This is a genomic window from Motilibacter peucedani, from assembly GCF_003634695.1.
Classification (GTDB): Bacteria; Actinomycetota; Actinomycetes; order Motilibacterales; family Motilibacteraceae; genus Motilibacter; species Motilibacter peucedani.
Map to the genome: position 1 here is coordinate 112,586 of NZ_RBWV01000015.1, position 112,841 is coordinate 225,426.

The window sequence follows — 112,841 nt, forward strand, 5'->3', positions numbered from 1 at the left end:
GAGACGCTCAAGCAGGTCGAGAGCCAGCTCCAGCAGCGCAACTACGAGGGGTTCCTCCGCTAGTGCGCCTCGTCCTCGTGGGCCCGCCGGGTGCGGGCAAAGGTACCCAGGCGCAGTTCATCGCCGCGCACTACGACGTGCCGAAGGTCTCGACCGGCGACATCTTCCGCGCCAACGTCAGCGGCGGCACGCCCCTCGGGCTCGAGGCCAAGCGCTACATGGACGCCGGCGAGCTGGTGCCCGACTCGGTGACCATCGCGATGGTCGACGACCGGCTCACCTCCGGCGACGCGGCCAAGGGCTTCCTGCTCGACGGCTTCCCGCGCAACGTCGCCCAGGCCGAGGTGCTCGCCCAGATCCTGGAGAAGGGCGGGGTCGCCCTCGACGTCGTGCTCGAGCTCGAGGTCGACGACGAGGAGGTCGTGCGCCGGCTCTCGGGGCGGCGCACCTGCCGCACCTGCGGGCACGTCTGGCACGTCGACTTCGACCCGCCCCAGGTCGCCGAGGTGTGCGACCACTGCGGCGGTGAGCTGTTCCAGCGCGACGACGACAAGGCCGACACCATCCGGCGCCGGCTCGAGGTCTACGCCGAGCAGACCGCGCCGGTGCTCGGGTGGTACGCGGAGCGCGGGCTGCTGCGCCGCATCGACGCGACGGGGCCGGTCGACGGCGTCACGGCGCGCGCGATCGCGACGCTGCGCGAGTTCGACGTCTGAGCTGAGGACGACGCGTGCCACTGCGCCGGCGCAAGGACGCCTTCGAGATCAAGGGCCCCGAGCAGCTCGCCCTCATGCGCCGGGCGGGCCTGGTCGTGGCCGACGCGCTCGAGGCGATGGTCGAGGCGGCCCGGCCGGGGCTCACCACGCGCGAGCTCGACGCGGTGGCCGAGCGGGTCATCCGCGCGGCCGGTGCGGTGCCCTCGTTCCTGGGCTACCACGGGTTCCCCGCCACGACGTGCCTGTCTGTCGGCGACGAGGTCGTCCACGGGATCCCGGGCGACCGGGTCCTGCAGGAGGGCGACGTGCTCTCGCTCGACTGCGGCGCGATCTTCCAGGGCTGGCACGGCGACTCCGCGGTCACGGTCGTGCTGGGGGAGCCCGGCACCGAGGTGGCCGCCCTGCTGCGTGCGACCGAGGACGCGATGTGGGCCGGCATCGCCGCCGCGCGCGTCGGCGGGCGGCTCGGCGACGTCAGCGCGGCGGTCGAGACGGCCGCCCGCGGCGCCGGCCCCTTCGGGGTGGTCGAGGGCTACGGCGGGCACGGCATCGGCTCGGCCATGCACATGGACCCGCACGTCCCCAACGTCGGCCGGCCCGGCCGGGGCCCGGCCCTGGTCGAGGGCATGGCGCTGGCGATCGAGCCGATGCTCGTGCTCGGTGACGCCGAGGTCCACGAGCTCGACGACGGCTGGACCGTGGTGACCGACGACGGCTCGCCCGCGGCCCACTTCGAGCACTCGGTCGCGCTCACCGCCGACGGGCCGTGGGTGCTGACCGCCCGCGACGGCGGCGCGGCCCGGCTGGGCGCCCTGGGCGTCGCGGTCGGCTCCCTCGGCGCCTGAGGGTCGGCCGGGGCGTCCCGGGGTCTCCGAGGGTCGCTCGGCCGGCGGTCCTCCGGCTCGCGTTTGGTCCAAGGGTCCCGCGTCGCGTAGACTCGCATGTCGGCCCATGTGGCCGACCCTTGTCGTGCGTTCTCGAGCCCTCCGCCCGAGAGCCGCCAACCCCAGATTGTGGAGGACATGCCGAAGAAGGAAGGGGCCATCGAGATCGAGGGCACCGTCATCGAGTCCCTGCCCAACGCGTTCTTCCGGGTAGAGCTCGCCAACGGGCACAAGGTCCTCGCTCACATCTCCGGCAAGATGCGCCAGCACTACATCCGGATCCTCCCTGAGGACCGGGTGGTCGTCGAGCTCAGCCCGTACGACCTCAACCGCGGGCGCATCGTCTACCGCTACAAGTAGCACCCACAAGCACATTCGACCGAGTAGGAGCCCGGGCGTTCTCCGCGCACCGGCGAGACGTCAGAGGTCCACGTGAAGGTCAAGCCCAGCGTCAAGCGCATCTGCGACAAGTGCAAGGTGATCCGCCGCCACGGCCGGGTCATGGTGATCTGCTCGGCCACGCCGCGGCACAAGCAGCGCCAGGGCTAGCCAGCGGCTGGTCCCGGAGCTCCTCCAGACGTTCCACCGGCCGGCGAGTCCTCGCGGACCCGCCGGGGGTGCGGCCCAGACCACCGCACCAGGCACGGCCCGGCACCTCCGGGCCGCGCGCAAGGTCCAGCGACCCGACCCCCGGGCGGCGCAGGCGTACGAGCCCGGCTCGTGCACCCCGCGGCTCGGGACGACACCCCCGGCACGGAGGCCGGGGACCTGCCCTCCCGGGCGACCGGGGGGAGCGGGAACGGCGCTGGACGAGATCCTCCGACACCTCAACAGGAGCGCATCCCCTCATGGCACGCCTCGTCGGCGTCGACCTCCCGCGCGAGAAGCGCGTGGAGATCGCCCTGACCTACATCTTCGGCATCGGCCGCACCCGGGCTCTCGAGACCCTGGCCAGCACCGGCGTCAACTCCGACACCCGGGTCCGCGACCTCTCCGAGGACGACCTGGTCAAGCTGCGCGACTGGATCGAGGCGAACTACCGCACCGAGGGCGACCTCCGGCGCGAGGTGGCCGCCGACATCCGTCGCAAGGTCGAGATCGGCTCCTACCAGGGACTGCGGCACCGCCGCGGCCTGCCGGTCCACGGTCAGCGCACGCACACGAACGCCCGCACCCGCAAGGGACCGCGTCGCGCGATCGCCGGCAAGAAGAAGCCCGGCAAGAAGTAGTCCCCGTCCCCCGTCACGAGCCGTAGTACGGCCCCGTCCCGGACGGACGAGACCGACGACCTCCGCAGAACCCCAGGAGCGAAGCAGTGCCCCCCAAGTCACGGCAGCAAGGCGCCGCAGCCAAGAAGGTGCGTCGCAAGGAGAAGAAGAACATCGCGCACGGCCATGCGCACATCAAGAGTACGTTCAACAACACCATCGTCTCGATCACGGACCCCACGGGCAACGTGATCGCGTGGGCGAGCGCCGGCCACGTCGGCTTCAAGGGCTCGCGCAAGTCCACGCCGTTCGCCGCGCAGATGGCTGCGGAGTCGGCCGCCCGCCGTGCCCAGGAGCACGGCATGAAGAAGGTCGACGTCTTCGTCAAGGGTCCCGGCTCCGGCCGCGAGACCGCGATCCGCTCGCTCCAGGCCACCGGCCTGGAGGTGGGCTCGATCCAGGACGTCACCCCCACGCCGCACAACGGCTGCCGTCCGCCCAAGCGCCGCCGCGTCTGACGCTGCCGACCCGCGAACCAGGAGACACACCACCATGGCCCGTTACACCGGGGCGGACTGCAAGCGCTGCCGCCGCGAGAAGATGAAGCTGTTCCTCAAGGGCTCGAAGTGCGATGGGCCCAAGTGCCCCATCGAGATCCGCCCCTACCCGCCGGGCCAGCACGGCCGCGGCCGGACCAAGGACAGCGAGTACCTGCTGCAGAAGCGCGAGAAGCAGAAGTGCGCGCGCATCTACGGCGTCCTCGAGAAGCAGTTCCGCGGCTACTACGAGGAGGCGAACCGCCGCAAGGGCAAGACCGGCGAGGAGCTGCTCCGCATCCTCGAGAGCCGTCTCGACAACGTCGTCTACCGCGCCGGCTTCGCGCCGAGCCGTGACGCCGCGCGCCAGCTGGTCCGCCACGGGCACATGCTGGTCAACGGCCACAAGGTCGACATCCCGTCCTACCGCGTGACCGAGAACGACATCGTCGAGGTCCGCGCGAGCTCGGTCGAGATGACCCCCTTCGTCGTCGCCCGCGCCACCTCCGGCGAGCGCACGGTGCCGGCGTGGCTCGAGGTCGTCCCCAACCGGATGCGCATCCTCGTGCACGCCCTCCCGGCCCGGCAGGTCATCGACACGCCGGTCCAGGAGCAGCTGATCGTCGAGCTCTACTCCAAGTAGCCCCAGCTCGTCCGCGGTGCGGCTCCCCGGAGCCGCACCCGCGGGCGGCCCGCCCTTTGTGCTGCGACGTCATATTGCGGGCGTCGCCGGAAGGAAACCAGAACAGTGCTGATCGCCCAGCGGCCCACCCTGTCCGAGGAGCCCGTCTCCGAGTACCGCTCGCGGTTCGTCATCGAGCCGCTCGAGCCGGGCTTCGGCTACACCCTCGGCAACTCGCTCCGCCGCACCCTGCTCTCCTCGATCCCGGGTGCCTCGGTCACGAGCCTGCGCATCGAGGGGGTCCTCCACGAGTTCACGACCGTCCCCGGCGTGAAGGAGGACGTCACCGAGATCATCCTCAACGTCAAGAACCTGGTCGTCAGCAGCGAGCACGACGAGCCCGTCGTCATGTACCTGCGCAAGCAGGGCCCGGGCGCGGTCACCGCGGCCGACATCGCCCCGCCGGCCGGTGTCGAGGTGCACAACCCCGACCTGCACATCGCGACGCTCAACGAGAAGGGCAAGCTCGAGGTCGAGCTGACCGTCGAGCGCGGTCGCGGCTACGTCTCCGCCGTGCAGAACAAGCAGCCCGGCCAGGAGATCGGCCGGATCCCCGTCGACTCGATCTACTCGCCGGTGCTCAAGGTGACCTACAAGGTCGAGGCGACCCGCGTCGAGCAGCGCACCGACTTCGACCGCCTCGTCGTCGACGTCGAGACCAAGAACTCGATCTTGCCGCGCGACGCCATGGCCAGCGCCGGCAAGACCCTGGTCGAGCTGTTCGGGCTGGCCCGCGAGCTCAACGTCGAGGCCGAGGGCATCGACATGGGCCCCTCGCCGCAGGACCAGGCCTTCGCCGAGAACCTCTCGATGCCGATCGAGGAGCTCGACCTGACGGTCCGCTCCTACAACTGCCTCAAGCGCGAGGGCATCCACACCGTGGGTGAGCTCATGAGCCGCAGCGAGGCCGACCTGCTCGACATCCGCAACTTCGGCGCGAAGTCGATCGACGAGGTCAAGGCCAAGCTCGCCACCATGAGCCTGGCGCTCAAGGACTCCCCGCCCGGGTTCGACCCGAGCAGCGTCGTGGAGGCGTTCGGCGCCGACGACGACGCATCGTTCGCCGAGGACGAGCAGTACTAGCCCGCTAGTCGCTCGCACCTCCAGCCACCCGCCACCCGCCCCACCCGGATAGGAACCGCCCACCATGCCCACGCCCACGAAGGGTGCCCGCCTCGGCGGCAGTCCCGCACACCAGAAGCTCCTGCTGGCCAACCTGGCCACGGCGCTCTTCGAGCACGGGCGGATCCAGACGACGGAGGCCAAGGCCAAGCGTCTGCGCCCCTACGCGGAGAAGCTCATCACCTTCGCCAAGAAGGGCGACATGGCCTCGCGCCGCCAGGTGCTCACGGTCATCCGTGACAAGGGCGTCGTGCACAGCCTGTTCACCGAGATCGGCCCGCGCTTCGCGAACCGGCCGGGTGGCTACACCCGCATCGTGAAGATCGGCCCCCGCTCCGGCGACAACGCCCCCATGGCGGTCATCGAGCTGGTCGAGGCGCTCACCGTCGCCCAGGCGGCGGTCGGCGAGGCCGAGGCCGCGACCCGCCGCTCGGTCAAGGAGCAGGCGGCGGCCGCCGCTCCGGCCGGCGACGCGGCGGCCGAGCAGGCCGACGAGGCCCCTGCCGAGCAGGTCGCCGAGGGCACCGACGGGGCGCAGGGCACCGAGGCCGCCACGGAGGAGTCCGGCGAGTCCGGCAGCGACGTCTCGGCGCCCGAGGGCGGCGACCAGGCGGCCGAGGAGGGCGCCTCGGCGCAGACCGAGCAGGCCACCGAGGTCGAGCAGGCCGAGGGCGACGACAAGTAGCCTGCGCCCCGGCGCACGCATGAGCAGCACGACCGACGGGCCCGGCCCCTCCTCGGAGGGGACCGGGCCCGTCGGCGTGCCGGGGCAGGGGCTCCCGGAGGACCAGGCGGAGCGGGAGCGCCGGGTGCGCCTGCGTCTCGACCTGGGCTACGACGGCACGGGGTTCTCCGGCTGGGCCCGGCAGCCCGGCCTGCGCACCGTCCAGGGTACGCTGGAGGAGGCGCTGGGCCTGCTCTGGCGCACGTCCGTCGAGCTGACGGTCGCCGGGCGCACCGACGCCGGTGTGCACGCGCGCGGGCAGGTCTGCCACGTCGACGCGCCCGTGGAGGCGTGGGCGGCGACGGAGGCCTCGCTCGTACGCCGCCTGGCAGGGGTCCTGCCTGCGGACGTGCGCGTGCGGCGGGTCGCGGCGGCACCCCCCGGCTTCGACGCCCGGTTCGCGGCGACCAGCCGGCGCTACGCCTACCGGCTGCGCGACGACCCCGCGGGCGCCGACCCGCTCGAGCGCGCCTGGACCGTGACGCACCCGCGCCCGCTCGACCTCGCCGCGCTGCAGGCGGCCGCGGCGCTGCTGCTCGGCGAGCACGACTTCGCGGCGTTCTGCCGGCGGCGCGAGGGCGCGACCACCATCCGGCGGCTGCTCCGGCTGGAGTGGGCGCGCGACGAGGCGGGGCGCGCGGTCGCGACCGTGGAGGCCGACGCGTTCTGCCACTCGATGGTGCGCGCGCTGGTCGGCGGCCTGCTCGCGGTGGGCGACGGGCGCCGCGAGCCCGGGTGGCTGCGGGAGGTGCTCGACGGGCGCGTGCGCGACCCCGGTGTCACGGTCGCGCCGGCGCACGGGCTGGTGCTCGAGGCGGTGGGCTACCCGCCCGACGACCAGCTGGCGGCGCGCGTGGTGCAGTCGCGCCGGGTGCGCACGCTGCCCGGGCAGGCTCCCGGTGAGGGCCCTCCCGAGCGCGGGTTTTGACCGGCCTGCTGCGGGCCGGTACTCTGACGAGTCGTTGTGTGTGCCGCGCTGTGCCCGTGGGAGACCGTTCTCCCCGAGCGGGCCCCCGCGCGGCAGACCCCCGAAGAGCCCCGCAGCGAAGACGCCCTGTAGTACGAGACCGCCCTGTAGTACGAGACGAAGGCAGCACTGTGCGCACGTTCACCCCGAAGCCCGGCGACGTCGAGCGTCGCTGGCACGTCATCGACGCCACCGACGTGGTGCTCGGGCGGCTCGCCAGCCACACCGCGACGCTCCTCCGGGGCAAGCACAAGCCGATCTTCGCCCCGCACATCGACACCGGTGACTTCGTCATCATCGTCAACGCGGGCAAGGTGGCGCTGACGGGCAACAAGCGGGAGCAGAAGATGGCCTACCGCCACTCCGGCTTCCCGGGTGGTCTCACGGCCACTCCCTACACCGAGCTGCTCGCCAAGGACCCGCGCCAGGCGGTCGAGCGCGCCGTGCGCGGCATGCTGCCGCACACCTCGCTCGGCCGCCAGCAGCTGAAGAAGCTCAAGGTCTACGCCGGCCCCGAGCACCCCCACACCGGGCAGCAGCCGGTGCCGTTCGAGATCACCCAGGTCGCGCAGTAGCCCTCGGGCACGCGCCGACCGACACACGCAGAGACACAGGAAGAGGCACCGTGGCGGAGACCACCGTCGAGTCCGTACTCGACAGCGACGACGAGGAGTTCGTCGGCGACTACAGCACCGAGAGCGAGGGCGGCGTCGCCGCTGCCCCCCGCCCCGCGGCCACCGGCCCCGGCGCGGCGACCGGTCGTCGCAAGGAGGCGGTCGCCCGCGTCCGCATCATCCCCGGCACCGGCCAGTGGCGCATCAACGGCCGCGCGCTCGAGGACTACTTCCCGAACAAGGTCCACCAGCAGCTGGTGAACGACCCGTTCAAGATCCTCGGCCTCGACGGCTCCTACGACGTGATCGCCCGCCTGCACGGCGGCGGCGTCTCGGGCCAGGCCGGCGCCCTGCGCCTCGGCATCTCCCGCGCCCTCAACGAGGTCGACGAGGAGGCCAACCGGCCCACGCTGAAGAAGGCCGGCTTCCTGACCCGCGACGCGCGCGCCACCGAGCGCAAGAAGTACGGGCTCAAGAAGGCCCGCAAGGCTCCCCAGTACAGCAAGCGCTAGTGGTGGGGGCTCCGCACGGCGGCCGCCTGTTCGGGACCGACGGCGTCCGGGGCCTCGCCAACGGCGAGCTGACGGCCGAGCTCGCGCTCGGCCTGTCGGTCGCCGCCGCCGCCGTCCTGCCTGCGCAGGACGGCGCGGCACCGCATGGAGCAGAGCAGCACAGCTCCCCCGAGCGCACTGCGGGTGCGCGCCCGACCGCCGTGGTCGGGCGCGACCCGCGCGCGTCGGGGGAGTTCCTGTCTGCGGCGGTCGTCGCCGGGCTGGCGAGCGCCGGCGTCGACGTGGTCGACGTGGGCGTGGTGCCGACCCCGGCGGTCGCGCACCTCACGGCCGAGCTGGGCGCGACGTTCGGCGTGATGCTCTCGGCGAGCCACAACCCGATGCCCGACAACGGCATCAAGTTCTTCGCTCGCGGCGGGCAGAAGCTCGCCGACGAGCTCGAGGACGCCATCGCCGCGCGCTACGCCGCGGGCGAGCCGGTCGAGGGCCGCCCGACGGGCGCTGCGGTGGGCCGCGTACGCCTCGCGCCCGAGGGCCTCGAGCGCTACGTCGCGCACGTGGTGTCCGCCGCCCCCCACCGCCTCGACGGCCTTCGGGTCGTCGTCGACGCCGCGCACGGCGCGGCCTCCGTGGCCGCCCCCGAGGTGCTGCGCCGGCTCGGTGCCGACGTCGTCGCGATCGGCGCGCAGCCCGACGGGCTCAACATCAACGACGGCTGCGGCTCCACGCACCTCGAGCCCCTGCGCGCGGCGGTGCTGGCCCACGGGGCCGACGTCGGCATCGCCCACGACGGCGACGCCGACCGCTGCCTCGCGGTCGACGCCGAGGGCCGCGACGTCGACGGCGACCAGATCCTGGCCGTGCTGGCGCTCGCGCTGCGCGACGAGGGGCGCCTGGCGCACGACACGGTCGTCGCGACGGTCATGGCCAACCTGGGCTTCCGGCTCGCGCTGCAGGAGCAGGGCCTCGAGGTCGTGGAGACCAAGGTCGGCGACCGCTACGTCCTCGAGGCGATGCGCGCCGGCGGATTCTCCCTCGGCGGCGAGCAGTCCGGCCACGTCGTGCTCGCCGACTCGGCGACCACCGGCGACGGCGTCCTGACCGCGGTGCACCTGCTCGGGCGGATGGCGGCCACCGGCCGCCCCCTCGCCGAGCTGGCTGCTGTCATGCAGCGGCTGCCGCAGGTGCTCCTCAACGTCTCGGGCGTCGACAAGTCGCGCGTCGAGCTCGACGACCAGGTCAGCGCCGCGGTGAGCGCCGCCGAGCGCGAGCTCGGGTCGACCGGCCGGGTGCTGCTGCGGCCCAGCGGCACCGAGCCCGTGGTTCGCGTGATGGTGGAGGCGCCCAGCGCCGACCAGGCGCAGGGCGTGGCCGACCGGCTCGCCGGCGTCGTACGCAGCGCGCTCGCACTCGTCTAGGGCGCAGCGCGCTCGCGGTGCCCCGGCACGGCCGCAGCACCGGAGCCTCAGGAGCGACGGGTCCTGGCCGATGGGGTGCCCGTGAGACTCGTGCGCCGGCGACCGCCCTCCTGGGCGCTGGTGCTGGGAGCCGGCCTGCTGGCCGCGGCGTTCCTGCGCCTCACGCCGGACGGCGCCGCGCAGGCCGTGCACTACCTCGGCACCGCCGTGCTGCCCCTCGTCGTCGCGGCACGCAGCCTGCACCGCCGGGGCGTACGGTCCGCGGGCTGGTGGCTCGTGCTGGCCGGTGCTGCGCTGGAGTCCGGCGGCGAGGTCGTCTGGGACGTCTACGACCTGGTGCTCGACCGCAGCCCCTTCCCCTCGCCGGGTGACGGGCTCTTCCTGCTCGGCCAGCTCACGATGCTGGCGGGGACCCTGGCCCTCGCGCCGCCGCGCGCCGCGCGCCGCAGCGGGCGGGGGAGCGGCCGGGCCGCGTACGCGTCGCCGCTCGCCGAGGTCCTCGTCGTCGGGCTCACCGCGGGCCTGCTGAGCTGGCGCTACGTCGTCAGCCCGACCCTCGACGGCTCGCAGAGCGCTCTGGCGCAGGTCATCAGCCTGGCCTACCCGACGCTCGACGTGGTGCTGCTCGCCGCTCTGGCGAGGCTGGCCTTCGAGGGCGCCACACGCCACCGCGCGGTGCTGCTGCTCGCCGCGTCGATGGCCGCCTCGCTGGTTGCGGACGTGGCCTTCGCCCTGCAGGACGCGAGCGGCTCCTACGCCGACGGCGGCTGGGTCGACTCCTGCTGGCTGGCGGGCTACGTGCTCGCCGGCGTCGCGGCGCTCCACCCGAGCGCCGGGACGCCGCTGCCGCAGGCGCCCGCCCGCGTCGTGACGCAGCGCCGCCTGGCGCTCGTCATGGGCTGCGGCGCCCTGGGGCCGGTGCTGCTGCTCGTCGAGGGCGCGTCGCGCGGCTCCGTGCGCGCGACCGGCGGCGTGACGGTCGTCGTGCTGCTGCTCGTGCTCTACCGCTCGCTCACCCTGCTCTCGGCCTTCGAGCGCAGCGCCGCGCTGGCTGCCCACCGCTCCTCGCACGACGCGCTCACCGGCCTGGCCAACCGGCGCAGCTTCGTCGAGCTGCTCGGCGCGGAGCTCGCTGCGGGGCGCGACGCCGCGGTCCTGCGGCTCGACCTCGACGGGTTCAAGGCCGTCAACGACGCCGCCGGCCAGCTGGCCGGTGACGAGGTGCTGCGCGAGACGGCTCATCGGGTCGCCGAGCTGCTCGCGCCCGGCGCGGTGCTGGCCAGGCTGGCGGCCGACGAGTTCGGCGTCCTGCTCGCCGAGCCGGAGCCGGGGGCGGTCGAGGCCCTGGCCGACCAGCTGGTCGAGCGCCTGCGCGCCCCCTTCGTCGTCGAGGGCCAGCAGTTCTGGCTGCGCGCCAGCGTCGGCTCCGCGACGCTCGCCTCGGCCGGAGCGGGCACCGACGCGCTCATGGGGGCCGCCGCCCTCGCCCTCCTGACCGCACGGGTACGCGGTGGTGGCCGCGCCGTCGCCCACGCTCCTGCGCTCGACGTCGAGGTGGGGCGCCGCCCGCTCGTCGCCGGCCGCCTGCAGTACGCCATCGAGCACGACGAGCTCGAGGTGCACTACCAGCCGCTGGTCGACCGCGCGGGCGCGGTGGTCGGTGCCGAGGCGCTGGTGCGCTGGCGCCGCGCCGGCCGGCTGGTGCCGCCCGGCGACTTCCTGCCCGCGGCCCGCTCCGCGGGGCTCATGGGCGCGCTCGACACCTGGGTGCTCGACCGGGCGCTCGCCCAGCTCGCCCGCTGGCGGGCGCAGGGCCGCCTCGACGTGCACCTGGCGGTCAACCTGTCGGTCGCCTCGCTCGAGCGGCCGGGCTTGGTCGCGGAGGTCGTGTCGGCGCTGAGGGCGCACGGCGTACCCAGCTCGTCGCTCGTGCTCGAGCTCACCGAGGAGGCGGCCGCCTCCGGGCCGGGCATCCGGCGCCGGCTCGCCGACCTGCGGGCGGCGGGCATCCGCATCGCGCTCGACGACTTCGGCACGGGCTACTCCTCGCTGGCCTACCTCGAGGGCATGCCGGCCGACGTGCTGAAGGTGGCCAAGGAGCTGGTCGACCCCCTCGCTGAGGGCGCCGGCGGCCGGGTGGTGCAGGCGCTGGTCGGCCTGGCGCACTCCTACGGGCTCACGGTGATCGCCGAGGGCGTCGAGCAGGAGGTGCAGCGCGAGCGGCTCACCGAGCTCGAGGTCGACTGGTTCCAGGGGTGGCTGTTCGGCCGCCCGGTGCCCGCCGACGCGCTGACCGCGCTGCTCGGAGCCGCCTCCCGGCGCGGTCCGGACCTGGCGGCCGCCGCGGCCAACTAGCCTGGGGTCCATGTGCGGAATCGTGGGCTACGTCGGCGGCAGGTCAGCTCTGGAGGTCGTGGTGGCCGGTCTGCGCCGGCTGGAGTACCGCGGCTACGACTCCGCGGGCGTGGCGCTGGTCGCCGACGGCAAGCTCGCCACCCGCAAGCGGGCAGGCAAGCTGGCCAACCTCGAGGCGGCGCTGGAGGAGGCGCCCATGCCGCCGAGCACCACCGGGATCGGGCACACGCGCTGGGCCACCCACGGTGCCCCCAACGACCGCAACGCCCACCCGCACCTCGACGACACGGGCAGCGTGGCGGTCATCCACAACGGCATCATCGAGAACTTCGCCGCCCTGCGCGCCGAGCTCGAGGCCCGTGGCCACGAGCTGGTCTCCGAGACCGACACCGAGGTCGTCGCCCACCTGCTCGCCGACGAGTTCGAGCCCGCCGGCTCCGACCTCGCCGAGGCCCTGCGCCGGGTGTGCGGGCGGCTCCAGGGCGCCTTCACCCTCGTGGTCTCGCACGCCAGCGTCCCAGACGTCGTCGTGGCGGCCCGGCGCAACAGCCCGCTGGTCGTGGGCCGCGGGGAGGGCGAGAACTTCCTCGCCTCCGACGTCGCCGCCTTCATCGCCCACACCCGCAACGCCGTCGAGGTCAGCGACGGCCAGGTCGTCGAGCTGCGCCCCGACTCGATCACGATCACCGACTTCGACGGCGTCGAGGCCACGCCGCACGAGTACCACGTCGACTGGGACGCCGCCGCGGCCGAGAAGGGCGGCTACCCCTACTTCATGCTCAAGGAGATCGCCGAGCAGCCCAAGGCCGTGGCCGACACGCTGCTGGGCCGGCTGCAGGGCGGCTCGCTCTCGCTCGACGAGGTGCGCATCTCCGACGACGACCTGCGCCAGGTCGACAAGGTCATCGTCATCGCCTGCGGCACGAGCTACCACGCCGGGCTGATCGCGAAGTACGCCATCGAGCACTGGACCCGCGTGCCGGTCGAGGTCGAGGTGGCGAGCGAGTTCCGCTACCGCGACCCGATCGTCGACCGCGACACGCTCGTGGTCGCGATCTCGCAGTCGGGCGAGAGCATGGACACGCTGATGGCGGTCCGCCACGCCCGCAAGCAGAAGGCCCGGGTCGTCGCGATCACCAACAGCAACGGCTCGACGATCGCGCGCGAGTCCGACGCGGTGCTCTACACCCATGCCGGCCCCGAGGTCGGGGTCGCCGCGACCAAGACGTTCATCACCCAGGTCGTGGCGTGCTACCTGCTGGGGCTGTTCCTGGCGCGCACCCGGGGGACGATGTACGACGACGAGGTCCGCTCGGTCGTGCGCGAGCTCTCCGACATGCCCGAGCACATCGACACGGTGCTCGACACCGTCGAGCCCGTGCGCGAGCTCGCCCGCTCGCTGGCCGGGGCGCGGGCCGTGCTCTTCCTCGGCCGTCACGTCGGCTACCCGGTGGCGCTGGAGGGCGCGCTCAAGCTCAAGGAGCTCGCCTACATGCACGCCGAGGCCTTCGCCGCCGGCGAGCTCAAGCACGGCCCGATCGCGCTGATCGAGGACGGCCTGCCGGTGGTCGTGGTGGTGCCCAGCCCGCGCGGCCGCTCGGTGCTCCACGACAAGATCGTGTCCAACATCCAGGAGGTCCGGGCCCGCGGCGCGCGCACCATCGTCATCGCCGAGGAGGGCGACGAGGCCGTCGTGCCCTACGCCGACACGGTGATCCGCGTGCCCCAGACCTCGACCCTGCTGGCCCCGCTGGTGTCGACGATCCCGCTGCAGGTCTTCGCGTGCGAGCTGGCGCTGGCCAAGGGCCTCGACGTCGACCAGCCGCGCAACCTGGCCAAGTCGGTCACGGTCGAGTGATCCTCGGGCTCGGCATCGACGTCGTCGACGTCGCGCGGTTCATGGCCGTCCTCACGCGCACCCCTCGGCTGCGCGAGCGCGTCTTCACCCCGGCCGAGGGCCGGCTGCCGGCCTCCAGCCTGGCCGCGCGCTTCGCGGCGAAGGAGGCCCTGGCCAAGTCGCTGGGCGCGCCGGCCGGCCTGCGCTGGCTCGACGCCGAGGTCGTCAGCGACGCGGCCGGCCGCCCCTCGCTCGTGGTGACCGGCACCGTGGCCGCCTACGCCGCCCGGGTCGGCGTCACCAGCTGGCACGTGTCGCTGAGCCACGACGCGGGCATCGCCTCCGCCGTGGTGGTCGCCGAAGGAGAGCGCTCGTGAGGTACGCCTACGCGGTCGACGACGTACGCAGCGCCGAGGCCGCGCTCGCCGCGACCCTGCCGCCCGGGACCCTGATGGAGCGCGCCAGCGCCGGCATGGCCGCGGCCTGCCTGCGCCTGCTGCGCGACGCGCGCGGCGGTGCCTACGGCGCCCGCGCGGTCCTGCTCGTCGGCTCCGGCGACAACGGCGGCGACGCCCTGTTCGTCGGTGCGCGGCTGGCGCGCCGCGGCGTACGCGTCGCTGCCCTGCTGCTCTCCGAGCGGGTCCACGAGGCCGGCCTCGCCGCCCTGCTCGGCGCCGGGGGCCGCGTCACCGGGTCGCTGGACGAGCTCGACGCCGCCGACCTGGTGCTCGACGGCATCGTGGGCATCGGCGGGCGGGGCGGGCTGCGGCCCGAGGCGGCCCGGGTGGTGCGCCGGGCCGAGGCCGGCGGGGCGCTGCTGGTCGCGGTCGACGTGCCGAGCGGGGTGGACGCCGACACCGGCGAGGTCGCGGGCGACGCGGTGCACGCCGACCTCACCCTCTGCGCCGGCGTGCTGAAGCCCGGGCTGCTGGTCGACCCGGCGGCCGGCTGCGCCGGCCTCGTCGAGGTCGTCGGCATCGGGCTCGAGCCGCTGCTGGGTGCGCCGGCCCTCGAGGTCCTCGACGCCGCCGACGTGGGGGAGCTGCTGCCCGAGCCGGGTCGCGAGTCCGACAAGTACCGTCGCGGCGTCGTGGGCGTCTCCGCGGGCAGCGACGCCTACCCGGGCGCGGCGGTGCTGTGCGCCGGCGGCGCCGTGCGCGGCGGCGCGGGCATGGTGCGCTACCTCGGCCCCGAGCACGCCGGGCAGGCGGTGCTCGCGCGCTGGCCGGAGGTGGTCGTGGGGGACGGGCGCGTCCAGGCCCGGGTCGTCGGCCCGGGCATCGGCGAGCCCGACGACGGCGTGCGCGAGCTCGTGTCCCGGCCGGAGCCGCTGGTGCTCGACGCGGCCTCGACCCGACTGCACGCGCTGGTCGGTGGCTCGGCGCTGCTGACTCCGCACGCTGGCGAGCTGACCGCGCTGCTGCAGGCCGACGGCGTCGAGGTTCGCCGCGAGGACGTCGAGGCCCGCCGGCTGCACTGGGCGCGGCAGGCGGCGGCCCGCACCGGCTCGACCGTGCTGCTCAAGGGATCGACGACCCTGGTGGTCTCTCCCGACGGGCGGGCCCGCGCCAACCCGACCGGCACCTCGTGGCTGGCGACCGCCGGCTCTGGCGACGTGCTGGCGGGCCTGGCGGGAGCGTTCCTGGCGCGCGGGCTCGACCCCTTCGACGCCGGCGCCTGCGCCGCCTGGGTCCACGGGCTGGCCGGGAGGCTCTCCAGCGGGGGCGCGCCCACCGACGCGGGCCGCCTGCTCGACGCGGTGCCCGAGGCGCTGCGGCGGGTCGCCGCCGGTCAGCGGAGCTAGCCCTGGAGGAGCCCGGGCTCCACCTGGTCGAGGCACATGATGTTGCCCTCGCTGTCCTTGAACCAGGCGGCGCGTCCCATGCCCGGCATGGTGGCGATGCCGCCCGACCAGGAGACGCCCGGCATGTCGTACTGCTCGAAGGCGACGCCGCGCGAGCTGAGAGCGGCCACCTCGGCCTCGATGTCGTCGACGTGCCACTGCGCGATCGTGTGGCCGGCCAGGCCGGCGAACTCGGTCTCGTAGAGCAGGAAGGACGTGCCGCCGGAGGTCGTGTAGACGAGGCTCGGCCCGACCTCCTGCGCCGGCTCCAGACCGAGGACCTCGGAGTAGAACCTGCGGGCCCTGGCGAGGTCCGCAGCGGGGACGTTGGCGTGGACTCGGCTCTCGCTCAGCATCGGGGACCTCCTGGGGGAGGGGCACGGGGCGGTGCCCCGTCCCTGACGCTAGCCCGAGTGGCGGCGCCGTCAAGAGCTCCGCTGCGCCACCCGGCTGACGACCGCGCAGGTCGGGACACCCGGCGCCGATAGGAGCCCACCGACAGTGAGGGGCACCTGCGATGAGCGAGACCGGCGAGGGCGCCGCCTTCGTGGCCGTCGTCGTGAACGAGGTGACCGACTACCAGCGCCAGCTCGTCTCCGGCCTGCAGCAGGGCCTCGCCGGCGCCGGCGTGCCCGTCCTCGTCGCTGTCAGCCACCCCCGCAACGGCCACGACGGCGAGCTGCTCGAGCGGCTCATCGGCTCCGGGCGCGTGTGCGGAGTCGTGCTCACCGCCCTCGAGGACGAGGGCACCGAGGAGTCGCTGTGCCGGTCGGCTGCCCAGCACGGCGTGGCCGTCGTCACCGTGTCGCGGCGGATCGCCGGCGTGCCCAACGTCGAGTGCGACAACTCCGCGGGGATGGGCGAGCTGATGGCCCACCTGCTCGACGAGCAGGGCGTGCGCAGGCCGGTGTTCCTGCAGGGCAACGTCGACAACCCCGACGCCCAGCAGCGCGAGGCCGTCTTCCGCCGCGAGATGGCCGCCCGCGGCCTGCCGGTGCGCGAGGAGCTGGTGCTGCTCGGCGACTTCCACCGCGAGCCGGCCCACCGCGCGACGGCCCGCCTGCTCGACTCGCCGGCCTGGGCCGCGGCAGCCCCGGACGCGGTCGTGGCCTCCAACGACGACATGGCCTACGGCGCGCTCGACGCGCTGCGGCTGCACGGCCTGCGCGTGCCCGACGACGTGCTCGTCAGCGGGTTCGACGACGTCCCCGCCTCGTCGCCCTCGGGGCACGACCTCACCAGCGTCGACCAGGACCTCGCCGCCCAGGGCCGGGCGGTGGCCACCTCGCTGCTCGAGCAGCTGGGCGGCGGTGCGGCGCCGGCGCAGCGCCGCGTACCCAGTCGGCTCGTCGTCCGCGGCTCGACCGGCGGAGCGCGCTCGCACGCGGCCGCCGCAGGAGGTGGCGTCGCCGCCGCCGTGGCGGCGCTCGACCACATCCTCGAGATGAGCCGGTCCTTCTCCGCCGCGGCCGACATCGAGGACGTCGTCGCAGAGCTCGCCGCCCACCTGCCGCGGCTGCGCCTGCGCAGCTGCTTCCTCGTGCTGGCGCAGGACGAGGTGGCCGGGGGGCCGGCTCACCACGACGTACGCGTCGCGCTCGCCTGGCTCGACGGCGCGCTGGAGCCGATCGACGGGGTGCCGGCCTTCGACCAGGCCCAGCTGCTGCCGCCCGGGCTGCTGGGACGGCTCGGCGACCGGGTGCTCGTGCAGGCGCTGTTCTCGGGCAGCCGTCAGCACGGCTACCTGGTCTACGAGCACGACGACGCGGCGGAGCGCTCGCGCATCTCCGACGTGCTGCAGATCGACCTCAGCCGCGCGCTCGACGGCCTCCACCGCGAGCGGGTGCTGCAGGAGCAGGCAAGCGAGCTCGAGCGGCTGGTGGCGCTGCGCACCGCGCAGCTCGAGCTCGAGGTTGCCACGCGCCGGGCGGCGGAGGAGGGGCTGCGCCGGGCCAACGCCGAGCTCGAGCGCGCGACGCTGCGCGACGAGCTCACCGGCATCGCCAACCGCCGAGCCTTCAACGAGGCGCTGCGCCGGCAGTGGGAGCACGCCACCCGGGCGGGCGAGCCGGTCGCGCTGGTGCTGTGCGACGTCGACTCGTTCAAGCAGTACAACGACCGCTACGGCCACCAGGCCGGCGACGAGTGCCTGCGCCGGATCGCCGCCGCCCTCGAGGGCGCCGCGTCGCGCGCCGACGACCTGGCCAGCCGCTACGGCGGCGAGGAGTTCGCGGTGCTCCTGCCCTCGAGCGGGCCGACGGGCGTCGCCGAGGTCGCCGAGCGGCTGCTGGCCCGCGTACGCGCGCTGGCCGTCCCGCACGCCGACTCCCCGAGCGGGGTGGTGACCGTGAGCGCCGGCTGGGCGCTCGCCCACCCGCGCCCCGGCGACCCGGCCGACGCCCTGGTGCGCGCGGCCGACACCGCGCTCTACGCCGCCAAGCTCGCCGGCCGCGACCGGGCCGAGCGTGCTGCTGTCGAGGACCCTGCGTACAGTTAGTTAGCATCAAGCAACGAACTGACCGGGAGCGCGCATGACGGCCCTGACCCACCGCACCGCGGCCGAGCCGACCAGCCCAGGACCGTCGGACGGACGCCTCGCCTACAAGTGGGTGGCGCTCAGCAACACGACGCTGGGCATCCTGATGGCCACGGTCAACTCCTCGATCGTGCTCATCTCCCTGCCGGCGGTCTTCCGCGGCATCGGCCTCGACCCGCTCGCTGCCGGCAACGTGAGCTACCTGCTGTGGCTGCTCATGGGCTACATGCTCGTGACGGCCGTGCTGGTCGTGACGCTGGGCCGGCTGGGCGACATCTACGGCCGGGTGCGCATCTACAACGCCGGCTTCGCCGTCTTCGCGCTGTCGTCGGCCGCGCTGGCCCTCGTGCCGTTCTCCGGCGGCGGGGGAGCGCTCTGGCTCATCGGATTCCGCGTCGTGCAGGGCATCGGCGGCTCGATGCTCATGGCCAACTCGACCGCCATCCTCACCGACGCCTTCCCCGCCCACGAGCGCGGCATGGCGCTCGGCATCAACCAGGTCGCCGGCATCGCGGGCTCGTTCATCGGCCTGGTCGTCGGCGGCGTGCTCTCCGAGTGGGACTGGCGGGCCATCTTCTGGGTCAGCGTGCCGCTCGGCGTGCTGGGCACCGTCTGGGCCTACCGCAGCCTGCGCGAGACCTCGACCCGCGGCTCCGGGCGCATCGACTGGTGGGGCAACCTGACCTTCGGCGTCGGGCTGACCGCGCTGCTGGCCGGGATCACCTACGGCATCCAGCCCTACGGCGGGCACACCGAGGGCTGGACCAACCCCTGGGTGCTGCTCGGCATCGTGGGCGGCCTGGCGCTGCTCGTGGTGTTCGTGGCCGTCGAGCGGCGGGTCGACGACCCGATGTTCCACCTCGAGCTCTTCCGCACCAAGCCCTTCTGGACCGGCGCCACCGGCGTGCTCACCGGCGCGATCGCCCGCGGCGGCCTGCAGTTCATGCTCATCATCTGGCTGCAGGGCATCTGGCTCCCGCTGCACGGCTACGACTACGAGAGCACCCCGCTGTGGGCGGGCATCTACCTGCTGCCGCTGACGCTGGGCTTCCTCGTGGCGGGGCCCGTCTCCGGCTACCTGTCGGACCGGCACGGCGCCCTGCCCTTCACCGTCGGCGGGATGTCGCTGATGGCGCTGAGCTTCCTCGGGCTGCTCGCGCTGCCGACGGACTTCAGCTACTGGGCCTTCGCCACGCTGATCCTGCTCAACGGCGTCGGCGCCGGGCTCTACACCGCGCCCAACATGAGCGCGATCATGGGCTCCGTGCCGGCCCGCCAGCGCGGTGCGTCCGCCGGCATGGTGTCGACCTTCCAGAACTCCGGCATGGTGCTCTCGATGGGCGTGTTCTTCTCGCTGCTGATCGCCGGGCTCGCCGGCTCGCTGCCTCACGCACTGCGTACGGGCCTGGTCGGCCAGGGCGTGTCCAGCAGCGCCGCCGACTCGGTCGCCGGGCTGCCGCCCGTCGGCACCGTCTTCGCCTCCTTCCTCGGCTACAACCCGATCGGCGCGCTGCTCACGCCCACCGGCGAGCTCGACCGGCTCCCGGCCGCCAACCGCGACACGCTGACCGGCACGAGCTTCTTCCCGCACCTGATCTCGGGCCCCTTCCACGACGGGCTGGTCGTGGTGTTCGTGCTGGCCGCCGTGATGGCGGCGGTCGCCGCGGTGCTGGCGTGGGTACGCGGTGACACCCGCGCGCACGTGCACGAGGAGAACCGGCCGGCGTGACCGAGGTGCCGATGGCGGCCCGGCTGCGGCTGGTGGTCGGCCGCCTCAACCGCCGCATGCGCGCCGAGGGCGGTGCGGGGCTCTCGCACCTCCCGCTCTCGGCCCTGGTGAGCATCGAGCGGTCCGGCCCGATCCGCCTGGGTGAGCTCGCGGCCAAGGAGGGCGTCTCGGCCCCGACCATGAGCCGTGCGCTGCTCGCGCTCGACGAGCGCGGGGCCGTGGAGCGGACGACCGACCCGACCGACGCGCGCTCGGTGCTGCTCACGATCAGCCCGGCCGGGCGCGAGCTGCTCGCCACGGTCCGCGAGCACTACACCTCCTCGCTCGCCCGGCTGCTCTCGCGGCTCGACGGCGACCAGCTGGCCGCCGTCGAGGCGGCCCTGCCCGCGCTGGAGGCGCTCATCGGCGAGGACCCGCCCGCCGGCTGAGCCGCTCTGGCACGCTGCCGGGGTGACTCGCTGGCTCCCTGAGGACTTCGTGCACCCCCTGCGCGTCGAGCTGCCCACCGGGCACCACCTGCGCCCGATCCGCGCTGCCGACGTCGACATCGACCTCCCGGCGGTCCTGGGCTCGCGCGAGCGGCTGTGGAGCATCTACGGCGCCGCGTGGGGCTGGCCGCCGGTCGGCATGACGCGCCAGCAGGACCTCGACGACCTCGCTCACCACGAGGCCGAGATCGCCGCGCACGAGTCGTTCAACTACGCGCTGCTCGACGAGGGCGAGACCGAGCTGCTGGGCTGCGTCTACGTCGACCCGTCGCGCGCCCCGGACGTCGACGCCGAGGTCTCGTGGTGGGTCGTCGACCGGCTGGTCGGCACCGAGGTCGAGCGCGCGCTCGACGAGCTGGTGCCCCGGTGGATCGCCGGGGGCTGGCCGTTCGCCGCGCCGCGGCTGCTCCGCGACGACCTCGGCCCGCTGACGTGAGCGCGGGGACGCACCGCGTACCCGGCTCCCGCTCCGCCAGGCCCTAGGCTTCGCAGCGTCGCCTGTCCGCCCGCCAGCTGTCCGCCGCGCAGCTCGCGCGACCGTCTGTGAGCCCGTGCCGAACCGACTCGCCGCCTCGCCCGCCGTGCGCCACCGCGTGCGCACGGTCCTCGAGCTCCCCCTGCTCGTGGTCGCCGCGCTGCTGATCTCGCTGGTGGTGCGCACCTTCGTCGTCGAGGCCTTCGTCATCCCGAGCGGCTCGATGGAGGACACGCTGCGGGTGGGTGACCGCATCGCGGTCGAGAAGATCAGCTACCGCGCCCACGACGTGCACCGCGGCGACGTCGTGGTGTTCAAGGGGCCGGCCGGCTGGCCCTCGGAGTCCGAGCTCGACGGCGGGGGCAACGGCCTGCGCCGCGCCCTGCGCACCGTCGGCACCTGGATCGGGCTGCCCAAGGCGGGCGACGACGACTTCGTCAAGCGCGTCATCGGCGTGCCCGGCGACCACGTGGCCTCCAAGGGCGCCGGCGAGCCGGTGACCGTCAACGGCGTCGCGCTGCACGAGAGCGGCTACCTCTACGCGGGCAACGACCCCTCCGGCACCGCCTTCGACGTCACCGTGCCGAAGGGCAAGCTCTGGGTGATGGGCGACCACCGCGACGACTCCGCCGACTCCCGGGCCCACCAGGACGCCCCCGACAAGGGCTTCGTGCCCGAGGACGACGTCGTGGGCAAGGCCGTCGCCGTGATCTGGCCGCTCTCCCACCACCGCACGCTCGGCACCCCGCCGACCTTCCGCCAGGTGCACCCGTGACGGGCCCGCTGCGGCAGGCCCGCATCGAGCTCGGGGCGGTCCGCTCCAACGTCGCCGCCCTGTCCGAGCGCGCGGGCGACGCGCAGGTGATGGCCGTCGTCAAGGCGGACGCCTACGGACACGGTCTGGTCCCGTGCGCGCGGGCCGCGCGCGCGGGCGGGGCCGACTGGCTCGGCGTCGCGCTGCTCGAGGAGGCGATGGCGCTGCGCGCCGGGGGCGACACCGGCCGGGTGCTGGCCTGGCTCTTCGGCCCGGGCGAGCCCCGGCTCGAGCAGGCCGTCGCCACCGACGTCGACCTCAACGCCTCCGCGCCCTGGGCCGTCGCCGAGATCGCCGCAGCCGCCCGCGCCGCCGGACGTCCCGCCCGGGTCCACCTCAAGGCCGACACCGGCCTCTCGCGCGCCGGCGCGACCGCCGACGACTGGCCCGGCCTGCTCGACGCGGCGATGCGCGCCCAGGCCGAGGGCGTCGTGCAGGTCGTCGGCGTCTGGACGCACCTCGCGTGGGCCGACGTCCCCGACCACCCGACCGTCGGCCTGCAGCTCGAGCGCTTCGCCGCCGCGGTCGCGGCCGCCGAGCGGGCCGGGGCCCGGCTCGAGGTGCGCCACGCGGCGAACAGCGCTGCCACCCTCACCCGGCCCGACGCCCGCTTCGACCTCGTGCGCCCGGGCATCGCGGTCTACGGCATCTCGCCGGTGCCCGACCTCGGCGGGCCGGCCGACTACGGCCTGCGCCCCGCCATGACGCTGAGCGCGCGGCTCGCGCTGGTCAAGCGCATCCCCGCGGGCAGCGGCGTCTCCTACGGGCACGAGTACGTCACGGAGCGCGAGACGACGGTCGGGCTGGTGCCGCTCGGCTACGCCGACGGCATCCCGCGCTCCGCGAGCGGCCGCGGGCCGCTGCTGGCTGCGGGCGCGCTGCGCACGGTCGCGGGCCGGGTGTGCATGGACCAGGTCGTCGTCGACCTCGGCGACGACCCGGCGCAGGCCGGCGACGAGGTCGTGCTCTTCGGCCCCGGCGACTCCGGCGAGCCGAGCGCCGAGGACTGGGCACGGGCGGCCGGGACCATCGCCTACGAGATCGTCACCCGGCTCGGCCCGCGGGTCGAGCGCACGTGGGTCGAGGAGGGCGACCGGTGAGCCTGCCGCTGCTCGAGGCCCCCCGCCAGCGCACCTGGGACGAGCTGTCGGAGGCGGCGCGCGGCTGCACCGCCTGCGCCGAGCTGGCGGAGACCCGCACCCAGGTCGTGCCGGGCGAGGCGCCGCCCGGTGCCGAGCTGCTGCTGGTCGGCGAGGCGCCGGGGGCGCAGGAGGACGAGTCGGGCCGCCCGTTCGTCGGCAAGGCCGGCCAGCTGCTCACGGCGCTGCTCGGCGAGGCCGGCATCGCCCGCGAGTCCGTCGCGGTCGCGAACGTGCTCAAGTGCCGGCCGCCGAAGAACCGCAAGCCCCGCCGCGCCGAGGTCGGCAACTGCCGGCCGTGGCTGGCGCGCCAGATTGAGCTGGTCGACCCCCTGCTCGTCGTCACCCTCGGCGGCACCGCGGCCGAGTGGGTCGTCGGCCCGGGCGCCCGCATCGCGTCGCTGCGCCAGGCCGACGTCGAGTACGCCGGTCGCCGGGTCCTCTGCACCTACCACCCGTCGGCCGCCGTCCGCTTCGGACCGGCCGGGGAGCCGATGGCCGCGCTGCGCGCGGACCTGGCACGCGCGGCCGCGTGCCTCGACGAGCTGAGGAGGCCGGCATGACCCGGGTCGTCGAGTCGGGCGAGGCGATGCAGGCGGCGGGCCGCGAGCTGGCCGGGCTGCTGCGCGCCGGCGACCTCGTCGTGCTGCGCGGCGGCCTCGGCGCCGGCAAGACCACGCTGACGCAGGGCATCGGCGCCGGGCTGGGCGTGCGCGGCGCGATCACCTCCCCGACCTTCGTCATCGCGCGGGTGCACCCCTCCCTCACCGGCGGACCGGCGCTCGTGCACGTCGACGCCTACCGGCTGCGCTCGCTCGACGAGGTCGACGACCTCGACCTCGACGCCTCGCTCGCCGACTCGGTCACGGTGGTCGAGTGGGGGACCGGGCTGGTCGAGGGGCTCGCCGAGGACCGGCTCGAGGTGGAGGTCGAGCGCTCGGTCGGCCTCGAGGGCGCCGGCGAGGCACGTACGCTGCGGCTGGCCGGCGTCGGCCCGCGCTGGGCGGGCGTCGCGCTGCCCTGAGGGGAGTTCCAGGTCTCCCGGCCCGCCGGATAGCCTTCCCCGGTGCTGCTCCTGGCCCTCGACACCGCCACCTCCAGCGTGAGCGTGGCCGTCGCGCGCGACGGCGAGGTCCTCGCGTCGCACGCGGCGCCCGAGTCGCGCCGCCACGCCGAGCTCGTCGCCCCGATGGTCGAGCGCTCGCTCGCCGACGCCGGCGTCGACCGCCGCGACCTCGAGGCCGTCGCGGTGGGCGTGGGTCCTGGGCCCTTCACCGGCCTGCGGGTCGGCATCGTCACCGCGCGCACGCTCGGCGCGGTCCTCGGCATCCCGGTGCTGGGCGTCTGCTCGCTCGACGCGGTGGCGCTGGGCTCCGGGCTGAGCGGGGCCTTCCGGGTGGCGACCGACGCGCGGCGCAAGGAGGTCTACTGGGCGGCCTACGAGTCGGTCGACGGGCTGCCGCGCCGGGTCGAGGGCCCCTCGGTCGACCGCCCGTTCCACGTGGAGGGCCCGGTCGCCGGCGAGGGCGCCCGGCTCTACCCCCTCGGCGAGCCGCACGGACCGCTCACCCCGTCGGCCGCCGACATCTGCGGGTGGGTCGCTGCTGGGCTGCCCACCCTCGAGCCGGTGCCGCTCTACCTGCGCCGCCCCGACGCCGTCGAGCCGGGCAAGCCCAAGGCCGTGCTGTCGTGAGGAGCGTGCTGTCGTGACCGCGACGCTGCGCCGCATGCGCTGGTGGGACCTCGACGACGTGCTCGAGCTGGAGCAGCGGCTGTTCCCCGACGACCCCTGGACCGCGGGGCTGTTCTGGTCCGAGCTCGCCGGGTGGCCGGCGACGCGCCACTACGTCGTGGCCGAGCGCGACGGGCGCCTCGTGGGCTACGCCGGCCTGCTGGCCACCGCCGACGCCGACGTGCAGACCCTCGCCGTCGACCCCGCGGCCCAGCGCTCCGGCGTCGCCCGGCTGCTCCTCGACGACCTGCTCGCCGAGGCGCGGCGCCGGCGGGCGGGAGCCGTGCTGCTCGAGGTGCGCGCCGACAACGAGCGGGCGAGGCAGGTCTACGCCGCGGCCGGCTTCGAGCAGGTCTCGACGCGGCGCGGCTACTACGACGGCGGGCGCGTCGACGCCGCCGTGATGCGGAAGGTGCTGCGATGACTGACGAGCCCCTGGTCCTCGGCATCGAGACCAGCTGCGACGAGACCGGCGTCGGGCTGGTGCGGGGGCGCACCCTGCTGGCCGACGCGATCGCCTCGAGCGTCGACGAGCACGCCCGCTTCGGCGGCGTCGTGCCCGAGGTCGCCAGCCGGGCCCACCTCGAGGCGATGGTGCCGACGATCGAGCGCTCCTGCGAGAAGGCCGGCGTGCGCCTGGCCGACGTCGACGCGGTCGCCGTCACCACCGGGCCGGGCCTCGCCGGCGCGCTGATGGTCGGCGTCGCCGCCGCCAAGGCGCTGGCCCTCGCCCTCGGGAAGCCGGTCTACGGCGTCAACCACCTCGCCGCCCACGTCGCGGTCGACGTGCTCGAGCACGGGCCGCTGCCCTCGCCGACGGCGGCGCTGCTGGTCAGCGGCGGGCACTCCTCGCTGCTGCTCGTGCCCGACGTGACCGCCGAGGTGGTGCCGCTCGGCTCGACCGTCGACGACGCCGCCGGCGAGGCCTTCGACAAGGTCGCGCGGCTGCTGGGGCTCGGGTTCCCGGGCGGTCCCTACGTCGACCGGGCGGCCCGGAACGGCGACCCGGCCTACGTCAGCTTCCCGCGCGGGCTCACCGCCCCCCACGACATGCGCGAGCACCGCTTCGACTTCTCGTTCTCGGGGCTGAAGACCGCCGTGGCCCGCTGGGTCGAGCAGCGCCAGGCCGAAGGCACGCCGGTGCCGGTCGACGACGTCGCCGCCGCGTTCCAGGAGGCGGTGGTCGACGTCCTGACCCGCAAGGCCGTGCTGGCCTGCAGCGAGAACGGCGTCGACTCCCTGCTGGTCGGGGGAGGGGTCGCGGCCAACTCCCGGCTGCGGGCGCTGGCGCAGGAGCGCTGCGACGCCGCCGGCATCACGCTGCGCGTGCCGCGTCCAGGGCTCTGCACCGACAACGGGGCCATGGTCGCCGCCCTCGGGGCCGAGCTGGTGATGGCCGGGCGCGCGCCGTCGCCGCTCGAGTTCGCCGCCGACTCCTCGCTGCCGATCACCACCGTCACCGTCTGAGGCGGCGCTCGCCGGGCTGTCGCGTTCGCCGGGCTGTCACCTGCCCGACGCGCGAGCGACGTGTCCCGTCCGTCGGCCCGGGGAAGGCTGGGCGCTGTGAGCGACGAGAACCCGGTCCAGCCCCCCACCGAGATCCTGCCCGGCCTGTGGCAGGCCGGCCTGCCCCTCGACTGGTCGTGGGTGCACCGCACCGGCGTCGAGACCGTGGTCGACGTGGCCGACCCCGACCAGCTCGACGACCCCGCCGAGCTCGAGGGCATCCACTACGTCAAGCAGGCGCTGGTCGACGGCGAGCTGCCCGACCTCGACCTGCTGGGCGACCTCGTCGACGGTGTCGTCCTCTCGGTCCAGGCAGGCCGCACCACCCTGGTCCACTGCGGCTTCGGCAAGAACCGCTCAGGTCTGGTCGTCGCCCTCGCGGCGCGCGAGCTGCTCGGCGTGAGCGGCGCCGAGGCGCTGGCCCACGTGCGCTCCGTGCGCGACCGCGCCGTCAACAACGAGGAGTTCGCGGCCTACGTCGAGAGCCTGCCCGCTCAGCACCAGCGCGCGAGCGCGGACGCGACCCAGCTGGTGTCCTCGAGCCGCTGAGCGGCGCACCACATGCCGAAGGTGACCGCACCGAGGCTGCAGATCTCCTCGACCAGCCCGAGGCCGTCCCACTGGCGCACGTCGTAGCCGTAGGCCGAGCAGAACTCGAGGTAGTCGGCCTCGTCGATCTCGCCGCGCTCGCGACGCAGCGCGGCGGACACCAGGTCGTACTCCCGCGGCCCGGCAGCGACGAAGTCCCCGTCGATCAGGACCGGCCGCCCGTCGCGGCGCATGACGTTCGAGGGCGACAGGTCGCCGTGCACCGCCCCGACGCCCAGCCCCGAGCGGAGCTCGGCGACGCGCGCGAGAAGGATGCGACGCGTACGCAGCGCCAGCTCCGCCAGCTCGGCGTCGGCGCCCGGCGCGGCGCGGTAGGCGGCGACCTGGTCGGGCACCCGGACCAGCGGCGTCCAGCGGGGCAGCTGCGCCAGGTCGACCGGGACGTCGTGCCAGCGGCGCAGCAGCGCGCCGATCTCGCCCCAGCCGACCGGCGGCGACTGCTCGAGCCACGGGTAGGCGGTCACCGTCCCGCTGGCGGTGACCACCGGCCCCGCCACCTGCGCCGCCCAGACCTCGCCGGCCGCCGGCAGCACCCGGGCGACGGCCTGCAGCCGGGCGGCGTCGACGTCGCCGGGGTAGACCTTGACCGCGAGCCGGCCGGCGCCGCCCGCCACCTCGAAGACCACGGTGGAGAGCACCTGCACGACCCGGGCCGCCGCGGCGTCGCCGGGCGCCAGGCCCAGCGCCGGTGCGGCCTGGGCCAGCGCCGCGCGGGCGGTGGCGAGGGTCTGCTCCGCGCCGGTGGCCGCGGCAGCAGCAGGGGCGGCGGCGAGGGCGGGACGGGTCGGGAGGGTCGCGCGCGAGGACATGGCCGGACTCCGGGACGGGGCAGCAGCGGTGCTGTGCAGCAGGTGGGAAGCGGGTGGGCAGCAGGACGTTCCGGGGAGCCGGTGACGGGAGTGTAGGTCGTCACGAGACGCCCTGTGCTGAAGTCCTAGACCTTCTCCACCAGGAGCGCGCTCTGCTGGCCCATCACCCGGGTCAGCACGACGGTGGCGGTGGGTCCGGAGCCGCGTGCCGGCAGGCCTGGCAGCACCTGCGCGCGGAAGCTCTCGGGCACCACGGCGGTGCCCCGCTTCTTGACGACGAGGTCGCCGAAACCGCCTGCCCGCAACAGGTCCCGCACCCGGCGCAGCGAGAACGGCACGCCGTCGAGCACCGCGTACGCCGTCATCAGCGGGGTGCTGAGCAGCCGGTCGGCGGTGACGTAGGCGATGGTCGGGTCGAGCAGCGTGCCGTCGACCAGCTCGGCCGCCTCGGCGACCAGACCGGCCCGGATGACCGCGCCGTCCGGCTCGTAGAGCCAGGTACGCGGCGCCCCCGCGCGCGGCGGCGGAACGTCGCGCGCGTCGAGCGTCTCGCCCGAGGGCAGCAGGACCGCCGACCGGGCCGCAGGCCGCGCCAGCCGGCCGAACCACACCGCCGCCTCGACGACGTCGCCGTCGACCGACACCCACTCGGTGCTCGCCCCGGCGGGCGGCAGCGAGTGCGGGATCCCCGGCGCGAGCTTCGCCACGACCGCGCCGACCCGCTCGGCGGTCCGCAGCACGTGCGACCACGGGGGTGACCAGTCCTCGGGGTCGCGGGTGCGGCGCCCCTCGCCGCGGCGCGCGGGGTCGAGGTAGGCCGCGGCGACCCCGGAGAGGTCGACCGCGGTCGCGTCGGCGGTGCGCACCTCGACGGCGTCCGCGAGGCCGAGGGCGCGCACGTTCGCCTCGGCCAGCGCCGCGGTCACCGGGTCGCGCTCGACCGCCAGCACCCGCAGGCCCGCCCGCGCGAGGGCGACGGCGTCGGCGCCGATGCCGCACCCGAGGTCGGCCACGTGCGCGCCCGGGGGCAGGGCCGCCGCGAGCAGCGCCGCGCGCCGGTCGGCCACCGCCGCGCGGGTCGCCTGCTCGAGCCCGTCGACGGTGAAGAGCATGCGCCGGGCGTCCGGCCCGAGCTTGGCGGTCGCCCGCTCGCGCAGCCGGGCCTGGGTCATCGCGGCGGCCGCGAAGTCGGCGTCGAGCCCCTCGCGGCGCAGCCGCTCGCCCAGCGCGAGGGCCGAGGACTCGTCGTAGGCCGGCAGCGACGCCAGCAGCGCCCGCCCGGCCAGGGAGGCCAGGGCCTGCACGTCCTCGATCCGCATGACCCAAGGGAACCGCAGGCCTCGCGGCCGCGTCACAGCACCACCCTGTTGCCGCACCTGCCCCGGAGGTCGTCGTGACCGCTGCTCCCGCCCAGCGCCGCGCGTGGCTGGCCGTGCTCGTCCTGGCCGCCCTGGCGCTCGCCCTGCTGACCCTCGCCCCCGGTGGTCGCTCCGAGGCGGCGACCCCGTCCGACCCCGAGGGCGTCACCGTGAGCGCGACCGGGCGCTCGAGCGCGCCGCCCGACGTCGTCCGCCTGTCGCTGGCCGCGGAGGCGGGGGCCGCGAAGTCCGGCGACGCCCTGGCAGCAGCGTCCACGGCGTCGCGACGGATCCTCGCCGCGCTGCGCGCGTCGGGGGTCGCGGCGGCCGACGTGCAGACCACCGGCCTGCAGGTCCAGCCGCGCTACACCGGCAGCCGGGTCACCGGCTACACCGCGCGCCAGAGCGTGGGCGCCCTGGTCCGCGACGTCGCGCGCGCCGGCGGCGTCGTCGACGCCGCCGCAGCCGCCGGCGGCGCCGCCTTCCGGGTCGACGGGCTGTCCTACGGGCTCGAGGACGACGAGGCCGCGCTGACCTCCGCGCGCAAGGCGGCCTTCGCGCTCGCGACCGAGCGCGCCCGCACGTACGCCGCTGCCGCCGGCCGCAGCCTGGGCGCCGTCCTCGAGGTGGTCGAGGGCTCTCCGGCCCAGCCGTACGCCAGCGCCGCGGCCGCGTCGTCGGGCGGGGGAGGGGCGTTCGACGCCCCGAGCCTGGCGCCCGGCTCGCTCGACGCCGCGGTCACCGTCACGGTCCGCTTCGCGCTGGGGTGACCCGCCCGGCACTTACCCGGGCACCTGGTCTGGCACTCGCCTTGACCGAGTGCCAGGGATGCTCCTAGTGTGGGCGTTGGCACTCTCCCCCGGAGTGTGCCAATGCTGGAGGAGCGTCCGACCCCCGCGACGGCGGCCGCACCCGAAGCTCCCCACCTGTGCTCGAGTCCGCACCGCAACGGAGGTCGCGAATGACGACGACTGCTTCCAAGGTCACCATCAAGCCGCTCGAGGACCGCATCCTCGTGCAGGCGCTCGAGGCGGAGCAGACCACTGCCTCCGGCCTCGTGATCCCGGACACCGCCAAGGAGAAGCCGCAGGAGGGCACCGTCCTCGCGGTCGGCCCCGGCCGCTTCGACGAGGCCGGCACCAACCGGCTCCCGCTCGACGTCAAGGTCGGCGACGTGGTGCTCTACAGCAAGTACGGCGGCACCGAGGTCAAGTACAACGGCGAGGAGTACCTCGTGCTCAACGCCCGCGACGTGCTCGCGGTCATCGAGAAGTAGGACTCCTCCTCCCCGGCGGCGGTCGAGCGGTGCGCGAGCACGGCCGGCCGCCGTCGGCGGTTGTCCCGCCCCACCTGCCAGACGCACCACCACGCCACACCCTGACCCAGGAAGGTCGCAGCCCCCATGGCCGCAAAGACCCTGCAGTTCAACGACGACGCCCGTCGCGCCCTCGAGCGCGGCGTCGACGCGCTCGCCAACGCCGTCAAGGTGACCCTCGGCCCCAAGGGCCGCAACGTGGTCATCGACAAGTCCTACGGCGCCCCCACCATCACCAACGACGGCGTCACCATCGCCCGCGAGGTCGAGCTCGACGACCCCTACGAGAACCTCGGCGCCCAGCTGGCGAAGGAGGTCGCGACCAAGACCAACGACATCGCCGGTGACGGCACGACCACCGCGACGGTGCTCGCCCAGGCCCTGGTCAAGGAGGGCCTGCGCAACGTGGCCGCCGGTGCGGCCCCCTCCGCGCTCAAGCGCGGCATCGACAAGGCCGTCACCGCGGTCAACGAGCGCCTGCTCGAGGTCGCCCGCGAGGTCAACGGCAAGGAGGAGGTCGCCAACGTCGCGGCCGTCTCCGCGCAGAGCCCCGAGATCGGCGAGCTCATCGCCGAGGCGATCGACAAGGTCGGCAAGGACGGCGTCATCACCGTCGAGGAGAGCCAGACCTTCGGCACCGAGCTCGAGCTCACCGAGGGCATGCAGTTCGACAAGGGCTACATCTCGCCCTACTTCGTCACCGACGCCGACCGCCAGGAGGCCGTCCTCGAGGACGCCTACATCCTGATCAACTCCGGCAAGATCGGCTCCGTCTCCGACGTCCTGCCGCTGCTCGAGAAGGTCGTGCAGGCCGGCAAGCCGCTGGTCGTCATCGCCGAGGACGTCGAGGGCGAGGCGCTCTCGACCCTGGTCGTCAACAAGATCCGCGGCACGTTCACCTCGGCCGCGGTCAAGGCGCCGGGCTTCGGCGACCGCCGCAAGGCCATGCTCGAGGACATCGCGGTGCTCACCGGCGCCCAGGTCGTCGCCCCCGAGGTCGGGCTCAAGCTCGACCAGGTCGGCCTCGAGGTGCTCGGCAAGGCCCGCCGCGTCGTCGTCACCAAGGACGACACCACGATCATCGACGGTGCCGGCAGCAGCGAGGCCGTCGCCGACCGCGCCCGCCAGATCAAGGGCGAGATCGAGGCCAGCGACTCCGACTGGGACCGCGAGAAGCTGCAGGAGCGCCTGGCCAAGCTGGCCGGCGGCGTCTGCGTCATCAAGGTCGGCGCGGCCACCGAGGTCGAGCTCAAGGAGCGCAAGCACCGCATCGAGGACGCCGTCTCCGCGACGCGCGCCGCGGTCGAGGAGGGCATCGTCGCCGGTGGCGGCTCCGCCCTCGTCCACGCCGCTGCCGCGATCGACGGGCTCGACCTGACCGGTGACGAGCTCGTCGGCGCCGGCATCGTGCGCAAGGCCGTCGTCGAGCCGCTGCGCTGGATCGCCGAGAACGCCGGTCTCGAGGGCTACGTCGCCGTCGAGCGCGTGCGCGGCATGGAGGTCGGCTCGGGGCTCAACGCGGCCACCGGTGACTACGTCGACCTCATCGCCGGCGGCATCATCGACCCGGTCAAGGTGACCCGCTCCGCGCTCACCAACGCCGCGTCGATCGCCAGCATGGTGCTCACGACCGAGACCCTGGTCGTCGAGAAGAAGGCCGAGGAGGCTCCGGCCGCCGGCCACAGCCACGGCGGCCACGGGCACAGCCACTAGTCGCCCGACGCACCCCGCGCTCCGGCCGGGTCGCGCCCCCGAGAGGGGGAGCGGCCCGGCCGGAGCCGTTCGGGGACGAGGCCGGGGTGTCCGCCGTGCCACAGGACTGACAGGTTCCTCCCAGGGAACGCGCGTAGCGTCTGGTCTGTTGGACACAGGGTTGCCTGAGGCCGAGAGGCCGGTGTCGATCTCGAGGAGGGTGCGCAGCGTGGGTGCAGCGAGGCTCTGGGTACGCGTGGGTGCGCTCGCCGCGAGCGGCGCGCTCAGCCTGGCCCTGACCGCCCCCGCCCGTGCCGCGAGCCCGGCCCTGACGCCCTCAGCACCGGGGGCCGTGGCCTCCGACACCCCGAGCTCGGCCCCCGCGCCGACCGCGGGCGGCGGCGCGGGCGACGTGGCCGGGGACCCCGCCACCCCGGCCGGGACGGCGACGCCGAGCCCGACCGCCAGCCCCACCGCCAGCCCGGGTCCGGGCGGCACCGCGTCGAGCTCTCCCTCGCCCGGCACCCCCTCGCCGGGCTCCACGGGCGCGCCCACGCCCTCGGGGACCTCGTCGCCCGGCTCCTCACCGACACCGAGCGCCTCCCCGACGCTGAGCCCGGAGCAGGCGGCGGCCCTCGCGGCGGCGGTGCGCGCCGGGACCGCCTCGCTCCAGCAGGCGACCGCCGAGCTGGCCGTGCTGCGGGCCGCCGCGTCGAAGGCGCTCGAGGCCCACTCGGTCGCGAAGCGCAAGGCCGACGCAGCCACTCTCGCGGCCAAGGCCGCGAAGGAGCTGGCTGCGGCCGACGAGGAGGCGGCCGCCCAGGCCCAGGGCTCGCTCAACCGGCTCGCCGCCAACGCCTACCGCGGCGGCCCGCTCGGCTCGAGCAGCGCGAGCATCACCGCCCTGCTGGGGGCGAGCGACCCCGCCGACTTCCTGCGCCGGGCCCACGACGTGCGGGCCATGGCCGCCGAGCGCGCCGCCACGCTGCACGTCGCGCGAGCGGCGGTGGAGAAGCACCAGGACGCCGCCGCCGCGGCCCAGGTCGCGGCCGACAGGGCGGCGGCGGCCGAGCGCGGCGTCCGCGCCACCCAGGCCCGGAGCACCACGCTGGTCACGTCGGCGAGCCGGCTGGTGGCCGCGCTGGCGACGAACCTGTCGGCGAAGGACTCCTCGGCCAAGCTGGCACAGGCGACCTCGGTGGCCGAGCAGCGGGCGGTCGAGAACGCTCTGGTCAAGGCGCGGGCCCAGGCCCGCGGCGAGCCGGTGCTGGGCGTCGGCGGCTGCGCCGGCACCGACGTGTCGGCCTACCCCAACGGCCAGCTGCCGACCGCGGCGCTCTGCCCGCTGTGGGGGGCTCCGGGGCACCTGCTCCGTGCGGACGCCGCTGCGAGCTTCAACGCGATGAGCAAGGCCTACGCCGAGACGTTCGGGACGCCGATCTGCGCCACCGACTCCTACCGCGACCTCGCGATGCAGCAGGACCTCTTCGTGCGCAAGCCCACGCTGGCCGCGGTACCCGGCACCTCGAACCACGGCTGGGGCCTGGCGGTCGACCTGTGCGACGGGGTCGAGAGCTTCGGCACGCCGCAGCACGAGTGGCTCGACGCGAACTCGTTCAGGTGGGGCTGGTTCCACCCGGGCTGGGCCGAGCCGACCGGCAGCCGGCCCGAGCCCTGGCACTGGGAGTTCAGCGGCTGACGCCGCTGGAGCGCGGGTGGGGTCAGGCCACGAGCGAGGTGCCGGAGGCGGCCGCGTACGCCGCCTCGCGGTCGTCCTCGGACATCCCGCCCCACACGCCGTAGGGCTCGCGCACCGCGAGCGCGTGTCGGGCGCACTCGGCCAGCACCGGGCAGGTCGCGCAGACCGCCTTGGCGGCCTCCTCGCGAGCACGCCGGCGCGGGCCGCGCTCGCCGTCGGGGTGGAAGAACGTGTCGGGGTCGGCGCCTCGGCAGGCGCCGAGCAGCTGCCAGTCCCACAGGTCCGCGTTGGGTCCGGGAAGCCGGGAGAGCTCGGCCATGCGGATCGCCTCCTTGCGTCGTTGTGAGGACGGTATAACCGCGCCATAAGTTGTTCAACCCTCCATCGCTGAGACGTGGCGCACACGCCCCCGCTGGCGGGAGCCCTCCGGCCGCGGGACGATGCAGTGTGGACTCCGAGGCCGTGCTGTCCGTCGCGGCCGTCGCCCGTCGGCTGGGCGTCGCACCCGCCACGCTCCGGACGTGGGACCGCCGCTACGACCTCGGCCCCTCCGGGCACACCGCGGGCTCGCACCGCCGCTACACCGCCCACGACCTCGAGCGGCTCACGCTGATGCGCAGGCTGACGCTCGAGGGCGTGCCGCCGGCCGAGGCCGCGCGCGTCGCTCTGGCCGCCGAGGACGTCACGCCCCAGCCGGCCACCCCGGTCGGCGGTGGGCGGGTGCTGGCCATGCCGGGCGGCAGCGCGGCGACCCGTGGGCTGGCGCGGGCCGCCATGGCGCTGGACGACCACGCCTGCAGGCAGATCATCCGCACCACCCTCGACGCCATCGGCGTGGTGGCGACCTGGGACCAGCTGCTCCGGCCGGTGCTCGCCGGCGTGGGGGAGCGCTGGGCGCAGACGGGGGAGGGGGTCGAGGTCGAGCACCTCCTCAGCGAGGTCTCGGCGAGCGTCTTCCGCACGGGCGCCGAGGTCGCCAACCCGCTCAACGGGCGCCCGGTGCTGCTCGCCGGTGCTCCGCAGGAGCTCCACATCCTGCCGCTGCACGTGCTGGCCGCGGCCCTCGCCGAGCGCCAGGTCGCCAGCCGGGTGCTCGGCGCCCAGCTGCCGGCGCGCGCGCTGGTCGACGCAGTGACCCGCAGCGGTCCCGCCGCCGTCGTGCTCTGGGCGCAGCGCACGGCCAGTGCCGACGTCTCCGGGCTCGCCTCGCTGCCGGGCCAGCGCCCGGCGCCGGCGGTGTTCGCCGGCGGGCCCGGCTGGGACGCCGTGGAGCTGCCGGAGGGCGCGCGGCGCCTCGAGTCGCTGGGCGACGCGGTCGAGACGATGGTGGGGCTGGTCACGGCGCGTCGCGCCTGACCCTCCGCTCCGCGCCGGCCGCTGACGGCGACCGGTCACCGTGCGTACGCGTTGTCGCGATTGCCCCGGGCTCAGGACTCCAGCCCCGCGGGTCGCCTGCCGAAAGCACTGGTGTCAGCGGGCAGAGAGCCCGCGCGGCGCGCACAGCGCGCCGGGACGAGCGGAAGAGGTGGCGGATGCCCACGGTCCTGGTCTGCGATGACTCGCCGATGGCGCGCGAGGCGCTCCGGCGCGGCGTGGCGGCTGTGCCGGGTATCGAGCGGGTGGTCGTCGCCGGCTCCGGCGAGGAGGCCGTCGCCCGCTGGGGCCACGACCGCCCCGACCTGGTGCTCATCGACGTGCGCATGCCCGGCCTCGGCGGGATCGAGGCGGCTCGCCGCATCCTCGCCCAGGACCCGACAGCCAGCGTCATCATGCTCACGATGGCCGAGGACGTCGACGGCGTCGCCCGTGCGGTGGCCTCCGGCGTGCGCGGCTACCTCGTCAAGGACGCGACCCGCGAGGAGATCGCAGCGACCGTGACCTCGGCGCTGGGCGACTCGAGCCTGCGCCGCGCCGCGGTGCCCGTGGCCCGGGCCGGCGACGCGCCGACGCTCACCGAGCGCGAGATGCAGGTGCTCGACGGCATGAGCCGCGGGCGCAGCAACGCCGAGATCGGGCGTGAGCTCTACCTGTCCGAGGACACGGTGAAGACCCACGCCCGACGGCTGTTCCGCAAGCTCGGCGCTGCTGACCGGGCGCACGCGGTGGCGCTCGGCTTCCGCCTCGGGCTCGTCCGCTAGGACAGCCACACCCCAGCGTCCGGGGGCAGGTGCCCGTCGACGAGCTCAGCGCTCGCGACGCGCGCCTGCCCCCACTGCTGGGGCAACTGGTACGCAGTGGTGCCAGTGTTGACCACGCAGACCATCGCGCCGCGGCGGAAGGCCAGCACCGCCTGGTCACCGGTGTCGAGCCACTCGAGCTCGCCGGACGCGTACGTCCTCCGGGCGCGCAGCGCGGCGCGGTAGAGCGCGAGGGTCGAGCTGGCGTCCTGCTCCTGCGCGCTCACCGCGTACTTGCCGAAGAGGTCCGGCTGCGGCATCCAGGGGTCGACGTCCGCGTCGCCGGAGAAGCCGAACGTCGGCCGGTCCTCGGTCCACGGCATCGGGATGCGGCACCCGTCGCGGCCCACCTCCTCGCCGCCGGAGCGGAAGAAGATGGGGTCCTGCCGCGCCTCGTCGGGCAGGTCGTAGACCTCGGGCAGCCCGAGCTCCTCACCCTGGTAGAGGTAGACCGACCCCGGCAGGGCCAGCAGCATCAGGATCGCAGCCCGTGCCCGGCGCGTGCCGCTCTCGAGGTCGACCTCGCCGCGCGTGCGCGCCGAGGCGATCGGGTCGCCGTTGGACGCCGCCTGCGGGTCGCGCGTCGTGCCGTAGCGCGTGACGGTGCGTGGTACGTCGTGGTTCGACAGGGTCCACGTGGCCGGCGTGCCCGTGGCCGACGACTGCTCGACGCCCCGCGTGATCGCGCCGCGGATCGACGTGCCGTCCCACTGCTGCAGCAGCAGGTCGAAGAAGAACGCCTGGTGCAGCTCGTCGGGGCGGAGGTACTCCGCGAGGTGCGACACCTCGGGCACCCAGACCTCGCCCACGAACATGAGCTCGCGCTCCGGCGCGTAGGAGTCGGCGAGCGCGCGCCAGCGGCGGTAGATGTCGTGCACGCCCGGCTGGTTCCACATGTGGGCGTTGTAGTCCGACGTGCCGTCCTCGCGGCAGGGCCAGTCGGGCAGCTCGGGGTGCTTGGCCATGCCGTGGGCCACGTCGACGCGGAAGCCGTCGACGCCCTGGTCGAACCAGAAGCGCAGGACGTCCTCGAACATCTGGGCCACCTCGAGATGGCTCCAGTCGAAGTCGGGCTGCGAGGGGTCGAAGATGTGCAGGTACCACTGGCCGGGCCGGCCGTCCGCGTCGGTCGTGCGGGTCCAGGCGGGACCGCCGAAGATCGAGCTCCAGTTGTTGGGCGGGAGCTCGCCGTCGGCGCCGCGGCCGTCGCAGAAGTGGAAGCGCGCCCGCTCCGGCGAGCCGGGCGCCGCGGCGAGGGCCGCGCGGAACCACTCGTGGTCCTGCGAGCAGTGGTTGGCGACGAGGTCGAGCAGCACCTTGAGGCCGCGCTCGTGCGCGTCGCGGACCAGCCCGCGGAAGTCCTCGAGGGTGCCGTAGGCCGGCTCGACCGCGAAGTAGTCGGCGATGTCGTAGCCGTGGTCGCGCTGCGGCGAGGCGTAGTGGGGGTTGAGCCAGATGCCGTCCGCACCGAGTGCGGCGACGTGGTCGAGGTGGGCGCGCAGGCCGGCGAGGTCGCCGATGCCGTCGCCGTCGCCGTCGGCGAAGGAGCGCACGTAGACCTGGTAGACCACGGCGTCCTGCCACCAGCGGGTGGGGGAAGTGTTCATGGGGTGTTCCTCGTTCGGGACGTGACGGGCCCACTGTGCACGGTTCTTGCAACGGCAGCAAGAACCTGACAGCAGATGTCACTCGTCCGAAACAGCCCCGACCACGGCCGGTACGATCGGCAGATGGACTCGGGACTGCCTGACCGCTTCGCCCCGCTCGGGCTGACCTACGACGACGTCCTGCTCCTGCCCGCGGCGTCCGACATCGTGCCGGCCGAGGTCGACACGGGCTCGCGGCTCACGCGGCGCATCTCGGTCGCCATCCCGCTGCTCTCCAGCGCCATGGACACCGTGACCGAGGCGCGCATGGCCATCGCGATGGCGCGCCAGGGTGGCATCGGGGTCCTGCACCGCAACCTGCCGGCCGAGGAGCAGGCCCAGCAGGCCGACCTGGTCAAGCGCAGCGAGGCGGGCATGGTCGCCCAGCCGGTGTCCATCGGCCCCGACGCGACGCTCGCCGACGCCGACGCGATGTGCGGGCACTACCGCATCTCCGGCCTGCCGGTCGTCGACGCCGACAACGTCCTCGTCGGCATCATCACCAACCGCGACATGCGCTTCGAGCGCGACCACTCGCGCCTGGTGCGCGAGGTCATGACGCAGACGCCGCTGGTCACCGCACGCGTCGGGGTCAGCCACGACGAGGCCCTCGACCTGCTGCGCGAGCACAAGATCGAGAAGCTGCCGATCGTCGACGCCTCCGGGCGGCTGCGCGGCCTGATCACCGTCAAGGACTTCGTCAAGAGCGAGCAGTACCCCCTCGCCACCAAGGACGACGCCGGCCGCCTGCGCGTCGGTGCCGCGGTGGGCGTGGGCGACGACGCCTACAAGCGCGCCGGCCTGCTCGTGGAGGCGGGCGTCGACGTGCTCGTCGTCGACACCGCCCACGGCCACTCGCGCGCGGTGCTCGAGATGGTCGCCAAGTGCAAGAGCGACTTCGACGTCGAGGTCATCGGCGGCAACATCGCCACCCGGGCCGGCGCCCAGGCCCTCGTCGACGCCGGTGCCGACGCGGTCAAGGTGGGCGTGGGGCCCGGCTCGATCTGCACCACCCGCATCGTCGCCGGCGTGGGGGTGCCGCAGGTGACCGCGATCTACGAGGCGAGCCTCGCGGCGGGTCCGGCCGGCGTGCCGGTCATCGGCGACGGCGGCCTCCAGTACAGCGGCGACATCGCCAAGGCGATCATCGCCGGCGCCGACACCGTGATGCTCGGCTCGCTGCTCGCCGGCTGCGCCGAGAGCCCGGGCGAGATCGTGTTCATCAACGGCAAGCAGTTCAAGTCCTACCGCGGCATGGGCTCCCTCGGGGCCATGCAGTCGCGCGGCAAGGCGGGCGGGCGCTCCTACAGCCGCGACCGCTACGCCCAGGACGACGTGCTCTCGGACGACAAGCTCGTCCCCGAGGGCATCGAGGGCCAGGTGCCCTACCGCGGCCCGCTCTCCGGGGTCGCCCACCAGCTCGTCGGCGGCCTGCGGGCGTCCATGGGCTACGCCGGAGCGCCCGACATCGCGACGCTGAAGAGCGAGGGCCGGCTCATCCGCATCACCTCCGCCGGCCTGCGCGAGAGCCACCCGCACGACGTCCAGATGGTCGTCGAGGCGCCCAACTACTCGCACCGCTGAACCACCCCCACCGCTGAGAGGCAGCACGTTGGCTGAGGTCGAGATCGGGCGCGGCAAGCGCGGCATGCAGGGCTACCCCTTCGACGACATCGCGATCGTCCCGAGCCGGCGCACCCGCGACCCCGAGGAGGTCTCGGTCACCTGGCAGATCGACGCCTACCGCTTCGAGATGCCGGTGATGGCCGCGCCGATGGACTCGGCGATGTCGCCGGCCACCGCGATCGCGATGGGCAAGCTCGGCGGTCTCGGCGTGCTCGACCTCGAGGGGCTCTGGACGCGCTACGCCGACCCGGCGCCGCTGCTCGCGGAGATCCCGACGCTCGACCCGCGGATCGCCAACAAGCGGCTGCAGGAGCTCTACTCGGCACCCATCCAGCCCGAGCTCGTGGCGCAGCGCCTCGCCGAGGTCCGCGCGGGCGGCGTCACGGTGGCCGGCTCCCTCTCGCCCCAGCGCACCCAGCAGCTCTGGAAGACCGTCGTCGACGCGGGCGTCGACGTGTTCGTCATCCGCGGCACCACGGTCTCCGCCGAGCACGTCTCCGGCCGCGCGGAGCCGCTCAACCTCAAGCAGTTCATCTACGAGCTCGACGTCCCGGTCGTCGTCGGCGGCTGCGCGACCTACCAGGCGGCGCTGCACCTCATGCGCACCGGCGCGGCCGGCGTGCTGGTCGGGTTCGGCGGCGGGGCGGCGCACACGACCCGCACCGTGCTCGGCGTCGCGGTGCCGATGGCCTCCGCGGTCGCCGACGTCGCGGCCGCGCGCCGCGACTACATGGACGAGTCCGGCGGGCGCTACGTGCACGTCATCGCCGACGGGGGAGTGGGCCGTTCGGGCGACCTCACCAAGGCGATCGCCTGCGGTGCCGACGCCGTGATGATGGGCTCGCCGCTGGCGAAGGCGGTCGAGGCCCCCGGCATGGGCTGGCACTGGGGCTCGGAGGCCCACCACCCCGAGCTGCCGCGCGGGCTGCGCGTCGAGGTCGGCACCGTCGGCACCCTGCAGGAGGTCCTGCTCGGGCCGTCGAGCAGCGCTGACGGCTCGCTGAACTTCATCGGCGCGCTGCGCCGCGCGATGGCGACGACCGGCTACTCCGACCTCAAGGAGTTCCAGCGGGTCGAGGTCGCCGTCGCGCCCTACGCGCCGCGCTGAGCGGCGGATGACGGCGTACGCCCCTCCTCCTCCCGACGACTGGACGCCGCCGCGTCGGCGGCCGCCGGTCCTGCCGGTCGTCGCGACCGTCGTCGTGGCGGCCCTGGTCGCCGTGCTGGCGGTCACGGCCGTCCAGCTGCGCTCGACCCGCCGCGACGTCGACGCGCTGAGCGCCGCGGTCGCCGAGGCGCAGGCGTCCTCCGCGGCGCAGGCGAGGGCGCAGGCCAGGGCGCTCGCCGTGCAGCGCAAGGCGCTCGACGGCGTGACCGGCCGCCTCGACCGCAACGAGAAGCAGCTCGCCGAGGACGAGGCGCAGCTCGCGCTGACCAAGAAGGCGCTGCCGCCGGACGTCACCTCGCTGGCGCAGCGGGTGCGGCCCTCGGTCGTCGTGGTGCGGTGCTCGGGGCAGTTCGACGGGTCGGGCTTCGCCTACGACATCCCACCGCGGCCCGGCTACGGCAGCGCGGTCGTCACGGCGGCGCACGTGGTGCAGGACTGCCAGGAGTCGCAGGGCGAGCTCACCGTGTCGCAGGACACCCGGGTGCTCGCGGCCAGTGCGCGCAGCGCGATGGGCGACCCCGGCGGCGACACCGACATCGCGGTGCTCGACGTCAAGGGCTCGATCCCCGCCCTGCAGGCAGCGAAGACCCTGGCCAGCGGCGGCTTCGTCATGTCGGTCGGCACGCCGCTGCAGGAGGACTTCGAGGGCGCGGTGTCCACGGGCGTCATCTCCAAGGTCTCGGCGCTGACCTTCCTGCACACCGCGCCCATCAGCAACGGCAACTCGGGCGGCCCGCTGCTCGACCGGGACGGCCGCGTGCTGGGCGTCACCGAGGGCGCCTTCGCGCCCACCGCCGAGCAGCCGGTCGCCGAGAGCGTCAACCAGGCCGTCCGCCTGGTGGCGCTGTGCGGGACGGTCCTGCCCGCCGACGGGTGCGACCAGTGAGCCGGCGGCTGGCTAGGCTCTCCGCGTGACCGCGACACCCGCACCGAGCGCTGCGCCGGTGGCTCCCCACGCCGCTCCGGACCTCGTCCTCGTCGTCGACTTCGGGGCCCAGTACGCCCAGCTGATCGCCCGGCGGGTGCGCGAGGCCCACGTCTACAGCGAGGTCGTGCCCCACACCATCACGGTCGCCGAGATCGAGGCGCGGGCGCCCAAGGCGCTGATCCTCTCGGGCGGGCCCTCCAGCGTCTACGCCGAGGGCGCCCCCGTGGTCGACCCGGCGGTCTTCGAGACCGGCGTCCCCGCCTTCGGCATCTGCTACGGCTTCCAGGCGATGGCGCAGGCTCTGGGCGGCACCGTCGCCCACACCGGCAGCTCGGAGTTCGGGCGCACGCCGCTGCGGCTCTCCGGCACCGACTCGGCGCTCTTCCACGGCCTGCCCGTCGAGCAGTCGGTGTGGATGAGCCACGGCGACGCCGTCACGGCCGCGCCGGGCGGGTTCACCGTCACCGCCAGCTCGGCCGGTGCCCCGGTGGCCGCCTTCGAGGACACCGCCCGCGGGCTCGCCGGCGTGCAGTTCCACCCCGAGGTCCTCCACACCGCCCACGGCCAGGCGGTCCTCGAGCACTTCCTCTTCGAGGTCGCCGGCGCCCGGCCCACCTGGACCACCGACTCGATCGTCGAGGAGCAGGTCGAGCTCGTCCGCGCCCAGGTCGGCGGCAAGCGGGTCGTGTGCGGGCTGTCCGGCGGCGTCGACTCGGCCGTCGCCGCCGCGCTCGTGCAGCGGGCCGTCGGCGACCAGCTCACCTGCGTGTTCGTCGACCACGGGCTGCTGCGCAAGGACGAGGCGCGCCAGGTCGAGGAGGACTTCGTCGCGGCCACCGGCGTACGCCTCAAGGTCGTCGACGCGCGCGAGCGCTTCCTCACGGCGCTGGCCGGGGTCACCGACCCCGAGACCAAGCGCAAGGCGATCGGCCGCGAGTTCATCCGCGTCTTCGAGCAGGCCGCGCGCGAGGTCGTCGAGGAGGCCGGCGCCCACGGCGAGCAGGTCGAGTTCCTCGTGCAGGGCACGCTCTACCCCGACGTCGTCGAGTCGGGCGGGGGAGCCGGCGCCGCGACGATCAAGTCGCACCACAACGTCGGCGGGCTGCCCGACGACCTGCAGTTCGCGCTCGTCGAGCCGCTCCGGGCGCTGTTCAAGGACGAGGTCCGCAAGGTCGGGCTCGAGCTCGGGCTGCCCGACGAGATCGTGTGGCGCCAGCCGTTCCCGGGCCCCGGGCTCGGCATCCGCATCATCGGCGAGGTGACCGAGGAGCGGCTCGCCGTGCTGCGCGACGCCGACGCCATCGCCCGCGAGGAGCTCACCGCCGCGGGGCTCGACCGCGAGATCTGGCAGTGCCCGGTCGTGCTGCTCGCCGAGGTCCGCTCGGTGGGCGTGCAGGGCGACGGCCGCACCTACGGCCACCCGGTGGTCCTGCGCCCGGTGTCGAGCGAGGACGCCATGACCGCCGACTGGTCGCGCGTGCCCTACGACGTGCTGGCGCGCATCTCCACCCGCATCACCAATGAGGTGCGGGCCGTCAACCGCGTCACGCTCGACATCACGAGCAAGCCGCCGGGCACCATCGAGTGGGAGTGAGCGGAGCCACCACCTCCGTCGCCCTGCTGCGCGGCATCAACGTCGGCCGCGCCAAGCAGGTCGACATGGCTGCGCTGCGCGAGGTCTTCACCTCGCTCGGAGCCACCCGCGCCGTCACGCACCTGCGCAGCGGCAACGTCGTCTTCGACTCGCCGCGCACCCTCGCACCGGCCGCCATCGAGGCCGCTGTCGAGGCGGCGACCGGTGTCTCGTCCTCCGTGGTGGTCCTCAGCGCCGCCGAGCTCGACGACGTCGTGGCGGCCGACCCCTTCGTCGGAGTCGCCGACGACCCGTCGAGGCATCTCGTGGTCTTCCTGTCCGAGGCGCCACCCGCCGATCTCGCACGGGAGTTCGAGCAGCGGGTGACTGCACCCGACCGGGCGCGCGTCCTCGGCCGTGCCGCCTACCTCTGGTGCCCCGAGGGCGTGCTGACAGCCACGGGTGACGTCAAGCTCTGGACCCGCGCGGGCATCGTCGCCACCGGCCGCAACTGGCGCACGGTCGTGAAGCTGCAGGAGCTCGCAGGTCAGTAGACGAAGCGGTCCACGTGCGACGTGAGCTCGGCGGCCCTGGTCGCCAGCTCGGCGACGACGCTCGTCGAGGACGCCAGGGCCTGCGTCGTGTCCCCGGCTGCACCCGTCACGCCGGCGATGTTCGCGGCGATGTCCGTCGTGGCGGCTGCCGCCGCGCTCGCGGACCGCGACATCGCCTCCGTGGTCACCGTCTGCTCCTCGACTGCGGCGGCGATCGTCGTCTGGTAGTCGCTGATCCGCTCGATGACCTCGCCGATCTCCGCGATGGCGGCGATCGCGAGGCTCGTGTCGGCCTGCGAGCCCTCCACCCGGCGGGCGATGTCCTCGGTGGCGCGCGCGGTCTCCTGCGCGAGCTCCTTGACCTCGTTGGCGACGACCGCGAAGCCCTTGCCGGCCTCGCCTGCGCGGGCCGCCTCGATGGTGGCGTTGAGGGCGAGCAGGTTGGTCTGCTCGGCGATGCTGGTGATGACCTTGACGACGTCGCCGATCTCGCGCGACGAGTGTCCCAGCTTGACCACGGTGTCGTTCGCGGCGGCCGAGGTGGTCACGGCGGCCTGGGCCATGCGGGTCGCCTCGCTCGTGCCCTGCGCGATCTGCAAGATGGCCGAGCCGAGCTCCTGCGCACCGGCGGCGACGGTGGCGACGCTGGCCGACACGTCGTCGGCGGCCTGCGAGACGCGGCCGGACTGGGCGCTCGTCTCCGCGGCGGAGGAGGCGATGCGGGCCGACGAGCCCGACAGCTCCTCGGACGAGGTCGTCACCGCACCGGCGCTCGAGGCCACCGCGGCCAGGACCGAGCGCAGGCTCGTGAGCGCGTCGTCCAGAGCCTTGGCCATGGTGCCGATCTCGTCGCGGCCGGCCAGTCCGGCGGTGCGCGTCAGGTCGCCTGCGGCCAGCGCGGTCACCACGCCCTGCACCCGGTGGACGCTGCGGGAGATGCCGCGTGCGACCAGGAGCCCGATCGCGAGCGCGAGCAGGGCGCCTCCGACGAGGAGCCCGATCAGGACGGTGCGGGTGCGTGAGTAGGTGTCGCCGGCCGCGGTGTTCTGGGCGTGCGCCGCGGCGTCCTCCGCCTCGAGCAGGGCGTCCATCGGTTCGCCCATGGCCTCGTCGACGTCGGTCATCTCGCCCTGGACCAGGGCGTGCGCGGCGGCCACGTCACCGGAGTCGACGGTCGGCAGCACCTTGGCGTCGCGCACCTGGCGGAACGCCGCGAGACGGTGCGCGAAGTCCTCCATGAGCGCCGTGCGCCCGCCGAGCAGCGCCGGCCCCTGCGCCAGGTAGGTGGCGATGTCGTCGTCGAGCTGGGCGTCGGTCGCGGTGATCTCCTCGCGGATGGAGGAGCGCTCGTCGGCGTCGGAGGCCAGCAGGTAGTCGCGGACCAGCCAGCGGCTGTCGCCCTCCATGTCGCGGAGGTCGGCCAGCGTGCCGTAGGGCCGCACCCCGTGGGTGTAGAGGTCGTCCGCGCGGCCGTCCACCGAGCCGAGGGAGCGCAGTCCGTCCACCCCGACCAGGACCATGACCAGGACGGCGAAGACGACCGCGGACTGCACCTTGACGGCGATCGGTCGATCGCGCAGCCAGGACCTCATCAGGAACTCCCTCTCTACGTGGAGCCACGAGGCTCCGCGCCTCTCCCATCGGCAGGCGGGCCGCTCACTTGATCCGTTGCACGTGGAGCCGGTGACGCGCGTCTCCGTGCGCCGACCAGTCCGCGCCCGCGGCGGCCTACGAACCAGGGGGGTGAAGAACAAGCTGCTCGGCGCCCTGGCGGGTCTCCTCTCGGCGCTGCTGGCCCTGGGCGCGGCCGAGCTGGTGGCCGCGCTGCTCGACCGCCCCTCGTCGCCGGTGGTGTCCGTCGGCGGCGCCTTCGTCGACCGGACGCCGCGCTGGCTCAAGGAGTTCGCGATCCGGCACTTCGGCGAGAACGACAAGGACGTGCTGCTGACCGGCGTGGTGGCGACCGTGCTCGTGCTCTCGCTCGCCCTCGGTGCGCTCGCCGTCCGGCACCTGCGCGTCGCGGTCGGCGTCGTGGTCGCGGTCGGCGTCGGTGCGGCGCTGGTCGCGCTCACGCGGCCGACGGCCTCCGGGGTCGACGTCCTGCCCTCGCTCGCGGCTGGAGCCGTCGGCGCAGCTGGCCTCGCGGCGCTGGTGCGCAGCACGCCGCGCGCGGCGGAGGACGGGTCACGGCGTACGTTCCTGCTGGCCGCGGGCGGCACCGCGGTGCTCGCGGCGGGTACGGGTGGGCTGGGTCGCCTGGTCTTCGGCCGCCACGACGTGGCGTCGTCGCGGGCTGCGGTCGTGCTGCCGCCGCCGCTGAGCCCGGCACCGGCGGCACCCGCGGGCTACACGCTCGGCGTGCCAGGGATCACCCCGTTCTACACGAGTCCCAGGGACTTCTACCGGGTCGACACCGCGCTCGTGGTGCCGCAGCTCTCGACCGACGAGTGGCGCCTGCGCGTGCACGGCGAGGTCGAGGAGCCGTTCACGCTCGAGTGGCGCGACCTGCTAGCCCTGCCCATGATGGAGAGGGACATCACGCTGACGTGCGTCTCCAACGAGGTGGGCGGCAAGCTCGCCGGGACCGCGCGCTGGCAGGGCGTCCCCGTCCGCTCGCTGCTCGACCGTGCCAAGCCGCGCAAGGGTGCGGACCAGGTCGTGACGCGCTCGGTCGACGGCATGACGATCGGCACGCCGACGGCTGCCCTGCTGGACGGGCGCGACGCGATGCTGGCCGTGTCCATGAACGGTGCACCGCTCCGGCCCGAGCACGGCTTTCCCGTGCGCATGGTGGTTCCTGGTCTCTACGGCTACGTGTCAGCCACGAAGTGGCTGGTGGACATGGAGGTCACGACCTTCGACGCCTACGACCCGTACTGGGTCAAGCGCGGCTGGGACGCGCGCGCGGCCATCAAGACGGCGTCGCGCATCGACACACCCAAGCCGCTGTCGACCAGCCGGCCAGGCACTGTGGCCGTCGGTGGTGTCGCGTGGGCTCAGGAGCGCGGCATCTCCAAGGTCGAGGTCCGCGTCGACGGAGGCCAGTGGCAGCAGGCACGTCTGTCTGCGCCGGTGGGCAAGGACACCTGGCGCCAGTGGTCGTGGGACTGGCAGGTCGACGCGGTCGGGAACCACAAGCTCGAGGTCCGGGCCACCGACGGCACGGGCGCCGTCCAGCCCCAGGACCGCACCGCACCGTTCCCCGGCGGCAGCCAGGGCTGGCACTCGATCCTCGTGCAGATCGGTCGATGACCGGACCAGTCCACCCCTGTCGCAGCTTCGAAGAACCTATGAACAACCCACCACACAAGGAGATCGACATGCGCATCCGCAACGGGAACCTTCTCCTCGCAGGGACCGTCACGACGCTCGCCCTCGGTCTGTCGGCCTGCGGCAGCAGCGGCGCCGAGGCCGGCGACAGCGGCGCCGCCGCGGCCCCCGCCGCCAGCGCCATGAGCTCCTCCGGGTCGATGGCCTCGTCCAGCGCGATGAGCTCCGAGGCGCCGATGGCGAGCGACACCCCGATGGCCAGCGACGGCGCGATGGCCGCGTCGTCAGCACTGGTAGGCAGTGGTTGTGCCGACTACGCGAAGGCCGTGCCCAGCGGCGCCGGCTCCGTCGAAGGCATGGCCCAGGACCCGGTGGCCGTCGCAGCCTCGAACAACCCGCTGCTCAAGACCCTGGTCGCCGCCGTCTCGGGCAAGCTGAACCCGAAGGTCAACCTGGTCGACACCCTCGACAGCGGCGAGTTCACCGTCTTCGCCCCCGTCGACGCGGCGTTCGCCAAGGTGCCCGCCGCTACGGTCAAGAAGCTCGGCACCGACGACGCGCTGCTCACCAAGGTCCTGACCTACCACGTGGTCGCCGGCCAGCTCGCGCCCGACGCCGTCGTCGGCTCGCAGAAGACCGTCGAGGGCGGCACCGTCAAGGTGACCGGCAGTGGCGACAACCTCAAGGTCAACGGCGCCAACGTGATCTGCGGCGGCGTGAAGACGGCCAACGCGACCGTCTACCTCATCGACAGCGTCCTGATGCCGACCAGCTGAGCGGCTCCGAGTGGTGCGCCGGTCGCCAGGTGGCGGCCGGCGCACCTCGTGCGTCATCTAGCGTGGGGACGGTGACGACCGTGCCGGACCGCAGGTGCTCCACCGCCTCGCGGGACTCCGGCGAAGACGTGCTCGGCACGGCCGCCCCGGTGCGCCGGTGGCTCCTGCTCGAGCGGCCCGGCGCCTGGTCGCAGGCGGCGCTCGCCGAGACCCTGGCAGCGGTCTTCTCGCCCGACCAGCGCCGTCGGCTCCACGCGCTGGCGCGCGACGAGGGCCTGCGTACGCTGCTGGTGCGCCGTCCAGGTCGCGACACCGGGACCGGACCGGTGCTCGTGCACGTCGGCTCCGCGGCCGCGCCCGGTGCGCCGGCGTGGATGGAGCGGCTCGAGGTGCCGCAGCTCCAGGACGTCGGCAGAGTTGCCGTCGACCGGCTCCTGCAGCCCGGCCTGGGCGAGCCGGTGGCCGACCCGCTGCTGCTCGTGTGCACCCACGGGTCGAAGGACATGTGCTGCGCGGTCGAGGGGCGTCCGCTCGCCCGGGCGCTGGCGGCGGTGCACGGCGAGCAGGTGTGGGAGTGCAGCCACGTCGGCGGTGACCGCTTCGCCGGCAACCTGGTGGTGGCTCCTCACGGCGAGTACTACGGCCGCCTGGAGGTTGCCGACGCCCTGCGCGTCGGGGAGGCCGCCACCCGCGGGGAGGTCCTGGCCGAGACCGGCTTCCGCGGGCGGTCGACCTACGACGGCTGGCAGCAGGTGGCCGAGGCGGTCGTGCGCCGGCGCGAGGGGCTGCGCGGCCGCGGCGACGTCGTGTGCGGCCCGAGCCGGTCGCTCGGCCTCGGCGCCGCGGTCGAGGTCACCACCGCCCGCGCCACCCTGACCGTGCGCATGCTGCGCCGTCCGGGCGTCACGGTCACCCCGAGCCGCTGCCGAGGTGGGCTGACCTCCCTGGACCACCAGGTGGTCGGCGTCGACGTCGTGCCGCACCCCGCGTGGTAGGACTTCTCGCGTGACGACCGACGTGCGGTGGGGCTTCCTCGGTGCCGGCGCGATGGCCCGCACGATCGCGCCGTGCGTGCACGCCGCCGGCGGCGCGCGGCTGCAGGCGGTCGCGGCGCGCGACGTGGAGCGGGCCCGCCGGCTCGGGCCGCACGGCGCGGCCTACGACAGCTATGACGCGGTCCTGGCCGACGACTCGGTCGACGCGGTCTACGTCGCGCTCGCCAACGACGCGCACGCCCCGTGGGTGCTGCGCGCCGTCGAGGCCGGCAAGCACGTCCTGTGCGAGAAGCCGATCGGGCTCGACGTCGCCGAGGTGCGGGCGATGGCCGAGGCGGCGGCCGCGCACGACCGGCTGGTCGTCGAGGCGTCGTGGTACCGCTGGGCGCCGCGCACCGTACGCGCCGAGGCCCTCGTGCGCGCCGGCGCGCTGGGCGAGGTGCGCCGTGCCTCCTCCGCCTTCACCGGCGGCGGGGGCGACGAGTCGAACTACCGCTTCGACCCGCACCGCGGCGGCGGCGCGCTCTACGACGTCGGCTGCTACAGCGTGTCGGCCGTGCTGTGGGCCGCCGGCTGGGCGCCGCTGACCTGGACCGAGGCGTCGCTCGAGCGCACCGACGAGGGAGTCGACGTGCGCGGGCGGGCGCAGCTCACCCTGGGCGGCGTGCAGGCCGAGGTCCGCTTCGGCATGCGCGACGAGCCCGCCCAGACGGTGCTCGTCGAGGGCGACGAGGCGCGTCTCGAGTTCGTCGGGGACGCCTTCGTCTCGCGCTTCGAGGTCGCCGAGCTCGCCGTGGGCGACACCGTCGAGCGCTTCGCGCCCTGCGACCCCTACCAGCTGATGTTCGAGGCCGTCTCGCGGCGCATCGGCGGCGACCAGACCGCCCGCGTCGTCGGCCTGGACGAGTCGTTGCGCGTGGCCGAGGCCATCGACGCGGTGTTCGCAGCAGACCCCCACCCGGCTGGCGCCGGACCCGACCGACCCGAGAGGCTGCCGTCGTGAGCGTCCCGTTCCTGCGTACTCCCGAGCACCGCGCCGAGCTCGCCGCCGAGGCCGACCGCCTGCTCGAGTTCGCCGCGCACTCGGTCCACCCCGACGGCGGCTTCGGCTGGCTCGGCGACGACGGCGCCCTGCTCCTCGAGCGTCCGGTCGAGCTGTGGGTCACCTGCCGCATGACGCACGTGGCGGCACTCGGCCTGCTGATGGGGCACGTGGCGTGCGCCGAGCTGGTCGACGTGGGCGTCGCCGCCCTCACCGGGCGCCTGCGCGACGCCGAGCACGGCGGGTGGTTCGCCTCGGTCGGCCCGGACGGCCCGGTCAAGACCGACAAGGAGTCCTACGGGCACGCCTTCGTCCTGCTGGCCGCGTCGTCGGCGCTCGCCGCCGGCCGCCCCGGCGCGCAGGAGCTGCTGACCGACGCGATCGAGGTGCACGACGCCCACTTCTGGGACGCGGCCGAGGGGCTCGTCGTCGACGTGTGGAACCGTGACTGGACCGAGCTCGAGCCCTACCGCGGCGTCAACGCCAACATGCACACCGTCGAGGCGTTCCTGGCGGTCGCCGACGTGACGGGCGACGCGGCCTACCGCGAGCGCGCTGCACGCATCACGACCCGCGTGCTCGGCTGGGCCGCGGGCAACGGCTGGCGGATCCCCGAGCACTTCGACCCCGAGTGGCACCCGGTGCCTGACTACAACCGCGACTCGCCGGCACACCCCTTCCGCCCGTTCGGCGCGACGATCGGGCACGCGCTCGAGTGGTCCCGCCTGGCCCTGCACGTCGACGCCGGCCTGGTCGCGAGCGCGCAGGCGCTCTTCGACGGCGCCGTCGCCGACGGGTGGGCGGCCGACGGGGCCGACGGCTTCGTCTACACCACCGACTGGGAGGGCCGCCCGGTCGTGCGCCAGCGGCTGCACTGGGTCGTGGCCGAGGGGCTGGCCGCCGCCGCGGCGCTCTACTCGGTGACCGAGGACGACCGCTGCTCCGACCTCTACGCGCAGTGGTGGGAGTACGCGCGCACGCACCTCATCGACCTCGAGCACGGGTCGTGGCGCCACGAGCTCGACGAGCACAACGCGCCCGCCTCGACGGTGTGGGAGGGCAAGCCCGACGTCTACCACGCGTTCCAGGCCGTGCTGGTGCCCCGGCTGCCGATCACCCCCACCTTCGCCGCCGCGGTGCGCGACGGGTTCCTCGAGCAGGTGCGCTAGCCCGCCGGGCGGTCCGGGTCGCCGGCGGGCAGCCCGATGTAGGTCGCCATGCCGCGGATCAGCCCTTCGTAGAGGTCGTCGCTCGCCTCGGCCGGCAGCCAGTGCAGGTGGCCGAACGCCTCCAGCGTGACGAAGCCGTGGATGCCTGCCCACGAGTGCAGCATCGCCTGCATCGCCTGCGGCGGCAGCGAGGCGCTCTTCGCCGGCTGGCAGAGCACCTCGGCGAGCGGCCCGGTCACCGGCGGCCCGAGCGGGCGGACGTCGAGGCCGGCGGCCAGGGCGTTGGCGGCCGTGGCGGCCATGCACCCGAAGGCCCGGTCGGCGGCCTCGGAGTGCGGGCCCTGCTCGGGGGCGTCGTAGCCCGGGACGGGCACGCCGAACACCAGCGCGTAGCGGGTCGGGTCCTCGCGCCCCCACGACCGGTAGGAGCGGCACACCGCCAGGAAGGCGGTCGTCGGGTCGGCGGAGCCCTCGTCGGCCAGGGCCTTCTCGAGTGCTTCGGCGAGCGAGGTGAAGGCGTCCTCGAGCAGCGCGGTCAGCAGCTCGTCGCGTCCGGAGAAGTAGCGGTAGAGCGCCGGCGCCGTCATGCTCATCTCGCGCGCGATGTCGGCGAAGCGCACGTCGCTCGAGCCCTGCTCGCGCATCAGGCGCAGCGCGGTCGCCTTGATCTCCGCCACCGTCGCCGCGCGGGTGATCTCGCGTCGGGTGCTCACCGTGCCTCGTCTCCTCCGTGCGTCGCAGGTCGTCTCCTCCTGTCGGACGAGAGGAGCGTCCTCCTGCAGGAGGGACTTCCCCGTCCGACGTGCGGAACATGCCTGAACCTCGGCAAACCGTCTTGACAGACGATACGCCTCGTCCCCTACGTTACGAGCCATAACGAAAACATCGGCACGTCACTCCAAGGGGAGCACCTCATGAGCACCACCTCCGTCGAGCCGCGGGCGGGAGCGCTCGGCCGGCTGGCCGCGTACTCCTTCCGGCACCGCTGGCTCGTCCTCACTGCCTGGCTGCTGGCCGTCGTGGCGGCGTTCGGCGCCAACAAGGCGTTCGGCGGCGACTTCTCCGCCGACTACACGGCGAAGGGGTCCGACTCGGCGGCGGCGCAGCAGCTGCTCGAGCAGCGGTTCTCCGCGCAGGCCGGTGACACGGTCGACGTGGTCTTCCGGGTGCCTTCCGGCGTGTCCGCGCAGCGCAGCGCGATCGAGGCGGTCCTCGCGAAGATCGACGCGGTGCCCCACGTGGCCGCCGTCGACGACCCGTTCACCACCCCCGGCAGCATCTCGGCCGACGGCCGCACGCTGTTGACGAAGGCCCACCTCGACGTCGTCAACCCCGAGGACATGCCCGTCGAGGACGCCAAGGCGATCATCGCCATCGCCGAGGGGGCGACCCGTGCCCCGGTCGAGATGGCCGTCGGCGGCCAGTCGATCGGCAGCGCCGAGTCGGGCTCGGTCGGCTCCGAGGGCATCGGCCTCGCGGCCGCCGCGCTGATCCTGCTCCTCGCGTTCGGCTCGGTCGTCGCCGCCGGTCTCCCGATCCTGACCGCCGTGCTGGGCCTCGGCGTCAGCAGCAGCCTGGTCGGCGTCGTGGCCGCGGCCACTGCCGTGCCCGACTGGTCGACCGCGCTGGCCTCGATGATGGGCATCGGCGTCGGCATCGACTACGTGCTGCTGCTGGTCACCCGCTACCGCGAGCAGCTCGCCGCCGGACGTGAGCCGCTGCGGGCGGTCGTGGCCACCGCCGAGACCGCGGGACGCAGCGTCATGGTCGCCGGCACCACCGTCGTCATCAGCATGCTGGGGCTGTTCGGCATGGGGCTCAGCTACATGCGGGGGGCGGCGCTGGTCACGATCCTCGCCGTGCTCGTCGTCATGGCCTCCGCCGTCACCGCGGTGCCGGCGCTGCTCGGCGCCGTCGGCACCAAGGTCAACTCGCTGCGCCTGCCCGGCACCGGGCGGCGCCCCGTCGGGCACGCCGGGATCTGGGTGCGCTGGAGCCGTACGGTGCAGCGCCGTCCCGTCCTGGGCACCCTCGCGGGCGTGGGGATCCTGGTGCTGCTCGCCGCGCCGCTCCTGGGCCTGCGCTTCGGCTTCCCCGACTCGGGCAACAGCGCGGACGGCACGCAGACCCGCCGCGCCTACGACCTGGCGGCGCAGGGCTTCGGCAAGGGCGCCAACGGCCCGCTGCTGCTGGCCGCCAAGCTGCCCGCCGCCGGCGACACGGCGGCGCTCGAGACGCTGAGCGGCTCGCTGCGCACGACCCCCGGCGTGGCGTCCGTGACGCCGGTCGTGCTCAGCCCCGACCGCAGCACCGCGATCATGACGGTGGTGCCGACCACCGGGCCGCAGGACGCGAAGACCGAGACGCTGGTGAAGCACCTGCGCGACTCGGTGGTGCCCGCAGCGACCGCCTCGAGCGGCACCGAGGTCCACGTCGGCGGCGTCACGGCCTCGGCCATCGACAGCACGAGCGACGTGGTCAAGCGGCTGCCGCTGCTGGTCGGCGGCGTCGTCGGGCTCTCGATGCTCCTGCTGCTGGTGGCGTTCCGCAGCGTCGTCGTCGCGGTCAAGGCCGCGGTCATGAACCTGCTCTCGATCCTTGCCGCCTACGGAGTGGTGGCCCTGGTGCTGCAGGGCGGCTGGGCGGGCCAGCTGATCGGCATCGACACGGCGACGCCGCTGCCGGCGTTCATCCCGGTGCTGATGTTCGCGATCCTGTTCGGGCTCTCCATGGACTACGAGGTCTTCCTCCTGAGCCGGATGCGGGAGCGCTGGATCGTCACGGGCGACAACAGCCGCGCCGTCGCCGAGGGCCTGGCCGGCACCGCCCGCGTCATCACCGCGGCCGCCGCCATCATGGTCGCCGTCTTCGCGGCCTTCGTGCCTGCTCCTGACGTCATCCTCAAGGTCATCGGCGTCGGGCTCGCCACCGCGATCTTCGTCGACGCGACCGTCGTACGCATGCTGCTCGTGCCGGCCGTGATGCAGCTGCTGGGCAGGGCGAACTGGTGGATGCCGGAGGTGCTGCACCGGCGCCTGCCGAACCTGCACATCGAGGGGCGCCCGGAGTTCCACCTCGACGACGAGGGCGAGGCCGGCCCGGTCACGCTCCCCGGGCAGCGCACCGTGCGCGTGCCGGTCTGACCCGGGAGACCTCGCGGGCGTGACGACGGAGAGGCATGCAGACCACTGCATGCCTCTTCGCACGTTCGACGCGCTTGCTGTGGCAGGATCGCGTCGTGCGCGACCATGACTACGACGCCACCGCCCACCGCGAGAGCACGCGCGAGGCCTACGACCGGCTGGCCCGCGTGTGGTCCGGCACGACGGACGACGGGCCCTGGAACGGCGGGCTCGAGCGCCCGGCGCTGCGCAGCCTCGTGCCCCAGCCGCTTACCGGCGCGGTCGTCCTCGACGCCGGGTGCGGGTCCGGAGCACAGTGCGAGTGGTTGGCGGACCAGGGTGCCAAGCCGATCGGCGTCGACCTCAGCCCCCGGATGGTGGAGCAGGCTGCGCGGCGGTGCGGCCGGCAGGGGGAGTTCCTCGTCGCAGACCTCGCCGAACCACTGCCGCTGGACGCGGACTCCTGCGACGGCGTCACCTGCTCGCTGGCACTGCACTACCTGCGCGACTGGACGGTGCCGCTCCGGTCGTTCGCGTCGGTGCTGCGGCCGGGCGGCTGGGTCGTCCTCTCGCTCGACCACCCCTTCGCGCCACCGCTCGAGGCCCAGCAGGGCGGCTACTTCGACACCGAGCTGGTCGCCGACACCTGGCGCAAGGCCGACGTCGAGGTGACGCAGCGCTTCTGGCGACGGCCGCTCGCCGCGTGCGTCGACGCCTTCGCCGACGCGGGCTTCGTCGTCGAGCGGGTGGTGGAGGCCCGTCCGTCCGCCGAGGCGCTGCGCCGGTGGCCGCGGGAGCTCGGACGCGAGGCGACGGTCCCGTCGTTCATCGTCTACCGCTTGCGCCTGCCGTGAGCGTCCGGGCGGGTACGCCTGCGGACCTCGCCGCACTCGTACCGCTCGCCGGCTCCCACGACCGTGCGGTCGTCCGGCTGCGTGCCGCGGCCGAGGCCCGCGAGGTGCTGCTCGTCGCTGAAGTGGACGGCGCCGTCGTCGGGGCGGTCAGCGTGCGCTGGCGGAGCGACTGCGACGCGCCGCACCCGTGGCTCTACGGCCTGCACGTCCTCCCGGAGCACCGACGCCGCGGCGTCGCGCAAGCACTCGTCCTCGCCGCGGAGGACGCGGCCCGTTCCGCCGGCGCCGAGGCGCTGAGCCTCGACGCCGACCGCGACGACATCGCAGTGCTGGGCTTCTACGAGCGCCGGGGCTACGCCCGGGTCCGGGAGCACGACCACCGCTGGCAGTCGGTCGACCCGGTCACCGGGGCGGTGGTCGCCAGCGGGACCTCTCCGACGTGGATCCTGCGCCGGCGGCTCCACGGCGACGCCCCGCTCAGCGCCGCTGGGCCGTCTGCAGCATCGTGAGGTAGTGCTTGCGGACCGTCCCGGAAGGGCGCGCCCCGATCAGCTCCCGCACGCCGGCGAAGACCCTGCCGCGCTGCGACTCCGAGGCGGCGATGTGTCCGGAGTACGTCGACAGGAGGGCGACGTACTCGTCGGCCGTGTAGTCCGCGCTCCAGACGTAGCGGTGCACGACCGGTGTCTCGAACCTCCCGCTCGCGACCATGGCGTCGACGTCAGGGTCGGCGACCGCCCCCGGCGGCTTCGGCCCACCCTGCCCGTCGCCCATGCCGACCTCGTCGTACAACCGCTCCATCTGGTCCAGGAACTCGTCGCCGCCCTCCGGTGACACGTGCTCGGTGGCGACGATCGCCAGGGTGCCGCCCGGTCGCAGCAGCTCTGCGGCGCGGACGAACGCCACCTCCGGGTCGAGCCAGTGCCACGAGGTCGCGGCCAGGACGAGGTCGAAGCGCTCGTCGGCGGCCGGCTCCCAGCGCTCGAACGCGGTCTCCACCACCTCGAGCTCACCTCGTCCGGCCAGCACCCGCCGGGCGACGCGCGCCAACTCGTGACCGGGCTCGAGCGCGACCACCCGCCAGCCGCGCGCGAGCAGGCCGCGCGTCGCCTGGCCCGTGCCTGCGCCGATCTCGAGCACCCGCGCCCCGCTCGCCAGCCCGGCGACCTCGGCCAGGTCGGGGAACAGCTCGTCCGGGTAGCCGGGCCGGGCCCGTTCGTAGAGCTCGGCCGCCGTGTCGAAGGTGGTGGCGAGCCCCTCGTAGGGCGCGGACGCTCCGGTCATGGTCGATCCTCCGCTCGGGTGGCGCTTGCCGTGAGCACTCAGGATCCTCCGCCGGCCTCCGATCTGCCGCTGGTGCAGCAGCCGTCAGCGCTCCGCGGGACGGTCGCCGTCCTCACGTCGTTCACCGTGCTGTCCTGGGTGGCGCAGGTGCTGCTGGAGCTCCGGCGCGACGCCTACGCGACGCTGACAGCCGTCGACGACGACCCTTTCGCCTTCGTCGTCCGTGCGACCCACAGCTCCGGCACGGCTGGATGGGTCGCAGCAGGCGTCGTCACGGTGGGAGCAGCGGTCTCCATCGCGGTGCACGAGGCCGGCCATGCGCTGGTGGCTCGACGGGCCGGCTTCCAGGTCACCAGCGTCCGCATCGGCGGGGGCCCACGAGTGGGTACGGTGCGGCTCGCCGGCGTCCCGGTGGACTTGCACGTCGTGCCGAGCTCCGGGCAGACGGTGCACGAGGCCGCTGGGATGACCAGGGCGACGCGTCGCTCGGTCCTGCTCGCCGGACCGAGGGCCAACCTGCTCGTCGCGGCCGGCTGCGCACCCCTCGCGTGCCTGCTCCCTGCCGTGCCGGGCACCGTCGCGGCGGTGCTCGCCGTCCACGAGCTGTTCGCCTGGGCCGCGAACATGGCAGTGACCGCTCCGCGGCACGGCGGCGTCGGGAGCGACGGGTGGCAGCTGCGCCGGCTGGCGGCGGCGGTTCCCCGGCCCGACCTCCCAGCGTGCGACGTCCCTGGCCAGCACGACCTCGACCGGGCTTCGGCTCTCCTGCTGGCAGGCGACCACGACGGTGCCGTCGCGGCATTCGACGTCTCGCTCGAGCGCCTGCCGCTGACCCACCCGGCGCGCCCCTGGGCAGCGCACGCCCGGGCGGACGCCCTCCTCACGTCGGCGATCGCACGAGGCGGAACCCCGCCCTCTGCCGCCACCCTTGCCGAGGCGCACGCTGTCGTCGACGCGATCGCCGCCGACCCGGCGACGGGACCGGCCCTCGTCCACACCCGGGCGATGTGCCACGTCCTCGAGGGACGTCCCGACGAGGCGGCCGCTCTGCTCGGGCCGCTGAAGCAGCAGCCGATGGATCCGCGCAACGCCGCGGTGGTCGACGCCACCATGGCAGTGGCGCTCGCCCGGCTGGGCCGTCAGGCCGAGGCGCGCGTCTGGGCCGAGCAGGTGCCGAGCTCGTGCGTCCTGCACGCCGCCGCCTGGCGGGAGCTCACGGCGTACCCGGCAGGTCCTGGCCCTCGCTGACCGACTCCGTCGCTCCGGACCGCCGGCGCGCCGCCCGAAGCACCGAGCGCAGGGTCGCGGCGAAGGCCAGCAGCCCGAGCCCTCCGAGCAGGGCGACGGCGACGACGCCCTCGTGGACCGGCACGTCCTGCACGTCGGCCAGGACGTAGGTGAGGCCGACGGCGACGAACAGGGCGCCGACCAGCAGGGGCACGATGTCGAACGGGTGCCGGCTCATCGGCGTACCTCCAGGTCTCCGACGGTCAGGTCCAAGTCCATCACCAGCGTGCCGCGCGAGCCGACGGCCGGCTCGACGACGTGCTTCGACACGCTCGCGCCGTTCTCGGTGTCGCTGTCGGGCAGCCGCACCTCGCCCACCCAGTGGACGTCGGCCTGCACGTCGAGCGACACGTCCGGGGGCACCAGCACGAGCAGCTCCCCGACCGCCTGCCGCACCCGCACGTGCACCGGCCCGCCGGTGAAGGGGACGTCGCGCAGGTCGAGGGTCACGTCGCCGGCGGCCCGCTCCACCGGCTGCTGCGCCTGCGCCACGGTCGTCGGTCGCAGGGTGACGTCGCCCCATCCGTGGGTGGGCACCTCGTCGCGCACCACGCCGGCCACGATCAGCGCGACAGCGAGCAGGGCGCCCAGCAGGGGCAGCCCGCCCGCACGCCCCCACAGCGATGCGGCCGCGACGCCCACCCCGAGCGCCACGAGAGCGGCGCCCAGCACGAAGGTCACGCCGATCTGCGCGCCGAAGACCCAGGCCGCGATGCTCGCGGCGCACGTCACGACCAGCATGCCGCTCAGGGTGAGCGCCGCGAGCGGCCCGGCCGGCGGCCGGGGCGGGCGCGGCTCGCGCGGCGGCGGCACGGGCCACGGGGCGACGGGCGGCGGGGGCAGCGGCGGGCCGTGGACCGGCCCGAACACCGGCCCGGTCGGCGCGTACGCGGTGGCAGCAGCTGCGTACGCCGTGCCGGCCGGTGCGTACGCGGTGCCCGCCGTGCGCCCGAAGGAGTCCTCGCGCCGCGGCTCAGCAGGGCCGCCGACCGGCACGCCGGCCGTCGGCCGGTCGCTGCGCAGCGCCACGATCGTGCCGACCACCAGGAAGGTGACGATGACGACGAAGCCCGAGGGCCCGTCGTCGAGCACGCGGCCGAACAGGGCGAGTCCCACGAGAACCCCCACGATGGGTGCGATGACCGAGGAGTCTCCCCGGCCGCGGACCAGGCGCTCGGCGCCCGACTCCTCCTCGCCCTCCTCGGGCAGCAGCAGCCAGGCGAGGCTGTAGAGCAGGACGCCCGCGCCGCCGAAGACGGCGAGCACGACGGCGACGACCCGCAGGATCAGCGGGTCGATGCGCAGGCTGCGGGCGACGCCGCCGCACACGCCCGCGACCTTGCGGTCGAGGGCGCTGCGGCGCAGGCTCCGCAGGAAGGCCGGGGCGCTGCCCGGGCCGGAGTTCGGTGTCATGTCCAGCAGCGTGGCCGCCGCCGGGGCTGCCGACCATCGGGGCTTCCCCGGACCCGACCCTGACTTCCGCGGACCTGCGGGCTCGGGGACGCGCCTGATGCGCGGGCGCCCGCCCGGCTGGGACGATGCCTGGGTGAGCGGAACCGCGGCCTCGCCCGCGCCCGGGCAGCAGGGCTCTCCCGTCCTGCCGGTCGTGCGCGGGCAGGGGCCGGTCGCCGGCGTCGCGCGCGGCCTGGCCGACCACCTGGGCATCAGCGTCCGCGTCGTGCGCGTCGCCTTCGTCGTGCTGGCGCTGTGCGGTGGCGCCGGAGTCGCTGCCTACGCGCTGTTCTGGTGGTTCGCGCCCGTCGACCCGGCGGCGCCGGCGCCGGCGCGCGCGCGGCGCGGGTGGCGCGCGGTGCTGGCAGTCGCCTCCGTCATCGTGCTGCTGGTGCTCGGCGCGCACGTCGCGGGCGGGCTCGGCATCGACGCGGGCGGGCCCTCGCTGTGGCCTGTCTCGGTGGTGATCGCCGGTGTGGCCATCGTGTGGTGGCAGGCCGACGAGACCCAGCGCGCGCGCTGGTGGGCGACCGCGCAGGACCGTCGCAACGGGCGGGCGCGCAACGCCGCCGGTGTGCTGCTCGTCGTGGTGGGGGCCGTGGCCCTGGTCGGTACGCGTGGTGGCCTCGCCGTCACCGGTCGCGCCCTGCTCTCGACCACCGTGCTCGTGGTCGGGATCGGCCTGGTCACCGCGCCGTACTGGCTGCGCATGGCCCGCGACCTCAGCGCCGAGCGCGCGGCGCGCGTCCGAGAGCAGGAGCGTGCCGAGGTGGCCGCGCACCTGCACGACTCGGTGCTCCACACCCTGACCCTGATCCAGCGCCGCGTCGACGACCCGCGCGAGGTGGCGCGGCTCGCGCGCGCCCAGGAGCGCGAGCTCCGGGCCTGGCTCTACCGGCCCGAGACGGAGACGGCGGCGAGCTTCGCGCCGGAGCTCGGGCGCACCGTCGCGGAGGTCGAGGACACCCTCGGCGTCCCCGTCGAGCTCGTCACCGTCGGCGACGCACCGCTCGACGACGGCCTGCGCGCGCTGCTGCGCGCGGCGCGCGAGGCCACGCTCAACGCCGCCAAGCACGGCGCCGGCTCGCCGGTCACCGTGTTCGCCGAGGTCGAGGGCGAGCGCGCCGAGGTCTTCGTGCGCGACCGGGGGCCGGGGTTCGAGCTGGCCGCGGTGCCGACCGACCGGCTGGGCGTGCGACAGTCCATCCTGGGGCGCATGGAGCGCCACGGCGGGCGGGCCACCATCCGCTCGACGCGCGGCGAAGGCACGGAGGTGGCGCTCGAGATGCCGGTCGGCACGCCCAGCACAGCCGGGGACGGCGCATGAGCACCGGAGGGGACGGCGCATGAGCGAGGACCGGACCGTACGCGTCGTGCTCGTCGACGACCACCGGATGTTCCGCACCGGCGTGCGTGCCGAGCTCGGCGCGCCCGTCGAGGTCGTCGGCGAGGCCGACGACGCGCCGTCGGCGGTCGAGCTGGTCGCCCGCCTGGCTCCCGACGTCGTCCTGCTCGACGTGCACCTGCCCGGCGGCGGGGGAGTGGCGGTGCTGCGCGCGCTCGTGCCCAAGCTGCCGGCGACGCGCTTCCTGGCGCTCTCGGTCTCGGACGCGCCCGAGGACGTCATCTCCGTCATCCGGGCGGGCGCCCGGGGGTACGTCACCAAGTCGATCACCGGTGCCGAGCTCACCGACGCCGTCGTGCGCGTCGGCGACGACGACGTGGTGTTCTCCCCGCGCTTGGCCGGGTTCGTGCTCGACGCGTTCGCCGCGGGCGGCACCGCCGAGTCCGGCCCGGTCGAGGGAGCCGACGAGGACCTCGACCGGCTGACCGCGCGCGAGCGCGAGGTGCTGCGCCTGATCGCCCGCGGCTACGCCTACAAGGAGATCGGCAAGCAGCTGTTCATCAGCGTCAAGACGGTCGAGACCCACGTCTCGGCGGTGCTGCGCAAGCTGCAGCTGTCCAACCGCCACGAGCTCTCGCGGTGGGCCGCCGACCGCCGGCTGGTCTGAGCCCGCTCAGGCGTGCAGCACCTGCACGCCGAGCTCGGCCAGCTCGGTCAGCGTCGGGGTGTCCTCGGGGGCGTCGGTGACGACGCCGGCCACCTCGTCGAGGTCGAGCACGCGGAACGGTGCTGCGGTGCCGAGCTTCTCGACACTGGCGAGGACGTACGTGTCGGCCGCGCGCCGCGCCAGCGCCCGCTTCATCGCGGCCTCGTCGGAGTCGCCGGTGGTGAGGCCCGCGCGCGCGTGCACGCCGGTGACGCCGAGCAGGAACAGGTCGGCGTTGACGTCGGCGGCGGCCTGCACCGCGGCAGCGCCGCACGCGACCGCCGAGTGCTTGAAGACCCGGCCTCCCAGCAGGTAGATCTCGACGGTGGGGTGCTCGACCAGGGCGGCGGCGACGGTCGGGCTGTGGGTCACCACCGTCGCGCGCAGGTCCGGGGGCAGGGCGCGCGCCACCGCCAGCGTGGTCGTGCCGCCGTCGAGGACGACGGTGCTGCCGGGCAGCACCAGCGCTGCCGCGCGGGCGGCGACGCGCTGCTTGCTGGCGGGCTCGACGCCGGTGCGCATCGCGTAGTCGCCCAGGGCGGGCGAGACCGGGAGCGCCCCGCCGTAGACCCGCTGGCAGAGACCTGCCGCAGCGAGCTCGCGCAGGTCGCGGCGCACGCTGTCCTCGGACACGCCGGTCTCCTCGGCGAGCTCCTTGGCCACGATGCGGCCGTCGGTGCGCAGCCGGGCGAGCAGCAGGTCGCGGCGCTGGGCAGCCAGCATGCACGGTCTCCCTTGTTGTTGCCGACTGATGCACACTAGCATGCGGGCATGGCACTCCACGAGGTCCTCGAGCCAGGCGTCGGGCTCGACCGCAACCCCCGCGTACGCGTCGTCGACGTCGAGCTCGTCGCCCGGGCCTGGCACGTGCTGCGCCGGACGACCTTCGACTACCAGGGCTCGTCGGGGCAGTGGGAGCGCCAGACGCGCGAGACCTACGACAGGGGCAACGGTGCGACGGTGCTGCTCTACGACCCCGACCGGCGCACGGTCCTGCTGACGCGGCAGTTCCGCTACCCGGTCTACGTCAACGGCCACCCCGACGGCATGTTCGTCGAGACCGCGGCGGGCCTGCTCGACGAGGACGACCCAGAGACCGCCGTGCGCCGCGAGGCGGCCGAGGAGACCGGCGTCGAGATCGGCCCGCTCGAGCGCGTCTTCGACCTCTGGACCAGCCCCGGCTCGGTCACCGAGCGCCTGCACTTCTACGCGGCGCCCTACAGCGCCGCCTCCCGCACCGCCGCCGGCGGCGGGCTCGCGGAGGAGGGCGAGGACATCGAGGTGCTCGAGCTCGACTTCGACGACGCGCTCGAGCGGGTGCGCAGCGGCGAGATCGCCGACGCCAAGACCGTGCTGCTGCTGCAGTGGGCGGCCCTCTCGGGGCCGTTCCGCGCCGTCTGAGGCGGCGGGGCCTCTGCCGCCACGGGGGTCAGGACGCCTCGGCGCCGACGAGCCCGAGCCGGTGCGCCGCTGCGGCTGCCTCGCCCCGGCTCGAGACCTGCAGCTTGCTCAGCAGGTTGGACACGTGGACGCTGACGGTCTTGACGCTGATGAAGAGCTCGGCGCCGATGTCACGGTTGCTGCGGCCCTGCGCGACCAGCGCGAGCACCTCGCGCTCGCGCTCGGTCAGGTGGGGGCCGCCTGCGGCTGCGCGCGCGGCCGGCAGCTGCTCGCGCACGCGCAGCGCGCCGGCCAGGGCACGTGCCCGGTCGAGCAGCGGTGCGTAGCCCAGGGTGGTGGCCAGCTCGACGCAGCGCTCGAGGGACGAGCGCGCCAGCGGCGCGTCGCCCGACGCGGCCGCCGCCTCGGCCAGGCGCAGGGCGACGTAGGCGGGGGACTCGCGGTCCTCGGTGGCGGCCCACGCGCGGTCGGCCTCGAGCCAGGCGGCCGTCGCGGGTGCGGGAGCGAGCTCGGCGAGCGCCGTCGCCCGCACGGCCGGCTCGCGACCGACCGTCGCCGGCTCCTGCTCGATCCGCGCGACGAGCCGGTCGGCGGCGTCGTGGGCGCGTCGCACGAGGTCGAGGTCGCCCGCGGCGTGCCCAGCGCGAGAGAGCGCGGCGCACGCGCGGGCCGTCATGGCGAGCAGCGGCCACGCGAGCGCGGGCAGCCGGCCGGCCCCGGCGACCGCCAGGCCGTTCTCGGCCGTGGTCAGCGCCTCGGCCGGGGAGCCCAGCGCCAGCGCGGTCTCGGCCTCGAGCAGCGCCAGGGGCAGGTGGAACTGGATGCCGCCGTAGCTGCGGGCGAGCACCCCGCGGGCGGCCCGGGCCGAGCGTGCCGCCGCATCGGTCTCGCCCTGCCGGACGTGCACGACGCCGCGGAACGTGTGCAGGCACACGGCCTGCACGCCGTGCGGCCCGAGCCCGAGCGCCTCGTCGACCAGGCGGACCGCGGCAGCGGCGTCGCCGGACTCGAGCAGCGCTGCGGCGGCGTTGCCGGTGCAGAACGCGCCGTGGGTGCGCGAGAGGCCGAAGCGGCGAGCGTGCTCGACGCCGCGCAGGCCGACCGCGGCCGCCTCGGCGAGCCGGCCGGCGATGTTGAGGGAGTCGCTGAGGTTGATCTCGGCGCGCAGCGCGACCTCGGGGTAGGCGTCGCGGTCGACCTCGTCGAGCACGCTGCGCAGCTCGCGGATGCCCTCGTCCATGCGGTCGGTGAGGTGCAGGTCGACGCCGAGGGTGATGCGCGCGCCCCACTCGAGGGCCTTGTCGCCGACGGCGACCGCGATCTCGCGCGCCTCGCGGGCGGCGGCCATCGACGGCTCGGGCTGCGCCTGCTGCATGTGGGCCGAGGCCAGCGACTCGAGCACGCAGGCGCGCACCCGGCTCGGGCCCGGCGGCAGCAGGTCGCGGGCGGCGAGCAGGTCCTCGAGGCCGCCCGGCCTGGTCAGCTTGCGCAGCAGCCGGGCCCGGCGCTCCAGCAGCAGAGCCGCGCGCTCGGGGTCGCCCGCGCCCGGGCTGTGCTCGACGGCGGCGCGGGCCAGCGCGAGGCTGCGCGGCAGGTCGGTGCGCTCGGCCGCCTCCGCGGCGAGCTCGAGCAGGCTGAGCCGGTCGAGCCCGGCCACCGTCTCGGGGTCGGGCACGCGGTCCCACACCTCGAGCGCGCGCTCGAGCAGGCGCAGCTGCTCGGCGTAGGCGTACTGCGCCGCCGCCTGCTCCGCCGCCACCAGCAGCGAGGGCAGCGCCCGGCCCGGCTCGTGGGCGCTCTCCCAGTGGTGGGCCAGCACCGCGGCCGAGCGCTCGGGCGCGACCAGGGCGGGGTCGCGCTCGAGCTCCTCGGCGTAGCGGCGGTGCAGCCGGCCGTTCTCGCCGGGCAGCACGTCGTCGTGGACCGCCTCGCGGACGAGCGAGTGCCGGAAGGAGTAGGCCTGCGTGGCGCTGTCGACCACCAGGACGTTGGCGGACACGGCCTCGCGCACCGCCTCGAGCAGGTCGTCCTCGTCGAGGTCGCTGACGGCGGCCAGCAGGAGGTGGTCGATCACGCGTCCGCCCGCGGCCGCCAGCCTGACGACCCGCTGGGCCGCAGGGCTCAGCGCTTCGACGCGGGCGAGCAGCAGGTCGCGCAGGGACTCGGGCACCTGGTCGGGGCAGCACGAGAGCTCCTCGACGAAGAACGGGTTGCCCTCGGAGCGGTCGAAGACGGTGTCCACCGTCTGCGGCGGCACGCCGGCGGACAGGATGCCGGCGAGCTGCTCGCCGACCTCGCCGCGCGAGAGGCGGCCGAGGTCGACGCGCAGGACGCCGCGCAGCCGGTCGACCTCTGCCAGCCAGGGCCGCAGCCGGTGCCCGCGGCGCAGCTCGTCGGTGCGGTAGGTGAGCACGAGCAGCAGCCGGCCCGCGGGCGTCATGCGCACGAGGTAGGCCAGCAGGTCGCGCGTGGACCGGTCGGCCCAGTGCAGGTCCTCGACCACCAGCAGCAGCGGCCGCTCGGCCGCGAGCCGCTCGGTGAGCGCGAGCAGACCCTCGAACAGCCGGCCCCGCCCCAGGTCGCCGGCCGTCCCGGCGACGGGCTCGTCGGCGGCGGGCCCCAGCTCCGGCAGCAGCCGGGCCAGCCAGCCGCGGTCGGGGCCGAGCAGCTCGGGGCCGGCCTGCCGGAGCAGCGCGCGCAGCGCCGCGACGACCGGCGCGAACGCGACGCCGTCCTCGCCGAGCTCGACGCACCCGCCGGACAGCACGCGGAACCCGCGTGCCGCCGCCCTGGTCGAGACCTCCTCGACCAGCCGGCTCTTGCCGATGCCCGCCTCGCCGCTCACCAGCGCGACCCGTGGCTGCCCGGCGGCTGCGTCCGCGAGCGCCGCGTCGAGGGCCGCGAGCTCGCCCCTGCGACCGGCGAAGACGGGGCTGAGCAGGCGTCCGGGGAGCATGGCGCCGAGGATGCCACGGCCCACTGACACGCTCACAGCGAGATTCGGCGCCGCTGCTCAGACCGCGAGCGTCCGGCGGAACGCCGCCAGCGAGGCGCGACCGAGCCACAGCGCCTCCCGGACGGCGGCGCGCCGGTCGGCCCGGCGCTGCTCGCGGACCGCGCGGGCGACCGACCCGGCCACCCGCCGGCGCTCGGCGTCGGCCAGCAGCTCTGCGTGGCGCACCCGGCCCAGTTCTTCGACGACGTACGTCATGACGACCTCCTGCGCTTCGATCCCGACCCCTCGAGACTGCGCCTGAGGCGCAGCGCCGCGCATCGGGCGAACTCCCGATTTCGGCGGGGGCAGGTGCGCCGGGCACTCCCTAGGGAGTGGCCGCTCGGGCAGTGCGCCTCAGGGGCAGACCACCGTGCGGTAGGCCTCGGCCAGCCGGCCTCCCGGCAGCCCGTGCGTGGCCGCGAGCGTGCCGCCCCAGTCGCGCAGCAGCTTCTCGAGGTCGTCCATGTGCGCCGTCTGGCTCCCGTGCGCGCGCAGGGCGGCGAGCTTGCGGTCGAAGACGTCGGTGATGTCGACGGCGTGGTCGGCGGACGGGTGGCCCATGAGCCAGAGCTCGCGCACCGTCCACGCCTCGAGCCCCTCGTCGCGCAGCAGCTCGACGTGCGTGAAGGGGTTGCGCGCGTCGGGGTAGACGGCGGCGACCGCTGCGGCCCCGGCGGCGCGGTGGTCGGGGTGCGAGGCCGGGAGCCGGTCCCAGTCGTACTCGGGGCTCTGCGTGATCACCCGCTGCGGGCGCACCTGGCGGACCACTCGGCTGATGTCGCGGCGCAGCTCGAAGCTCGCCTCGAGCCGGCCGTCGGTCCAGCCGAGGAAGCGCACGTCGGTGACCCCGACCTCCTTGGCGGCAGCGGTCTGCTCCTCGCGACGGATGCGGGGGATCTCGCTGCGCGCGACTGCGGGGTCGAAGCCGCCGGCGTCGCCGTCGGTGCAGATGCAGTAGGTCACCTCCACCCCGGCGCTCACGAGCGTCGCGACGGTGCCGGAGGCACCGAAGTCGACGTCGTCGGGGTGGGCCGTGACGACGAGGACGCGCTCGAGCTCCTCGGGGCGAAGGGTGACGGGCACCCGGCGATCCTAGGGTGACACCGGAGGGCGTGACCTCCTGCAACGGGCGAGGTCTCCCGCCTGCTCGAGGTCTGGACCGGCAGCTACGACTGGCGCCGCCACGAGGCCGCGGTCAACCGGCTGCCGTGGCACACCTCCCGCGTCGCGGGCACGGAGATCGCCTACCTCCGCTTCGACGCCGAGGTCCCGGGAGCGCTGCCGCCCGACCTGCCGACCCACGAGCCCTGGCACCGGCTCCTGCACGACGAGCTCGGGTTCGAGACCTGCGGCGCGCACGGCGGCGACCTCGGGCCGGCGGCACGAGCCTGCTCGCCCAGACCCACCCGGAGGCCGTCGCGGGCATCCACCTGCTGGCCGTCGCCGCCCCGGTGGACCTCTACCCGGCGGGCGTCACGGCCGAGGAGCAGGCCTACCTCGACGCGGTCGACGCGTGGACCGCGGAGAGCGTCACCGGTCGGGTCGCCTGCTCGTGCTGGTGGCGGACGTACGACGTGGTGCGCTACACGCGGATGCGCCGCGGCGGTCACTCCGCCGCGCACGAGGAGCCCGAGCTGCTGGCCGAGGACATCAGGCAGTTCTTCTCCGGCGCGCGCAGGGGCCTGTGGACGGACCGGGGCGTCGTCGGACCCGACGCCTAGACTCGACGGCGATGACCTCGCTGCCTGACGACCTGCTCCTGACGCTGCCGCCGGCCCCCCAGTCGACCCCCCAGCGGCGCCGCCGCGACCCCGAGGAGCTGCTCGCCGGGCTCAACCCGCAGCAGCGCGAGGCCGTGGTCGCCGAGGGCTCGCCGGTGCTCATCGTGGCCGGCGCCGGGTCGGGCAAGACCCGCGTCCTGACCAACCGCATCGCCTACCTGCTGGGCGTGCGCGACGTGCACCCCGGCTCGATCCTCGCCATCACCTTCACCAACAAGGCCGCGGGCGAGATGAAGGAGCGCGTCGCGGCGCTGGTGGGCGGCCGGGCCAAGGTCATGTGGGTCTCGACCTTCCACGCCGCCTGCGTGCGCATCCTGCGCCGCGAGATCTCCCGCTTCGGGTTCACCTCGAGCTTCTCGATCTACGACGCGGCCGACTCCCAGCGGCTGATGGCCCTGGTCTGCCGCGACCTCGACCTCGACGCCAAGCGCTACCCGCCGCGCTCGTTCAGCGCGCAGGTGTCCAACCTGAAGAACGAGCTGGTCGACGCCGAGGCCTTCGCCTCACGGGCCGAGACCCACCTCGAGGAGAAGCTCGCCGAGGCCTACGCGCTCTACACGCGCAGGCTGCGCGAGGCCAACGCGCTCGACTTCGACGACCTGATCATGATGACGGTCAACCTGCTCCAGGCCTTCCCCGACGCCGCCGAGCACTACCGCCGCCGCTTCCGCCACATCCTGGTCGACGAGTACCAGGACACCAACCACGCGCAGTACGTCCTGGTGCGCGAGCTCGTCGGCCGCCCGGGCGAGTCGACGCCGCCCGCCGAGCTGTGCGTCGTCGGCGACGCCGACCAGTCGATCTACGCCTTCCGCGGCGCCACGATCCGCAACATCCTCCAGTTCGAGGAGGACTACCCCGACGCCCGCACGATCCTGCTCGAGCAGAACTACCGCTCGACCCAGACGATCCTGTCGGCGGCCAACGCGGTGATCGCCCGCAACGTCGGCCGCAAGCCCAAGAACCTCTGGTCCGACGCGGGCGCCGGAGAGCAGGTCGTCGGCTACGTCGCCGACAACGAGCACGACGAGGCGGCCTTCGTCGCCAACGAGGTCGACCGGCTCACCGACACCGGCGACCACAAGCCCGGCGACGTCGCGATCTTCTACCGCACCAACGCCCAGTCGCGCGTCTTCGAGGAGGTGTTCATCCGCGTCGGGCTGCCCTACAAGGTCGTCGGCGGGGTGCGCTTCTACGAGCGGCGCGAGGTGCGCGACGCCCTCGCCTACCTGCGCACCCTCGCCAACCCCGAGGACTCGGTGTCGCTGCGCCGCATCCTCAACGTGCCCAAGCGCGGCATCGGCGACCGGGCCGAGGCGTGCGTCGAGGCGCTGGCCTCGCGCGACCGCACGACCTTCAACCGTGCGCTCCAGCGCCCGGAGGAGGCGCCGGGGCTGGCCACCCGCTCGCTGGCCAGCATCACCGCGTTCAACACGATGATGGAGTCGCTGCGCACGCTGGTCGAGGCCGGCACCGAGCCCGCCGAGATCCTCGAGGCCGTGCTCGACCAGACCGGCTACCTGCGCGAGCTCCAGGCCTCCGACGACCCGCAGGACGAGACGCGCGTCGAGAACCTCCACGAGTTCGTGGCCGTGGCCCGCGAGTACTCCACCGCCAACCCCGACGGCGGGCTGACCGGCTTCCTCGAGCAGGTCTCGCTGGTGGCCGACTCCGACCAGATCCCCGACGGCGACGACGGCCAGGGCGTCGTGACGCTGATGACGCTGCACACCGCCAAGGGCCTCGAGTTCCCGGTCGTGTTCCTCACCGGCATGGAGGACGGCGTCTTCCCGCACCTGCGCGCCCTCGCCGACGACAAGGAGCTCGAGGAGGAGCGCCGGCTCGCCTACGTCGGCATCACCCGGGCCCGCGAGCGGCTCTACCTCTCCCGGGCCCTGGTGCGCAGCGCGTGGGGGGCGCCGTCCTACAACCCGGCCTCCCGCTTCCTCGACGAGGTGCCGGGCGAGCTCGTGCGCTGGGACCGCGTCGAGTCCACCCGCTCGGCGCCGCCCGCGATCGCGCAGGCGGCCGCCCGGCCCACGGCCAAGTCGCCCGGCAACCGCACCGTCGTCGCGCTGCACCCGGGCGACCGGGTCAGCCACGACGCGTTCGGGCTCGGCACGGTGGTCAGCACCGCGGGAGCCGCGGAGAAGGCCGAGGCCACCATCGACTTCGGCGCCTCGGGCACCAAGCGGCTGCTGCTGCGCTACGCGCCCGTGGAGAAGCTGTGAGCGGAGGAGCTGTGCGCGGAGGACCGGTGGACGCCGACCCGGTGGTGCCCGACCGCAAGAGCTGGACCTGGGTGCTCGAGCGCGCCTGCCCCGACTGCGGCTTCGACACCCGCACGACCTCGGGCGCCGTCGCAGGACTCCTGCCCGGCATCGTCGAGCGCTGGGAGGCCGTGCTGCGTCGCGCCGACGTGCGCGAGCGGCCCGCCCCTGCGACCTGGTCGCCGCTCGAGTACTCCTGCCACGTGCGCGACGCGTTCGACGTCTTCGACGGACGGCTGCACCTCATGCTCGAGCGCGACGAGCCCCGCTTCGCCGACTGGGACCAGGACGACGCCGCGCTGCGCTCGGACTACCCCGGGCAGGACCCGGCCGTCGTCTCCGCCGAGCTGGTCGCTGCGGCGGCCCGTCTCCGGGCGAGCGCGGAGTCGGTGGAGCCGGGGCAGTGGGAGCGGCGCGGGCTGCGCAGCGACGGGTCCGCCTTCACCGTCGAGACCCTGCTGCGCTACTTCGTGCACGACCCGGTGCACCACCTGCACGACGTGCAGGGCTGAGCTAGACCCGTACGCCGTGCGCGCGGAGCCACGGCATCGGGTCGATGGCGTCGCCGCCGCCCGGCCGCACCTCGAAGTGCAGGTGGGGGCCCGTGGTGTTGCCGGTGGAGCCCACCCGGCCGATGACCTGGCCGGCCTCGACCGCGTCGCCGGGCTCGACCTGGAACGCCGACAGGTGGCAGTACCACGTCTCGGTGCCGTCGCTGTGGTGGAGGACGATCCGGTTGCCGTAGGCGCCGGCCCGCTCGGTCGACACCACGACGCCTGCACCCGCCGCCTTGACCGGCGTGCCCGTGGGCGCGGCGAAGTCCTGGCCGGTGTGGCCGTGGGACCAGAGGCCGCCGCCCTCGCCGAAGTGCGCCGTCAGCGTGTAGCGCTCGACCGGCTTGACCCACTGCGGCGCCAGGGGTGCCTCGAGCAGGTCGCCGCGCTCGCCGCCGCGGGAGGCGCGGGTCGAGCGCTTGGCCGCGCCGGCCGATCTGCCGCTGCGCGCGGCGGCCTTCGTGCGAGCCTTCGGTGTCGTGCTGGGCGTGGCCGACGGGGTCGGGGAGGCCGTGGGCGAGGGGACCGCCGCAGCGGCGCGCGCGAGGCCGAGCCCGAGAGCGGTGGTGCCCGTGCTGCCCGGGCGCTTGACGTCGCCGAGGGCCTGCGAGCTCGGGCCGGTCAGCAGCGCGGCGGCAGCAGTGGCGACGACGGCGGTGCCCAGCAGGACGGTCGGGCTGGGGGAGGTGCTCGCACGACGGTGCTTGCCCGGGCGGCGGTGCTTGCCTGCCGGACGGCGTCGTGCGCTCACGGACCGTCCTTCCGGTGGGGCAGGGCTGGCGGGGGCAGCGGCGAGTGCGGGCTGGCTGGCGTGCTGGCTGAGCGTGCTGTGCTGGCTGAGCGGGGCGTGCTGGACCGAGCGGGCGTGCATGGGAACGCGCTGTGCGGGGCACACTCGGGCCCGCGCGACGTCTGGTCAGAACCATAACGGGTGGGGGTGCCGGAGGGGAAACCCGCTGTCCACAGCCCCCGCACCCTGCGTGGGCCCCGCGCGGCGGCGACGACTACCCTGCCGTGTCGTGGACCTCTTCGAATACCAGGCAAGGGACCTGTTCGCCGCCCACGGCGTGCCCGTCCTCGACGGCGCGGTCGCCGAGACCCCCGAGCAGGCGCGCGACGCCGCGGAGCGCCTCGGCGCCGGGGTCGACGGCGGCCGGGTGGTCGTCAAGGCGCAGGTCAAGGCCGGCGGCCGCGGCAAGGCCGGCGGCGTCAAGCTCGCCGACTCGCCCGAGGACGCGCAGGAGAAGGCCGCGCAGATCCTGGGCATGCAGATCAAGGGACTGACGGTGCACCGGGTCATGCTGGCGCCGGCGGCCGCGATCGAGGAGGAGTACTACTTCTCGGTCCTGCTCGACCGCTCCAACCGCACCTTCCTGGCCATGGCCTCGGTCGAGGGCGGCATGGAGATCGAGGAGGTCGCCGCCACGAAGCCCGAGGCGCTCGCCCGGGTGCCGATCGACCCGCTGACGGGCATCGACGCGGCCAAGGCCCGCGAGATCGCGGAGCAGGCGGCGTTCCCGGCCGAGCTCGTCGACCAGATCGCTCACGTCATCGAGCGGCTGTGGGACGTCTTCGTCAGCGAGGACGCGACGCTCGTCGAGGTCAACCCGCTGGTCAAGACGGCCGACGGCACGGTCGTCGCGCTCGACGGCAAGGTGAGCCTCGACGAGAACGCGGGCTTCCGCCACGCCGAGCACGACGCGCTGGCCGACGTCTCCGCCACCGACCCGCTCGAGCAGCGGGCCAAGGAGAAGGGCCTCAACTACGTCAAGCTCGACGGCTCCGTCGGCATCATCGGCAACGGCGCGGGGCTCGTCATGAGCACCCTCGACGTCGTCGCCTACGCCGGCGAGGAGTTCGGCGGCGCGAAGCCGGCCAACTTCCTCGACATCGGCGGCGGCGCCTCTGCCGAGGTCATGGCCAACGGGCTCGAGATCATCCTGTCCGACGCGGACGTGCGCAGCGTCTTCGTCAACGTCTTCGGCGGCATCACCGCCTGCGACGCGGTCGCCAACGGCATCGTCAGTGCGCTGGCGCTGCTCGAGTCGCGCGGCGAGGAGGTCACCAAGCCCCTGGTCGTCCGCCTCGACGGCAACAACGCCGAGGAGGGCCGCCGGATCCTCGTCGAGGCCGCCCACCCGCTGGTCTCGCTGGTCGACACCATGGACGACGCCGCCCGCCGCGCTGCCGAGCTCGCGGCCGCCACCCCCACCCCTGGAGCCTGACCCCGATGGCGATCTTCCTCACCGCGTCCAGCCGCATCCTCGTCCAGGGCATCACCGGCTCCGAGGGCCTCAAGCACACCCGGCGCATGCTCGCCTCCGGCGCGCAGGTCGTCGGCGGCACCAACCCGCGCAAGGCCGGCACCACGGTCGACGTCGACGGCACCTCGCTGCCGGTCTTCGCCACGGTCGCCGAGGGCATGGCCGCCACCGGCGCCGACGTGACGGTCATCTTCGTCCCGCCGGCCGGCACGAAGGCCGCCGTGCACGACGCGGTGGACGCGGGCATCCCGCTGGCCGTCGTCATCACCGAGGGCGTGCCGGTGCACGACACCGCCGAGTTCCACGCCTACGCCGAGTCCAAGGGCACCACGCGCATCATCGGCCCGAACTGCCCGGGCATCATCAGCCCCGGCGCGTCGAACGCGGGCATCATCCCGGCCTCGATCTCCGGCCCCGGCCGCATCGGGCTGGTCAGCAAGAGCGGCACGCTGACCTACCAGATGATGTACGAGCTGCGCGACATCGGCTTCTCCACCGCCATCGGCATCGGCGGCGACCCGGTGATCGGCACCACGCACATCGACGCGCTCCAGGCCTTCCAGGACGACCCCGGCACCGACGCGATCGTCATGATCGGCGAGATCGGCGGAGACGCGGAGGAGCGGGCGGCCGCCTACATCTCCGAGCACGTCACCAAGCCGGTCGTCGGCTACGTCGCGGGCTTCACCGCCCCCGAGGGCAAGACCATGGGCCACGCGGGCGCCATCGTGTCCGGCTCCTCGGGCACCGCGCAGGCCAAGAAGGAGGCGCTCGAGGCGGCCGGCGTGCGCGTCGGCAAGACCCCGAGCGAGACCGCCCGCCTCATGCGCGAGGTCATCGCCGCGCTCTGACGCGGCGTCCCGGGCGGGCCCTCGTGGCGCCGCCCGGGACCGCTGCCCGCGACCGCTGCCGCGACGACACTCCGGGGGAGCCGCAATCCCGCTCGGGCGGGACGGTCTCGGGGACGATCGAGGCGATGTCCACCCTGCTCGACGCCACCGCCGCACGTCCCCGCCAGGCGCGCCCCGCGCGCACCCCGTCGCGCCAGCCGCCGCTGCGCACGCAGCTGCTCGTCGGTGCGGTCGCGGCGCTGCGGGCGGCCGCCTTCGCACTGCTGCCGCTGGCCGTCGTCGTGCTGGTCGGGTGGGCCGGTGCCGGCGGCGACGGGGGCTCCAGCGCCGGCGACGCCCTGCGGGTCACCGTCTACGCGTGGCTGCTGGGCCACGGCGTCGACCTCTCGCTCGCCCACGGCACGCTGCGGCTCTCGCCGCTCGGTCTCACCGCCTTCCCGCTCGCGAGCCTGGTCGTGGCGGCCACCGCCGCCGTGCGAGCCTGCGGGGTGCGCACCCCGCGCCAGGCCGGGCCGGTGCTCGGGGCGCTGACCACCGCGTACGCCGTGCTGACCACCGCAGCGGCGGTGGCCACCCGCGGCAGCGCCGCGACCCCGTCCGTGGCGGGCGCGGTGCTCGGTGGGCTGGTCCTCGCCGCCGTCGGGGGCACCGTCGGCGCCCTGCGCGTGCTGCGCCGGCGGCCGCGGGCGCTGCCCACGATGCCCCGCGAGCCCGGGCTCGTGCTGGCCGGTGCCGTGGGCGCGCTGGCCACCGTGCTCGGCGCGGCCGGCCTGCTGCTCGCCGCCTCGCTGGCGCTGCACGCGCCCGAGGCCGCGGCCTCCGTGCGCAGCCTGCACCCCGGCCCGCTGGGCACCCTGCTGCTGTCGGGGCTCAGCGTGCTGCTCCTGCCCAACGCCGTCGTGTTCGCGGCGGCCTACGCCGTCGGGCCCGGGTTCGCGGTCGGTGCCGGCACGTCGGTGGCGCCCTCCGGCGTGGTGCTCGGCCCGCTGCCCGACCTGCCGCTGCTCGCGGCCCTGCCCTCGGCCGGTCCGGCCCCGACGCTCTCGCTGCTGGTCCTCGCGGGCCCCGCGCTGGCCGGCGCCGTCGCCGGTGCGGTGGTCGCCCGTCGCGCACCGGCCGGGCTGGGGCCGGACCGCGCCGCGGGCCTGGCTGCGCTCTCCGGGGTGGGTGGCGGCCTGGTCCTGGGGCTGCTCAGCCTGCTGGCGGGCGGTGGTGCCGGCGACCGCACGCTCGCGCACGTCGGGCCCTCCGCCGTGCAGGTGGGGCTCGCCGCGTCGGGCGAGCTCGCGCTCGTGGCTGCGGCCGTCGCGTGGCTGCTCGTGCACCGCGCCCGCTCGGCGGGCGCCGCGGAGCCGACCAGCCCCGCCTAGCCCCGGCGGTCCCCCCGGACCGCGGTCACGACACCCCGCGCCAGCGCGTGCGGTGCGAGTTCGCGTCGTCGCACGCCTGCACCGCCGTGTGCGTCAGCGCGCGCGAGAGGCAGTCGCGGTAGTCGCGCTCGCTGGGCACCAGCGACACGGCCAGCCCGAGCCCGGCCAGCACCGAGACCGAGAGCCCTATCGCGAGGCCGGCGGCCGCCGAGGCGGAGACCGAGCGGGAGGCCCGGCCCTCGAACAGGCCCCAGCCGCCGAGCACGACGGCGCCGAGCCCCAGCACCAGCCCGATGACCGGGTCGCGGAACGAGAGCAGGCCCAGGACGCCGAGCACGAGGGCCCACGTGCCGGTCGTCGACGGGCCGGCGCCGGGCGCCTCGGGGGAGCGCGCCGTCCGGGTGCGCCGTGCTGCCGGGTCCGCCGGGCGCCGAGGAGCCGAGCCCGGCCAGCCCTGCGGCGGCGCCTGCCGCGGCGGGTCCTGCCGCGGCGGCGCCTGCACCCCCTCCGGCGGCGGGGCCCACGGGTCGTGCGGGCCGGCGTCGTGCTGGTCGCGGGGCGAGTCGCTCACCTCGCTATGGTGACCGCTCGTGAGAACAGTGCGGCACCCGGCACGCCTGGTGGTGCTCGTCTCCGGCTCCGGCACGCTGCTCCAGGCGCTGCTCGACGCCGGGCCCGAGGCCCTCGGCGCCGAGGTGACCGCCGTGGGCGCCGACCGCGACGGCATCGCCGGGCTGCAGCGCGCCCGCGACCGCGGCATCGCCGAGTTCGTCGTGCCGCCCGCCGACTACCCCAGCCGGCAGGCGTGGGACGTCGCGATGGGGGAGGCGACCGCCGCGTACGCTCCCGACCTCGTCGTCTCGGCGGGGTTCATGCGCATCCTGGGGCCGGCGTTCCTGTCGCGGTTCCCCGACCGGGTGGTCAACACCCACCCGGCGCTGCTCCCGGCGTTCCCCGGCGCCCACGCCGTGCGCGACGCGCTGGCCTACGGCGTGCGGGTCACCGGGTCGACGGTGCACCTGGTCGACGAGGGCGTCGACACGGGGCCGATCCTGGCCCAGGAGGCGGTCGCCGTCGAGCGCGACGACGACGAGCCCGCGCTGCACGAGCGCATCAAGGTCGTCGAGCGCAGGCTGCTCGTCGACGTCGTCGGCCGCCTCGCGCGGTCGCAGTGGTCCGTCGAGGGCCGGAAGGTGAGGATCTCGTGAGCGACGCCCGCATCCCCGTACGCCGCGCGCTGGTCAGCGTCTACGACAAGACCGGGCTCGACGAGCTCGCGCGTGGCCTGCACGAGGCCGGTGTCGTCATCGTGTCGACCGGCTCGACCGCCGCGCGCATCGCCGCCGACGGCATCCCCGTGACGGCCGTGGAGGAGGTCACCGGCTTCCCCGAGACGCTCGAGGGACGGGTCAAGACGCTGCACCCGCACGTCCACGCCGGCATCCTGGCCGACCTGCGCAAGAGCGAGCACGCCCAGCAGCTCGCCGACCTGGGCATCGCACCCTTCGAGCTCGTCGTGGTCAACCTCTACCCGTTCCGCGACACGGTGCTCTCGGGCGCGACGCCCGACGAGTGCGTCGAGCAGATCGACATCGGCGGGCCCACGATGGTCCGCGCGGCGGCCAAGAACCACCCGAGCGTCGCGGTCGTCACCGACCCGGGACGCTACGACCAGGTGCTCGAGATCGTGCGCGAGGGCGGCTTCACGCTCCACCAGCGCCAGAAGCTCGCCGCCGAGGCCTTCGCCCACACCGCGTCCTACGACATCGCGGTCGCCTCCTGGATGGGCAGCGTGCTCGCGCCCAGCGACGACGGCACGGGCTTCCCCGCGTGGACCGGCGCCTCGTGGGAGCGCGCCGACGTGCTGCGCTACGGCGAGAACCCCCACCAGCGCGCCGCCCTCTACCGGCACTGGCGCCCGGGGCTCGCCCACGCGACGCAGCTCGGCGGCAAGCAGATGTCCTACAACAACTACGTCGACACCGACGCCGCCTGGCGCGCCGCGCACGAGCACGAGCAGCCGTGCGTCGCGATCATCAAGCACGCCAACCCCTGCGGCATCGCGGTCGGCGCCGACGTCGCCGAGGCGCACCGCAAGGCCCACGCCTGCGACCCGGTGTCGGCCTACGGCGGCGTCATCGCGGTCAACCGGCCGGTGACCCGGGCGCTGGTCGAGCAGCTCGAGGGCGTCTTCACCGAGGTGCTCGCCGCGCCCGACTTCGACGACGACGCACTCGACCTGCTGTCGTCGAAGAAGAACCTGCGGGTGCTGCGCGTCCCGCGCGCGACGGCGCCCGACCCGGTCGAGTTCCGCCCCGTCAGCGGCGGGCTGCTCATGCAGACCGTCGACCGGCTCCAGGCCGAGGGCGACGTGCCCGCGTCCTGGACGCTGGCCGCCGGCGAGCCCGTCGACGAGCAGACCTTCGCCGACCTCGCCTTCGCCTGGCGGGCCTGCCGCACGGTCAAGTCGAACGCGATCCTGCTCGCCAAGGACGGCGCCACCGTCGGCGTCGGCATGGGCCAGGTCAACCGGGTCGACTCCGCGCGCCTCGCGGTCGCCCGCGCCGGCGAGCGGGCGCGCGGCGCCGTGGCTGCCTCCGACGCGTTCTTCCCGTTCCCCGACGGGCTCGAGGTGCTCGTCCACGCGGGGGTCACGGCGGTCGTGCAGCCGGGCGGCTCGATCCGCGACAAGGACGTCTTCGACGTGGCCGACGAGGCCGGCGTGGCGGTCTACGTCACCGGCTCGCGCCACTTCTTCCACTAGGTGGCCGACGCCCGCGCGCTGCGCAAGGAGGCGGCCGTCGCGCTCGGGGTGCTCTCGGGTGCGATGGTCGCGGTGCAGGCACGCATCAACGGCACGCTCGCCACCCGCGTCGGGGACGCCGTCACCGCCGCCTGCGTCAGCTTCGGCACCGGGCTGCTCGTCATCGCCGCGCTCGTGGCCAGCCGCGAGGCCACGCGCCACGGCGTACGCGCGCTGCTCGCCGCGCTGCGCACCGGCCGCCTGCGCTGGTGGCAGGCCGTGGGCGGCGCCGGTGGCGCCGGCTTCGTCATCGTGCAGGCCTCGGTCGTGCCGGTCGTCGGGGTGGCGCTCTACTCGGTCTCGGTCGTCGCCGGGCAGACCAGCAGCGGGCTGGCGGTCGACCGGGTCGGGCTGGGGCCCGCCGGCCGGGCGCCCGTCACCGGGCCGCGCGTCGCGGCCGCCGCCCTGACCGTGGTCGCCGTGCTGGTGTCCGTGTCCGGCCGGCTGGGGAACGCCTCGCACCTCGTGGCGCTGGCCGCAGCCGTCGCGGCCGGCGCGGTGGTGGCCGCGCAGCAGGCGGTCAACGGGCACGTCAGCCGCGCGTCGGGGCAGCCCCAGGTCGCGGGCCTGCTCAACTTCCTCACCGGCGGGGTCGTGCTGGCCCTCGTGCTGCTGGTGCGCGCGCTGCTCGGCGCCGGGCCCGAGCACGGCCTCCCGCACGAGTGGTGGCTCTACGTCGGCGGCACGCTCGGACTGGTCAGCATCGTCGCCGCGGCCGCCGTGGTCCGGGTCCTCGGCGTCCTCACCCTCGGGCTGTGCTCGGTGCTGGGCCAGCTCGGCGGCAGCCTGGTCGTCGACGCCGTCGCGCCGGTCCACGGCCAGGGCGTGACCTGGCGCGGTGTCCTGGGCGCCGCGCTGACCGGGGTGGCGGTGCTGGTGGCGCAGCGCCGGCGCGGCCGGGCCGCGTGACAGGATCGGGGCCGTGACGGCGACCATCCTCGACGGCAAGGCCACCGCAGCGGACATCCGCGCCGACCTGAAGGTGCGCGTCGCGCGCCTCGCCGAGGCGAGGGTGACCCCGGGGCTGGGCACCGTGCTCGTCGGCGACGACCCCGGCAGCGCCGCCTACGTCGCGGGCAAGCACCGCGACTGCGCCGAGGTCGGCATCGCCAGCATCGAGGTGGCCCTGCCCGCAGACGCGACGCAGGCAGACGTCGAGGCCGCGGTCGACGACCTCAACGCCGACCCGGCCTGCCAGGGCTACATCGTCCAGCTGCCGCTGCCGCGCGGGCTCGACGAGCAGGCGGTGCTGGGGCGCATGGACCCGGCCAAGGACGCCGACGGGCTGCACCCGGTCAACCTCGGCCGGCTCGTGCTCGACCAGCCGGCGCCGCTGCCCTGCACCCCGCGCGGCTGCCTGGAGCTGCTGCGCCGCTACGACGTGCCGCTGGCCGGCGCCGAGGTCGTCGTCATCGGGCGCGGCGTGACCGCCGGGCGCCCGATGGGGCTGCTGTTCACCCGGCGCACCGAGAACGCGACCGTCACGACGTGCCACACCGGCACCCGCGACCTGGCGGCCCACGTGCGCCGTGCCGACGTGGTGGTCGCGGCCGCAGGCGTACCCGGGCTCGTCACCGCCGACATGGTCAAGCCGGGCGCCGCGCTGCTCGACGTCGGCATCACCCGCGTCGTCGGCGCCGACGGCAAGGGCCGCTACACCGGCGACGTCGACCCGGCCGCTGCCGAGGTCGCGGGCTGGCTGGCGCCCATGCCGGGCGGCATCGGCCCGATGACCCGCGCGATGCTGCTCTCGAACGTCGTGGAGGCCGCCGAACGCGGGCTCGCCGCCCGCTGATGCGCGAGTGGCCGCTCGCCTCGGTCGTGGTGGTCGCGCTGGTGGGCCTCGGTCTCGTCGCCGACCACGACCAGCCCGTGCGCCGCGGCCTGCTCGTCGTCGCGGCCGCACTGCTGCTCGGCGCCCTCCTCCGGGCCGGGCTGCCGACCGGGCGGGCAGGCCTGCTCGCGGTGCGCGGGCGCCTGATCGACGTCGCGCTGCTGGCGGCGGGGGGCGCGGCCCTGGCGGTGCTGGTGCTGGCGACCCCGTCAGGGCGGGGCTGACGAGGCGGGATAGCCTGCCTGGCGAACGATCGTGGCGCGGGACGACCCGCGCCTCCGGGCGAGGGCGAGGAGTGCCGACGTGGCGCGCAGTGGCAAGGTGACGGTCGTCGGGGCCGGCTTCTACGGGTCGACGACGGCCCTCCGGCTGGCCGAGTACGACATCCTCGACGAGGTCGTGCTCACCGACGTCGTCGAGGGCAAGGCCGAGGGCCTGGCGCTCGACATGAACCAGTCGCGGCCGATCGAGGGCTTCGAGACCCGGGTCACCGGCGCGACCACCGGCACCGACGGCTCGGGCTACGAGGTCATCGCCGGGTCCGACGTCGTGGTGATCACGGCCGGCCTGCCGCGCAAGCCCGGCATGAGCCGCATGGACCTCATCGAGACCAACGCCAAGATCGTGCGCGGCGTGGCCGAGAACGTCGCCCGCCACGCGCCCGAGGCCGTGGTCGTCGTCGTGTCCAACCCGCTCGACGAGATGACCGCGCTGGCCCAGCTCGCCACCGGCTTCCCGAAGAACCGGGTGCTCGGCCAGGCCGGCATGCTCGACACCGCGCGCTTCACCAACAACGTGGCCGAGGAGCTCGGCGTGCCGGTCGGCAGCGTGAAGACGCTGACCCTCGGCTCGCACGGCGACACGATGGTGCCGGTGCCCAGCCGCTGCACGGTCGACGGCAAGCCGCTGACCGACGTGCTCTCGCAGGAGCGCATCGACCACCTGGTCGAGCGCACCCGCAACGGCGGGGCCGAGGTCGTCGCCCTGCTCAAGACCGGCTCGGCCTACTACGCGCCCTCGGCCGCCGCGGCCCGCATGGCCCGCGCGATCGTCGAGGACGCCGGCGTCGTCATGCCGGTGTGCGCCTGGGTCGACGGCGAGCACGGCATCTCCGGCGTCTACCTCGGCGTCGAGGCCGAGCTCGGCCGCCAGGGCGTCACCCGCGTCGTCGAGAGCGAGCTGTCCGAGGCCGAGCTCGCCGCCCTCGAGGAGGCCGCCGAGGCCGTCCGGGCCAAGCAGGCCGACGTCAAGGACCTCTAGAACCAGCAGAGAAGGACAATCACGGACATGGCGAAGATCAAGGTCCAGGGGCCGGTCGTCGAGCTCGACGGCGACGAGATGACCCGCATCATCTGGCAGTTCATCAAGGACCAGCTGATCCTGCCCTACCTCGACGTGGACCTGCGCTACTTCGACCTGGGCATGGAGAACCGCGACGCGACCGACGACCAGGTCACGATCGACGCGGCGCACGCGATCCAGGAGCACGGCGTCGGCGTCAAGTGCGCGACGATCACGCCCGACGAGGCCCGGGTCGAGGAGTTCGGCCTGAAGAAGATGTGGAAGTCGCCCAACGGCACGATCCGCAACATCCTCGGCGGCGTCATCTTCCGCGAGCCGATCATCATGAGCAACGTCCCGCGCCTGGTGCCGGGCTGGACCAAGCCGATCGTCGTCGGCCGCCACGCCTTCGGCGACCAGTACCGCGCCACCGACCTCAAGGTGCCGGGCGAGGGCTCGCTCACGCTGACCTTCACCCCGAAGGACGGCAGCGCGCCGGTCGAGCTCGACGTCTACGACTTCCCCGGCCCCGGCGTGGCGCTGGCGATGTACAACCTCGACGCCTCGATCCGCGACTTCGCGCGCGCCTCGATGCGCTACGGGCTCAACCGCGGCTACCCGGTCTACCTCTCGACCAAGAACACGATCCTCAAGGCCTACGACGGCCGCTTCAAGGACATCTTCGCCGAGGTCTACGAGACCGAGTTCAAGGCCGAGTTCGAGGCCGCCGGCATCACCTACGAGCACCGCCTCATCGACGACATGGTCGCCGCGGCGCTCAAGTGGGAGGGCGGCTACGTCTGGGCCTGCAAGAACTACGACGGCGACGTCCAGTCCGACACGATCGCCCAGGGCTTCGGCTCGCTCGGCCTGATGACCAGCGTGCTGCTCAGCCCCGACGGCCGCACCGTCGAGGCCGAGGCCGCCCACGGCACGGTCACCCGGCACTACCGCCAGCACCAGCAGGGCAAGCCGACCTCGACCAACCCGATCGCCTCGATCTTCGCGTGGACCCGCGGCCTCGAGCACCGCGGCAACCTCGACGGCACGCCCGAGGTCAGCGCGTTCGCGCAGGACCTCGAGCGCGTCTGCATCGAGACCGTCGAGGCCGGCCAGATGACCAAGGACCTCGCGCTGCTCATCAGCAAGGACGCCCCCTGGCTCACCACCCAGGACTTCCTCGCCGCGCTTGACGAGAACCTGCAGAAGGCCCGCGCCTAGCGGCACCGCTCCACCCGCGCCGCGCCATCCCCCCGGGGTGGCGCGGCGCTCTGCTGGCGCACGTGGTGCGGACGAGCGCGCCTGAACTGGACAAACGGGTCGCGCGGTCCCAGAGTGGCCGGATGGGCGGTGACCGGTGGCAGGTCGCGGTCGCCCTGCAGTACGTCCTCGCGGGCTTCGCCCTGCAGCTGGCCCTGCTCTTCCTGCTGTGGTGGCAGCGCCGTCGCGCCGACCGGCACGTCCTGTGGCTCGGGCTCTGGTGCCTGTCGCTCGTGCCGCTGCTGATCTCGAGCGCAGTCCTCTTCGACGGCGTGGACGCCCACGCCGACGGCGAGCTGCTGCTCGTCAGGACCGTGTCGCTGTCGGTCATCGCCACCCTCGCGCTGCCGGCGGTGCACGGCGTGTCCCGGCTGCCCGTGCCGCGGCGGCTCACCTGGGCGGTGGCCGCCTACTACTGCGTGCGCCTGGCCCTGTGGGTCGGCACCGACCTCGTCTACGCCCACCGGCGCGGGCCCGACGGCATGCCCGACTACGGCCCGCTCGTGGCGGTCCTCGGCGTCCCGCCGGCGCTGCTCGTGGCCGTGGTCGTCTACCAGGCGGCCCGCCGCACGGACGACCGCTTCCAGCGCCTGACGCTCATGGTCGGCATCCTGGTGGCCGCGGCGTGCAACGTGGCGTCCTGGGTCCTCACCGGCGAGTGGAGCGAGCTGCTCAGCAGCCTGTGGTGCGTCCCGCTCGTCCTGCTCCTCGGGTTGATCGGGCTCCACCGCGTGGCTGCCACCCAGGCGGCCGAGGACCGGCTGCTCGGCCGGCAGGCCGCCGTCGTGGCGCTGGGCCGCTCGGCGCTGGTCAACGACGCCGACGCCCCGGTCGAGACCGAGGCCGCCGGCGTCCTGCGCGAGCACCTGGGTGCGGAGTCGGTGGCGCTGCGCCGCTACGCCGGCGACGAGCCTGCGGCCGACGGCGTACCGGGCTCGCGCGCCCGGCGCAGCGGGCTGCACCTGCAGATCGACCGCGAGACCCCGCTCGACGACGGCGAGCGCGAGTTCGTCGACTCGGTGCTCCAGGTCGTCTCGGCCAGCCTCGACCGCGAGGCGGCCGAGGAGGAGCTGCGGCGCTCGGCGCTGCACGACCACCTCACCGGGCTTCCGAACCGCACCCTGCTGCAGGACCGGCTGGAGCGCGGGCTGGCGCGGGCGGCGCGAGGGGGCGGCCAGCTGGGCGTGCTGTTCTGCGACCTCGACGACTTCAAGCACATCAACGACTCCCACGGCCACGCCGCCGGCGACGAGCTGCTGCGCGCCGTCGCCGGGCACCTGACGGCGATGGCGCGCTCCACCGACAGCGTCGCGCGCTTCGGCGGCGACGAGTTCGTGGTGGTGTGCGAGTCGGTGACCCGGCTCGAGGACCTGCTCGACGTCGCGCACCGGCTCGCCGACGCCGTACGCGGCATCGAGCTCCCCGGGGTGCGTGCCGGCCAGGTGTCGGTGTCGATCGGCATCGCGTCCTCCGACCCCCAGTCCACCCCCACGACGCTGCTGCGCGACGCCGACACCGCGATGTACCGCGCCAAGGAGCGGGGCACGGGCGTCGAGGTCTTCAGCGAGGCGCTGCGCAGCCGGCTGCTGCGGCGCACCGACGTCGAGAGCGGGCTGGCCCGCGCGGTCGAGGCGGGCGAGATCGTCACGCACTACCAGCCGGTGTTCGAGGCCGAGACGCTGCGGCTCTCGAGCGTCGAGGCGCTGGTGCGCTGGCGGCGGGGCAACGTGCTGCTGCTGCCGGGGGAGTGGATCGCGATCGCCGAGGCCAGCGGGCAGATCGTCGGCATCGGCGAGCAGGTGCTGCGCACGGCGTGCTGCGACCAGCGCGAGCTCGGCGTGCCCGTGGCGGTCAACGTGTCTGCCCGCCAGCTGGCGGTGCCCAGCTTCCTCGCCGGCGTCGAGCGGGCGCTCGCCGAGTGCCGGCCGGGCGCGCTCGTGCTCGAGATCACCGAGAGCGCGGTCATCGACGACGTCGACCACGCCCGCGGCGTGCTCTCGCAGGTGCGCTCGATGGGCGTGCGGGTCGCGATGGACGACTTCGGCACCGGCTACAGCAGCCTGAGCGCGCTGTCGCGGCTCCCGATCGACATCCTCAAGATCGACCAGGCGTTCGTGCGCCGGCTGCACGAGGAGGAGGGCCGCGCCGTGGTCTCCACCATCGTCGGGCTGGGCGGCGCTCTCGGCCACGACGTCGTCGCCGAGGGCGTCGAGACCCCCGAGCAGCTCGACGTGCTGCGCGAGCTCGGCTGCGGCTACGTCCAGGGGTTCCTGACCGGCCGGCCGGTGGCGCTCGAGCAGCTGACCGGGCGCTCTGCGCACGAGCCGCAGGGCGGCACTGAACCCGGCGCCGGGTCCGACGTCTCCTCAGAGCAGGCGCGGAACTCGGCGTAGCCCGCGCCGCCGTGCCCGGAGCGAGGGAGGTGCGCGATGCCGGAGTCCTCACGGCGTGCTGTGCTGGTGCTGGTCGAGCTGGCGGTCGTGGCGGTGCTCGCCGGCCTGGCCGTCACGGGGCGCCTGGCGGGCTGAGCCTCGTCGGCCCGGGGCCGCCGGCGGGTGCAAGAATGGCCGCATGGCGACGCCCACCCCTGCCCAGGGCTCCCGGCCCCGGGTGTTCTCGGGCATGCAGCCCACCGCTGACTCGCTCCACCTGGGCAACTACCTCGGCGCGCTCACCCAGTGGGTGGCCCTGCAGGACACCGCCGACGCGTTCTACTGCGTCGTCGACCTGCACTCGATCACGGCCGACTTCGAGCCGGAGGTGCTGCGCCGGCGCACCCGCGTGACCGCTGCGCAGTACCTCGCCGGCGGCGTCGACCCCGAGCGCAGCACGCTGCTGGTGCAGAGCCACGTCGCCGCCCACGCCGAGCTGTCGTGGGTCCTGTCGTGCCTCACCGGCTTCGGCGAGGCCAGCCGCATGACCCAGTTCAAGGACAAGTCGGCGCGCATCGGCGACGACCGGGTCGGCGTCGGGCTGTTCACCTACCCGATGCTGATGGCCGCCGACATCCTGCTCTACCAGACCGACCAGGTGCCGGTCGGCGAGGACCAGCGCCAGCACCTCGAGCTGACCCGCAACCTCGCCCAGCGCTTCAACACCCGCTTCGGGCAGACCTTCGTCGTGCCCGAGCCCTACATCATGCGCTCGACGGCGAAGATCTACGACCTGCAGCAGCCCGACAAGCAGATGAGCAAGAGCATCGGCGGCAACGGCTGCCTCTACCTGCTCGACGACCCGAAGGCCAACGCCAAGAAGATCCGCAGCGCGGTGACCGACACCGGCCGCGAGGTGCGCTTCGACCGCGCCGAGAAGCCCGGCGTCAGCAACCTGATGACGATCCTGTCGGCCCTCACCGGCCGCTCGGTCGAGCAGGTCGAGGACGACTACGCCGGCAAGGGCTACGGCGACCTCAAGAAGGACCTCGCCGACGTCTTCGTCGAGTTCGCGACGCCCTACCGCGACCGCGTGCAGGGCGTGGTCGACGACGTCGAGGGCCTCGACACGGTTCTCGCGCGCGGGGCGGAGCGGGCGCGCGCGGTCGCCAACGAGACCCTCGCGGCGGCCTACGACCGGGTCGGCTTCCTCCCGGCGAAGCGCTGAGGGCGGTCGCGCTGCGCACCATCGGCGTCGCCATCGCGATCCCCGAGCCGTGGGGCGGGGAGCTGCAGGCGCGCCGCCGGGCCTACGGCGACCCGCTCGCCGACGCGATCCCGACGCACGTCACGCTGCTGCCGCCGACGACGGTGAGCGACGAGGCGCTGGTCGAGATCGAGGAGCACCTGCTCGGCGTCGCCGAGCACCAGACGCCCTTCGACCTGCACCTGCGCGGGACCGGCACCTTCCGGCCGGTCTCGCCGGTGGTCTTCGTGCAGCTCGCGCGCGGCATCGGCGACCTCGAGCGGCTCGAGGCGTGCGTACGCAGCGGCCCCCTGCACCGCGAGCTGACCTTCCCGTTCCACCCCCACGTCACCGTCGCGCACGACCTGCCCGCCGACGCGCTCGACCGCGCCTACGACGAGCTGGCCGGCTACGAAGCACGCTTCCCGGTGTGGGGCTTCAGCCTGTTCGAGCACGGGCCGGACGCCGTCTGGCGCCCGCAGCGCGACTACGTCCTCGGCCGCCGGCTCCCGGGTCCCGACCTGCCCGAGGGTGCGGGAGACGCCTCGGAGGGGTAGTCGATGGCCATGCCCGCCATCGTGAGCAAGGCCAAGGCGACCGTCACCGACGTGCGCAGCCGCGTACCCGTCCTCGACCACGCCCTCCGGATGAACGCCCACTACGGCAAGGTGCGCGGCGGGGCGCTCGCCGGCGCGGTGACCTACTTCGGCTTCCTGTCGTTCTTCCCGCTCGTCGCCGTGGCGTTCTCCGTCGTCGGGTTCGTGGCGGTCGCCTACCCCGACGCCAAGGACCAGCTGGTCGACTCGCTCAACTCGACGTTCCCGGGCCTGCTCTGCACCGGGAAGGCGTGCAACGCCAGCCAGATCAACATCGACGACATCATCAGCGCCAAGGCGGGCACCGGGATCATCGGCCTGGTCGGCCTGGTGTTCGCCGGCCTCGGCTGGCTCGACGCGCTGCGAGAGGCCCTGCGCCAGGTGTGGGGCCTGAGCCCGGGTGGCGGCAACGTCGTCGTCAAGAAGGTCACCGACATCGTGGTGCTCGCCGTCATGGGCGGGCTGGTGCTGGTGTCGACCGTGCTCTCGAGCTTCGCGACGTCCTACACGACCGAGGTGCTGGGCTGGTTCGGCCAGGAGGACAACACCCCGGCGAAGCTCGGGCTCAGGGTGCTGGCCTTCGTCGTGGCGCTGACCGGCGACGTGCTCGTGCTGATGTTCGTGTTCACCCGGCTGCCCGGCCACCGGCTGCCGCGGGTGAACACCGTGCACGGCGCCGTCCTCGGCGGGTTCGCCGTCGAGGTGCTCAAGCTGTTCGGCACCTACCTGATCGGCAAGACGACCGGCAACGCGCTCTACGGCACCTTCGCGATCATCATCGGCATGCTGGTGTGGATCAACTTCATCTGCCGCGCGGTGCTCTACGCCGCGTCGTGGGCGGTCACCGGCCCCCAGTCGACGATCGAGGCCGAGACGGTCGCCAACGCCGACGTGCTCGACAACGAGGAGGCGAAGGCGGTGTCGGGCAAGGCGCTGCCGGCCGCCCACACCGCCCAGTTGCGCGTGCAGGCCGAGCGGCGGGCAGCGGCCGAGAGGGCCGTACGCCGTCAGCGGGACGCGCGGGTCGCTGCCGCCCGGGGGCGCGGCTACGCCCTGCTGGGCGTGCTGTCCCTCGTGGCGCTGCGCGGAGGCAGGGGCCGCGCGGCCGGGAGCCGGACGACCTCGCGCTGACGGCGCCGGCGCGCGCGACGCAGCCGCGCGCGTACGAGCACCCGCACGCGCAGCAGCACGACGAGACCGGCGAGCGCCGCGAGCCCCTCGGCCGCCGTCCGTCGCCACGACCCGAGCAGCGCGGCCTCGGGCTGGGCCTGGGCGGCCGAGGCAGCGGTGCGCGGCGCGACGGCCGCTCCGGCGACGGTGCCTCCCGGCGCGGTAAGGGCGTCGGCGACGGCCGGCTGGTCGGCGCCGGGCGTGCCGAGCGGCGCGACGAGCTGGCCGACCGGAGCTGCGGAGCGCCCGCCCGCGAAGTACCAGTCCGAGAGCGCGGCGGCCTCCTTCCAGGCGCCGGCGCCGGTGTCCATGAGCGTCACGATGACGGTGTGCCCGCCCCGCCGGGCGGCCGTGACGAGGGTGTTGCGCGCGAGCGTGGTGTAGCCGTTCTTCAGCCCGATCGCTCCGGGGTAGCGCACGACGAACTTCTGCTCCGACCACAGCTGGAAGCCCGGCCGCGGGCCGCGGGCCGGCACCTTGCCCGGGAAGCGGGCGTGCATCGTGGTGGCGTAGGACACCAGCGTCGGGTTGGCCACCGCGACCCGGGCGATCAGCGCCAGGTCGTAGGCCGAGCTGAGCTGGCCGTCCTCGTCGAGCCCCTCGGGCGTGACGGCGTGGGTGTCGAGCGCCTGCAGCCGCCGGGCCTCGGCGTTCATGGCGGCGACGGTGGCGGGCACGCCGCCGCCGAGCATCGCCAGGCCGTGGGTCGCGTCGTTGCCGCTGCGCAGGAACATCGCGAGGAACAGCTGCTCGGCGGTGTAGGTGCCGCCCTTGACCATGCCGGCCTTGCTGCCCTCGATGCGCTCGTCGACCTCGCTGGCGGTGTAGACCGCCTTGGCCGGGATGCGGGGCTGCAGCGTGATGGCGGCGAGCGTCTTGAGCGTGCTCGCGGGTCGCAGGTGGCGGTGGGCCGCCTTGGCGGCGAGGACGGCGCCGGTGTCGGCGTCGGCCACGACGTAGGAGGTGGCGGCCACGGCCGGCGGTGCGGCGGCACCCGCGCCGGAGACGGGCACCTGCGAGGCGAGCAGCTCACCCCCGACCGGCGGCGCCGCACAGGCCACGCCCGGCAGCGCGAGCGCGAGGCAGCCCGCGCCCAGCGCAGCGCCCAGCAGGCGGCGGAGCGTCGGTGCTGGCACGCCGCCAGGCTAGCCGCGGCGCCGCCACCGGCGCGGGAGACGCGCCCGTGCAACCTGGAGGAGGCTGGGAGGCATGGAGGAGTCGTGACCCCACGTCCCGACCCGGACTTCGCCCGCTGGGCGGCGACGGCGCGGCCCCGGCTGCGGCGTACGGCGTTCCTGCTCAGCGGCGACTGGCACCTCGCGGAGGACCTCGCCCAGGACGCGCTGCTGCGCGTCTACGCGGTGTGGCACCGCGCGTCGGCGTCGGGGGCGCCGGACGCCTACGCCCGGGCGACGCTCGTCAACGCCTTCCGGGCCGGTGCCCGCCGCCCCTGGCGCCGTGAGCGGGTGGTGGCCCTGGTGCCCGAGCGGCACGACGCCGCCGCGGCCGACGCCACGGCCGGCCTCGAGGAGCGCGACGCACTGCTCGTCGCGCTCGCCCGGCTCGGGCCGTCGCAGCGCGCCGTCGTGGTCCTGCGCTACTGGGAGGACATGTCGGTCGCCTCCGTGGCCGACGCGCTCGGCCTGTCGGAGGGCACCGTGAAGAGCCAGGCCGCCCGGGGTCTCGACTCCCTGCGCCGGACGCTGCGCACCCCGTCGTACGAGGAGACGCGATGACCACGACAGAGCCCGACGCCCTCGACCCGGAGCTGCAGGCCGCCTTCGAGCGGGTGCTCGCGGCCGAGCCGCCCTTCGACCGCCCCTGGCCCGACGCCCTCGACGCCGCTGTGCGCGGTGGTCGCCTGCGCCGGCTGCGCGTGCGGGCCGCGGCCACGTGCTGCACGGCGGCCGCCGTCGCCGGCGCGGTCGCGCTGGCGGTCACCGTCGCACCGGACCGGGCCGCAGACGTACCGGTCGGGGTGCCGGCCGCCCCGGCACCCGTGACCGAGGCGCCCGTGGCCGAGGGGCCGGCGCCCGACCCGTCGGCCCCGTCCGGCAGCACGGACGCCGCCCGGCTCACCCACGTGCTCGAGCAGCTCGAGGGGTCGGTGCAGGCCTCGGCGGCAGGACGGATCGCGTTCGACCCGTCGATCGACGAGGCGGTGGTGGTCCTGACGACCCGCCGCGGTCGGGTCGAGGTCGCCTCGTCCTACGACGCGGAGAACTCGCTCGCCGTGCTGGCCGGCTCCTGCACCGCTGCCGACGGCAGGACGTGCACCGTCGAGCTCTCCGGCCGCGGTCGTGGGGCCTGGAGCCGCGCCTACCCCGGTCAGGGCTCGCGCGCCGACCTGCAGTTCGCCGCCACGGCCGCCGACGGACGGCTGCTGCTCGTGCACGTCACCAACCTGGTCGAGGTCGGGGGCGCGAAGGTCCTCGGCCCGACGTGGTCGGAGCTCGGCCTCTCGCCCGCGGTCGTCGAGCTCGCGGTGGAGGCGTCCGGGGCGCTGGGCTGAGCGACGTACGATCGCCCGCGTGGTCCTCTCCCGTCGCGCCTCGTGGGCGCTGCTCGTCGCCGGCCTCTGGAACTGGCTGATCTGGCCCCGGTTCCTCAAGGCGATCTGGGCCGACGACCGGTCGTGGAACAACGGCGCCACGAAGTTCTTCGTCGTCCACGCCGTGCTGATCTCGGTGTCGCTGACGATCGGCACGGCCGTCGGCTGGGTCGGGCTGCGCGGGATCCGCGCCCCGCGCTAGAGGCCCTGCCACTCCGGCTTGCCGGCGTAGGTGTGCCTGTAGTAGTCGGCGAGCACCAGCCGGCCGGCCGCCGCCTCGTCGACGAGCACGGTCGCGTGCGGGTGCAGCTGCAGCACCGACGCGGGGCAGAACGCGCTGACCGGCCCCTCGGCCATGGCGTGCACGGCCTCGGCCTTCGCCGCGCCGGTCGCGACCAGCACCAGGTGCCGCGCCTCGCGGATGGTGCCGAGTCCCTGCGTCAGCACGTGGTGGGGCACCTCGTCGGGGCTCGCGAAGAAGCGCGCGTTGTCGGCGCGGGTCTGCGGGGTCAGGGTCTTGATGCGGGTGCGTGACGCGAGCGACGAGCCCGGCTCGTTGAAGCCGATGTGGCCGTCGGTGCCGATCCCGAGCAGCTGGAGGTCGACGCCGCCCTCGGCGGCGATGCGCGCCTCGTAGTCGGCGCACGCGGCGGGTACGTCCGTGGCGAGCCCGTCGGGCCCCTGCACCGCGTCGGCGGCGAAGTCGACGGAGTCCTCGAGCTCTCGGCGCACGACCTCGCGGTAGCGCTCGGGGTGCCCGGCGGCCAGGCCGACGTACTCGTCGAGCAGGAAGCCGCGGGCGCGGGCGAAGCTGACCTCGCCGCGGCGGTGGCGCTCGGCGAGGGCCGCGTAGGTGGAGAGCGGGCTCGAGCCGGTGGCCAGGCCGAGCACGGCGTCGGGCTTGCGGGCCAGCAGGGCAACGACGGCTCCGGCCGCCAGGTCGCCGATGCGCTCGGCAGGGACGATCACGATCTCCATGCGGGGGTGCGGTCTCCTTCTAGGTGGTGGGCACGCCGGCCCGGTAGGTCCGGACCAGCGCGAGCGAGTCGTCGAGCACCACGAGGTCGGCCGGGTCGCCGGGGCGCAGACGCCCGAGGTCGTCGCGGCGCAGCAGGGCCGCCGGCCGCAGGGTCGCGGCTGCCAGCGCGTCCTCGAGCCGCGCTCCGGCGTCGACGACGTTGCGCAGCGCCTCGTGCATCGTGAGGACGCTGCCCGCCAGGCCGCCGGCGCTGTTGCGCGCCCTGCCGCCGCGGTAGTGCACGGTGACGCTGCCGAGCGCGTAGTCGCCGTCGGGCGCGCCGGTCGCCGACAGTGCGTCGGTCACCAGCACGATCCGGTCGGCGGCGGCGCGGACGACCAGGCGCGAGACGTCGTCGCTGAGGTGCACGCCGTCGCAGATCAGCTGCACCGCGACGTCGCCGCGGGTCAGGGCGACGCCCGCGAGCCCCGCGGCTCGCGAGGTCGGGGCACTCATCGCGTTGAACACGTGCGTCACCGTGCGGGCACCGGCGTCGAAGGCGGCGTGCGCGGTCTCGGCGTCGGTCTGGGTGTGGCCGAGCGCGACGAGGACGCCGCGCTCGACCAGGGCGCGCACGAGCTCGAGCCCGCCCGGCAGCTCGGGTGCGACGGTGATGCCGACGACGGGCCCGGCCGCGCGCAGCCGGTCGAGCAGGGCCACGTCGGGCTCGCGCAGGTCGGCCGGCGGGTGGGTGCCCGCGCGCTCGGGCGAGAGGAACGGGCCCTCGAGGTGGGCGCCCAGCAGCCGCGCGCCGCCGGGGTCGTCCGCGACGGCGGCCGCGGTCCGCAGCGCGGCGGTCGTGACGGGCTCCGGCGAGGTGATCAGGTTGGCGACGTACGCGGTGACGCCGTCGCGCGCGAGCGCGCGCCCGACCTCGGCCCACTGCTCGGGACCGGCGGTGAGCAGGTCGGTGCCGGCGTAGCCGTTGAGCTGCAGGTCGACGAGACCCGGCGCCGCGATCCCGCTGCCCGCCGGCGACAGCCCCACGGCGGCGACCCGGCCGTCCTCGACCTCGACGTCGCCCGGCAGCAGGCTGCCGTCGACGAACGCCGAGCCCGCGCCGAGCCGCGTCACGGGACCACCGGCTCGCCGATCGGGCTGCGCGGCCCGGGTGCGGTGAGGACCTCGCGGCCGGCGAGCGCCGCGCCGACCGCCGCCACCGCGGAGCCGGGTGCGACCATCGCCACGCGCTGCGGCAGCTCGAGCGAGGCGAGGAACGGCGAGTCCGCCGACTGGCGGGCGAGGGCGTCGCGCACGGACTCGAGCAGCGCGCTGCCCACGTCGGTGACGCCACCGCCGAGCACCACCGTCTCGACGTCGCAGGTCAGCACGAGCAGCCGCACGGCGGCGGCCAGCGAGTCGGTGAACCGGTCGCGGGCGGCGACGGCGGCAGGGTCGCCGGCGGTGGCGGCGGCGAACAGCGACTCGGCGGGGGAGAGCCCGTCGCGCGCCGCCCACGCCGACGACAGCGCCGAGCCGGAGGCCAGCGTCTCGAGGCAGCCGCGCTGGCCGCACGCGCAGACGGGGCCGTCGGGGTCGACGGGGATGTGGCCGATCTCGCCGGCCGCGCCACGGGCACCTCGGCGCAGGCGCCCGCCGATGACCAGGCCGGCAGCCAGTCCGGTGCCGATGCTGAGGTAGGCCAGGTCGCGGCCGTCGAGGTCGAGCACGCGGGCGGCGCCCAGGGCGGCGGCGTTGACGTCGTTCTCGACGACCACGGGCAGGCCGAGGTGGCGCCCGAGCATGGCGCCGAGGTCGACGGTGCCCACCAGTCCGAGGTTGACCGCGTGGGAGACCGCGCCCGAGCGCGGCTCGACCAGCCCCGGCACGCCCACGCCGACGGCCCTGAACTCCGAGAGCTCCACTCCTGGCCGGGCTCCGAGCGCGCGCACCGCCTCGATGGCCGTGGCGACCACGCCGGCGGGTCCGCCGCTGCTGGCGAGCCGGGTCTGCGCGACGACGGTGCCCGCCTCGTCGAGCGCCACGGCGAGGACCTTCGACCCCCCGATGTCGATCCCTGCCAGCAGGGTCATCCGGCCACTCCTTCGGCGAGGACCGCCGCGACGGCCGCGGCGTTGCTCAGCGAGGCACCGTAGCTGTGGACCACCGCCGCCCCGGGCAGCGGCTCGGGACCGGGCCACCCCAGCTCGACCACCACGAGGTCCGGACGGGCCGCGGCCAGCGCGTGCAGCGCCCGCTCCACCCACGGGCGGCGGTGCGGCTCGCGCACGAGCGCGACCAGCGGCGCACCCTCGGCGCGCGGGAGCAGCGGCTCGACCGCGTCGGTCTCCGCGACGTCGACCTGCGCGCCCCCGCGGAGCGCGTCGGCGTCGGCCGGCAGGCCCCAGGGCACCTCGCCGACGGCGATGTTGGTGCCGGTCACGAAGCGGAGCACGACGGCGCCCTGCACCGGCGGGAAGGAGCCGGTGACGCGTACGCCGCGGCGGGCGGCCTTGGTGTCGACCTCGGGGTCGGGGTGGGGGACGGGCTCGCCGGCTCCCGCGCGGAGGCGCGCCGAGAGCGCCGACACCCGGCCCGCGGCCTCGCGCAGGCGCGCCTCGGGCAGCGTGCCGTCCTGCACCGCGGCGACCAGCGCGCCGATGACCGCCTCGTGCACGCCGAGCTCCTTGTCGGCGCCGAGGCAGAGCAGGTCGCAGCCCGCTGCCACGGCCAGCACCGCAGCCGCCGGCTCGCCGCGCCCCCCGCTCGCGCCCTTCATGTCGAGCGCGTCGCTGACGAGCAGGCCGTCGAAGCCGAGGTCCTCGCGCAGCAGGCGCACGACGGCCGGGCTCAGCGTCGCGGGGGCGTCCGGGTCGATGGCGGGCAGCAGGACGTGCGAGGTCATCACCGCCAGGGTGCCCGCCTCGACCGCGGCGGCGAAGGGCACCAGCTCGCGCGCCCGCAGCACCTCGAGCGGCGCGTCGACCGTCGGCATCGCGAGGTGCGAGTCGAGGGCCGTGTCGCCGTGCCCGGGCCAGTGCTTGACGCACGCGGCCACGCCCGCGGCCTGGAGGCCGGACACGTACGCAGCGCTGTGCCTCGCCACCAGCGCGGCGTCGGCACCGAAGCTGCGCACGCCGATCACGGGGTTGTGCGGGTTGCTGTTGACGTCGACGACCGGGGCGAGGTCGAGGTCGATGCCGGCGGCGCGCAGCTCCGCGCCGATCGCGGTGGCGACCGCCGACGTGAGGTCCACGTCGTCGGCCGAGCCGAGGGCGGCGTTGCCGGGGTGCGGGTTGCCGGTGCGCATGTGCAGCCGGGTGACGTCGCCGCCCTCCTCGTCGGTGGCGAGCAGGACGTCGGGGGCGACGGCACGGATCGCCGCGGTCAGCGCTGCCAGCTGCTCGGGCGACTCGACGTTGGAGCCGAACAGGCACAGCGAGCCCAGCCCGTCGGCGAGCAGGTCCGCCGTCCACGCGGGCAGCTCGAGCCCCTCGAAGGCGCCCATGACGACGCGGGCGGCGAGCCGGCGCAGCTCGAGGTCGTCGGCCACGTCAGCCCTTCACCGCACCGGACACCAGCCCGGTGGTCATCCGGCCCTGCACGAACAGGAAGAACACAATGACCGGGATGGTCATCAGCGTCGAGCCGGCCATGATCGCGCCCCAGTCGGTGCTGGAGTGGACCTGCTTGAAGGTCCGCAGCCAGACGGGCAGCGTCCGGTGCTCGGGGCGGTTCATGAGGACGAGCGCCGTGAGGAACTCGTTCCAGGCCTGGATGAAGGCGAACACGCCGGTCGCGATCAAGCCGGGCGCCATGAGCGGGAACGTCACGCTGAAGAACGCGCGGACCCGGCTGCACCCGTCGATGCGGGCGGCCTCCTCGAGCTCGACCGGGACGCCGGCGACGAAGCCGCGCAGCGTCCAGATCGTGAAGGGCAGCACCGTCGCGACGTAGACCATGCCCAGGCCGATGACGGTGTTGGTCAGCTGCCAGCCGTTCAGCAGCCGGTAGATCGTGATGATCATCGCCTCGGCCGGGAGCATCTGGATGACCAGCACCCCGAGCACCATCAGCCGGCGGCTGCGGAACCGGAAGCGCGTCAGGGCGACGGCGGCGAGCAGGGCGAGGAACAGTGCGACGACGACCGTCAGGACGGTCACCAGCAGGCTGGTGCGCAGGGCCGGCACGAAGTCGGTGCTCGGGTCGAGGACGTGGCGGAAGTTGCGCAGCGTCGGCGAGGTGGGCGCGAAGGTCGGCGTGACGCTGCGGATCTTGTTGTTGGGCAGCAGCGAGGTGCTGACCATCCAGTAGACCGGGAACACCGAGACCACGAAGACCACCAGGGCTGCGAGGTTGATGGCGGCGCGGGCGCTCGTACGCCTGGCGCTGCGGCGGCGCGCGCGGACGGCGGTGCCGGCGCCGCTCGCCGCCACGACGGGTGTCCCGGCGACCGAGGGGCTCGTGACGCTCACAGTTCCTCCTGGCGGACGATCTGGCGGACGTAGAGGACCGAGATGAGCAGCATGACCACCACGAGGATGACCGCGATCGCGCTGCCGACGTCGAAGCGGCCCTGGGCGACGCCGACCTGGTAGATGTAGACGCCGATCGTGCTGGTCTGCGAGGTCACGCCGCCGCTGCCCTGCAGGGCGAAGATCTGCGTGAACACCCGCAGGTCCCAGATCACCTGCAGGACCGTGACGATGAGCAGCACCGGCCGCACGAACGGCAGCACGATGTGGCGGAAGCGCTGGGCCGGCCCGGCGCCGTCGAGCTGCGCTGCCTCGAGGCACTCGTCGGGCACCTGAGTGAGCCCCGCGTAGAGGGTGAACGCGACGAAGGGCACCGACTGCCAGGTGATGACGATGGTGGCGACGGCGAAGAAGGAGAGCGGGTTCAGCAGCCAGGAGTGGCCGGTCTCGTCGATGCCGATGCTCGTGAGGACGTAGTTGACCACGCCGTACTGCGAGTCGAACATCCAGCTCCAGATGACGATGGCCGTCAGCGCGGGCATCGCCCAAGCGAGCAGCAGGCCCACCGTCACCAGCAGACGCATGGCCCGGCCGAGCTGCACGAGCAGGAGGGCGACCAGCATGCCGATGCCGACGGCGAGCACGACGTTGACCGCGCAGAAGGCGAAGCTGCGTCCGAGGACCACCCAGAACTGGTGGTCGGTGAGCACGGCCTTGTAGTTGTCGAGCCCGACGAACTCCGGCGGCTTGCCGAAGACCTGCGCCCGACCGTACTTCTGCGTCGAGGTGATGAGCAGCTTGACCAGCGGGTAGCCGGTCAGCACCAGGAGGACTGCGAGTGCCGGGCCGAGCAGCAGCCACGGCGCGAGCGCCTGTCCTGCAGTCGTGCGCCGTCGCCTAGGTGCAAGAGGGGCGACTGCGGCCATGAGCGCTCTCCTCGGGGTCGTGGGGCGGTTCGAGTGGCACGTGGTGGCGCTGGGTGGTCCAGCGACAGGCGGTGCGATGAGCGACGGGTACGCCGCGGCGGAGCGCCGCCGCGGCGTACCCGGTCCTCGTCCTAGCGGTTCAGCGCATCCGTGATCTTCGCGTCCGCGGCCTTGGCCAGGGAGGCGACGTCACCGCCGCCGGCGATCTTCACGAAGAGGTCCTCCATGATCTTGTCGGCCTCGACGTTGGCCCAGCCCGGCGCGGCCGGGGTGAGCTTGGTGTTGGTCACGGCCTTCGCGGTGGCCTGGGCGACCTCGTCAGTGCCCATGTCCTTGACGAGCGAGGTCTTCGCGGGCACCAGGCCGGCCTTGGCCATCTGCGACTGGTAGCCGTCGCTCAGGATGTCCTTGAGCAGTGCGTAGGCGAGGTCCTTGTGCTGCGACTTGGCCGAGATGCCGAGGTTGGAGCCGCCGAGGAAGACAGGGGCGGTCTTGTCCGCGGTCAGGCCGGGGAGGGCGAAGACGCCGAGGTTCGCCTTGGCGTCAGGGCAGCCGCCCTTGTCCTTGGGCGCGAGGATCGAGCCGGCCACCCAGCCCGGGGCCGAGAGCATGCCGACCTGGTTGGCGCAGTAGGGCACCTGCGGGTCGGTCTCCTGGCCGTCCTTGGCGGCGGCGGAGTCCTCGGTCATGGCCTTCTGCACCATCTTCAGGCCCTTGACCGACTCGGGGGACTCGAGGGTGCCGGTCCACGTGCCGTCCTTCTCGGTGGCCACGTCACCGCCGGTGGCCCAGATGAAGGGCAGCGCGTTGCGCCAGTCCTGGCCGGGCCACCACAGGCCCGAGAAGCCCTTGGTCTTGCTGGCGGCCTTGAGCTTGGCCCCGTCGGCGATGTACTCGTCGAGGGTTGTCGGCGTCCCCGAGATGCCGGCGGCCTTGAACAGGTCCTTGCGGTAGAACACGAGCCGCGAGCCGGCGTAGTAGGGCGCCGCGTAGAACTTGCCGTCGTAGGTGCCGGCGTCGACGAAGCCCTTGAGCAGGTCGTCACCGCCGAGCTCTGCCTTCTTGTCGGTGATGTCCTCGAACGCGCCGGCCGAGGTGAAGGCGACCGCCTGCGTGTTGCCGACCTCGACCACGTCGGGGGAGTCGGAGCCCGACAGCGCCGTGGTCAGCTTGTCGACCAGGCCGTCCCACACCTGCTGCTCGATGACGAGCTCGGCGTTGGGGTTCTCCTTCTCGAAGGTGGTCTTGAGGTAGTCGCGGATCGGCTGCGGGGTGTCCGTGCCGTTGAGCCACAGGCGGACCTTCACCTTGTCACCGCCGCCCGTCTGGGCGCCCGCGCTGCTCGAGGGAGCGGCTGCTGCGCCGTCGCTGGCAGGCTCCGACGGCGACGAGGAGCCGCCGCACCCGGCCAGGGCGAGTGCAGCGACGGTGGACACTGCGAGGAGTCGGGTGATCTTCACGGGGTTCCCTCCCGGGGACGAGGCGCGTGACGTGGACGTGGGCAGGGTGGGGCGTGGTGAGGACGAACCCTGCTGGAGCAGGGGTGGTGCCAGATGGTGTCTAGAAGACTGGTGTGGCCTGCTCAGGAGACGCCGAGCTGGCCGGAGAGCACGAGCACGGCCGCACCGGCGAGGACGACGTCGTCGCCGAGCTTGGCCATGCGCAGGTCGACATCACTGCCGACGACGGGCATGGTCCGCTTGCGCACGGACGCGAGCGCCGCGTCGTGCAGCGTGCCGCTGAGCAGCCCCTCCGGCCCGCTCAGCACGATCTCGCGCAGGTCGAGGGCGCTGACCACGGGAGCCAGTGCCGCCCCGAGCCGGCGCCCGGCGCTCGCGAGCGAGGCGTCGCGGGCGCGGACCGAGGCGCCCTCGACCGCGGACCGGAGCGCCGGCACCGAGACCACGGTCTCGAGGCAGCCGCGCCGGCCGCACGCGCACACCACGCCGCGCTCCTCCACCGTCACGTGGCCGATCTCGCCGGCAGCGTGGTGGTGGCCCCCGAGCAGTGCGCCGTCGAGCACGAGCCCGGCGCCGACGCCGCGGCCGATGCGTACGAGCATCAGACCGCCGCGACCCGCGCCGCCGAACGTGTGCTCGCCCAGCGCGGCGGTGTTGGCGTCGTTGGCGACGTGGACGGGCAGCGAGAGCGCCTCGGAGAGCCGTTCGCGCAGGGGGAGGTCCGTCCACTGCAGGTTCGGCGCCAGCAGCACGACACCGTCGGGGGAGACGATGCCCGGGCTGCCGACCCCGACGCCCAGCACCGGCCGGGTGGCCGAGCCGAGCAGGGTGCGGCACAGCGCGAGCGCGGTGCCGACCGCGTCCTCGCCGACCCGGCCCTCGACCGGCAGGGCGGCACGGGCGAGCACGGTGCCCGACAGGTCGAGCACCGCACCCTTCATGCAGTCCTCGTCGGAGAGGTCGAGGCACACGATGTGAGCCGCGTCGGCACGCAGTCCCACGAGGGTGGCGGGCTTGCCCACCCGAGCCTCCTCGCGCAGCCCGAGCTCTTCGACGAGGTCCTCTGCCATCAGCTCGGCGACGAGGTCGGAGACCGTGACGCGGGTGAGGGCGGTCTCGCGGGCGAGGTCCGCCCGCGACGAGGGGCCGTTGTCGAACAGCGTCTGGAGGACCAGCGCGCGGTTGTGGCGTCGGGCGTCCTCGGGCAGCACCTTGGCTCGCGGGTGCAGGCCACGACCGGCGCGGGGGCCGACTTGGCGGGTGGGCGACGACACGTTTGTTAGTAGACCTGCCTTACTAACCGCCGTCAATACCCGTCCTGCCAACCGTTACCTGCCCGTAACGCTCACGTCCGCCATCGCCCGTTGTGTCCGAACTGGCGCGCGCCGACCCGCAGGTCGGCGCGCCGCGAGTTCGGACACGACGGGCCACGGGTAGGTCACCACGCATGACTGAGAACACGACAGAGACCCCCACGACCGAGAGCAAGCCTCTCGCGCTGGTGACCGGCGCGTCGAGCGGGATCGGGCTCGAGCTGGCCAAGCAGTTCGCCGAGAACGGCTTCGACCTGGTGCTCTGCGCCGAGGACAGCGGGCTGGGAGCTGCCGCCGCGCAGCTGGTGGGCGCCAGCGTACGCACGGTGCAGGCCGACCTCTCGACCTACGAGGGCGTCGAGCAGCTCTGGACCGCCGTGCAGGAAGGCGGCCGGCCGCTGGCGGCCGCCGCGCTGAACGCCGGCATCGGGAAGGGCGGGGCGTTCCTCGACAACGTCCTGGCCGACGAGCTCGAGGTCATCGACCTCAACGTCAGCGGCACCGTCCACCTCGCGCACAAGGTCCTGACGGACATGGTGGCCCGCAACGAGGGCCGGGTGCTGTTCACCTCTTCGATCGCCTCGACGATGCCCGGCTCGTTCCAGGCGGTCTACAACGCGTCGAAGTCGTTCGTGCAGAGCTTCGTCGAGGCGCTGCAGAACGAGCTCGAGGACACCGAGGTCACGCTGACCTCGCTGATGCCCGGGCCCACCGACACCGAGTTCTTCCACCGGGCCGACATGGACGACACCAAGGTCGGCGAGGGCAAGAAGGACGACCCGGCCCAGGTCGCCGCACAGGGCTTCAAGGCGCTGATGAAGGGCGAGGACAAGCTCGTCGCCGGCTCGCTCAAGACCAAGGTGCAGGGCGCGGCCAACAACGTGCTGCCAGACAAGCTCAAGGCCGCGGCGCACCGCGTGATGGCCGAGCCCAAGGACGACTAGCACCCCCAACGTCGTGGAGCCCCATCGCCGCTAGCGGGCGATGGGGCTCCACGACGTTGTGAGGAATGGGCTAGACGGCGCGCGTGAGCAGCGCCCGCTTCACTTCCTGGATCGCCTTGGTGACCTCGATGCCACGGGGGCAGGCCTCGGTGCAGTTGAAGGTCGTGCGGCAGCGCCACACGCCCTCCTTCTCGTTGAGGATCTCGAGGCGCTGCGTGGCGCCGTCGTCGCGGCTGTCGAAGATGAACCGGTGGGCGTTGACGATCGCCGCCGGGCCGAAGTACTGCCCGTCGGTCCAGAACACCGGGCACGAGGTCGTGCACGCGGCGCACAGGATGCACTTGGTGGTGTCGTCGAACTTCTCGCGGTCCTCGGCCGACTGCAGGCGCTCGCGGGTCGGCTCGTTGCCCTTGGTGATGAGGAAGGGCATGACGTCGCGGTAGGCCGCGAAGAACGGGTCCATGTCGACCACGAGGTCCTTGAGCAGCGGCAGGCCCTTGATCGCCTCGACCGTGATCGGCTTGGCGGGGTTCAGGTCCTTGACCAGCGTCTTGCACGCCAGCCGGTTGCGGCCGTTGATGCGCATGGCGTCCGAGCCGCACACGCCGTGGGCGCAGGAGCGGCGGAACGTGAGCGACCCGTCGATCTCCCACTTGACCTTGTGCAGGGCGTCGAGCACGCGGTCGGTCGGGAGCGCCGAGACGACGTAGGTCTCCCAGTGCGGCTCCGCGTCGAGCTCGGGCTCGTAGCGACGGATCTTGAGCGTGATGTCCACTAGTACTTGCGCTCCATCGGCTTGTAGCGCGTCTGCACGACCGGCTTGTAGTGCAGCTCGATCTCGACGCCGCCGTCAGCGTCCACCTGGCGGTAGGCCATGGTGTGGCGCATGAAGTTGACGTCGTCGCGCGTGGGGTAGTCCTCGCGGAAGTGCCCGCCGCGCGACTCGTTGCGGGCGTGGGCGGAGGTGACGAGCACCTCGGCCAGGTCGAGCAGGAAGCCCAGCTCGACGGCCTCGAGCAGGTCGGTGTTGAACCGCCGGCCCTGGTCCTGGATGCCGACGTTGCGGTAGCGCTCCTTCAGCCCGGCGATGTCGACCAGCGCCTGCTTCAGCGTGGTCTCCGTGCGGTAGACCTGCGCGTTGAGGTCCATCGTCGCCTGCAGCTCGGAGCGGATGGCCGCCACGCGCTCGGTGCCGGTGCTGGAGTAGAGGTTCGCCAGCATCTCGGTGACGAAGGCAGCCGGGTGCTCGGGCATCTCGGCGTGCTCGGCGGTCTCGGCGTAGCCGGCCGCGTGGATGCCCGCGCGGCGGCCGAACACGTTGATGTCGAGCAGCGAGTTGGTGCCGAGGCGGTTGGCGCCGTGGACCGAGACGCACGCGCACTCGCCGGCGGCGTACAGCCCCTCGATGTGGTGGATGTCGTCCTTGAGCACCCGGGCGTCGATGTCGGTCGGGATGCCGCCCATGGCGTAGTGCGCCGTGGGCACGATCGGGACCGGCTCGGTGTAGGGCTCGACGCCGAGGTACGTGCGGGCGAACTCGGTGATGTCGGGCAGCTTGGCGTCGATCTGCTCGCGCGGCAGGTGCGTCAGGTCGAGGTAGACGTAGTCCTTGTTCGGACCGCAGCCCCGGCCCTCGCGGATCTCGGTGTGGATCGCGCGGGCGACCATGTCACGCGGCGCGAGGTCCTTGATCGTGGGGGCGTAGCGCTCCATGAAGCGCTCGCCCTCGCTGTTGCGCAGGATGCCGCCCTCGCCGCGCGCGGCCTCCGAGAGCAGGATGCCCAGGCCCGCGAGACCCGTCGGGTGGAACTGGAAGAACTCCATGTCCTCGAGCGGCAGGCCCTTGCGCCACACGATGCCCATGCCGTCGCCGGTCAGGGTGTGCGCGTTCGAGGTGGTCTTGAAGACCTTGCCGAACCCGCCGCTGGCGAAGATGACGGCCTTGGCCTGGAAGACGTGCAGCTCGCCGGTGGCCAGCTCGTAGGCGACGACGCCCGCGACCCGGTCGCCGTCCATGTGCATGTCGAGGACGTAGAACTCGTTGAAGAACTCGACCTCGTGCTTGACGCACTGCTGGTAGAGCGTCTGGAGGATCATGTGGCCGGTGCGGTCGGCGGCGTAGCAGGAGCGGCGTACGGCTGCCTCGCCGTGGTTGCGCGTGTGGCCGCCGAAGCGTCGCTGGTCGATGCGCCCCTCGGGCGTGCGGTTGAACGGCAGGCCCATCTTCTCGAGGTCGAGGACCGCGTCGATGGCCTCCTTGCACATCACCTCGGCCGCGTCCTGGTCGACGAGGTAGTCGCCGCCCTTGACGGTGTCGAAGGTGTGCCACTCCCAGTTGTCCTCCTCGACGTTGGCGAGGGCGGCGCACATGCCGCCCTGGGCCGCGCCGGTGTGGGACCGGGTGGGGTAGAGCTTGGTGAGCACGGCGGTGCGCACGCGCTTGCCGGACTCGAGGGCGGCACGCATGCCCGCGCCCCCGGCCCCGACGATGACGACGTCGTAGCGATGGGTCTGCAGTGCTGTGGCGGCCACGTCGCCCTCCTTGGTGTGGAACTAGATGTTGGGGTCGAACGTGAAGATGACGAGCGTGCCGAGGAAGAGCGTGAACACCGCGGAGGCGTAGAGCAGCGCCTTGAGCCAGGCCCGCGTCACGTTGCGCTCGGCGTAGTCGTTGATGATCGTGCGCAGCCCGAGCGTGCCGTGCAGCTCGGCGAGCCACAGCATGAGCAGGTCCCAGACCTGCCAGAACGGGTTGGACCAGCGACCGGCCACGAAGGCGAAGTTGATCTTCTGGACGCCGCCGTCGAGCACCATCTGGATGAGCAGGTGGCCGAGGGTGAGCACCACGAGCAGCAGGCCCGAGAGGCGCATGAACAGCCACGCGTAGAGCTCGAAGTTGCCGCGGCGGGACGGCCGGCGCTTGTCGCGCACGCGCGGGGCGCGGCTGCGGGGGGCGTCGAGCGAGGCGATGAGGGCCGCGCCGATCGGCTCGGGGCCCTCCCCGGCGGCGGTGAGCTCCGGAGGGGTCAGGTCGGTGGCCATCACGCGCTCCCGAAGACGACGTGCCAGCTGTGCTCGGTCATCGGGTAGAGGAACCCGGCCATCAGCACGACCCAGAGCCCGACGACCGCCCACAGCATCTGGCGCTGGTAGCGCGGGCCCTTCGACCAGAAGTCCACGAGCACGAGCCGGATGCCGTTGAAGGCGTGGAACATGACCGCGCCCACGAGGCCGACCTCCATGAGGTTGACCACGGGGTTCTTGTAGGTCGCGATCACGTCGTTGTAGGAGTCCGGGTCGACGCGGACCAGCGCGGTGTCCAGGACGTGCGCGAACAGGAAGAAGAAGACGAGTACGCCGGTCACGCGGTGCGCGACCCACGACCACATGCCTTCGCGGCCGCGATACAGCGTGCCGGCCGGTGCCTTGGCCACAGCAGGCCTTCCAGACGGGGAGTGTCCGGGCGGTCACCCGGCAGGACAGATGCTAGTCATCCTCGGGGCCCTCCACCTCCCGGGGGCCGCGTGATCCCGGCAACACGCGCCACGTGCCGGAAACGTGCGCGGAGTAGGTTCTGGGGCGTGACGAGCCTGGCGCACGACAGCCTGCCCGGGGACGAGCTCCCGGGCGACGCCGTCGCCCAGGTGCCCGCCCGCTCGGCCCGGCACGCGGCCGAGCTGGTCGCCTTCCGCCGCGACCTGCACGCCCACCCCGAGCTCGGGTACGCCGAGGTGCGGACCACGCGCGTCGTCCGCGAGCGCCTGGAGCGTGCCGGGCTGCGCCCGGTGGTGCTGCCGGGCGGCACCGGCCTGTGGTGCGACGTCGGCCGCGGGGAGCGGGCGACCGCGCTGCGCGCGGACATCGACGCGCTGCCGGTGGCCGACCTCAAGGACGTCCCCTACCGCTCGACGCACGAGGGCACCGCCCACGCCTGCGGCCACGACGTCCACACCTCGGCGGTGCTCGGCGCCGGGCTGGTGCTCGCCGAGCTCGACGAGGCCGGGCTGCTGCGCGGCCGGGTGCGCCTGGTCTTCCAGCCCGCCGAGGAGCAGATGCCCGGCGGCGCCCTCGACGTCATCGCCGCGCAGGTCATCGAGCCGGTCGACGAGATCTTCGCGCTGCACTGCGACCCGCGCATCGAGGTCGGCCGCATCGGGGTGCGCGAAGGGCCCATCACCGCGGCCTGCGACCGCATCAAGGTGGTGCTCCACGGCCCCGGCGGCCACACCGCCCGCCCGCACCTGACCACCGACCTGGTCCAGGCGCTCGGCACGCTGGTGACCGAGCTGCCCGCGGCGCTGGCCAAGCGCGTCGACCCGCGCTCCGGGCTCAGCGTCGTCTGGGGCCGGGTGAGCGCCGGGTCCGCGCCCAACGCGATCCCGGAGCGGGGCGAGCTCGAGGGCACCCTGCGCTGCCTCGACACCGAGACCTGGAACAGCGCGCCGATGCTGGTGCGCCAGCTCGCCGACACCATCGTGGCGCCCTACGGCGCCTCGGCCGAGGTCACCTACGTGCGCGGCGTGCCGCCGGTCGACAACGAGGCCTCCTGCGCCGAGGTGCTGGCCGAGGCCGCCCGGCGCAGCATCGGCCCGCGCGCCGTGGTGCCCACGCCGCAGAGCCTGGGCGGCGAGGACTTCGCGTGGTACCTCGAGCACGTCCCGGGCGCCCTGGGCCGGCTCGGCACGGCGGCCCCGCGCGAGCGCCACAGCCGCGACCTGCACCAGGGCTCCTTCGACGTGGACGAGGCCGCGGTCGAGCTCGGCGCCCGCGTGCTCGCCACCGCGGCGCTGCTCGCGCTGGCCCGCACCGCCGGTGCTGACGATCTCGCGTCAGACGCATAACGTTCTCGTTACCTGCTGCTCGCCCGCCCGCCGGTTCCCGTAGCCTCTGCGGCGCAGGTCGCGTGCAACCCACGACGGCCGACTTCGAACTCAGCAGGGGAGCAACATCGTGCGTCTATCCGTGCGCGCAGCTGCGACCGTCGCCATCGCGACGCTCGCTCTCGCCGGGTGTGGTGGCAGCAGCAGTCCGAGCGGGAGCGGCGCCGGAGCGGCGCCCAGCTCGGGGTCCTCCTCGGCGCCCAGCACGGCTGGCTCCAGCGCGCCGAGCTCGGGCACCTCGGCCGGCGGCGACCTCAAGATCGGCGTCGCCTACGACGTGGGCGGGCGCGGCGACCAGTCGTTCAACGACGCGGCGGCTGCCGGTGTCGACAAGTTCAAGTCCGAGACCGGAGCGACGGTCCAGGAGGCCGCGGCGGTCAACGGCGAGTCCGACGCCGCCCGCGAGGAGCGCCTGACCCAGCTGGCCGAGGGCGGCTACGACCCGATCCTGGTCGTCGGCTTCGTCTACGCGACGGCCCTGTCGAAGGTCGCCCCGCAGTACCCCGACACGCACTTCGCGATCGTCGACAGCACCGACGCCAAGGGCGCCAACATCGCCAACCTGACCTTCGCCGAGGACCAGGGCTCGTTCCTGGTCGGCGTGGCCGCGGCGCTCAAGTCCAAGACCCACAACGTCGGCTTCGTCGGCGGCGTCGACACCCCGCTGATCAACAAGTTCGAGCGCGGCTTCAAGGCCGGCGTCGAGGCGGGCAAGTCGGGCACCAAGGTCCAGGTCAAGTACCTCACCCAGCCGCCGGACTTCAGCGGCTTCGGCGACCCGGCCAAGGGCAAGACCGCGGCCAAGGGCATGTACGACGCCGGTGCCGACGTCGTGTTCCAGGCGGCCGGCGGCTCGGGCGCCGGTGTCTTCCAGGCCGCTGCCGCCGCCAAGGCGATGGCCATCGGCGTCGACTCCGACCAGGCCAAGACGGCCGCCGCGTCGGTCAAGAGCGTGATCATCACCTCGATGCTCAAGAAGGTCGACGTCGCGTCCTACGACTTCATCAAGTCGGTCGCCGACGGCAGCCCGCTCACGGGCGAGAAGGTCTACGACCTCAAGGCCGGCGGCGTCGACTACGCCACCACCGGCGGCCAGGTCGACGACATCAAGTCGACGCTGGACGACTACAAGCAGAAGCTCATCTCGGGCGCGATCACCATCCCCTCCAAGTAGGGGACCCGCTCGACCCGGCTGGCTCAGCGAGTCCGGCCTTTCGGGCCCGTCCGGCGCGGTAGCGTCGGGCGGGCCCGACCCTTTGCCTGCCCACCCCTCGCCCGTCGACACGTCGCACCCCGTGGAGGTCGTCATCGCCGCCGCCGCTCCCGCCGTCACGCTGCGGGGCATCACCAAGCGCTTCCCCGGCGTCGTGGCCAACCGCGACATCGACATCGAGGTGGCCAAGGGCACCGTGCACGCGATCGTCGGAGAGAACGGCGCGGGCAAGTCGACGCTGATGAAGATCCTCTACGGCATGCAGAAGCCGGACGAGGGCACCATCGCGGTCGACGGCTCCGAGGTCGTCTTCTCCTCGCCGGCCGACGCGATCGCCGTCGGGGTCGGCATGGTGCACCAGCACTTCATGCTCGCCGACAACCTCACCGTGCTCGAGAACGTCGTGCTCGGCGCCGAGAGGCTCCACGGCATCCGCGACGCCGCACGCACGCGCATCCGCGAGCTCAGCACGGCCTACGGCCTCGACATCGAGCCCGACCGCCTGGTCGAGGAGCTCGGCGTCGGCGCCCGCCAGCGCGTGGAGATCCTCAAGGTCCTCTACCGCGGCGCCAAGACGATCATCCTCGACGAGCCGACCGCGGTCCTCGTGCCGCAGGAGGTCGACGAGCTGTTCGACAACCTGCGCGAGCTCAAGTCCGAGGGCCTCACCGTGGTGTTCATCTCCCACAAGCTCGACGAGGTGCTCTCCGTCGCCGACGAGATCACCGTCATCCGGCGGGGCACGACCGTCGCCACCGTACGGCCCGGCGAGGTCGACGCCCGCGGGCTGGCCGAGCTCATGGTCGGCTCCGAGCTGCCCTCGCCCGAGACGCGCGAGTCGACGGTGACCGACCAGACGGTGCTCTCGCTCGAGCACGTGACGCTGCGCGCCGCCGACGGCCGCGACGTCCTGAGCGAGGTCTCGCTGCAGGTGCGCCGCGGCGAGGTGCTCGGCATCGCCGGCGTCGAGGGCAACGGGCAGAGCGAGCTGGTCGAGACGATCCTCGGCATCCGCAAGCCGCAGGAGGGCACGATCCGCCTGCAGGGCGAGGACATCACCGGCTGGTCGACGCGCCGGCGGCGCGAGGCCGGCATCGGCTACGTCCCCGAGGACCGCCACCGCCACGGCCTGCTGCTCGAGGCGCCGCTGTGGGAGAACCGGGTGCTGGGGCACCAGACCCAGCGCCCGAACGTCCGCGGACCGCTCCTCGACCGCGCCGGCGCGCGGCGCGACACCGAGCGCATCGTGCGCGACTACGACGTGCGTACGCCGGGGATCGACGTCCTCGCCTCCGCCCTGTCGGGCGGCAACCAGCAGAAGCTCATCGTGGGCCGCGAGCTCTCCGGCGAGCCGGTGCTGCTCGTCGCCGCCCACCCCACCCGGGGCGTCGACGTCGGCGCCCAGGCCCAGATCTGGGACGCGGTGCGCGACGCGCGCGCCGCCGGTCTCGCCGTGCTGCTCATCAGCGCCGACCTCGAGGAGCTGATCGGGTTGTCCGACACGCTGCAGGTGATCCTCCGCGGCCGGCTGGTCGCGCGCGAGGACCCCTCGCGCGTCACCCCCGAGTCGCTGGGCGCCTCGATGACCGGCCTCGGCCGCGGCGAGGGGGCGGCATGACCTCCGCGCGCTGGCGCTCGACGCTGCTCGGCATCGCCGCCCCGCTGCTCGCGATCGCGCTCGCCGTGCTCGTGACCAGCCTGGTGCTGGTCGTCGCGGGCGACCCGGTCGGCAAGGTGTGGCAGACGCTGCTGTTCGTGCACTCCAAGGAGGCGGCTCGCTCGCGGGCGGTCGTCAACATCATCAACAGCGCGACCGTCTACTACTTCTCCGCGCTCGCGGTCGCCATCGGCTTCCGGATGCGGCTGTTCAACATCGGGGTCGAGGGGCAGTACCGCTTCGCCGCCTTCGCCGCGGCCTACCTCGGCGCCTCGGTCACGCTGCCCAAGCCGCTGCACGTGCTGTTCGTGCTGGTCGTGGCGATGCTGGCCGGTGCGCTGTGGGCGGCGGTGCCGGCCCTGCTCAAGGTGACCCGCGGGGTCAGCGAGGTCATCTCCACGATCATGCTCAACTCGATCGCCACGGCCCTGGTCGCCTGGCTGCTGCGCAAGGCCTCGGCCAAGGGCGGCACGAGCCTGAACCTCTCGACCAAGACCCTGCCGGACTCGGCGCACGTCGGCGGCATCTCGATCGGGTTCCTCGACACCAAGGTGCAGGTCTACGGCCTGGTGTTCCTGGCGGTGGTCGCAGGAGCCGTCTACTGGTTCGCGATCGAGCGCACGCGGTTCGGCTTCGACCTGCGGGCGACCGGCCGCTCGGAGACCGCCGCGGTCGCCTCCGGCGTGGACGTGCGGCGCATGGTGGTCGCCGCGATGCTGCTCTCAGGCGCGGTGGCCGGCCTGGTCGGCATCCCGGCGCTGGTCGGGACGGCCCCCTACAACTACTCGCTCTCGACGCAGTCGGGGCTGGGCTTCACCGGCATCGCCATCGCGCTGCTCGGGCGCAACACCGCGCTCGGCATCGCGGTCGGCGCGCTGCTGTGGGCCTACCTCGACATCGCTGCCAACCCGCTGCAGATCCAGGCGGGAGTCTCCACCCAGCTCGTCACGATCATGCAGGGCACGATCGTGCTCAGCGTGGTCGTCGCCTACGAGCTGGTGCGGCGCTACCGCGTCTCGTCCGAGCAGCGCCGGGTGGCTGCCGCGTTGCGCCCCGGCCCGGCGGCCCAGGGAGCGGCGGCATGAGCACGGTCACCGACATCCCCGCCGTCACCGGCCGGCCGCTGGCGGCGGCTCGTCGCCCGGCCTGGCAGCGCGCGCTGCTGGCCCTGGTCGGCGGCATCCTGCTGCTCAGCGTCGTACGCGTGGTCACCGGCGCCGACGAGCTGTCCTCGAGCGGCACGCTGTCCTCGGCGCTCGCCCTCGCCGTGCCCATCGGGCTCGCCGGCCTCGGCGGGTTGTGGGCCGAGCGCGCGGGCGTGGTCAACATCGGGCTCGAGGGCATGATGATCGCCGGCACGTTCGGCGCGGGCTGGATGGGCTACCAGCACGGGCCCTGGCTCGGCCTGGTCGCCGGCATCGTCTTCGGCGCGGTCGGCGGGCTGCTCCACGCGGTCGCCACGGTCACCTTCGGCGTCGACCACATCATCTCCGGCGTCGCGATCAACATCCTGGGCCTCGGCGCCACGCAGTACCTCGCCGACCGGCTCTTCACCGGCGTCGAGGGCGGCGGTCCCACGCAGTCGCCGCAGATCCCGTCGGTGTCGACGTTCACCGTGCCGGGCACCGGCTGGCTGCTGACGCTCGAGAAGCACCATTGGCTGTTCGTCTCCGACGTGGCCGCGCTGCTGCGGGCGCTGACCTTCGAGGTCTCCTGGTTCACGCTGATCGCGCTGCTGCTGGTCATCGGCTCGTTCTTCGTCCTGTGGCGCACGACCTTCGGCCTGCGCTTGCGCTCGTGCGGCGAGGACCCGTGGGCCGCGGAGTCGCTCGGCGTCAAGGTGCTGCGCTACAAGTACGCCGGCGTCGTGGCCTCGGGCGCGCTCGCCGGCTTCGCGGGCGCCTTCCTCGCCGAGGTCGCCGCCAACGTCTACCGCGAGGGCCAGACCGGCGGTCGCGGCTACATCGGCCTCGCCGCCATGATCTTCGGCAACTGGCGGCCGGGCGGGCTGGCCGGCGGCGCGCTGCTGTTCGGCTACACCGACGGGCTGCAGTTCCGCCGGGGCGAGGAGTCGGTGCACGCGCTGCTGCTCCTGCTGGCCGCCGGCCTGATCGTCTTCGGGGTCGTCATGCTCGTGCGGCGCCGGGCGCTGCAAGGCGTGCTCTCCCTGCTCGTGGGCGTCGCGGTGCTCGTGCTCTTCCTGGTCACCGACTCGGTGGCGCAGGACTTCATCAGCATGACGCCCTACGTCGCGACGCTGCTCGTGCTCGCGCTGGCCTCCCAGCGGCTGCGGCCGCCCGCGGCCGACGGCGTGGTCTATCGCAAGGGAGAAGGGCATTGAGCGAGGACATCACGGGCACTGCCGTCGACTGGGACGAGCTCGTCGCGGCCGCGCTCGAGATGACGAGCAAGGCCTACGTCCCCTACTCCCGCTTCCCGGTCGGCGCAGCCGGCCTCGTCGACGACGGCCGGGTCGTGACCGGCTGCAACGTCGAGAACGCCTGCTACGGCGTGGGCCTCTGCGGCGAGTGCGGCATGGTCTCCGCGCTGCTCGCCTCGGGCGGTGGCCGGCTCGTCGCGGTGGTCGCGGTCGGCGGGCACGGCCAGCTGCTCTCGCCGTGCGGGCGGTGCCGGCAGCTGATCTTCGAGCACGGCGGACGCGAGTGCCTGGTCAAGCTCGAGAGCGGAGTGCACTCCATGGACGACCTGCTGCCCTACGGCTTCGACGACGCGGCCCTGCGCGCCGAGTGGGAGGCCTCCCGTGGCTGACGAGCTGTTCGACGCCGTCGACGTGATCCGCGGCAAGCGCGACGGGCACGAGCTCTCCGACGAGGCCATCGACTGGGTGGTCGACGCCTACACCCGCGGGGTCGTCGCCCACGAGCAGATGAGCGCTCTGCTCATGGCGATCCTGCTGCAGGGCATGTCGCGCCCCGAGATCGCGCGCTGGACCGCGGCGATGATCGCCTCGGGCGACCGGCTCTCGTTCGGCGAGCTCGGCCGGCCCACCGTCGACAAGCACTCGACCGGGGGAGTGGGCGACAAGATCACGCTGCCGCTCGCACCACTGGTCGCCGCCTGCGGCGCCGCGGTGCCGCAGCTGTCGGGCCGGGGGCTCGGCCACACGGGCGGCACGCTCGACAAGCTCGAGTCCGTCCCCGGCTGGCGCGCCTCGCTCTCGCTCGACGAGGTGCGCGCGCAGCTGGCCGACGTCGGTGCCGTGATCTGCGCAGCGACCGAGACGCTCGCACCGGCCGACCGCCTGCTCTACGCGCTGCGCGACGTGACCGGCACGGTCGAGTCGGTGCCGCTGATCGCGTCCTCGATCATGAGCAAGAAGATCGCCGAGGGCACCAGCGCCCTGGTGCTCGACGTCAAGGTCGGCAGCGGCGCGTTCATGAAGGAGCTCGCCCAGGCCCTCGAGCTGGCGCGCACGATGGTCGACCTCGGCACCGACGCCGGCGTGCGCACCGTCGCCCTGGTCACCGACATGTCGACTCCGCTCGGGCTCACGGCAGGCAACGCGCTCGAGGTGCGCGAGTCGGTCGAGGTGCTGGCCGGCGGCGGCCCGGCCGACGTCGTCGAGCTGACCGTCGACCTCGCGCGCGAGATGGTGTCGGCCGCCGGCCTGCCCGGCGACCCCGACCCGGCCGACGTCCTGCGCCGCGGCGCGGCGATGGACACCTGGCGCGCGATGGTCCGGGCGCAGGGCGGCGACCCCGACGCCCCGCTGCCGATGGCGCGCGAGACGACGGTCGTGCCGGTGCCCGCCGACGGCGTGCTCACCCGGCTCGACGCGATGGCGGTCGGCGTTGCCGCCTGGCGCCTCGGCGCCGGCCGCGCGCGCCGCGAGGACGCGGTGCAGGCCGGAGCGGGTGTCGAGCTGCACGCGAAGCCCGGCGACACCGTACGCGCCGGCGACCCGCTCCTGACGCTGCACACCGACACCCCGGAGCGCTTCGAGCGCGCCCTCGAGGCGCTGCAGGGCGCGGTCGAGGTGGGCCCGGCCGACACCCCCGTGACCGCGCGCCCGATCGTGCTGGAGCGCATCACCGGCTGATGGCGGCCACCGCGTCGGCGTGGGCGTCGAGCCAGGCGAGGAAGCCCGACGCGGGCAGCGGGCGGCTGTAGTAGTAGCCCTGCACGACGTCGCACTCCCAGTCGGCGAGCAGGGCGCGCGCCCCGTCCTCCTCGACGCCCTCGGCCACGACGGTCAGGCCGAGCTCGTGGCCCAGCGCGATCGTCGAGCGGACGATGGCCAGCGCGGCCGGCTCGTAGGGCAGGCCGAGGGTGAACGACTTGTCGAGCTTGATCTCGTTGACCGGCAGGGTGGCGAGGTAGGACAGCGACGAGTGACCGGTGCCGTAGTCGTCGAGCGAGAGCGAGACGCCCATGAGGCGCAGCGTCTCGAGCACCCGGCGGGCGATCTGCACGTCGCTCATGACCGCCGACTCGGTGATCTCGAGGACCAGCACCTCGGGCGGCAGCCCGGCCTCAAAGAGCGCTGCCTCGATCTGCTCCGGCAGGTGCTCGTCGACGAGCATGCGCGGCGAGAGGTTGACCGCGATGGTCAGGTCGTGGCCGTCCGCGCGCCAGCCGGCGCAGGCGTTCAGCGCCGTACGCAGCACCGACGAGGTCAGCGCCCGGATCAGACCGGCGTGCTCGGCCAGCGGGATGAACTCGTCCGGCGGCACGAAGCCCTCGGCGGGGTGCTGCCAGCGGGCGAGCGCCTCGGCGCCCGTGACGCGGCCGGTGCGCGGGTCGAGCTTGGGCTGGTAGAACACCTCGAGCGTCGCGGCCGCGACGGCGAGGCGCAGGTCGGAGACCAGCTGCAGCCGACGGGCGCCGCGGGCGTCGTCGGCGAGGTCGTAGAGGTGGAGCTCGACGTCGTCACGCTTGGCCACCGCCAGGGCGATGTCGGCCTTCTGCAGCAGGGCCTGGGGGTCGCCGCTGCCGGCCGTGCCGAGCGCCAGCCCGGCGTTGACCCGGACCTCGAGGGTCAGCCCGTGCAACGCGAACGGCTCCGCGAGCGGGCGCAGCACCCCGCGGGCCGCCAGCGTCGCCTCACGGAGCGTCGCGACGTCGGGCACCAGCACGGCGAACTCGTCATTGCCGAGGCGGGCGACGTGCCCGGCGGCGGAGTTCCAGAGCAGCCGTCGGCCGACCTCGTGGAGCAGCAGGTCGCCGGTGTCCTGGCCGAGCGCGTCGTTGATGCCGCCGAACCCGAGCAGGTCGAGCGAGAGGACCGCGAAGCCCTCGTCGTGCTCCAGCGCCCAGCGCTGCGCGGTCTCGCCGAGAGCCCGGCGGTTGGGCAGCTGGGTGACGCTGTCGTGCAGGGCCTGGTGCTCGCGCTCGGCCGCCTCGCGGCGCACCTGGTCGAGCAGCAGGGTGCCGTGCAGCGCAGCCGCCGCGTGGTCGGCCAGCCCGCGCAGGAGCATCAGGTCCTGGGCGGAGAAGCTGTGCAGGAAGCGCCAGCGCGCGGCGACCGACAGGGTGCCGAGCTCCTTGCCGCCGGAGAGCAGCGCGACGCTCATGGCGTCGGGCTCGGCGGGCGCGTCGCCCTCGGTGACGGGGTCCAGCACCGTGCTCGTGCCGTCGGTGCCGACGCGCAGGGCGAGCGCGGGCAGGTCGTTCGGCATCGGCAGGCGCAGCTCGGCCACGTCGCAGTGCAGGATGTCGCGTGCCTCGCGCAGGATCGTCCAGGCCAGCTCGTCGGTGTCGCGGATGTCGCCCACGGCGCTGGTGAAGCGGTAGAGCGACTGGAGCCGGCGCTCGCGCATGTCGAGCCGGTTGAGCGCCAGCGACCCGCCGAGCAGCAGCACCAGCAGCACGCTCAGCGGCGCCAGGCCCACCGGCGCCGTGGTGGTCAGGACCACGACCAGGAGACCGACGCAGCCCGTCGCGCCGTCGAGGACGAGACCGGTGACGATGACGCGGCGGGCGGCAGCGAGGCTCAGTGACCGGGTGGCCAGCGCCATCACGGCGGTCAGGGCACCCAGGCTCACGGCCGCGCCGACCAGCACCGCTGCGTACAGCGCGAGGCTCGTGCGCCAGGTCGCGGCGTCCGGTGCGCCGTCGAGCAGGTGGAAGACCGCCTGCGCCACGGCGACGTCGAGCGCCGCG

General features: G+C 74.3%; 111 protein-coding genes and 1 pseudogene (2 of these 112 running past the window's edge). 82 read left to right on the top strand and 30 right to left on the bottom strand.

Going from position 1 to position 112,841, the window contains the following annotated elements; genetic code table 11:
• The 18 genes from secY to CLV35_RS17150 form a co-directional block, all read left to right on the top strand.
• On the top strand, positions 1 to 63 hold the 3' portion of the coding sequence (gene secY / locus CLV35_RS17065) for a preprotein translocase subunit SecY (protein ID WP_121194710.1). It extends 1,245 nt beyond the left edge of the window; only the last 63 of its 1,308 coding nucleotides appear in the window; the start codon falls outside the window, past its left edge; the stop codon is at positions 61 to 63.
• On the top strand, positions 63 to 716 hold the full coding sequence (locus tag CLV35_RS17070) for an adenylate kinase (protein ID WP_121194711.1): 654 nt from the start codon (positions 63 to 65) through the stop codon (positions 714 to 716). Before secY ends, CLV35_RS17070 begins: the two co-directional genes overlap by 1 nt.
• A 20-nt stretch (positions 717 to 736) precedes the next feature.
• Complete coding sequence (map, locus tag CLV35_RS17075; protein WP_121194826.1) at positions 737 to 1,561, top strand: type I methionyl aminopeptidase; 825 nt, start codon at positions 737 to 739, stop codon at positions 1,559 to 1,561.
• Between the two features lie 177 nt (positions 1,562 to 1,738).
• Entirely contained in the window at positions 1,739 to 1,960 is a 222-nt protein-coding gene (gene infA, locus CLV35_RS17080; protein WP_121194827.1) for a translation initiation factor IF-1, read from the top strand.
• A 72-nt stretch (positions 1,961 to 2,032) separates the two neighbouring features.
• Positions 2,033 to 2,149: a 50S ribosomal protein L36 gene (gene rpmJ / locus CLV35_RS17085; RefSeq protein WP_121194712.1), complete on the top strand. Its 117-nt coding sequence runs from the start codon at positions 2,033 to 2,035 to the stop codon at positions 2,147 to 2,149.
• Between the two features lie 299 nt (positions 2,150 to 2,448).
• Entirely contained in the window at positions 2,449 to 2,829 is a 381-nt protein-coding gene (gene rpsM, locus CLV35_RS17090; RefSeq protein ID WP_121194713.1) for a 30S ribosomal protein S13, read from the top strand.
• Between the two features lie 86 nt (positions 2,830 to 2,915).
• On the top strand, positions 2,916 to 3,326 hold the full coding sequence (gene rpsK, locus CLV35_RS17095) for a 30S ribosomal protein S11 (protein ID WP_121194714.1): 411 nt from the start codon (positions 2,916 to 2,918) through the stop codon (positions 3,324 to 3,326).
• A gap of 34 nt (positions 3,327 to 3,360) precedes the next feature.
• Entirely contained in the window at positions 3,361 to 3,987 is a 627-nt protein-coding gene (gene rpsD, locus CLV35_RS17100) for a 30S ribosomal protein S4 (protein ID WP_121194715.1), read from the top strand.
• Between the two features lie 105 nt (positions 3,988 to 4,092).
• Positions 4,093 to 5,109 carry a DNA-directed RNA polymerase subunit alpha gene (locus CLV35_RS17105; RefSeq protein WP_121194716.1) on the top strand — a complete coding sequence of 339 codons (1,017 nt, stop codon included), beginning with the start codon at positions 4,093 to 4,095 and terminating at the stop codon, positions 5,107 to 5,109.
• A 64-nt stretch (positions 5,110 to 5,173) separates the two neighbouring features.
• The gene (rplQ, locus tag CLV35_RS21030) at positions 5,174 to 5,833 is read left to right on the top strand and encodes a 50S ribosomal protein L17 (protein WP_121194717.1); all 660 of its coding nucleotides are present in this window, start codon (positions 5,174 to 5,176) and stop codon (positions 5,831 to 5,833) included.
• 19 nt (positions 5,834 to 5,852) lie between these two features.
• Positions 5,853 to 6,800, top strand: coding sequence for a tRNA pseudouridine(38-40) synthase TruA (truA, locus tag CLV35_RS17115; protein WP_121194718.1), 948 nt, complete (start codon positions 5,853 to 5,855; stop codon positions 6,798 to 6,800).
• Positions 6,801 to 6,970: 170 nt separating this feature from the next.
• Positions 6,971 to 7,414, top strand: a complete 444-nt coding sequence (rplM, locus tag CLV35_RS17120; RefSeq protein WP_121194719.1) for a 50S ribosomal protein L13 — start codon at positions 6,971 to 6,973, stop codon at positions 7,412 to 7,414.
• Between the two features lie 50 nt (positions 7,415 to 7,464).
• On the top strand, positions 7,465 to 7,965 hold the full coding sequence (gene rpsI / locus CLV35_RS17125) for a 30S ribosomal protein S9 (protein ID WP_121194720.1): 501 nt from the start codon (positions 7,465 to 7,467) through the stop codon (positions 7,963 to 7,965).
• A 2-nt stretch (positions 7,966 to 7,967) separates the two neighbouring features.
• Positions 7,968 to 9,383, top strand: coding sequence for a phosphoglucosamine mutase (glmM, locus tag CLV35_RS17130; RefSeq protein ID WP_121194828.1), 1,416 nt, complete (start codon positions 7,968 to 7,970; stop codon positions 9,381 to 9,383).
• An 81-nt stretch (positions 9,384 to 9,464) separates the two neighbouring features.
• A complete protein-coding gene (locus tag CLV35_RS17135) occupies positions 9,465 to 11,738 on the top strand; it encodes a putative bifunctional diguanylate cyclase/phosphodiesterase (RefSeq protein WP_121194721.1) in 2,274 nt (757 codons plus the stop codon).
• 10 nt (positions 11,739 to 11,748) lie between these two features.
• Positions 11,749 to 13,596 (top strand): glutamine--fructose-6-phosphate transaminase (isomerizing), encoded by a 1,848-nt coding sequence (gene glmS, locus CLV35_RS17140; RefSeq protein ID WP_121194722.1) that lies wholly within the window; start codon positions 11,749 to 11,751, stop codon positions 13,594 to 13,596.
• Positions 13,593 to 13,952, top strand: a complete 360-nt coding sequence (locus CLV35_RS17145; protein ID WP_121194723.1) for a holo-ACP synthase — start codon at positions 13,593 to 13,595, stop codon at positions 13,950 to 13,952. The genes glmS and CLV35_RS17145 overlap by 4 nt, the downstream gene beginning before the upstream one ends.
• Positions 13,949 to 15,379 carry an NAD(P)H-hydrate dehydratase gene (locus CLV35_RS17150; protein WP_121194724.1) on the top strand — a complete coding sequence of 477 codons (1,431 nt, stop codon included), beginning with the start codon at positions 13,949 to 13,951 and terminating at the stop codon, positions 15,377 to 15,379. The genes CLV35_RS17145 and CLV35_RS17150 overlap by 4 nt, the downstream gene beginning before the upstream one ends.
• Here the strand turns inward: CLV35_RS17150 and CLV35_RS17155 are convergent.
• Complete coding sequence (locus tag CLV35_RS17155; protein WP_121194725.1) at positions 15,376 to 15,774, bottom strand: VOC family protein; 399 nt, start codon at positions 15,772 to 15,774, stop codon at positions 15,376 to 15,378. The two genes, CLV35_RS17150 and CLV35_RS17155, sit on opposite strands and share 4 nt — an antisense overlap.
• A 161-nt stretch (positions 15,775 to 15,935) precedes the next feature.
• Between CLV35_RS17155 and CLV35_RS17160 the strand changes: the two genes are divergently transcribed.
• The 12 genes from CLV35_RS17160 (at position 15,936) to CLV35_RS17215 (ending at position 26,386) form a co-directional block, all read left to right on the top strand.
• Positions 15,936 to 17,915, top strand: coding sequence for a diguanylate cyclase domain-containing protein (locus CLV35_RS17160; RefSeq protein WP_121194726.1), 1,980 nt, complete (start codon positions 15,936 to 15,938; stop codon positions 17,913 to 17,915).
• Between the two features lie 34 nt (positions 17,916 to 17,949).
• Positions 17,950 to 19,683, top strand: coding sequence for an MFS transporter (locus CLV35_RS17165; protein ID WP_121194727.1), 1,734 nt, complete (start codon positions 17,950 to 17,952; stop codon positions 19,681 to 19,683).
• Positions 19,680 to 20,111 carry a MarR family winged helix-turn-helix transcriptional regulator gene (locus tag CLV35_RS17170; RefSeq protein ID WP_231121977.1) on the top strand — a complete coding sequence of 144 codons (432 nt, stop codon included), beginning with the start codon at positions 19,680 to 19,682 and terminating at the stop codon, positions 20,109 to 20,111. The genes CLV35_RS17165 and CLV35_RS17170 overlap by 4 nt, the downstream gene beginning before the upstream one ends.
• A 22-nt stretch (positions 20,112 to 20,133) precedes the next feature.
• The gene (locus CLV35_RS17175; protein WP_121194728.1) at positions 20,134 to 20,607 is read left to right on the top strand and encodes a GNAT family N-acetyltransferase; all 474 of its coding nucleotides are present in this window, start codon (positions 20,134 to 20,136) and stop codon (positions 20,605 to 20,607) included.
• A gap of 115 nt (positions 20,608 to 20,722) precedes the next feature.
• On the top strand, positions 20,723 to 21,421 hold the full coding sequence (lepB, locus tag CLV35_RS17180) for a signal peptidase I (RefSeq protein WP_121194729.1): 699 nt from the start codon (positions 20,723 to 20,725) through the stop codon (positions 21,419 to 21,421).
• Positions 21,418 to 22,560, top strand: a complete 1,143-nt coding sequence (alr, locus tag CLV35_RS17185; RefSeq protein WP_121194730.1) for an alanine racemase — start codon at positions 21,418 to 21,420, stop codon at positions 22,558 to 22,560. Before lepB ends, alr begins: the two co-directional genes overlap by 4 nt.
• Complete coding sequence (locus CLV35_RS17190; protein ID WP_231121978.1) at positions 22,557 to 23,162, top strand: uracil-DNA glycosylase; 606 nt, start codon at positions 22,557 to 22,559, stop codon at positions 23,160 to 23,162. The genes alr and CLV35_RS17190 overlap by 4 nt, the downstream gene beginning before the upstream one ends.
• Positions 23,159 to 23,623: a tRNA (adenosine(37)-N6)-threonylcarbamoyltransferase complex ATPase subunit type 1 TsaE gene (gene tsaE, locus CLV35_RS17195; protein WP_121194731.1), complete on the top strand. Its 465-nt coding sequence runs from the start codon at positions 23,159 to 23,161 to the stop codon at positions 23,621 to 23,623. The genes CLV35_RS17190 and tsaE overlap by 4 nt, the downstream gene beginning before the upstream one ends.
• A gap of 42 nt (positions 23,624 to 23,665) precedes the next feature.
• Positions 23,666 to 24,292 (top strand): tRNA (adenosine(37)-N6)-threonylcarbamoyltransferase complex dimerization subunit type 1 TsaB, encoded by a 627-nt coding sequence (gene tsaB / locus CLV35_RS17200; RefSeq protein ID WP_121194732.1) that lies wholly within the window; start codon positions 23,666 to 23,668, stop codon positions 24,290 to 24,292.
• Between the two features lie 34 nt (positions 24,293 to 24,326).
• On the top strand, positions 24,327 to 24,755 hold the full coding sequence (gene rimI / locus CLV35_RS17205) for a ribosomal protein S18-alanine N-acetyltransferase (RefSeq protein ID WP_121194831.1): 429 nt from the start codon (positions 24,327 to 24,329) through the stop codon (positions 24,753 to 24,755).
• Complete coding sequence (gene tsaD / locus CLV35_RS17210) at positions 24,752 to 25,798, top strand: tRNA (adenosine(37)-N6)-threonylcarbamoyltransferase complex transferase subunit TsaD (RefSeq protein WP_121194733.1); 1,047 nt, start codon at positions 24,752 to 24,754, stop codon at positions 25,796 to 25,798. The genes rimI and tsaD overlap by 4 nt, the downstream gene beginning before the upstream one ends.
• 96 nt (positions 25,799 to 25,894) lie before the next feature.
• Positions 25,895 to 26,386, top strand: a complete 492-nt coding sequence (locus CLV35_RS17215; RefSeq protein ID WP_183062048.1) for a protein-tyrosine phosphatase family protein — start codon at positions 25,895 to 25,897, stop codon at positions 26,384 to 26,386.
• Here CLV35_RS17215 and CLV35_RS17220 read toward each other — a convergent pair.
• Together CLV35_RS17220 and CLV35_RS17225 are read right to left on the bottom strand one after the other, a co-directional pair.
• Complete coding sequence (locus CLV35_RS17220) at positions 26,332 to 27,255, bottom strand: aminoglycoside phosphotransferase family protein (RefSeq protein ID WP_121194735.1); 924 nt, start codon at positions 27,253 to 27,255, stop codon at positions 26,332 to 26,334. The two genes, CLV35_RS17215 and CLV35_RS17220, sit on opposite strands and share 55 nt — an antisense overlap.
• Positions 27,256 to 27,380: 125 nt before the next feature.
• Positions 27,381 to 28,574, bottom strand: coding sequence for a class I SAM-dependent methyltransferase (locus CLV35_RS17225; RefSeq protein ID WP_121194736.1), 1,194 nt, complete (start codon positions 28,572 to 28,574; stop codon positions 27,381 to 27,383).
• Between the two features lie 74 nt (positions 28,575 to 28,648).
• On the opposite strand from CLV35_RS17225, the gene CLV35_RS17230 reads away from it, so the two are divergent.
• From CLV35_RS17230 to CLV35_RS20860, 4 genes are all read left to right on the top strand, one after another.
• On the top strand, positions 28,649 to 29,383 hold the full coding sequence (locus CLV35_RS17230; RefSeq protein WP_121194737.1) for an SIMPL domain-containing protein: 735 nt from the start codon (positions 28,649 to 28,651) through the stop codon (positions 29,381 to 29,383).
• 191 nt (positions 29,384 to 29,574) lie between these two features.
• On the top strand, positions 29,575 to 29,889 hold the full coding sequence (groES, locus tag CLV35_RS17235; RefSeq protein ID WP_121194738.1) for a co-chaperone GroES: 315 nt from the start codon (positions 29,575 to 29,577) through the stop codon (positions 29,887 to 29,889).
• Between the two features lie 126 nt (positions 29,890 to 30,015).
• Positions 30,016 to 31,641 carry a chaperonin GroEL gene (gene groL, locus CLV35_RS17240; protein WP_121194739.1) on the top strand — a complete coding sequence of 542 codons (1,626 nt, stop codon included), beginning with the start codon at positions 30,016 to 30,018 and terminating at the stop codon, positions 31,639 to 31,641.
• Positions 31,642 to 31,849: 208 nt separating this feature from the next.
• Positions 31,850 to 33,319, top strand: a complete 1,470-nt coding sequence (locus CLV35_RS20860; RefSeq protein ID WP_269203928.1) for a M15 family metallopeptidase — start codon at positions 31,850 to 31,852, stop codon at positions 33,317 to 33,319.
• A gap of 22 nt (positions 33,320 to 33,341) precedes the next feature.
• Here the strand turns inward: CLV35_RS20860 and CLV35_RS17250 are convergent, their stop codons facing one another.
• Positions 33,342 to 33,638, bottom strand: a complete 297-nt coding sequence (locus CLV35_RS17250) for a WhiB family transcriptional regulator (RefSeq protein WP_121194740.1) — start codon at positions 33,636 to 33,638, stop codon at positions 33,342 to 33,344.
• Between the two features lie 128 nt (positions 33,639 to 33,766).
• Here CLV35_RS17250 and CLV35_RS17255 point away from each other — a divergent pair, with 128 nt between their 5' ends.
• Together CLV35_RS17255 and CLV35_RS17260 are read left to right on the top strand one after the other, a co-directional pair.
• On the top strand, positions 33,767 to 34,675 hold the full coding sequence (locus tag CLV35_RS17255) for a MerR family transcriptional regulator (protein ID WP_231121980.1): 909 nt from the start codon (positions 33,767 to 33,769) through the stop codon (positions 34,673 to 34,675).
• A gap of 176 nt (positions 34,676 to 34,851) precedes the next feature.
• Entirely contained in the window at positions 34,852 to 35,457 is a 606-nt protein-coding gene (locus CLV35_RS17260; protein ID WP_121194741.1) for a response regulator transcription factor, read from the top strand.
• On the opposite strand, the gene CLV35_RS17265 is transcribed toward CLV35_RS17260, so the two are convergent.
• Positions 35,454 to 37,103: a glycoside hydrolase family 13 protein gene (locus tag CLV35_RS17265; protein WP_121194742.1), complete on the bottom strand. Its 1,650-nt coding sequence runs from the start codon at positions 37,101 to 37,103 to the stop codon at positions 35,454 to 35,456. The genes CLV35_RS17260 and CLV35_RS17265 overlap by 4 nt on opposite strands.
• 123 nt (positions 37,104 to 37,226) lie before the next feature.
• Here CLV35_RS17265 and guaB point away from each other — a divergent pair, with 123 nt between their 5' ends.
• The 5 genes from guaB to CLV35_RS17290 are packed head-to-tail and all read left to right on the top strand — an operon-like array spanning position 37,227 to position 42,991.
• A complete protein-coding gene (gene guaB, locus CLV35_RS17270; protein ID WP_231121981.1) occupies positions 37,227 to 38,726 on the top strand; it encodes an IMP dehydrogenase in 1,500 nt (499 codons plus the stop codon).
• 28 nt (positions 38,727 to 38,754) lie between these two features.
• On the top strand, positions 38,755 to 39,876 hold the full coding sequence (locus tag CLV35_RS17275; RefSeq protein ID WP_121194744.1) for a GuaB3 family IMP dehydrogenase-related protein: 1,122 nt from the start codon (positions 38,755 to 38,757) through the stop codon (positions 39,874 to 39,876).
• 7 nt (positions 39,877 to 39,883) lie between these two features.
• A complete protein-coding gene (locus tag CLV35_RS17280) occupies positions 39,884 to 40,822 on the top strand; it encodes a S1 family peptidase (protein ID WP_121194745.1) in 939 nt (312 codons plus the stop codon).
• Between the two features lie 58 nt (positions 40,823 to 40,880).
• Positions 40,881 to 42,458, top strand: coding sequence for a glutamine-hydrolyzing GMP synthase (guaA, locus tag CLV35_RS17285; RefSeq protein WP_121194746.1), 1,578 nt, complete (start codon positions 40,881 to 40,883; stop codon positions 42,456 to 42,458).
• Positions 42,455 to 42,991: a DUF1697 domain-containing protein gene (locus tag CLV35_RS17290; RefSeq protein ID WP_183062049.1), complete on the top strand. Its 537-nt coding sequence runs from the start codon at positions 42,455 to 42,457 to the stop codon at positions 42,989 to 42,991. Before guaA ends, CLV35_RS17290 begins: the two co-directional genes overlap by 4 nt.
• On the opposite strand, the gene CLV35_RS17295 is transcribed toward CLV35_RS17290, so the two are convergent.
• Positions 42,985 to 44,583, bottom strand: a complete 1,599-nt coding sequence (locus CLV35_RS17295) for a methyl-accepting chemotaxis protein (protein WP_121194748.1) — start codon at positions 44,581 to 44,583, stop codon at positions 42,985 to 42,987. The two genes, CLV35_RS17290 and CLV35_RS17295, sit on opposite strands and share 7 nt — an antisense overlap.
• A 151-nt stretch (positions 44,584 to 44,734) precedes the next feature.
• Between CLV35_RS17295 and CLV35_RS17300 the strand changes: the two genes are divergently transcribed.
• The 5 genes from CLV35_RS17300 to CLV35_RS17320 all read left to right on the top strand — a co-directional run bounded on the left by CLV35_RS17300 (position 44,735) and on the right by CLV35_RS17320 (position 50,243).
• Positions 44,735 to 46,243: a molybdopterin-dependent oxidoreductase gene (locus tag CLV35_RS17300; protein ID WP_231121983.1), complete on the top strand. Its 1,509-nt coding sequence runs from the start codon at positions 44,735 to 44,737 to the stop codon at positions 46,241 to 46,243.
• A gap of 68 nt (positions 46,244 to 46,311) precedes the next feature.
• A complete protein-coding gene (locus CLV35_RS17305) occupies positions 46,312 to 47,037 on the top strand; it encodes a fasciclin domain-containing protein (RefSeq protein WP_121194750.1) in 726 nt (241 codons plus the stop codon).
• Positions 47,038 to 47,108: 71 nt separating this feature from the next.
• On the top strand, positions 47,109 to 48,032 hold the full coding sequence (locus tag CLV35_RS17310; RefSeq protein ID WP_147432003.1) for a sucrase ferredoxin: 924 nt from the start codon (positions 47,109 to 47,111) through the stop codon (positions 48,030 to 48,032).
• A gap of 10 nt (positions 48,033 to 48,042) precedes the next feature.
• Positions 48,043 to 49,035, top strand: a complete 993-nt coding sequence (locus CLV35_RS17315) for a Gfo/Idh/MocA family protein (RefSeq protein WP_121194752.1) — start codon at positions 48,043 to 48,045, stop codon at positions 49,033 to 49,035.
• Positions 49,032 to 50,243 (top strand): AGE family epimerase/isomerase, encoded by a 1,212-nt coding sequence (locus CLV35_RS17320; protein ID WP_231121984.1) that lies wholly within the window; start codon positions 49,032 to 49,034, stop codon positions 50,241 to 50,243. Before CLV35_RS17315 ends, CLV35_RS17320 begins: the two co-directional genes overlap by 4 nt.
• Here the strand turns inward: CLV35_RS17320 and CLV35_RS17325 are convergent.
• Positions 50,240 to 50,956 carry a TetR/AcrR family transcriptional regulator gene (locus CLV35_RS17325; protein WP_183062050.1) on the bottom strand — a complete coding sequence of 239 codons (717 nt, stop codon included), beginning with the start codon at positions 50,954 to 50,956 and terminating at the stop codon, positions 50,240 to 50,242. The two genes, CLV35_RS17320 and CLV35_RS17325, sit on opposite strands and share 4 nt — an antisense overlap.
• Before the next feature lie 201 nt (positions 50,957 to 51,157).
• Here CLV35_RS17325 and CLV35_RS17330 point away from each other — a divergent pair, with 201 nt between their 5' ends.
• The 3 genes from CLV35_RS17330 (at position 51,158) to CLV35_RS17340 (ending at position 54,728) form a co-directional block, all read left to right on the top strand.
• The gene (locus CLV35_RS17330) at positions 51,158 to 53,386 is read left to right on the top strand and encodes an MMPL family transporter (RefSeq protein WP_121194754.1); all 2,229 of its coding nucleotides are present in this window, start codon (positions 51,158 to 51,160) and stop codon (positions 53,384 to 53,386) included.
• 167 nt (positions 53,387 to 53,553) lie between these two features.
• Complete coding sequence (locus tag CLV35_RS17335; protein WP_407938222.1) at positions 53,554 to 54,219, top strand: class I SAM-dependent methyltransferase; 666 nt, start codon at positions 53,554 to 53,556, stop codon at positions 54,217 to 54,219.
• Positions 54,216 to 54,728 (top strand): GNAT family N-acetyltransferase, encoded by a 513-nt coding sequence (locus CLV35_RS17340; RefSeq protein ID WP_231121986.1) that lies wholly within the window; start codon positions 54,216 to 54,218, stop codon positions 54,726 to 54,728. The genes CLV35_RS17335 and CLV35_RS17340 overlap by 4 nt, the downstream gene beginning before the upstream one ends.
• Here the strand turns inward: CLV35_RS17340 and CLV35_RS17345 are convergent.
• The gene (locus tag CLV35_RS17345) at positions 54,697 to 55,503 is read right to left on the bottom strand and encodes a class I SAM-dependent methyltransferase (RefSeq protein WP_121194757.1); all 807 of its coding nucleotides are present in this window, start codon (positions 55,501 to 55,503) and stop codon (positions 54,697 to 54,699) included. The two genes, CLV35_RS17340 and CLV35_RS17345, sit on opposite strands and share 32 nt — an antisense overlap.
• Before the next feature lie 30 nt (positions 55,504 to 55,533).
• On the opposite strand from CLV35_RS17345, the gene CLV35_RS17350 reads away from it, so the two are divergent.
• A complete protein-coding gene (locus tag CLV35_RS17350) occupies positions 55,534 to 56,751 on the top strand; it encodes a site-2 protease family protein (RefSeq protein WP_183062051.1) in 1,218 nt (405 codons plus the stop codon).
• Here CLV35_RS17350 and CLV35_RS17355 read toward each other — a convergent pair.
• The gene (locus CLV35_RS17355; RefSeq protein ID WP_121194759.1) at positions 56,717 to 56,968 is read right to left on the bottom strand and encodes a hypothetical protein; all 252 of its coding nucleotides are present in this window, start codon (positions 56,966 to 56,968) and stop codon (positions 56,717 to 56,719) included. The two genes, CLV35_RS17350 and CLV35_RS17355, sit on opposite strands and share 35 nt — an antisense overlap.
• Complete coding sequence (locus tag CLV35_RS19760) at positions 56,965 to 58,203, bottom strand: PspC domain-containing protein (RefSeq protein WP_183062052.1); 1,239 nt, start codon at positions 58,201 to 58,203, stop codon at positions 56,965 to 56,967. The genes CLV35_RS17355 and CLV35_RS19760 overlap by 4 nt, the downstream gene beginning before the upstream one ends.
• 133 nt (positions 58,204 to 58,336) lie before the next feature.
• Between CLV35_RS19760 and CLV35_RS17370 the strand changes: the two genes are divergently transcribed.
• Positions 58,337 to 59,569 carry an ATP-binding protein gene (locus tag CLV35_RS17370; protein WP_231121987.1) on the top strand — a complete coding sequence of 411 codons (1,233 nt, stop codon included), beginning with the start codon at positions 58,337 to 58,339 and terminating at the stop codon, positions 59,567 to 59,569.
• Between the two features lie 19 nt (positions 59,570 to 59,588).
• Positions 59,589 to 60,254 carry a response regulator gene (locus tag CLV35_RS17375; protein ID WP_121194761.1) on the top strand — a complete coding sequence of 222 codons (666 nt, stop codon included), beginning with the start codon at positions 59,589 to 59,591 and terminating at the stop codon, positions 60,252 to 60,254.
• 6 nt (positions 60,255 to 60,260) lie between these two features.
• Here the strand turns inward: CLV35_RS17375 and CLV35_RS17380 are convergent, their stop codons facing one another.
• A complete protein-coding gene (locus tag CLV35_RS17380) occupies positions 60,261 to 61,016 on the bottom strand; it encodes a DeoR/GlpR family DNA-binding transcription regulator (protein WP_121194762.1) in 756 nt (251 codons plus the stop codon).
• 48 nt (positions 61,017 to 61,064) lie between these two features.
• Here CLV35_RS17380 and CLV35_RS17385 point away from each other — a divergent pair, with 48 nt between their 5' ends.
• Positions 61,065 to 61,694 carry an NUDIX domain-containing protein gene (locus CLV35_RS17385; RefSeq protein ID WP_121194763.1) on the top strand — a complete coding sequence of 210 codons (630 nt, stop codon included), beginning with the start codon at positions 61,065 to 61,067 and terminating at the stop codon, positions 61,692 to 61,694.
• 28 nt (positions 61,695 to 61,722) lie between these two features.
• Here the strand turns inward: CLV35_RS17385 and CLV35_RS20865 are convergent, their stop codons facing one another.
• From CLV35_RS20865 to CLV35_RS17400, 3 genes are all read right to left on the bottom strand, one after another.
• Positions 61,723 to 64,650: a helix-turn-helix transcriptional regulator gene (locus CLV35_RS20865; RefSeq protein WP_147432005.1), complete on the bottom strand. Its 2,928-nt coding sequence runs from the start codon at positions 64,648 to 64,650 to the stop codon at positions 61,723 to 61,725.
• A gap of 57 nt (positions 64,651 to 64,707) precedes the next feature.
• Positions 64,708 to 64,905: a hypothetical protein gene (locus CLV35_RS17395; protein WP_121194765.1), complete on the bottom strand. Its 198-nt coding sequence runs from the start codon at positions 64,903 to 64,905 to the stop codon at positions 64,708 to 64,710.
• 138 nt (positions 64,906 to 65,043) lie between these two features.
• The gene (locus tag CLV35_RS17400; protein WP_121194766.1) at positions 65,044 to 65,772 is read right to left on the bottom strand and encodes a PIG-L deacetylase family protein; all 729 of its coding nucleotides are present in this window, start codon (positions 65,770 to 65,772) and stop codon (positions 65,044 to 65,046) included.
• A gap of 60 nt (positions 65,773 to 65,832) precedes the next feature.
• Between CLV35_RS17400 and CLV35_RS21035 the strand changes: the two are divergent.
• The 4 genes and pseudogenes from CLV35_RS21035 to CLV35_RS17415 form a co-directional block, all read left to right on the top strand.
• A pseudogene (locus CLV35_RS21035) lies at positions 65,833 to 65,913 on the top strand (hypothetical protein); the annotation flags it as partial.
• A 227-nt stretch (positions 65,914 to 66,140) separates the two neighbouring features.
• Positions 66,141 to 66,410: a hypothetical protein gene (locus CLV35_RS20630; protein ID WP_231121988.1), complete on the top strand. Its 270-nt coding sequence runs from the start codon at positions 66,141 to 66,143 to the stop codon at positions 66,408 to 66,410.
• Positions 66,374 to 68,701 (top strand): DNA helicase PcrA, encoded by a 2,328-nt coding sequence (pcrA, locus tag CLV35_RS17410; RefSeq protein WP_407938221.1) that lies wholly within the window; start codon positions 66,374 to 66,376, stop codon positions 68,699 to 68,701. Before CLV35_RS20630 ends, pcrA begins: the two co-directional genes overlap by 37 nt.
• A 26-nt stretch (positions 68,702 to 68,727) precedes the next feature.
• A complete protein-coding gene (locus CLV35_RS17415; RefSeq protein WP_121194768.1) occupies positions 68,728 to 69,252 on the top strand; it encodes a DinB family protein in 525 nt (174 codons plus the stop codon).
• Between the two features lies 1 nt (position 69,253).
• On the opposite strand, the gene CLV35_RS20220 is transcribed toward CLV35_RS17415, so the two are convergent.
• Positions 69,254 to 70,045: a M23 family metallopeptidase gene (locus tag CLV35_RS20220; protein WP_269203930.1), complete on the bottom strand. Its 792-nt coding sequence runs from the start codon at positions 70,043 to 70,045 to the stop codon at positions 69,254 to 69,256.
• Between the two features lie 268 nt (positions 70,046 to 70,313).
• On the opposite strand from CLV35_RS20220, the gene sucC reads away from it, so the two are divergent.
• The 3 genes from sucC to CLV35_RS17435 all read left to right on the top strand — a co-directional run bounded on the left by sucC (position 70,314) and on the right by CLV35_RS17435 (position 73,779).
• Complete coding sequence (gene sucC, locus CLV35_RS17425; protein WP_121194769.1) at positions 70,314 to 71,519, top strand: ADP-forming succinate--CoA ligase subunit beta; 1,206 nt, start codon at positions 70,314 to 70,316, stop codon at positions 71,517 to 71,519.
• 5 nt (positions 71,520 to 71,524) lie between these two features.
• Positions 71,525 to 72,409 (top strand): succinate--CoA ligase subunit alpha, encoded by an 885-nt coding sequence (gene sucD / locus CLV35_RS17430; RefSeq protein ID WP_121194770.1) that lies wholly within the window; start codon positions 71,525 to 71,527, stop codon positions 72,407 to 72,409.
• Positions 72,410 to 72,534: 125 nt separating this feature from the next.
• Positions 72,535 to 73,779: a cell division protein PerM gene (locus tag CLV35_RS17435; RefSeq protein WP_121194771.1), complete on the top strand. Its 1,245-nt coding sequence runs from the start codon at positions 72,535 to 72,537 to the stop codon at positions 73,777 to 73,779.
• Between the two features lie 25 nt (positions 73,780 to 73,804).
• Here CLV35_RS17435 and CLV35_RS17440 read toward each other — a convergent pair whose 3' ends face one another.
• Positions 73,805 to 74,350: a hypothetical protein gene (locus CLV35_RS17440; protein WP_121194772.1), complete on the bottom strand. Its 546-nt coding sequence runs from the start codon at positions 74,348 to 74,350 to the stop codon at positions 73,805 to 73,807.
• A gap of 19 nt (positions 74,351 to 74,369) precedes the next feature.
• On the opposite strand from CLV35_RS17440, the gene purN reads away from it, so the two are divergent.
• The 11 genes from purN to CLV35_RS17495 all read left to right on the top strand — a co-directional run bounded on the left by purN (position 74,370) and on the right by CLV35_RS17495 (position 86,302).
• Positions 74,370 to 74,987, top strand: a complete 618-nt coding sequence (gene purN, locus CLV35_RS20635) for a phosphoribosylglycinamide formyltransferase (RefSeq protein WP_231121989.1) — start codon at positions 74,370 to 74,372, stop codon at positions 74,985 to 74,987.
• Positions 74,984 to 76,543, top strand: coding sequence for a bifunctional phosphoribosylaminoimidazolecarboxamide formyltransferase/IMP cyclohydrolase (gene purH / locus CLV35_RS17450; protein WP_121194773.1), 1,560 nt, complete (start codon positions 74,984 to 74,986; stop codon positions 76,541 to 76,543). Before purN ends, purH begins: the two co-directional genes overlap by 4 nt.
• On the top strand, positions 76,544 to 77,491 hold the full coding sequence (locus CLV35_RS17455; RefSeq protein WP_121194774.1) for a DMT family transporter: 948 nt from the start codon (positions 76,544 to 76,546) through the stop codon (positions 77,489 to 77,491).
• Positions 77,492 to 77,504: 13 nt separating this feature from the next.
• Positions 77,505 to 78,377 carry a bifunctional methylenetetrahydrofolate dehydrogenase/methenyltetrahydrofolate cyclohydrolase gene (locus CLV35_RS17460; RefSeq protein WP_121194775.1) on the top strand — a complete coding sequence of 291 codons (873 nt, stop codon included), beginning with the start codon at positions 77,505 to 77,507 and terminating at the stop codon, positions 78,375 to 78,377.
• Positions 78,377 to 78,640 carry a DUF3017 domain-containing protein gene (locus CLV35_RS17465; RefSeq protein ID WP_121194776.1) on the top strand — a complete coding sequence of 88 codons (264 nt, stop codon included), beginning with the start codon at positions 78,377 to 78,379 and terminating at the stop codon, positions 78,638 to 78,640. Before CLV35_RS17460 ends, CLV35_RS17465 begins: the two co-directional genes overlap by 1 nt.
• 79 nt (positions 78,641 to 78,719) lie before the next feature.
• The gene (gene mdh, locus CLV35_RS17470; protein ID WP_121194777.1) at positions 78,720 to 79,676 is read left to right on the top strand and encodes a malate dehydrogenase; all 957 of its coding nucleotides are present in this window, start codon (positions 78,720 to 78,722) and stop codon (positions 79,674 to 79,676) included.
• 27 nt (positions 79,677 to 79,703) lie between these two features.
• Positions 79,704 to 80,918: an NADP-dependent isocitrate dehydrogenase gene (locus CLV35_RS17475; RefSeq protein ID WP_121194778.1), complete on the top strand. Its 1,215-nt coding sequence runs from the start codon at positions 79,704 to 79,706 to the stop codon at positions 80,916 to 80,918.
• Positions 80,919 to 81,040: 122 nt separating this feature from the next.
• Positions 81,041 to 83,350: a putative bifunctional diguanylate cyclase/phosphodiesterase gene (locus CLV35_RS17480; RefSeq protein WP_121194779.1), complete on the top strand. Its 2,310-nt coding sequence runs from the start codon at positions 81,041 to 81,043 to the stop codon at positions 83,348 to 83,350.
• Between the two features lie 178 nt (positions 83,351 to 83,528).
• On the top strand, positions 83,529 to 84,557 hold the full coding sequence (trpS, locus tag CLV35_RS17485; RefSeq protein WP_121194780.1) for a tryptophan--tRNA ligase: 1,029 nt from the start codon (positions 83,529 to 83,531) through the stop codon (positions 84,555 to 84,557).
• An 11-nt stretch (positions 84,558 to 84,568) separates the two neighbouring features.
• The gene (locus tag CLV35_RS17490) at positions 84,569 to 85,132 is read left to right on the top strand and encodes a 2'-5' RNA ligase family protein (RefSeq protein ID WP_121194838.1); all 564 of its coding nucleotides are present in this window, start codon (positions 84,569 to 84,571) and stop codon (positions 85,130 to 85,132) included.
• A 3-nt stretch (positions 85,133 to 85,135) separates the two neighbouring features.
• On the top strand, positions 85,136 to 86,302 hold the full coding sequence (locus CLV35_RS17495; protein WP_121194781.1) for a YihY/virulence factor BrkB family protein: 1,167 nt from the start codon (positions 85,136 to 85,138) through the stop codon (positions 86,300 to 86,302).
• Here the strand turns inward: CLV35_RS17495 and CLV35_RS17500 are convergent.
• On the bottom strand, positions 86,218 to 87,477 hold the full coding sequence (locus CLV35_RS17500; RefSeq protein ID WP_121194782.1) for a D-alanyl-D-alanine carboxypeptidase family protein: 1,260 nt from the start codon (positions 87,475 to 87,477) through the stop codon (positions 86,218 to 86,220). The two genes, CLV35_RS17495 and CLV35_RS17500, sit on opposite strands and share 85 nt — an antisense overlap.
• Positions 87,478 to 87,561: 84 nt before the next feature.
• Here CLV35_RS17500 and CLV35_RS17505 point away from each other — a divergent pair, with 84 nt between their 5' ends.
• The 3 genes from CLV35_RS17505 to CLV35_RS17515 are packed head-to-tail and all read left to right on the top strand — an operon-like array spanning position 87,562 to position 89,094.
• Positions 87,562 to 88,077 carry a SigE family RNA polymerase sigma factor gene (locus tag CLV35_RS17505; protein ID WP_121194783.1) on the top strand — a complete coding sequence of 172 codons (516 nt, stop codon included), beginning with the start codon at positions 87,562 to 87,564 and terminating at the stop codon, positions 88,075 to 88,077.
• Positions 88,074 to 88,853: a hypothetical protein gene (locus CLV35_RS17510; RefSeq protein ID WP_121194784.1), complete on the top strand. Its 780-nt coding sequence runs from the start codon at positions 88,074 to 88,076 to the stop codon at positions 88,851 to 88,853. The genes CLV35_RS17505 and CLV35_RS17510 overlap by 4 nt, the downstream gene beginning before the upstream one ends.
• A 19-nt stretch (positions 88,854 to 88,872) precedes the next feature.
• A complete protein-coding gene (locus CLV35_RS17515; protein WP_121194785.1) occupies positions 88,873 to 89,094 on the top strand; it encodes an SCO4848 family membrane protein in 222 nt (73 codons plus the stop codon).
• Here CLV35_RS17515 and nagB read toward each other — a convergent pair.
• The 8 genes from nagB to CLV35_RS17555 all read right to left on the bottom strand — a co-directional run bounded on the left by nagB (position 89,091) and on the right by CLV35_RS17555 (position 97,985).
• A complete protein-coding gene (gene nagB / locus CLV35_RS17520; RefSeq protein ID WP_121194786.1) occupies positions 89,091 to 89,870 on the bottom strand; it encodes a glucosamine-6-phosphate deaminase in 780 nt (259 codons plus the stop codon). The genes CLV35_RS17515 and nagB overlap by 4 nt on opposite strands.
• Before the next feature lie 19 nt (positions 89,871 to 89,889).
• The gene (gene nagA, locus CLV35_RS17525; RefSeq protein WP_121194787.1) at positions 89,890 to 90,984 is read right to left on the bottom strand and encodes an N-acetylglucosamine-6-phosphate deacetylase; all 1,095 of its coding nucleotides are present in this window, start codon (positions 90,982 to 90,984) and stop codon (positions 89,890 to 89,892) included.
• The gene (locus tag CLV35_RS17530) at positions 90,981 to 91,943 is read right to left on the bottom strand and encodes an ROK family protein (protein ID WP_121194788.1); all 963 of its coding nucleotides are present in this window, start codon (positions 91,941 to 91,943) and stop codon (positions 90,981 to 90,983) included. Before CLV35_RS17530 ends, nagA begins: the two co-directional genes overlap by 4 nt.
• Positions 91,940 to 93,403 carry a glycoside hydrolase family 3 N-terminal domain-containing protein gene (locus CLV35_RS17535; RefSeq protein ID WP_231121990.1) on the bottom strand — a complete coding sequence of 488 codons (1,464 nt, stop codon included), beginning with the start codon at positions 93,401 to 93,403 and terminating at the stop codon, positions 91,940 to 91,942. Before CLV35_RS17535 ends, CLV35_RS17530 begins: the two co-directional genes overlap by 4 nt.
• A 1-nt stretch (position 93,404) precedes the next feature.
• A complete protein-coding gene (locus CLV35_RS17540; RefSeq protein WP_231121991.1) occupies positions 93,405 to 94,325 on the bottom strand; it encodes a carbohydrate ABC transporter permease in 921 nt (306 codons plus the stop codon).
• Positions 94,322 to 95,251 carry a carbohydrate ABC transporter permease gene (locus CLV35_RS17545; protein WP_121194789.1) on the bottom strand — a complete coding sequence of 310 codons (930 nt, stop codon included), beginning with the start codon at positions 95,249 to 95,251 and terminating at the stop codon, positions 94,322 to 94,324. Before CLV35_RS17545 ends, CLV35_RS17540 begins: the two co-directional genes overlap by 4 nt.
• A 131-nt stretch (positions 95,252 to 95,382) precedes the next feature.
• Complete coding sequence (locus CLV35_RS17550) at positions 95,383 to 96,711, bottom strand: extracellular solute-binding protein (RefSeq protein WP_121194790.1); 1,329 nt, start codon at positions 96,709 to 96,711, stop codon at positions 95,383 to 95,385.
• Between the two features lie 122 nt (positions 96,712 to 96,833).
• Positions 96,834 to 97,985 (bottom strand): ROK family transcriptional regulator, encoded by a 1,152-nt coding sequence (locus CLV35_RS17555; protein WP_121194791.1) that lies wholly within the window; start codon positions 97,983 to 97,985, stop codon positions 96,834 to 96,836.
• A gap of 173 nt (positions 97,986 to 98,158) precedes the next feature.
• Between CLV35_RS17555 and CLV35_RS17560 the strand changes: the two genes are divergently transcribed.
• Positions 98,159 to 98,968: an SDR family NAD(P)-dependent oxidoreductase gene (locus tag CLV35_RS17560; protein WP_121194792.1), complete on the top strand. Its 810-nt coding sequence runs from the start codon at positions 98,159 to 98,161 to the stop codon at positions 98,966 to 98,968.
• 70 nt (positions 98,969 to 99,038) lie between these two features.
• Here the strand turns inward: CLV35_RS17560 and CLV35_RS17565 are convergent, their stop codons facing one another.
• From CLV35_RS17565 to sdhC, 4 genes are read right to left on the bottom strand one after another with little or no spacing between them, the layout of a single operon-like run.
• Positions 99,039 to 99,743: a succinate dehydrogenase iron-sulfur subunit gene (locus CLV35_RS17565; protein ID WP_121194793.1), complete on the bottom strand. Its 705-nt coding sequence runs from the start codon at positions 99,741 to 99,743 to the stop codon at positions 99,039 to 99,041.
• Positions 99,743 to 101,485, bottom strand: coding sequence for a succinate dehydrogenase flavoprotein subunit (gene sdhA, locus CLV35_RS17570; protein ID WP_121194841.1), 1,743 nt, complete (start codon positions 101,483 to 101,485; stop codon positions 99,743 to 99,745). Before sdhA ends, CLV35_RS17565 begins: the two co-directional genes overlap by 1 nt.
• A 36-nt stretch (positions 101,486 to 101,521) precedes the next feature.
• On the bottom strand, positions 101,522 to 101,998 hold the full coding sequence (locus CLV35_RS17575) for a succinate dehydrogenase hydrophobic membrane anchor subunit (RefSeq protein ID WP_407938223.1): 477 nt from the start codon (positions 101,996 to 101,998) through the stop codon (positions 101,522 to 101,524).
• 11 nt (positions 101,999 to 102,009) lie between these two features.
• Entirely contained in the window at positions 102,010 to 102,402 is a 393-nt protein-coding gene (sdhC, locus tag CLV35_RS17580) for a succinate dehydrogenase, cytochrome b556 subunit (RefSeq protein WP_121194795.1), read from the bottom strand.
• A 171-nt stretch (positions 102,403 to 102,573) separates the two neighbouring features.
• On the opposite strand from sdhC, the gene CLV35_RS17585 reads away from it, so the two are divergent.
• From CLV35_RS17585 to CLV35_RS17615, 7 genes are all read left to right on the top strand, one after another.
• Positions 102,574 to 103,809 (top strand): amidohydrolase, encoded by a 1,236-nt coding sequence (locus tag CLV35_RS17585; protein ID WP_121194842.1) that lies wholly within the window; start codon positions 102,574 to 102,576, stop codon positions 103,807 to 103,809.
• Positions 103,810 to 103,918: 109 nt separating this feature from the next.
• On the top strand, positions 103,919 to 105,022 hold the full coding sequence (locus CLV35_RS17590; protein ID WP_121194796.1) for a BMP family lipoprotein: 1,104 nt from the start codon (positions 103,919 to 103,921) through the stop codon (positions 105,020 to 105,022).
• Positions 105,023 to 105,143: 121 nt separating this feature from the next.
• Positions 105,144 to 106,679, top strand: coding sequence for an ABC transporter ATP-binding protein (locus tag CLV35_RS17595; RefSeq protein WP_121194797.1), 1,536 nt, complete (start codon positions 105,144 to 105,146; stop codon positions 106,677 to 106,679).
• Positions 106,676 to 107,803 (top strand): ABC transporter permease, encoded by a 1,128-nt coding sequence (locus CLV35_RS17600; protein ID WP_121194798.1) that lies wholly within the window; start codon positions 106,676 to 106,678, stop codon positions 107,801 to 107,803. Before CLV35_RS17595 ends, CLV35_RS17600 begins: the two co-directional genes overlap by 4 nt.
• Entirely contained in the window at positions 107,800 to 109,059 is a 1,260-nt protein-coding gene (locus tag CLV35_RS17605; protein WP_121194799.1) for an ABC transporter permease, read from the top strand. The genes CLV35_RS17600 and CLV35_RS17605 overlap by 4 nt, the downstream gene beginning before the upstream one ends.
• A complete protein-coding gene (locus tag CLV35_RS17610; protein ID WP_121194800.1) occupies positions 109,056 to 109,487 on the top strand; it encodes a cytidine deaminase in 432 nt (143 codons plus the stop codon). Before CLV35_RS17605 ends, CLV35_RS17610 begins: the two co-directional genes overlap by 4 nt.
• Positions 109,480 to 110,778: a thymidine phosphorylase gene (locus CLV35_RS17615; protein ID WP_183062055.1), complete on the top strand. Its 1,299-nt coding sequence runs from the start codon at positions 109,480 to 109,482 to the stop codon at positions 110,776 to 110,778. The genes CLV35_RS17610 and CLV35_RS17615 overlap by 8 nt, the downstream gene beginning before the upstream one ends.
• Here CLV35_RS17615 and CLV35_RS17620 read toward each other — a convergent pair.
• Positions 110,768 to 112,841 carry the 3' portion of a putative bifunctional diguanylate cyclase/phosphodiesterase gene (locus CLV35_RS17620; RefSeq protein WP_121194801.1) on the bottom strand. 347 nt of this gene lie beyond the right edge of the window, so 2,074 of the gene's 2,421 nt are visible here — the last part of the coding sequence; the start codon falls outside the window, past its right edge — the gene reads right to left on this strand; the stop codon is at positions 110,768 to 110,770. The two genes, CLV35_RS17615 and CLV35_RS17620, sit on opposite strands and share 11 nt — an antisense overlap.

What these genes read in the sequence shown, in the direction of transcription:
- CLV35_RS17265 (WP_121194742.1), bottom strand. Translation starts at nt 37,103, where the DNA reads ATGAACACTTCCCCCACCCGCTGGTGGCAGGACGCCGTGGTCTACCAG.
- truA (WP_121194718.1), top strand. Translation starts at nt 5,853, where the DNA reads ATGAGCAGCACGACCGACGGGCCCGGCCCCTCCTCGGAGGGGACCGGG.
- CLV35_RS17250 (WP_121194740.1), bottom strand. Translation starts at nt 33,638, where the DNA reads ATGGCCGAGCTCTCCCGGCTTCCCGGACCCAACGCGGACCTGTGGGAC.
- CLV35_RS17510 (WP_121194784.1), top strand. Translation starts at nt 88,074, where the DNA reads ATGACCACGACAGAGCCCGACGCCCTCGACCCGGAGCTGCAGGCCGCC.
- CLV35_RS17475 (WP_121194778.1), top strand. Translation starts at nt 79,704, where the DNA reads ATGGCGAAGATCAAGGTCCAGGGGCCGGTCGTCGAGCTCGACGGCGAC.
- CLV35_RS17495 (WP_121194781.1), top strand. Translation starts at nt 85,136, where the DNA reads ATGGCCATGCCCGCCATCGTGAGCAAGGCCAAGGCGACCGTCACCGAC.
- CLV35_RS17545 (WP_121194789.1), bottom strand. Translation starts at nt 95,251, where the DNA reads ATGGCCGCAGTCGCCCCTCTTGCACCTAGGCGACGGCGCACGACTGCA.
- CLV35_RS17305 (WP_121194750.1), top strand. Translation starts at nt 46,312, where the DNA reads ATGCGCATCCGCAACGGGAACCTTCTCCTCGCAGGGACCGTCACGACG.
- glmS (WP_121194722.1), top strand. Translation starts at nt 11,749, where the DNA reads ATGTGCGGAATCGTGGGCTACGTCGGCGGCAGGTCAGCTCTGGAGGTC.
- CLV35_RS17600 (WP_121194798.1), top strand. Translation starts at nt 106,676, where the DNA reads ATGACCTCCGCGCGCTGGCGCTCGACGCTGCTCGGCATCGCCGCCCCG.
- infA (WP_121194827.1), top strand. Translation starts at nt 1,739, where the DNA reads ATGCCGAAGAAGGAAGGGGCCATCGAGATCGAGGGCACCGTCATCGAG.
- CLV35_RS17480 (WP_121194779.1), top strand. Translation starts at nt 81,041, where the DNA reads ATGGGCGGTGACCGGTGGCAGGTCGCGGTCGCCCTGCAGTACGTCCTC.
- sucD (WP_121194770.1), top strand. Translation starts at nt 71,525, where the DNA reads ATGGCGATCTTCCTCACCGCGTCCAGCCGCATCCTCGTCCAGGGCATC.
- CLV35_RS17435 (WP_121194771.1), top strand. Translation starts at nt 72,535, where the DNA reads ATGTCCACCCTGCTCGACGCCACCGCCGCACGTCCCCGCCAGGCGCGC.
- groL (WP_121194739.1), top strand. Translation starts at nt 30,016, where the DNA reads ATGGCCGCAAAGACCCTGCAGTTCAACGACGACGCCCGTCGCGCCCTC.
- CLV35_RS17375 (WP_121194761.1), top strand. Translation starts at nt 59,589, where the DNA reads ATGAGCGAGGACCGGACCGTACGCGTCGTGCTCGTCGACGACCACCGG.
- CLV35_RS17330 (WP_121194754.1), top strand. Translation starts at nt 51,158, where the DNA reads ATGAGCACCACCTCCGTCGAGCCGCGGGCGGGAGCGCTCGGCCGGCTG.
- CLV35_RS17165 (WP_121194727.1), top strand. Translation starts at nt 17,950, where the DNA reads ATGACGGCCCTGACCCACCGCACCGCGGCCGAGCCGACCAGCCCAGGA.
- CLV35_RS17605 (WP_121194799.1), top strand. Translation starts at nt 107,800, where the DNA reads ATGAGCACGGTCACCGACATCCCCGCCGTCACCGGCCGGCCGCTGGCG.
- nagB (WP_121194786.1), bottom strand. Translation starts at nt 89,870, where the DNA reads ATGGAGATCGTGATCGTCCCTGCCGAGCGCATCGGCGACCTGGCGGCC.
- CLV35_RS17560 (WP_121194792.1), top strand. Translation starts at nt 98,159, where the DNA reads ATGACTGAGAACACGACAGAGACCCCCACGACCGAGAGCAAGCCTCTC.
- tsaE (WP_121194731.1), top strand. Translation starts at nt 23,159, where the DNA reads ATGACCCGGGTCGTCGAGTCGGGCGAGGCGATGCAGGCGGCGGGCCGC.
- CLV35_RS17160 (WP_121194726.1), top strand. Translation starts at nt 15,936, where the DNA reads ATGAGCGAGACCGGCGAGGGCGCCGCCTTCGTGGCCGTCGTCGTGAAC.
- CLV35_RS17385 (WP_121194763.1), top strand. Translation starts at nt 61,065, where the DNA reads ATGGCACTCCACGAGGTCCTCGAGCCAGGCGTCGGGCTCGACCGCAAC.
- rimI (WP_121194831.1), top strand. Translation starts at nt 24,327, where the DNA reads ATGCGCTGGTGGGACCTCGACGACGTGCTCGAGCTGGAGCAGCGGCTG.
- tsaD (WP_121194733.1), top strand. Translation starts at nt 24,752, where the DNA reads ATGACTGACGAGCCCCTGGTCCTCGGCATCGAGACCAGCTGCGACGAG.
- CLV35_RS17465 (WP_121194776.1), top strand. Translation starts at nt 78,377, where the DNA reads ATGCGCGAGTGGCCGCTCGCCTCGGTCGTGGTGGTCGCGCTGGTGGGC.
- CLV35_RS17155 (WP_121194725.1), bottom strand. Translation starts at nt 15,774, where the DNA reads ATGCTGAGCGAGAGCCGAGTCCACGCCAACGTCCCCGCTGCGGACCTC.
- CLV35_RS19760 (WP_183062052.1), bottom strand. Translation starts at nt 58,203, where the DNA reads ATGACACCGAACTCCGGCCCGGGCAGCGCCCCGGCCTTCCTGCGGAGC.
- CLV35_RS17225 (WP_121194736.1), bottom strand. Translation starts at nt 28,574, where the DNA reads ATGCGGATCGAGGACGTGCAGGCCCTGGCCTCCCTGGCCGGGCGGGCG.
- CLV35_RS17260 (WP_121194741.1), top strand. Translation starts at nt 34,852, where the DNA reads ATGCCCACGGTCCTGGTCTGCGATGACTCGCCGATGGCGCGCGAGGCG.
- groES (WP_121194738.1), top strand. Translation starts at nt 29,575, where the DNA reads ATGACGACGACTGCTTCCAAGGTCACCATCAAGCCGCTCGAGGACCGC.
- CLV35_RS17220 (WP_121194735.1), bottom strand. Translation starts at nt 27,255, where the DNA reads ATGTCCTCGCGCGCGACCCTCCCGACCCGTCCCGCCCTCGCCGCCGCC.
- rplQ (WP_121194717.1), top strand. Translation starts at nt 5,174, where the DNA reads ATGCCCACGCCCACGAAGGGTGCCCGCCTCGGCGGCAGTCCCGCACAC.
- CLV35_RS17380 (WP_121194762.1), bottom strand. Translation starts at nt 61,016, where the DNA reads ATGCTGGCTGCCCAGCGCCGCGACCTGCTGCTCGCCCGGCTGCGCACC.
- CLV35_RS17355 (WP_121194759.1), bottom strand. Translation starts at nt 56,968, where the DNA reads ATGAGCCGGCACCCGTTCGACATCGTGCCCCTGCTGGTCGGCGCCCTG.
- trpS (WP_121194780.1), top strand. Translation starts at nt 83,529, where the DNA reads ATGGCGACGCCCACCCCTGCCCAGGGCTCCCGGCCCCGGGTGTTCTCG.
- rpsM (WP_121194713.1), top strand. Translation starts at nt 2,449, where the DNA reads ATGGCACGCCTCGTCGGCGTCGACCTCCCGCGCGAGAAGCGCGTGGAG.
- rpsD (WP_121194715.1), top strand. Translation starts at nt 3,361, where the DNA reads ATGGCCCGTTACACCGGGGCGGACTGCAAGCGCTGCCGCCGCGAGAAG.
- CLV35_RS17280 (WP_121194745.1), top strand. Translation starts at nt 39,884, where the DNA reads ATGACGGCGTACGCCCCTCCTCCTCCCGACGACTGGACGCCGCCGCGT.
- CLV35_RS17345 (WP_121194757.1), bottom strand. Translation starts at nt 55,503, where the DNA reads ATGACCGGAGCGTCCGCGCCCTACGAGGGGCTCGCCACCACCTTCGAC.
- CLV35_RS17530 (WP_121194788.1), bottom strand. Translation starts at nt 91,943, where the DNA reads ATGACCCTGCTGGCAGGGATCGACATCGGGGGGTCGAAGGTCCTCGCC.
- CLV35_RS17295 (WP_121194748.1), bottom strand. Translation starts at nt 44,583, where the DNA reads ATGAGGTCCTGGCTGCGCGATCGACCGATCGCCGTCAAGGTGCAGTCC.
- guaB (WP_231121981.1), top strand. Translation starts at nt 37,227, where the DNA reads ATGGACTCGGGACTGCCTGACCGCTTCGCCCCGCTCGGGCTGACCTAC.
- CLV35_RS17395 (WP_121194765.1), bottom strand. Translation starts at nt 64,905, where the DNA reads ATGACGTACGTCGTCGAAGAACTGGGCCGGGTGCGCCACGCAGAGCTG.
- CLV35_RS20865 (WP_147432005.1), bottom strand. Translation starts at nt 64,650, where the DNA reads ATGCTCCCCGGACGCCTGCTCAGCCCCGTCTTCGCCGGTCGCAGGGGC.